Raw genomic sequence first — 115,343 nt, forward strand, 5'->3', positions numbered from 1 at the left:
TATCGCTAACTATTATGCTTCTACCTATTCAGTAGGGGGTGATTATGCCAGCATTGTAGTAAAAACCCGTGAAGGAAGGCCAATCAAAATAGAAGGTAACAAGAACTCTTCTATTACTCAAGGTGGTGTTAATGCTCAAGTGGAGGCTTCAGTACTTTCTTTATACGACCAAGAACGATTAAGAGGTCCTTTGAAAGAAGGCAAAAATGCAGATTGGAAAACAATCGATAAAGAAATAACAGAGCAACTTCAGGCTATTAGCGATGCTGGAGGACAAATTAGAATTGTCTCTAATACAGTAAATTCACCTTCAACTTTGAAAGCTATTCAGGAAATGGCTGATAAGTATGGTAATACAGAGCACGTTATGTATGATGCTATTTCTCAGCATGGTATGTTAATGGCTAATGAGACAATGTTCGGAATTAAAGCTGTCCCTGCTTATGATTTCAGTAAAGCTAACACCATCGTAAGTTTTGGTGCTGATTTCTTAGGAACTTGGGTTTCTCCAATAGAACATACTAAACAATATAGTAAGACCAGAAAGGTAAATAGTGAGAACAAAAACATGTCTCGTCACTATCAGTTTGAGGCGAACCTTTCACTAACAGGTTCTAATGCTGATTATAGAACTCCAGTTAAACCTTCTCAAGAAGGATTAGCAGTAGCTGCTTTATATAATGAAGTAGCAAAAATGACTGGAAATTCTCCTATCAACACTAATAAAGTAGAGATAGCGAATATTAGTAAAGCTGCAAAAGACTTAGTTTCTAATAAAGGTAAATCTTTAGTGGTTGCTGGTTCAAATGATACAGATATTCAGATATTAGTGAATGGTATCAATTCCATGTTAAACAATTATGGAACTACTGTTGACTTGAATCACTATTCAAATGCAAGAAAAGGAGATGATGCTTCTTTCAGTAAATTTGTAAATGAAGCTAAATCTGGAAATATTAAAGCGGTAATTTTCTATAATGCCAATCCAGTTTATGATTCAGGAATGGGAGAGGAGTTAAAAGCAGCTTTAGGAAAAGTTTCTTTGACAGTATCTACTTCTGATAGAAAAGATGAAACGGCTGATGTTGTTAAATATGTTGCGCCAGATCACCACTTCTTGGAGTCATGGAATGATGCAGAGCCTAAAAAAGGACAGTTGAGCTTAACTCAGCCTACTATTTCTCCATTGTTCAAAACTCGTCAGGCTCAAGATAGCTTCATGACTTGGTCTGGAAACAAACAAGAATACTATAATTTCCTTAGAAAGAATTGGGAAGACAATCACTTCAGTGGTCAAGAACCAACATTCGATATTTTCTGGGATAAAACTTTACATAATGGTGTATTCACCTATGAGGTAGAAAATAGTGATTTAACTGTTCAAAACGTAGATTTATCTGCTTGTGCAAACAGAATCAACAAGAATTATAAGCCAGCTAACAATGGCCTAGAAGTTGTTTTCTATCAAAAAGTATCCATTGGAAACGGTTATCATGCAAACAATCCATGGTTGCAAGAATTACCGGATCCTATTTCAAAAGCCACGTGGGATAACTATGCTACTATTTCACAAAAGATGGCGAATGATTTAGGGATTAAAATATTTGAGGGTAAAACTTCTAAAATCAATTTAACTATCAATGGCCAAGCTATGGAAGTACCTGCTTTGGTGCAACCTGGTCAAGCTAACGGTACTATTGGTCTTGCACTAGGATACGGTAGGAAAATGGCAGGTAAAGTGGCCAATGGAGTTGGATTTGATGTTTATCCGTTCTTAAGTCAGCTTAATGGCACGAAATCTTATGCTATAACGTCAGGTATTAGTGTTGATGGAACAGCTGGAAGCTATCAGTTGGCACAGACCCAAACGCACCAAACTTTCATGGGACGTGAGACTGTAATCCAGGAAGCTTTATTAGAGGATTATAAAAAGAAGGGATGGGAGAGAGATTTCCAACCGCATATTGAAACAAGTAAAGGAAAAGTAAAGCCTTCTAAACTAACACTTTGGAATGGTCATAAATACAATAACCATCATTGGGGATTAGCAATTGACTTGAACTCATGTACGGGCTGTGCGGCATGTACAATTGCATGTCAGTCTGAAAATAATATTCCAGTTGTAGGTAAGGAAGAGGTAGTAATGAGAAGAGATATGCAGTGGATGCGTGTTGACCGTTACTACAGTTCAGATGCAGCACCAGATGATACTGCAGGTTTAGAAAAAGCTGCAGAAAATCCTGAAGTTACTTTCCAACCGATGATGTGTCAGCATTGTAATAATGCTCCTTGTGAAACTGTTTGTCCGGTTGCGGCCACAACTCACAGTACGGAAGGCTTAAACCAAATGACTTATAACAGATGTGTGGGTACAAGATATTGTGCAAACAACTGTCCTTATAAAGTAAGAAGATTTAACTGGTTTAAATACCATGATAACACCAAGTTTGATAAAAATTCATCAATGAATAATGATCTTGGTAAAATGGTATTGAATCCTGATGTAACGGTTCGTTCTCGTGGAGTTATGGAGAAATGCTCTATGTGTGTTCAGAGAATTCAAGCTGGTAAATTGAAAGCTAAGAAAGAGAAAAGGCAATTAGAAGATAAAGATGTTAACACAGCTTGTGCTTCAGCCTGTCCTTCTGATGCTATTGTTTTCGGTGACTTGAATAATCAGGACTCAGCTATTTCAAAATACTTGAAATTGAAAGAAAGAACTGATGAACCAATTAAAGAGGTGAATGAAGAACGCGCTTACCATGTATTGGAAGAATTGCGTGTAGCACCTAACGTTTGGTACATGACCAAAATCAGAAATAAAGATAAAGTAAATACTAAGGCTTAATTTAATAACTGTAGCAATATGGAAGTCACTTCACCTGTAAGAGAAGTATTAGTAACAGGAAATAAAACGTATCATGATGTATCTCATGATATCTGTAGGCACGTAGAAGCCAAACCAAATCCAAAATGGTTGGCAGCAATGGCCGTTTCTTTAGGAGCATTTTTAATCGGAGGCTACGCACTGGCTATCACCCTTTGGGATGGTATCGGTATGTGGGGTCTGAACAAAACTGTCGGATGGGCATGGGATATCACCAACTTTGTGTGGTGGGTAGGTATCGGTCACGCAGGAACATTGATTTCTGCTGTACTTTTGTTGTTCCGTCAGAAATGGAGAACTTCCATTAACAGAGCGGCAGAAGCAATGACAATATTTGCCGTAATATGTGCATTATTGTTCCCATTGATTCACACAGGAAGACCTTGGTTAAGTTTCTACTGGTTCGTTCCAATTCCAAATACTTGGGGATCATTATGGGTTAACTTTAATTCTCCATTATTATGGGATTTCTTTGCGATCTCAACTTACTTTACAGTTTCCTTAGTATTCTGGTACATCGGTTTGATTCCTGATTTTGCTACAATCAGAGATAGAGCTACCAATAAAATTTCTAAAGCAATTTATGGAGCTTTAAGTTTTGGATGGGATGGAGCTGCAAAAACATGGCAACGTTATGAAACCGTTTCTTTAGTTTTAGCAGGTCTTGCTACTCCACTTGTACTTTCAGTACACACTATTGTATCCATGGACTTTGCAACCTCAGTTATTCCTGGATGGCACACCACCATTTTCCCTCCTTATTTTGTGGCTGGTGCAATATTCTCAGGATTTGCGATGGTACTAACCTTAATGTTGGTAACTAGAAAAGTCTATAATCTAGAGGACTACATAACCATTAACCATATTGAATTGATGAACATCATCATCATGATAACAGGTTCAATTGTAGGGGTTGCCTACATTACTGAGTTATTCATGGCATGGTATTCTGGTGTACAGTATGAGCAATATGCATTTTTAAATAGAGCAACCGGTCCTTATTGGTGGGCATATTGGGCAATGATGACATGTAATGTGATTTCGCCTCAATTATTCTGGTTCAAGAAAATTAGAACAAGTTTATGGGCTACTTTCATTTTATCTATAGTGGTAAATATTGGAATGTGGTTTGAAAGATTTGTAATTATAGTGACTTCTCTGCATAGAGATTATTTACCATCAAGTTGGGCAATGTTTAGCCCTACTATTTATGATATGGGTATCTATCTATTCAGTTTTGGTTTATTCTTTACACTGTTCTTCTCTTTTGCTAAATTCTTCCCAGTGATTAATATGGCAGAAGTAAAGTCAGTATTGAAATCTAGTTCAGGTGAAATTGAAAACAAAAAATAATTATGGAAAGCGGTAAAAACTTTATCGTAGGGATTTTTGATGACGAGTCAGTACTTTTAAGTGCAGTCAAAAAAGTCCGTGGAAGCGATGTAAAAATTCATGAATGTTATACTCCATATCCAGTGCATGGGTTGGACGATGAATTGGGCTATAAGCGTTCCAGAATTTCCATAGCTGCTTTTATGTTTGGTATCACTGGAACCTGTTTGGCTTTCCTAATGATGATATACATGATGGGAATTGATTGGCCCATGATTATAGGTGGTAAAGATCACATAGCTATCCCTTCTTTTGTGCCAGTTGGCTTTGAGGTAACTGTTTTATTAGCTGCTTTAGGCATGGTAGGTACTTTTTTCGTGATAAGTAATCTTAAGCCTTATGGAAAACCAAGAATTTATGATATTCGAAGTACAGATGATAAGCATGTTATGGCAATTGATTTGGCTAAGAATAAAAAGTCTACAGACGAATTAAGTTCTATCTTGAAAGAATCAGGTGCTGTGGAAATTAATGAAAAGAAATTTTAAGTTGAATTATCAAATGATGACTACAAATAAAATATTTCAAATCTTATTTTTCGGCTTCCTTACAGTGTTGGTTGTTTCGTGTAAGCCAGGAAAAGATAATCCAGGAACGGAATATGCACCCAATATGTATCATGCTGTTTCTTATGAGCCTTTGACACAGATTACGGAGAAGGATGCTGGTGCTTGGGTTTCTTCTGATGAGGATGAATATGGTGAGTATTATAACTCAAATCCTAATAATCCTTTTGGAATGACCATGAGAGAGCCAGCTAAAAATACAGTTCCAAGAAATGAAAATGGCATGTTACCTTATAGATTGCCTAAAGATAGCGTGGAATTAGCAGCCAGAACTTTAAAAAATCCTTTGCCTGACACCAATGAGATATTAGAAGAAGGTAAAGTACTTTATACAAAATATTGTACGCATTGTCACGGTGAAAATGGTGGTGGATCTATGGATGAAACTGCTAAAGTAGGCAAAGTTTACCAAGGTGTTCCATCTTATAGTGCTGGTGCTACTTCTCAATTATCAGAGGGTCATATTTTTCACGTGATTACGCATGGTATTAGAAGAATGGGAGCGCATGGTTCTCAGGTGCAACAAGAGGACAGATGGAAAATTGTACGTTATGTACAAACTTTACAAAAACAAGATTAATAAAACAGTTTTAAGATAATTTATCATGGCTGAAGAACAATTTCAATTTACTCCAAAAGCAAAAAAGAGACTATCTATTTTAGCTATTGTAGGTGTCGTTTTACTTATATTAGGTATTTTTTCTGCAAGCTCTAATTCCCATGCTGATGAAGCAAGTCATGGTGAACAGACTGAACAAGTAGCGGAAAGTCATGGAGAGGAAGCACATGCGACTGAAGAGCATGCAGGAGAAGAAGGACATGGATACCACTGGTCGAAAAGAATATTTGCTAACCTATGGATCAACAATATGTATTTTGTTGGTTTAGCCTTATTAGGGGTTTTCTTTGTGGCAATTCAATACGTTTCACAAGCCGGTTGGTCAGCAGCTTTAATACGAATCCCAATGTCTTTTGGTAATTGGTTACCAATTGGAGGTATATTAACTTTAGCTATCTTTCTTTTAGGTGGTCATGATATTTTCCATTGGACACATGAATATCTTTATGATGTAAATGATCCGCGTTATGATGCTATCATTGCAGGTAAGGAAGGTTATCTAAATACGCCTTTCTTTTTAGCAAGAATGGTAGTTTACTTTGTGGTATGGTATTTAATGTTTAGATGGATTCAGAAGAAGTCTTTAGAAGAAGATTTAAATGGTAGTTCTGATTACTATTTTAAATTAAGAGGCATTTCTGCAGGATTCATTGTTTTCTTTGCAGTTACATCTTCTACTTCTGCTTGGGATTGGATTTTATCAGTCGATACTCACTGGTTCTCTACTATGTTCGGATGGTATGTATTCGCTTCATGGTGGGTAACAGCTTTAGCCGCCATTACATTAATCACTGTAATTTTGAAAGAACAAGGTTATTTGAAAATTGTAAACACTGGAGTTTTACATGACTTAGGTAAATTTGTTTTTGCATTCTCTATTTTCTGGACATATATCTGGTTCTCTCAGTTCATGTTAATCTATTATTCTAACATTCCAGAGGAAACTGTTTATTTCATTGAGAGACTTTCAAGTGATCATTATAGCATAGTATTTTTTGTTAACTTGATATTAAACTTTTTCTTTCCATTCTTGGTTTTCATGCCAAGAGATTCAAAAAGACATACAGTTTTCTTGAAAATCGTTACAATCGTTGTTTTAATTGGTCATTGGTTTGATTTTTATTTAATGATTACACCAGGTGTTTTGAAAGAGAATGGAGGTTTTGGATTACTTGAAATTGGTATGGCAATAATTTTCGGAGTGGCCTTCTTATTTGTAGCTCTTACGGGCTTATCTAAAAAGCCATTGATTGCTAAGAATCATCCAATGTTGAAAGAAGCAGAACATCATCACGTATTTTAATTTAATTAAGTAACAGCAATATATATGTTCAATTTAGCTATAGGTTTAGGAGTAGTACTTTTACTGGCAATTTTGTTCTTGATCTTTAGGATTTCCTCTTTGATAAGCGTAGCCAAAGGAAATACCAATAAGATTGCGACTAGTTCCAATAAAATAAATGGAGCTTTATTTATGCTCTTCTTAATAGGAGGGGGCTTCTTATTTTTCTGGTATTCAATTAAGGAGTTTGATAATTATAATTTACCAGTTGCCTCAGAACATGGTTCCGAATATGAATTTATGTTTTGGATTACAATGGCAGTAACAGGTGTTGTATTTGTTTTAACTCAAATTTTATTGTTTTATTTCTCTTGGAAATATCAATATAAGGAAGATTCTAAAGCACTTTTCTACCCTGAAAACAACAAATTAGAAGTAGTTTGGACATTTGTACCAGCTGTTGTTCTAGCAATCTTAGTATTTACAGGTTGGAGAGTATGGACAGATATTACAGCACCAGCTCCTGAAAATACAAATAACATTGAAATCATGGGTTACCAATTTGCTTGGGGTGTTCGTTACCCTGGTTTAGATGGTGAACTAGGTAATTCTGATTATAGAGAAATTGATGCGACTAATAACTTTGGTATCGATTTTAATGATAAAGCAGCTTATGATGATTTCATTCCTCGTGAAATGCATATCCCTAAGGGAGAGCCTGTAACTTTTAACATCAGAGCAAGAGATGTTTTACATAGTGTGTTCGCACCTCATTTCAGATTAAAAATGGATGCAGTGCCTGGTATGCCAACATCATTTACTTTTACGGCTACCAAAACAACTGAAGAAATGAGAGAGGAATTGAATGATCCTGAATTCAATTATGAAATTGCTTGTACTGAAATATGTGGAAGAGGTCATTATTCTATGAAATTAACTTTAATAGTAGATGAGCCCGAAGAATATAGAGAATGGTATGCTGAACAAGAGTCATTCTTGAAAAGGAATCCTGAGTACTTAACAAAAGTTCCAAATGACTTAAAAGAAGTGGCACTTTTGAAAACAGGAATTGATAACAAAGAGTTAGACTAAAAATTAAATCATAAAGTTATGTCAACAGCGGCAGAAGTAAATATAGATCAGGATGTTCACCACGATGAGCATCACGATCACGAACAAAGCTTTATTTCAAAATATATTTTCACTACTGATCATAAAATGATTGGTAAGCAATTCTTGGTTACGGGGATAATGTGGGGATTGATAGGTGTAGGAATGTCAGTAATCTTCCGTCTCCAATTAGGATTTCCTGAAATGGATTTAGGATGGTTAAGACCTTTATTAGGAGGTTGGATTTCTGAACAAGGAAAATTAGATCCTGAGTTCTACCTTGCACTAGTTACCATGCATGGTACTATTATGGTATTCTTTGTTTTGACTGCAGGTCTAAGTGGTACTTTCAGTAACTATTTGATTCCATTGCAGATTGGTGCCCGAGATATGGCATCAGGATTTATGAATATGTTATCATACTGGTTCTTTTTTGCATCAAGTGTGGTAATGATGACTTCAATCTTTATTGAAACTGGTCCTGCCGCAGGTGGATGGGTTGTTTATCCACCATTAAGTGCTTTACCACAAGCTATTCAGGGTTCAGGTCTTGGAATGACTTTATGGCTAGTTGCAATGGTATTCTTTATTGTTTCAATGTTATTAGGTGGTATTAACTACATCACTACTGTAATTAATTTGAGAACTGAAGGAATGTCATTTTCTAGATTGCCATTAACAATTTGGGCATTCTTCTTAACTGCAGTAATAGGTTTATTATCATTCCCAGTTTTATTTGCTGCAGCTTTATTATTAGTATTTGATAGAAGTTTTGGTACCTCTTTCTACTTATCTGATATCTACATTGGTGGTGAGGCATTGCCAAATATGGGAGGAAGTCCTATTTTATATCAGCACTTGTTCTGGTTCTTAGGTCACCCTGAAGTTTATATTGTATTATTACCTGCTTTGGGTATTACATCTGAGGTTATTGCTACCAATTCAAGAAAACCGATTTTTGGTTACAGAGCAATGATTGGTTCTATGTTAGGAATTACAGTTCTTTCATTCGTTGTGTGGGCTCACCACATGTTCGTTTCAGGATTGAATCCATTCTTAGGTTCAGTTTTCATGTTCTTAACATTAATTATTGCAATTCCGTCAGCAGTTAAAGTGTTTAACTATTTAACGACACTATGGAAAGGTAATATCATATTTACACCAGCCACATTGTTTTCCATTGGTTTGGTTTCATTCTTTATTTCCGGTGGGTTAACAGGTATTTTCTTAGGAAACTCTGTGATTGATATTCAATTACACGATACTTATTTCGTGGTTGCCCACTTCCACTTGGTAATGGGTAGTTTATCGATCTTCGGTTTACTAGCTGGTGTTTATCACTGGTTCCCTAAGATGTTCGGTAGAATGATGGATGAAAAATTAGGACATATTCACTTCTGGATGACTTTCATTGGGGTTTATATGATTTTCTTCCCTATGCACTATATTGGTATTGCAGGTTTCCCAAGAAGATATTACTCTTGGACTAATTTTGATGCTTTCAGTAGCTATACTGATTTGAATATGTTTGTGTCTATAGCAGCTTTCGTAACTGTTGCGGCTCAGTTTTTATTCTTATTTAACTTCTTCTACTCAATGTATAGAGGAAAGAAAGCGCCTCAGAATCCATGGAGATCAAATACGTTAGAGTGGACAGCTCCAATCGAGCCTGGTCACGGAAACTGGCCTGGAGAGATTCCGAAAGTGTACAGATGGCCGTATGACTACAGTAAGCCTGGTGCTAAAGAGGATTTCATTCCGCAGCACATTCCATTGTCGCAAACTCCTGAGTCTAATTTAGATCACGAAGTAGAATTAGCGAAAAAAGAGGTTGTTGATAAAACAGCTGATGCAAAATCAGAGGCATAATAAATCATTTAAAATAAGCAGCTATTACCGTAATTTAGTTACAGTTACGGTAGTAGCTGTTTATCTTTTGATACTTGCTGGCGGTATTGTAAGAAGTACAGGTTCTGGCATGGGTTGTCCTGACTGGCCTAAGTGTTTTGGTCAATGGGTTCCACCTACTTCAGCGGAAGAGTTGCCTGAAGATTATCAAGACTTTTATGCTGAGTATAGACATCAAAAGAATATCAAATTTGCGAAGTACTTAGATGTTTTTGGATATTCCGAAATTGGAAAAGCCATTTTGGAAGATGAATCTATTAAGGAAGAAGCAGCTTTTAATGCTTCTAAAACTTGGACAGAATACGTAAACAGACTTCTAGGAGCTGTGGTAGGTTTTTTGATTATTTTATGTGTGGTAGGTGCTGTATACTATATAAAGAAATCAAAAACAATATTCATCTTAGCTTTTTCATCATTGGTATTAGTACTTATTCAAGGTTGGATTGGCTCAGTTGTAGTTTCTACTAATTTGCTTTCTTGGTTAATTACTGTTCATATGGTATTAGCTTTAGTGATTTTAGCTGTTCTTACAGCATTATATTTTGTGGTGCATCGCAAAGAAGATCAGAAGGAAATGCAATTTATAGAGCATAATAAGCTTACCTACGTATTAGTGGTGGCTATGATCATGATTCTGGTGCAAATAGTATTAGGGACTCAGGTTAGAGAATCTTTGGATATAGTAGCTAGTAGATTAGGAGACGCTTTAAGAGGAAGCTGGATTGAAGGTTTAGGAATTGAATTTTATATTCATCGTTCTTTTTCAATTGCAATTGCAATTATTCACATTTATCTTTTGTTTAAGTTTTACAAATTAAAAGATGAGTTAAAGAAAATCTACACCAATGTTAAGGTTTTAATGAGTCTTATAGTATTAGAGATTTTATCCGGGACTATAATGGCTTATTTTGCGATTCCATTTTGGGCGCAACCAATTCATTTGGTTTTAGGAAGTATGATTTTTGGGGCACAGTTTTATATATTTTTGCAAGTAGTTTATACTACTCAAAAGACAAATAAAAAGGAGTATGCAATATCCTGACACACAAAATTTATCTATAACGGACTTAGTTTTAAGTTACGCAAGGAATTTATTTATTCTATTAAAGCCCAGATTAAGCTTCTTAGTAGCTTTTTCATCAGCTTTCGGTTATGTGCTAGGGTTTAGTGGAAGTGGGATTAATTATACGGTACTAGCATTCCTTTCTTTAGGCGGATTTTTAGTTTCTGGTTCTGCTGTAACGATTAACCAAATCATTGAGGTTGATCTTGACAAGAAAATGGATAGAACAAAAAATCGTCCATTGCCTACTGGTAGAATATCGATTCATGAAGCTACAATTTATTCGGTTATTACTGGACTTGTAGGTTTAGGGCTATTATTTGTTTATACTAATATCCTAACTACCATTCTTTCATTAGTTTCATTGATTTTATATAGTTTTGTTTACACCCCTTTGAAAAGAGTTGGACCGATTGCTGTTTTTATGGGAGCAATTCCGGGGGCTTTACCGCCATTATTAGGCTGGGTGGCAGCAACGAACGGCTTTAGTATAGAAGCTTGGATTATCTTTGGAATTCAATTTATTTGGCAATTCCCACATTTTTGGGCCATTGCTTGGGTAGCTGATGAAGACTATAAAAAAGCAGGCTTTAAGTTATTGCCTTCTGGTGGTAAAAAGGATTTGAATACCGCTATACAAATCATGATTTATACCTTGTTTTTAATTCCTTTAGGCTTATTGCCTACCATGTTTGGAATTACAGGAATTTATTCTGCATTGGTAGCCACCATTTGTGGAGTTTTGTTTTTAAGTCAAACATTCTATCTGATGAAAGAATGCAGTAAAGAGGCAGCTTTAAAAATAATGTTTGGTTCGTTTTTATATTTACCAATAGTGCAAGTAGCTTATCTTTTAGATAAAATTTAATAATGGATACCTCAATAAATAAGGAACAACAGCAATTACAACCGAGTATTAAAATACTCTCTATGCATCCTTTAAAGTTTGCATTGTGGCTTTTTATCGTCACGGTTGTTATGATTTTTGCAGCATTGACCAGTGCATATATCGTACGTCAATCTGAGGGTAATTGGTTAATATTTGAATTACCGACTGTTTTTTTATACAATACAATTATTTTGGTTGCGAGTAGTGTAAGCATGCACCTGGCTTACTTGGCAGCTAAGAAGGATAATTTTAAAAGTCTGAAGCTTTTCATGATATTGACAGCAGTATTAGCAGTAGCTTTTTTTGTGGGGCAATATGAAGCTTGGGGTGCATTAGTAGATCGGGATGTTTACTTTGTAGGCAATCCATCGGGGTCTTTTTTATATGTAATTTCAGGATTACATGCATTTCATTTAATTTCTGGGCTGATATTTATTTTAATTATGTTATTTTCGGCTTTTAAATATAAGGTTCATTCTAAAAATATGGTGAAAATGGAAATGTGTACAACATATTGGCACTTTTTAGATGGACTTTGGGTATATTTATTTATATTTTTGTTGTTAAATCATTAATCCTATTTTGAACAGTTAAATTTATGGCAACTACTGCAACAATTGATACTACAAAAAGCAGATGGGGAGGTGGAGTAGCCCCCATGAATGCTAGTTATGGAAAACTGATGATGTGGTTCTTTCTTTTATCAGATGCATTTTCATTTTCAGCTTTATTAATAACTTACGGTCTAATTCGCTATTCACATCCTGCTTATCAGGGTACCGTATCTGAATTTGAATTCAGTACGGAATATTGGCCAATACCAGAAATGGTTTTTGAAGCCGTTCCTTTCTTGCATGGTGTTCATGCACCATTGATCTTTGTGGGTATCATGACTTTTATATTGATTTTAAGTAGTGTGACCATGGTATTAGCTGTAGAGGCGGGGCATAGAATGGATCGTCAGGGAGTTATCAAATGGATGCTCTGGACTATCATTGGTGGTTTGACTTTCTTAGCTTGTCAGGCATGGGAGTGGAGTCACTTCATTCACGGTACTGCTGAAGGAACGGTCAATGCAATGGGAGAAACTATTTTTGGAGCCAATTTAACAGAGAATCAATATGGGCCACCACTATTTGCCTCCTTGTTCTTTTTCATTACAGGTTTTCACGGATTCCATGTGTTCAGTGGGGTAGTAATTAACTTTATTATATTCTTCAACGCAGTAGTGGGTACTTATGAAAAAAGAGGGCATTACGAGATGGTGGAGAAAACAGGACTTTATTGGCACTTTGTTGATTTGGTCTGGGTATTTGTATTTACACTTTTCTACTTGATTTAACTTTTTTTAAGTAAGGCCTATTAGGCAATAAAATGATTATATTATATTTCTGTTTGATAGTAAGTTTGAAGTAGAAATTTTTTGAGATATTAATTATTAGAATCCATTTAAGATATGTCACACGAAGAAACTAATAACGTTCAGGTAATTCCTGAAGATAAAGAAAAGACAAAGAAGATTTGGAAAGTAGCGGGCATCTTAGCCGTTGTTACTATCATCGAATTTATCTTTGCATTCACTTTGCCAAGAGGTATCATTTTGGTATCCATTTTCTTAGGCTTAACTGTAGTGAAAGCCTTTTATATAGTTGCAGAATTTATGCACCTTAAACATGAGCAAAAGGCTTTAATTTGGTCTATCTTAATCCCTACCATACTGATTTTGTGGTTAGTAGTTGCCCTAATGGTAGAAGGTAGCGCAATATTTAACATTAGAAATTAATTCAATTCAGTTGAAAGTTTAATAAATCAGGTTGGTCTAAATCAGCCTGATTTTTTTGTTTATGAAGAAGTCAAAAATTCTAATCTTAGTAATCACCCTTACTTTCCCGGTAATCCTCTATTTGTTTTTACGATCTTTTGGTCAGAATGAATTCGCATTACCTGTATTTTTTGAGAATGAAGAGCCGGTTTATTGTAATGATTCATTAGAAATGAAAGGCCATCTTGAGCTAGTCGATTTAAGTAGTAAAAATCTTGTTAAGTTATCAGAAATCTATTCAGATGATTATAAGGTTATTCATCTCCCAAATGTTCAAGACCCTGAAATCCAAACATTGAAAAATGAAATAAATAGGATTTTGAATACCTTCGATGATGTGTCATTGAGTATTGTTAGTTTTCAACCGCTGTTTAGTAAGGATGTAGATCAAATTGAGGCAGAGTCATTTTTATTAGCAGACAGGGCAAATACCTATCTTTTTTCCCCAGATGATAAGGATTTCTTTGTAAACTGCTTGTATGCGTTTCCGACAGATGAGTGGGACGGCAAGCATCCGTCAGAGGAAACTCTTTCGATAGATCACACTCTAGTCTTGCTTGATGATGAAAATAAGATTAGAGGATATTATGATGGTTATGAAACAAAAGAAGTAGACAGATTGATATTAGAAATTAGAGTATTATTAAGTAATAAATAAATGAGTTCGTTAGACAGTAATCAAAAATTATATCTGAAATTAATATGGGTCTTGTCCATTGCAATTCCTATCGTAGTGGCAATTCTGATTTTTGCGCCAGATAAGATTAAGGGAGCAGGAGACTGGGTTTATATTCTCCCACATTTGAATGCGACTTTTAATTCTATTACTTCAATTGTGTTGCTATTAGGTTTATATTTTATCAAGCAAAAAAATGTAAAGGCTCATAAAAGCATGATGTCAATAGCTTTTACTTTGGGAAGTTTATTTTTAGTGAGTTATGTTGTCTATCACTCTACAGCAGATTCTACTATCTACGGAGATCTAAATAGGAACGGTGTATTAGATGATGTTGAAAAAACCAAAGATGTCATGTTTTGGCGTGGGTTTTATCATGGTGTTTTATTACCCCATATCATTTTAGCAGCAGTAGTGGTTCCTTTTGTTCTTTTCGCATTTTATTATGCTTTGTCGGATAAAATTGAGAAGCATAAGAAAATTGTGAAATGGACATTTCCGATTTGGTTGATAGTTTCCATAACTGGGGTGGTGGTTTACTTAATGATAAGTCCTTATTATCCTAAATAAGTAGAACTCATTATGTGTTTTTTGAGTTTTATAGTAAAAATGATTCAATGAAAAAAATTCTGCTTTTTGTTATTTCCTTTCTGTTTATTAATCTTAATGATATTTTGGCTCAGTGCGCTATGTGCAGGGCCACAGTGGAGAACAATGTAAATAATGGTGAAATAGGAATCGCCAGTTCATTGAATTTCGGCATCTTATACTTGTTTGCTGCTCCTTACTTAGTGGCTATGGTGATAGGCATTTTATGGTATAGGAATAGCAAAAAGCAGGGTAAGAAAATTGATGTAAAGGCTATTTTGTCAAGGAATAAGTATTGATCATTGATTAGGCGAGTTTCGACTGTGTATTTTCGTCTTCTTTGGGTTGATAATTGCTTTCAACCGGAATGCTTATAACAACATTAATTCCACTCCCTGGTTTTGAATTAAAGTACACAGCTCCATTAATTGTATTGACTCTCGCATAGATACTTCTCATTCCCATCCCTGAGTCTACCACATTTTGAACATCAAAGCCTATTCCATCATCTTCGTAAAAGACGTTTATTTCATTTTCAGCTTGGCTGATTTGTAAATTTATAATATTTGCTTTGGCATGTTTTATGGTATTGTTGAGCAATTCTAATATTATATGGTAAATATTGCGCTCAATATCTACCGATAGTCGGCTATGCAATCCATAAATTGATAAATCCGCTTTTATTCTTTCTGCCTCATTGATTGTTCTTACAGTATCCTTCAGTGCAGTTTCTAAACCAAACCGACTTAGCAAATCGGTTGATAGGTTATGAGATATTTCTCTGGTTTCTTTAATAGCCTCATTAATGTTTTGTAATACTTTATCTGCTGCAACTGGAATATCGCTTGATTGAAATAGAAGTTTGATGGACGATAATCTAGCACCAAGTCGGTCGTGTAAATCACTTGCAATACGGTTTCGTTCTTCCTCCTGACCGTGCATCATAGCATTGAGTTCCTTGAGCTCTTGCTCGGTTTTCATATTGGCAATTTCCTCGTTTTTCAGTCGCTTTAAGTATTTTTGTTTTTGTATAAAGAACCAAATACTAGATAGCATTAGGATAACTAGCAATATGCTTAAACTTAAGAATAAATTCTTCTGAAAGTTTTCACGTTCGATAGCGATTTTCTGGGCACGTATTTCCTCTTCTTTTCTAGCGGTTTCATATTTGGTTTCCAAATTCTTAACTTCCTCCATTTTTTCATTGTCAAAAAGAGAATCCCTTAAATTATTGTACTTCTGAAATAGGAGAGAGGCTTCTTCGACAGCACCGATACCCATCTTTGCTTTTACCATATTGGAATAGAGGTGCATTTTAAGATTCGAATCACCGATATATTCTGCCAATTCTAAACTTTTTTCATAATGACTTAGGCTTTCTTTAAACTTGTCTTGCTTAAGGTAGATATTACCTAAATTAAGTCTGGAGGTGGCTAATCCGTGTAGATCTCCCAAGTTAGATTTCAACTTTATAGATTTTTTGTAATTTGCTATAGATGCGGAATAATTTTCTTGTTTTTCATATAAAAAACCCAAGTTATTATAAAGTAATGAGAGATTAGAGGAGTCACTAACTTTTTGAAAAGATTCTAAAGCATTTAAATAGTAGTACACTGCTGAGTCGTAGTTCATCCTTTCAAAATCATTTGAGGAATACAATACTCCAATGTTCATGTTAATTACAGCAGATTTCCTATCTTCTTTCAATTTTGAAAGCAATTCTATTGCCATTTGATAGTACTCCAATGCAATTTTTTTATCATCTGACGAGTAGTAATTTGCTAAATTGTTATAGTTATTGACCAATCCAGATACATTATCAATTTTCTTATTGATTTCAATGGATTTGTAAAAATAATCTAATGCATTTTTCTTATTGTTTCTATAATTCGCTATCAGCCCCAAATAGTTTAGTGATCCAGATGTTAATTCTGATATGTTATTAGTACGAGATTCAATGGAGATGATTTTTTTGAAGAGTATTATAGATGAATCAATCTTATTTTCTCTTCGAAAGCTTTTCGCTTGTTCAAAACTTTCTTCCAAGTCTATTTGACTTAGTAAGCTAAAATTACCTAAAAAAAATATTAAAATAAAGATTAGTAACTTCTTCATATTTAAAGTTACTAATCAATTCTTTACTAAGAAAGAAAATTAATCGCCTAATTCAGCTGTTTCTGTTTGACTTCCACCCGTCTCAGTAGTATCAAAGTTTGGTTCTTCGATTAATTCACAAGCTGAAAAAGTGAACATTGCTGCTATTATAAATACGAATTTAAGTGTTTTTAATGCTTTCATAATTTCTATTTTTTTATTTTCCCTAATTAATGTACAATATTATATTGTTTTAACTTGCTGTGAAACACCTATTTAGGGGTTTTTATAACTAAAATAGGGGTGAGCTGAATACCCATTTGGTGGTTTTAGAATTTTTATGAAAAGAAAATTGCGCTCTAGATCTGGGGTTTAAAAGCCTTCTATACCTTATAAAATCTGGCTTAATTAAAAGTACATGCAGTTTTTGTAGTTCTTTTAGGTGGTTTTATAGCTGATTTTGTAATTGTATTATTCTAATATAGCCGTGTTAAATACCCCCATTTGGGTATATTTTATACCCCCAAAAAAGTTTAAAATTACCCCTAAAATGGTGTTTTTTATTAGGTTTTACCTCCCTACCTTTGAAATGTCGTCACAAGAATATGCGAGAGCAATCAACCAAGACTTTTTATATATAGACGACATTACCTGACTAGGTCGGGGCAGTTTAAATGAAAGTATAACTTCTCCCCTATTGTTGTTATTCAGTCATTGCCCCGTCTTAGCAGGTTTTTACATACCTAAAATATTTGATGTTCCATAGTTTGGGATAAAAAGGATATCATTCATCAATTAGGTGCTCTTCTTGGTCAGTTTAATTATTAAATAATAATATGGACAATAGCTGATTTATTTAACACTCCTGCTCATGAGTATACCTAAAATAAATAACAACCAGATTTTTGAACCTCGTTTGCAAATTTTGCACGAGCAAATGGATTCTGTTCTTAAGATGCTTTGCAATCTTACGAAGGCAGATCAAGTATTTTTGTCTTTTTGGAATGACGGTTATAGTCAGGTGTATAATGAGGATAGTGGATTTTATACAACGGAAGATTTGGAGTGCCGACAATTAGAAAAGAAGTTTAAATCTTTATTTTCAGAGGTTATCTATATTTCGAATGCACGTTTACATACTCTAATACAAGACATCAAGTTTTTTTCTACTAGCGGAAAAAACACTAATGTATTTCTTTTGCCTTTGATTGATGCTAAGGATGATAGGATAGGAGTTTTGGGTTTGAATATGACTGAAGAAGGAGCTTTTGATTTTGGACAGATTGTTCATCAAATTGAAAGTATTGGAGAACATATAGTATCTATTTATGATAATTTATTAGGTAAAAATGCAGCCTTTTATACTAATAAAGTAAATTTTGAACATATGCCTGCAGCTTTTCTCAATTTTAGTATTAATAAAGATGCAGAATTATTGGATTGCCATTTCAGTAATCATTTAATAAGAAAACATCCTGCCTTTTTGAATTATTCAGGTAATTCAATGGAAAAGTTGGAGCCACTGCTGCAAATGACTTTGCAGGAGTTTACCAAAATGTTGTTGAAATCCCAGAACGACCAAAGTATTGAATATGTTTATCCTTATTTGGTAGATGGCAAGGAGAAAAAGTACTTTTTGATTAAAATACATGTATCCCTTTCTACTGACGGTGTTTACCAATGTCTTGCTTTTATAGATGATATAAGTATTCATCGTAAGTACAATGCCACTTTAGATCAGATTTTGTTTGATATCTCTCATGTAATGAGAAGGCCAGTGGTGAGCATGAGGGGATTGACTAATCTTATTAATTTGAATGAATTTGATAGAAATGAGATTTGCGAGATTGCAAGCAAGATCAAAGTAGTCTCCGATGAAATGGAAGACTATATCCGGGCAATGTTTAAGATATATGAAGCTAAACAGGAAGCTGAATATCTTTTGTGATTTGTACAAGAAATGATAATCCGGAACAGGTTTGAATATCTGTTCCGGATTTCACTTCTAAATAATATTAAGCTCTTTCCCTACTCTTGTAAATGCTTCAACTGCTTTATCTAAATGCTCTTTTTCATGAGCAGCTGATAATTGCACTCTTATTCTAGCTTGTTCTTTAGGAACCACCGGGTAGAAAAATCCAATAACGTAAATACCTTCCTCTAATAGCCGATCCGCAAATTTTTGAGATAAGGCAGCGTCATACACCATTATTGGTACAATTGCTGAATCGCCATCTTTTATATCAAAGCCAGCTTTCTTTATGTTTTCCTTAAAGTAATTCACATTATCTTCAAGTTTATCTCGTAATTCCGTTGAGCTACTTAATAAGTCAAATACCGCAATTGAAGCGCCTACAATTGAAGGGGCTAAGGAATTGGAGAACAAATAAGGTCTTGATTTTTGACGCAGCATTTCAATTATTTCTTTCCTTCCAGAAGTGAAGCCACCCATGGCACCGCCTAGGGCTTTTCCTAATGTACCTGTGATGATATCCACTCTGCCCATTACATCATTAAGCTCATGAGTTCCTCTACCGGTTTTTCCAATAAATCCTGTGGCATGGCAGTCGTCAACCATAACTAAGGCATCATATTTATCAGCTAAATCACAAATTTTATCTAATTGTGCAACATAACCATCCATGGAAAATACTCCATCAGTCACAATGATTTTGCTTTTAGCATCTTTGGCTTTTTTTAACTGTTCTTCCAAGTCAGCCATATCATTATTTTGATAGCGATATCTCGCAGCTTTGCAAAGTCTTACCCCGTCAATGATAGAGGCATGATTAAGCGAATCAGAAATGATAGCATCTTCTGGCCCTAATATTGGCTCAAATACTCCACCATTAGCATCAAATGCTGCAGCATAAAGAATAGTGTCTTCCATGCCTAAAAAATTGGCTATTTTTTGCTCCAGTTCTTTGTGAATATCCTGCGTACCACAAATAAATCTCACAGAAGACATTCCAAAACCATGGCTGTCCAGCGTATTTTTTGCCGCTTCCAATACTTTAGAATGAGAGGAAAGGCCTAAATAATTATTAGAACAGAAGTTTAAAACTTCTTTACCTGTATTGGTTTTAATTGAAGCTCCTTGTGGAGTAGTAATAATTCTTTCTTTTTTATAAAGACCGTCTTTTTCTAACTGCTTTAGATCGTTTTGTAATTTTTGTTGAAGATTTCCGTACATATTTCCTGACATTTTTTCCTGAAGCAAAGATAAGCTTCATTCCATGAATCACCATTAATTTGGGACAAATTCAGATTTAAATCATAATTATTATATGTAGTAACATATTGTATTATTTTACTACAAATTGAATAATTTAAAAATCTGTTTTAATTGAATCACTTATACTTTTTCAATATAATTAGGTAGTTATACCTAGAAAGAGATTGAGAGTTCTGCCATTTAGGATGTTTTTCTTTTTATAAGGTATTTGTACAATTGTAAGGTTTCGATTCTATGCTGTTTTTCTCTAACAAGAAGCTGTTCTAATTTTGTATTTATGGTGCAGAGAATTGGATTTGAGTCAAATGGAAATCAAAAAAATGATTTGTCCGTTAATTGCAAGATGGAAAATACCTTTGAAGGTTTTAGTGATTTTTTTGAACATGGGCTTCATCCTATGTTCATAATTGATCTGAACTCTCATAAATTTCTCAATGTAAACCAGCACTTCGTAAAAAAGCACTCAGAATTTGAGAATGCATTGACAGTCTTTGAAAAAAGTATTCAAGAAAATGAGCTGCCCAAAGGAGTTCAATTAGAACAAGATGGGAAAGTTTTCCTATTTAATCCTATTTTCCAAAATGATGATAAAGCCCTGATTCAAATTTTGGAATTGAATAAAGCTGTAAAGCCAGTTAAGAAAATATCAGCTCAGCATGTCTTCGAGGAATCACAATTCAATAAAGATCTTTTAAATAAGCTTCCAAGCGGGATAGTGTATACAAACAAAAGCTTTGAAGCACTTTGGTTTAATGATAAATTCAATTTCTTGTTTGGTCGCGACCTTGAAGAGAAGTTTAATTTCATCGATGCAATTTATGTAAAAAACATTTCGCAATTCTGGTCTAAAATAGAAAAATTAAATGAAGAGGGGGGGCAAGTTTCTTTTTCATTCGTAATCCACAATGTTAAAAATTCAAGTGAAGTATTTATAAATGCTACTGCTTTTCCAGTAGGGTCTAATCATCAATTGGAAGACGGATATATCTTTATTTTAGAAGATAAAACGGAAAATTTGAATTACTCCGAGGAGATTACGAAACAGAATTTGGCTCTAAATCAAATAAATCATGAATTGGATAAGTTTCTATATAGTGTTTCGCATAATATAAGGGGACCAATCGCTTCTCTAGAAGGCTTATTGAAAGTAATTGAAATATCAGATATACATACTGTAAATGAATTGAAGCATCATTTAAGACTTAATTTAAGGTTGCTAAATAGTTTTGTAAGCGATATAAGTAATGTTGCAACTAACATTCATACCCATGTTAGTTTCGAAGAGGTGAATCTTCGAAATGTTTTTGAGCAAATGCTTTTGTTTGTAGACAATATCTATGAAATAGAACCTAAAATCTCTACAGAGATACCTATTGATTATACTGTGAAGACAGACGCTAACCGCTTAGGAATTATTATCAAATGCTTACTTAAGAATAGTTTTCAATATCGAGACAAGCGAAAGGATGAATTTGAAATCAAAATGAATGTCACTCAAAATGAAGATTTTCATTTAATTGAAATTATTGACAACGGGATGGGGATTTCCGATAAGGTTAAGCCGTTTATTTTTGACATGTTTTATAGAGGTACTGAACTGTCCAATGGTAATGGGATGGGGCTTTACAATAGTAGAGAGATTCTGAAAAAATTGGGTGGGACCATGAATATAGAGAGTAAAGAAAGAGAGTGGACTAAGGTAAAAATCTATTTACCAGTTAATGTTTAATAAATAAAGACCTCATTGATTATGTCTCAATGAGGTCTTTATTTAATTGTGGAGCTTATTTTTAGTTACCCAATATGTAATATAAACCAAATGTTGGTGTAAAGGTGTTGATGCCTAAGTTAATTCGGTTTGTAACTGTAGTAGTATTTGTATTAGGGTTGCTAACTGCATATCTATTAAACGATATTAGGTTTAATTCAAAATTAAAGCCCACCTTAGAACCTGGAGTGAAAAGTATTCCTGGATTAATTGAAAAATCAAAAGTTGAAATATCATTACCATCAGTTCTGTCATTACCATCAATTCCAACAGTTCCCCCAAATCCTAATCCAAGATTAGCAGCACCATAGAATTTCAAATTATCTCCTAGATCGATATGGTATCGTGCTTCTGGGCTAACCAAAATAGTATTAGTTCTTCCATATACATCTTGGCCTAAGTTATTTCTACTGGTCACGAAACCAACTGTTCCTCCAATAGAGATATTATCATTTAAAAAGTATTGAACATTAGGTAGAATTCTAATTTCTTGGAAATCTGCACTTTCAATGTTTTGATATTGAAAACTTCCTCCAATTAAAACATCGCCTGTTCCTATCTGAGAATAAGCTTGTTGAACAGTTAATAAAACGAATAGAATTAATAATTTACCTTTCATAATATATTTCTTTTGTTAGTTGAACTGCAATATTAACTTAAATTTCTCTTTTTTATTATTACATGTATGATTTCACCATAGAAAGCAAAAAAGCACAGACCAAGGGTTTGATCTGTGCTATGAATGATGTAATGGCAGTGAGTTTTATCTAATGTTTAATCCTAATCCAACAGATAAAGTATTGTACTTTTGGATAGTATAATCAACATTTAAAGCTAATACCCAAAGGATTTTTAACCTGGCGCCAACTGTAAATCTTGGCCCGCCACTTCCGTCAAAGTCAATATCAATAGGATTTGATACAGTTACTTCTTCATTAGTATTTTCATTGAATACGTAATCACCTTTCATTGCAAAATTTGACTTGACTATATTTACTCCCACGCCTGCATAAGGAGTGAAGAAAAGTAGTTTTTTCGAAATTATTGCCTGAATTGTAGTGGCACTAGCATTAAATTCGGCAAACTGTCCTGCTGCTTCGTCTATTTGATAATTTGTGGAAATTTTATTGAATCCAACTAGACCAGATAGGTCAAATGGTAACAATTTCATACCTGGAATCCACTGTTTAAAATCATGCTTTACTCCGAAACCAAATGATTGAAAACTTAATCCATCAACATTTATTTCTGGTGTATAGCGAATAATTAAATCGGTATTTTTAACAATACCGACACCTAGTTGAACGGTAGGAGTTGGTACAGCCAGAGGACCAGGTAGATCACTTAATCCAAATCCATCGGGTGCTACGATCTCTTGTTCAAATGAATAGGGCTCACCATCTATTTCCCGCTGTCCAAATATTTCTAGTCTTGTATCTGTTGCACCTCCGGTAAAAGTTGGCAACATACTATCTCCATTAGGGTTGGCTAGTCTCACATTATTATAAGTGTCAGCATTAAAATCAAACTGCGAAGCAGCATCAGGGATAATAGCAAAGTTCATATTAAGAGTAAGATCAAAACCTAATGTTTTGTGTGGTTTTGCAGTGTTATACCATCCGTTTGCTAATCCATTCCCCAATGAGGCAGCAAATGGGTTCATGTAGTTTTTCAGATAAGTGTTAGCATCTCCAGTTCCACTTGTAACGATGTTTTCGAATTCTTGTGCTTTGGTCTGTTGAAAGTTGAAAACTCCAAAGACTATCAATGTTATTACAGTAAATATTCTTTTCATATTCTTTAATTTTAGTGGTACATATGTATAAAAGTATTGAAATTTATTTGAAAAATTGATAATCTAGTCTAGCTCATTGAAATAAACTTAAAAATGTGCTTTTGTTTGAATTTACAGAGTAATTATTTTCTACATATTCTTGGCCTTGTTTTCCTAAGTCTTCCCTAAAACTGGGATCCATTAGTAACTTCGCTATTGCACTTTGCCATCTCTCTTTAGTTTCAGCAAGATATCCTGCACCGCTTTCCTGAATCATTTTTTTATTTACTCCAACAGGAGAAGCTATCACAGCTTTTTGAATAGCCATGTATTGCAATAATTTAAACCCACATTTTCCTTGGCTCCATATATCATTGGTTAATGGCATGATTCCAATATCCATTTGATTCAAATCTTGTATTTCTTTAGATTTCCTCCAAGGTATATAGCGCATATATCTGACATCAAAATCAGGCTTTTGGTTGGAAATCACCAATAATTCAAAATCATATTCTTTTGCTAGCTCATCTAAAACTGGAAGTATAATTTTTAAATAAGGAAGAGTAGAATGTGTCCCTGTCCAGCCAATTACATTCTTTTCCCTCTTCGATACTTTTATTTCTTTGTGATAGTCGGTATTGATTGTGGTTGGATTAACTACAACTCGCTCATTAAATTTTTTTGCAAATTGAGCTAAATAATCATTTCCGCTACTTACTTTATAGCTCCATTTGCAAATACTTTTAACTTTTGACTTCCATTTTATTCTTGCTTTTAAGCTACCTTTTTCATTGGGGTCTTCAAGCCAAATAGCATCATCAAAGTCATAGATGATCTTTTTTTTCCAAATAAAACGAACCGCCCATTCAAAAAAGGGCGGGCCAACTGGTGTGGCTTCTCTGTGAATAAATATATATTCAAAATGATATAACTGGAATAGTAAGAAAAAGCGTTTGATAAACGATAATACAAGCCAAAATAGTTTTTGAAAGCTTTGACCTGATTTATATAGCATTTTCCAAGCCCTCAAATTAAGGAAAGGAGCTAACTCAAATTGAAAACCTTCCGTTTCCAAGGCGGAAAGATATTGCTCATATCTGAATCGTTGACTTGGTGCTTCGTCAAAAGGGTAGGGACAAACAAAAAGGATTTTTTTTCGCTCCATTTATTCTGGTATCCTGATTTCTCCATGACCCATATGCACACAAGAACCCCCAACCATCACTTTGGAGATTTTCCCTTCCTCTTGTGCAATTTTCATTTTCACTTGACTTGGTCGGCCTAATTCATACCCTTGCTCACCAATCGCTAACTCACTCAAATCTGCCATATTATAATTATGTAAATAACAAGCTAAAGGACCATGAGCACTCCCAGTTGCAGGATCTTCCGCTACACCTATATGGGGAGCAAACATTCGACTATGCGTTAAGTGATTAGGATTTTGGGTTTCCATAGTAAAAGCCATTACTCCAGTGACGAATATTTCATCTAAAATTTCACTGAAAAGTTCATTATTAAGCTTAAGGTTTTGAACCGCCTCAAGTGATCTTATGGGTATAATCAAAAATGGATTTCCACAATTTACTATTCTGCATGGATAATCCTCTTCAATATCATCTTCATCTATAGATATAAGGGATGCCACCAGCTTTTTATCCTTGAAAGTTTGTTCAAACTTTGGCAAAGGTTGTTCCATCAATATTTTGGAGATTTTACCTTTTTTCTTTTCATATTGTACTTTTAGATTTCCAATATTCTGTTCTAAAAGTAATTCATTCTCCTTTTTCGGATCAATTCCTTTTTCTTTCAATAAGTAAAAAGACGTTCCAATTGTCGGGTGGCCAGCAGTGGGTAGTTCCATTCCAGGTGTAAAAATCCTCATTTTCACATCAGCTTCGGCACTAGGTTTCTTCAGGAAAACTGATTCAGATAAGTTTAATTCCTTTGCTATTTTGAGCATTTGGTCTGCACTCAAACCATCTGCATGATCAAAAATAGCCAGTGGGTTACCTCCAAATGGCTCAGATGTAAATACATCTATCAATTGGAATTTAATTGTATTTGCCATGCCCGAAAATAAGAAAAAAGATTGAGGATATTTATAAGCTCTATTATTGATTTAGATCTGATTCAACTTTTTAAAAACGGAGTATTCATTTAATGTCTACCAGATTCTGAATTTCATTATTGCATTTTAAGGCTAAGTTTGGAAAGGTTATTATTAAAAAAAAATGGCTCAACTTATTGAAAAGATGAGCCATTTTAAAGATTTATAATATTGGTTTATTTATCATCTCCTTTTTTACCACCAGATGATTTCTTAGCTGAACTTGACCCTTTATCACTTCCAGATATAGAATCTCTCATGTCAGTATCTGCTTGAATATTTTGCATTCTATAATAATCCATAATTCCCAGATTACCACTTCTGAATGATTCTGCAATGGCTTGTGGAACCTGAGCTTCAGCTTCAATTACTTTTGCTCTTGCTTCTTGTGCTTTGGCTTTCATTTCTTGCTCTTCTGCAACAGCCATAGCTCTTCTTTCCTCTGCTTTAGCTTCTGCAACTTTCAAGTCGGCAGATGCTTGGTCAGTTTGTAGTTTCGCTCCAATATTGGCTCCTACATCCACATCTGCAATATCTATTGATAAAATTTCAAAGGCAGTACCAGCATCCAAACCTCTTTGCAATACTAATTTTGAAATTTTATCTGGATTCTCCAATACGTTTTTATGAGAATTAGCTGAACCGATTGAAGTTACAATACCTTCTCCAACCCTTGCTAAAATAGTGTCTTCACCAGCACCACCCACTAATTGCTGAATGTTAGCTCTTACCGTAACTCTTGCAATTGCAATTAGCTGAATACCGTCTGCTGCAACTGCTGCAACTTTAGGAGTGGTAATTACTTTTGGATTTACTGATATCTGAACAGCTTCAAAAACATCTCTACCAGCTAAATCAATTGCTGTAGCTTGCTTAAATCCTAAAGTGATATTGGCTTTGTCTGCCGAAATTAATGCTTTAATCACGTTGGGTACATTACCACCTGCCAAATAGTGGGTTTCCAGTTCGTTTGTTGTGACTTCTAAGCCGGCTTTTGTCGCTGTAATCATCGATTCCACTATTATTCGTGGTGGAACCTTTCTGATTCGCATAAAAACTAGTTCGAACAAGCCTACTTTCACACCTGAGAAAATTGCGGTAATCCACAGGTTGATAGGTACAAAATACAGGAATACGAAAAATAAGACTATTCCTGCTATTACAATAAAAATTAACGATGTATCCATATTATTTAATTGGTTCTACAAATATTCTTTTAGAATCTATTTTGATTATTTCAACTTCTTGCCCTGCTCCAATCCATTCACCTTTGCTTCTGACTTCGTAAATCTTGCCAAAAATTTCGGCTTTTCCAATTGGTTTTAAATCAGAAACTGTTTTTCCTTTTTCACCAACCTGAAAAGTGAAAATGTCCTCATCATTTACTTTACTTTGAATACTGGATTTTAATGAAAACCGGTCCCATGATTTTGATTTAAAGCTGTAAACAATTCCGATGATCGTTACTGCTGCAGTTCCCGCAGTTGTCCAGTAACCTGCTGTATTTCCGTAGTCATCGAACACAATAAAAATACCCACAATAGTGAGCAATAGACCGATCACGCCAACGAAAGTTGTACCTGGTACGAAAATCAACTCAGCAATTATGAGTAACAAGCCTGCGAGAATAAGAAATATAATACCTACCATAGATTCAAATTAAAACTAAAAATAGATAAAATCAGTAAGCTTTTGCAAAAAGCACCCTTTTATTTGATGGTTTTCCTGAATAAATACATTTTCCACCTTCCTCTGGAGCATCTAAAGGAATACAGCGGATGGTTGCTTTCGTTTCTTCTTTAATTTTATCTTCTGTTTCAGCAGTACCATCCCAATGCGCACTAATGAACCCACCAGTTTTTTCTAATTGACTTTTGAAATCCTCATAAGTATCAACTTTATAAGTGTTTTCGGTTCTAAAATTTTTGGCTTTATTATATATGTTTTCCTGAATTATCTCTAATGTATCTTCAATGACTGATTCAATGCCTTCAATAGATACAGTTTGCTTTTCTTTGGTATCCCTTCTGGCAAGTTCAACTGTTCCATTATCTAAATCTCTTGGACCAATGGCAATTCTTAAAGGAACACCTTTTAATTCCCATTCAGCAAATTTAAAACCTGGTTTATGAGTATCCCTGTCATCAAATTTCACCGTAATTCTTTTCTTTTTTAATGACTTTCTAAGATTCTCAGCTACTTCAGTGATCTTCTGCTGCTCTTCATCAGTCTTATATATAGGGACTATTACAACCTGAATAGGAGCCAATCTTGGAGGTAACACTAGTCCTTCATCATCAGAATGTGCCATTACCAATGCTCCCATCAATCTTGTGCTCACTCCCCATGAAGTTCCCCAGACAAATTCTTGTTTCCCTTCTTTGGTGGCAAATTTCACATCAAATGCTTTTGCAAAATTTTGACCTAAAAAGTGGGAAGTCCCTGCTTGAAGAGCTTTCCCATCTTGCATTAAACCTTCAATGCAATAAGTTTCCAATGCACCTGCAAATCTTTCGCTTTCCGATTTTAAGCCTTTAATTACAGGTAAAGCCATGAATTCCTCCGCAAAATCTGCATAAATATTTATCATTCTCTCCGTTTCCTCTATGGCTTCTTGCTTAGTGGCATGAGCAGTATGGCCTTCTTGCCATAGAAACTCAGCTGTTCTTAAAAATAAGCGGGTTCTCATTTCCCATCTGACCACATTTGCCCATTGATTGATCAATAATGGAAGATCACGATAAGATTGCACCCAATTTCGGTAAGTATTCCAAATTATTGTTTCAGAAGTAGGTCTCACGATGAGCTCTTCCTCTAATTTTGCATCAGGATCTACTACTATTCCTTTACCATTTTCATCATTTTTTAACCGGTAATGTGTAACTACAGCACATTCCTTTGCAAAGCCTTCAACATGGTCTGCTTCTTTACTTAAATATGATTTAGGAATGAATAAAGGAAAATAAGCATTCTGATGACCAGTTTCTTTAAACATATCATCCAATTCCCTCTGCATTTTTTCCCAAATGGAAAATCCATAAGGTTTAATGATCATGCAACCTCTTACAGCAGAATTCTCTGCTAAATCTGCTTTTTTTACTAATTCATTGTACCACAGTGAGTAATCTTCACTTCTTTTTGGTAATACTTTCGCCATTTTATAATTTTTGGTATGAAGTTTGTGTCATAATTATTGATTATTATGTCGAATGATTTTCATATATTGAAATCAATTTACAATAATAATCGTTGTAAAATTAGAAACATTAAATTATGTAGCCATGAAAACCTTAAGCTTTATATTATTAATCAGCATATTTTTTATGCCAAGGGTCGGATTTGGTCAATCAGATCTAAAAGTTGAAAGTGATGACCTATATTTTACTTCCAAAGATAGAAAGGAATTAAATAAGAAGATCGCTTTGGAAGAAAAGCGTAAGGCTGAGGAATTGAAAAAATCAGGCTACGCATATAATCAATTTGAATCCTCTGATGAAGGTTTCAATGATTTTCAAAATAATCAAAAACAACAGAATTCTGAATTGAATCAAGCACCACCAGCGGCAGAAAAAGGAATTGATAGTACTGATCAAGGATGGTACTATGATGAAAATGCAGCAAGAAATGGTCGTGATCCTCAATCTGGTGAAAGATTAGCTCAGACTCAAATTTATAATTATTATGGTGGAGGAATAAACCCGATGATGTATGGTTGGAACGATCCATGGATGTATGGTGGGTTTTATGATCCATTTATGTTCAGACCTGGTTTTAATGTTGGTTTCGGCTTCAATTCATGGGGCAGATCCTACTGGTCAATGGGATTCGGAAGAGGAGGTTTCTATGATCCATTTTATGACCCATTTTGGGGAAGTCCTTACGGGTATGGATTCAGAGATCCTTGGAGAAACCCTTATTGGGGAGGCTCATATGCTTGGGGCTATAGAAATGGATATAGAAATGGTTTCTACGATGGATATAATTCAGCACTGTACAATGGATATTATTTAACTGACAATAGGAATTCTAGAAGAACTAGGGCATATAGCAGTAGTCCAAGAATAAGCAGAAGCACCACTACTTCTAGAAATGCTAGAGTAGCTAATAACAGTAGTGTTAGAAGTTCTAGAGAAACCTACAACACAAGCAGAAATGTGGGAACAGAAAGAAGCAGGGCTATAACTCAAGTTTCTGATCGTTCAAGAAACAGTGCTTCTGTAAATAGCCGAAGTAATGCAAGAACTAGTGCAGTTAGAACAAGAGGTTTAGATGATAATACCTTATATAGTAGAACCTCAAGAACTGCAGCTTATGCTAGATCTACTGCTGATAACAATGTAAGATCGACATCTTATACCGGAGATAGATCCAGAACTGTTAGAAGTAATTCTTCTAGTGTAGCAAGATCGAGTAATGCGGCAACAAGAAGCAATGCTCAATATTATAACAGTTCTAGAACCAATAGGTCCACTTACTCTTCAGGTAGAAGTTCAAGTAGTAGTAGAAGCTCATCTTTTGGGAACAGCCCAACTAGGAGCTCTTCTTCATATGGAAGATCATCAGGTTCTAGCAGCTCTTACGGAAGATCTTCTGGATCAAGTAGAAGTTCTTCGTCATTTGGCAGGTCATCTTCTAGCTCAAGAAGTAGTAGTTCCGTTGGAAGATCATCCTCTTCAAGTAGCAGGTCTTCAGGAAGCAGCTCGAGAAGTAGTGGTTCCTCAAGAAGTAGCAGCTCATCACGTGGTGGCAGAGGTGGCTGATAAAATTAAAAGCACCTAGTTTCTGGGTGCTTTTTTTGATTCAATTTTATTTCTTCTTCTTTTTTTGATAGATAACAGAAAAGCTCTGTCAAATTTTTAAAAGTACTATTAACTTTAATTTGATGAAATCGGAACGGTTACAATTCTCGTTTGTCATAGGAATTGCTAATTCTAAAAAAAAAAAGTACTGACTTTTTCCGTTAAAGATTCCATCGAACCAAATAAAAAACTATATACAGATGAAAACGCTCAAATATTTCTTTATTATAATTATAGGAGTTTTAGGCTCTAATAATTTATATAGTCAAATATCACCTTATACTGCTGATGCGGTTCGTTTCAGTCAAACAGATGGAGGTGGAACAGCCAGGTTTGTAGCTCTGGGTGGAGCCAATGTTTCACTTGGTGGAGATATTTCTTCAATATCAGCTAATCCAGCTGGATTAGGATTTTACAATAGATCTAGTTGGGCTATATCCCCCGTGCTGAGAATAGGAGGTTTTAATTCAACCTATAACGTAAACTACAACGACCCTTCATTAAATGAAAATTTTAATAATTCCAATTATGGTTTAAATATTCAAGTACCAAATATGGGGATGGTATTTCACAACAGGTTTGAGGAATATGCAGGTTCAAAGTGGGTTTCTGGTACCTTTGGTATCGCTATTAACCAAAAGCAAAGCTTCTATAATAATATAAACTATAGCGGTAATGTTAATCCTGAAAATGGAATTCCAAGTGATTTTATGGAAAGTATGCTGTCTCCTTTTATCAATGAGGATGGCCAACTCAAACGGTATCAAACTGAAAGCGGATATAATCAAGACTTTGCGACAAACCCTTATTCGGATTTGGCGAGTTTTATCGATCTACTAGTAATATTCGATGTTGAAGATGAAACTGGGAATTTCTTGGGTTATGAAGTCGATAGGTATGATTACGATCAATTGGGAAGTGTAAGGCAGAATGAGAATATTTCTACTTACAGTGGATTAACAACCTTGGATTTTTCATATGGAGCTAATTATAATGATAAGCTATACCTTGGTGCTGGTCTTAATATTAATTTTCTTAACTACAGACAGGAAAAGACCTTTACTGAAAGACCAAGTAATACTATTTTAAACCGTTATGAAGTCAATGAAGAAACTATTATTTCAGGAGCTGGTTTGGGTTTGACGGTAGGAGCAATCTACAAGCCAATTAATATTATCAATTTAGGATTGTCGTATACAAGTCCTACTATAATGAGCATAAATGAAACTCAGGAAATTAGAATGCAATCTTTTTTCGCTGATGGAAGCAGGCCTGAAAGTGATTTACTAAACGAAGTTCCTTCCTATAGCTTTATGATTCCACAGAAAATCTCTGCTGGGGCAACTTTTTTTCTTTCTAAACATGGTTTTGCAACGGCCGATGTGGAGTATGTAGATTATGAATCAGCGCGATTTAATAGTAATAATGGTGCTTTTGGAGGTGATACTCCTGAGGTTGGGAGAGATTTGAGAAGTACATTTAATTTGAAAGCAGGTCTTGAAGCTAGATTAGATGTTTTTAGAGCAAGAGTTGGGTATGCTTACTTTGATAATCCATACAATACGGGGTTTGAGCAGGGTAGGGATGCCATAAGTGGAGGCATTGGTATTTTGAGAAATGGATTTACTGCAGATTTAACCTATAGCTTAAGTAGATTTACTAACCCTACTTATACGCCTTATCAAAAGCGTGTAGTTGCCAATTCAAATACAGTTGATTCTCAATCAAATATTTCTAATTTCAGACTTACAATAGGTAAGAATTTCTAGAGACTCCATTAAATATAAAATGCTGAGAATTATTTCTCAGCATTTTTTTTGTGTAAGCCCTTTATAGAATTTTCACTATAGCTTTTTAGTTCTACTATAGCTTTTTGGTATATTGGGATTCTATCTTCATTTAAACGCTGCAAAACCTCTTGAACATCTTTTATTGAATTGCAGTCTGAAAAAAGGGGTCTTTTTATAATTTCATTGGGATTCCAAACCCTATTAGCAATTTCTTCTATAGGTGGATTCAAGAAAATGCTAATTCCCTTTTCATTCATAAGCAGTAAATTATCCCTAAAGCAAGGAGTTCCACCACCTGTTGAAAGAATCAAGCTACTATAGTTAGCAATTAATTTTTGGAGATAGAAGGTTTCCAAATTACGGAAGTGTTCTTCTCCCTCATTTTTAAAAATTTCATTAATGCTATTGCCTTCATTTTCTACAATAACTTCATCCAAATCGAAGAAAGGAAGTTTTAATTTTTTCGACCATATTCTTCCCCAATGACTTTTGCCGCTACCAGGTAGCCCTAAAAGAAAATATCGCATCAATTCAAGTTTTCAGTAACATCATAAGGATCAGGAACATCATTAAAGTGCCATTTTTCTTTTACTGTACCATCCTGCACTAGAACTAATCCTGGATTTGAGCGAATAATGGTTTTTAATACGGTAGCATCGGCATAGTAAAAATCAGTTTTCATACCCCTTTCAGCTCTAATTCGGAGTACTTCCTCGGCAGAAGAAGAGGTTAATATAATGGGTTTGATGTCTGGACTAAGCCTTAAAAGGAGATTGTTTATATCTATTAAGCCTTCAGTGCTTGCTTTAGATATATCGTAGGCCACAATCCATAATTTCTTTCCACTTAATACTTCATTAGTTTTGTCACCTGATTCATTCCAGGTTGCAAAATCAGTAATTTTTGGAGTTGATGCATCTGGGTTCGTTATCTCATGCCCAGTTAAAGTATATCCTTCTTCTTCAGATTTATATTCATAAGTTTTGATTTCTTTCCCATCCTTTTCAAAAGTATATTGAAATTTCGGGTTCTCCTTTGCTTGCATAGCTTCGGGTATGTTGGTTCCTACTTTATAAGCCCTGAAATCAATAGGCGGCAAATGTCTAACAGAATAAATACATAGTAGAAAGCTAATTGCTGCTGTGCATACTACTATGATATTTTTTGGACCAAAGGTGCTCTCTTTAATTTTTTGAATATTCAGATATAAAAAGCCAATTAATACGACTAATATAACATCTTTAGTAAAGGATTGCCATGGAGTTAAAGTAATGGCGTCACCGAAACAACCACAGTCTGTTACTTTATTGAAATAGGCTGTATAGAAAGTTAGGAAAGTGAAAAATACAATCATGATACTTAGTAGGTTCAATGTATACCTTACTCTCCATCTAATGATCAAGGCAATTCCCAAGGTTACTTCCAAAACATTTAGAACTATTCCGATTACTAAAGCATAAGGTTCAAGAACGGAAAAGAACGAAGCAATATCTCCAGCAAAAACTGCAAAATATTCTTCTAGTTTAATAGCAGTACCTACTGGATCCACTACTTTTACTAGACCACTAAAAATGAATAAACCGCCTACTATATATCGAACTATATCAATTAATATCTTCATAGATGTATTATTTTTCTTCTTTCAACTTAATTAAACAAAAAACAGCATAATTAATCATGTCCTGATAATTGGCTTTTACTGGTTCAGATATGAGGGTTTTACCCTGATTATCTTCTATTTGTTTCACTCTATATAATTTCATTAAAATGATATCAGTTATAGAGCTTACTCTCATATCTCTCCAAGCTTCGCCATAGTCATGATTTTTATTCAATAATAATTGCAAAGTCTCCTCTGCGGCATTTTCATATTTTGGCATCAAATCATCTGCAGGAATCTCAAGAGGGGCGTTCTCTGTAAGAGATTCCTGTATTATTGCAATAATTGAGTAGTTAATAATTCCAATAAATTCATTTTTGATGTCTTCATCAACTTTCTGAGACCCTTTCTCTTGAATGGATCTTATTCGCTGAGCTTTAATAAGAATTTGGTCTGTAATGGAGGGTAATCTTAAAATTCTCCATGCTGTACCATAATCTTTGGTTTTCTTTTCGAAAACATCTTTACACAGCGCAATAACTTGCTTATATTCGCTTTCGGTTTGCGTCATCAACTTTACCGGGTTTTAAAATTCTATCTTAAAAATTATTGGAAGCGAAAGATAAAGCATTTTCTTATAAAAAAACACTCCTTACCAAGGGGAACTTAATCGATTTGTCCCGCCCGAAGGTTATGGGCATTATAAATGCTACTCCAGATTCATTTTACGATGGGGGTCAAAATATTGACATAGATAAAGCTGTGTTGAAAGTAGAAGAGATGTTGAAGGATGGTGCAGATATTATAGATATAGGGGGGTACTCTACTAAACCAAATGCTAGCGAAGTTTCTATTAATGAAGAGGAGAGGAGGGTAATTCCATTAATTGAAACCATAATCGAGAAGTTTCCAAGTACCGTAATTTCAATTGATACATTCCGTTCAGAAGTGGCAGAAAAGGCTGTGGCAGCGGGAGCCTCAATTATAAATGATGTTTCTGGAGGAAATTTGGATGGAGAGATGTTTAATACAGTAGCTAAATTAAAAGTGCCTTATATTTTAATGCATATGCGAGGAACTCCAGCTAGTATGCAAAAATTGACAGATTATGAGCATCTAGTAAAAGATATCGTATTAGAATTAAGTGAAAAACTGGAAATTCTTCGTTCTTTGCAAGTGAATGATATCATTATTGATCCTGGCTTCGGATTTGCAAAAACCTTGGCTCAGAATTATGAAATCCTCAATAATTTGTCCTATTTTAAACAATTAGAATGCCCTATTTTAGTGGGTGTATCTCGTAAATCGATGATATACAAACTTTTGGGTGTTGATGCTGTTAATGCATTAAACGGGACAACCGCCTTAAATATGGCTGCTTTGCTAAATGGAGGTGCTATTTTAAGAGTTCATGATGTGAAAGAAGCAGTGGAAACAGTGAAAATTTTTAACCAATTAACAACTTGATTTTAGGTTTTACCATAGGGTTTTTAGAAGTAAGTCTAGTTGATATTTTAGATATTGGCTTAGTAAGCTTTTTGCTTTTTCAGGTTTATAATCTGATGCGAGGAAGTGTTGCAGTCCGTATTTTCATTGGCTTTCTCTCTCTCTATTTAATTTATTTGGTGGTTCGGGCTGCAGAAATGGAATTGTTATCGGCAATTTTAGGTCAGTTTATGGGTGTTGGGGTTATTGCTGCAATAATTTTATTCCAGCAAGAAATCCGTAAATTCCTTTTACTTTTAGGTAAAACCACTTCCTTTAATTCAGAAAATGGATTTCTTTCTAATCTGCCTTGGAAAAAGAAGAAAGCTGGAGAAGAACTAAACATTACACCATTAATAGAAGCTTCCAAGTCTTTAGGGGGAACCAATACAGGCGCTTTAATTGTGCTATCCAAAGGTTCTGAATTAAAATTTTACTCTGAATCAGGTGATTTAATCGATGCAATTGTTTCCAAGCGTTTGCTAATGGCAATCTTCAATAAAACAAGCCCTTTACATGATGGTGCCGTTATTATTCATAAAGGTAGAATTACAGCGGCAAGATGTGTGCTGCCTGTCACTGAAAAGGATGTTCCAGCACAATTTGGATTAAGACATAGGGCAGCCATTGGAATGTCAGAAACTACCGATACTATTATTCTCATTGTTTCAGAAGAAACTGGCCAGCTTTCTGTTGCTAGAAACGGAACAATTTATCATAACCTTTCCAATCAGGAAATTCGATCAAAAATCAATGATTATCTAACTGAGGATAAAAAGAAAAAGCCAAAAGAGGATAAAAGTCCTGCTACTGAAGAAGAAGTTGTGAAGTAATTATTCCTATATCCTTTTATTTTTCAATTAATTTATAATTTTATTTCGAATTTAATCTACTGTTAATCAGTAGTTTAATTCCATTATTGAAATAATGTAAAAAAAAGTTCTGGGGTAGGGGTTACTTTTTAAAGGCTAGCAGTATATACTATTACAAACACAAATTTTATTCATACACCTGTTTAACACGAAAAGCCTTCTTTGAAAAAAGAAGGTTTTTCTTTTTTATACTCTCCTGCTTTTTCATATTTACATTATGGAATTCATAAAAGTAAACACACAATATAAAAAGCATATTGCGCTCATCAATCTTAACAGACCTAAAGAATTAAATGCCTTGAACTTACAGTTAATGACTGAATTGAAGGACACTTTAAAGGTCTTGGATGAGGATGAAAATGTTAGAGTTATAATTTTAACAGGTAATGAGAAGGCTTTTGCCGCTGGAGCAGACATTAAGCAAATGGCAGGTAAAACGGCTATTGACATGCTCAATGTTGATCAATTCAGCACTTGGGATCAAATCAAAAAAACAAAGAAGCCATTGATTGCAGCCGTTTCAGGATTTGCATTGGGCGGTGGTTGCGAATTAGCGATGACTTGCGATATGATTGTAGCGTCAGAATCTGCTAAATTCGGTCAGCCTGAAATAAAAATCGGAGTAATGCCGGGAGCAGGTGGTACACAAAGGTTAACTAGGGCAATTGGTAAAGCCAAAGCGATGGAATTAGTCTTGACTGGTAATTTTATTAGTGCAGAGGAAGCAATGCATTATGGCTTAGTTAATAAAGTTGTTCCTACAGAGATGTATCTGGAAGCAGCTGCTGAACTGGCTGAGCAAATAGCACAAATGTCTCCTGTAGCAGCTAAGTTGGCAAAAGAATCAGTTAACAGGGCTTTTGAAACGCATTTGGACGAAGGCTTGCACTTTGAGAGAAAAAACTTCTATTTAACATTTGCTTCAGAAGATCAGACTGAAGGTATGGAAGCTTTTGTAGAGAAAAGAAAGCCTGAATTCAAGGGGAAATAATTTTCATGCGATCTAATTTTTATCCCGGCCCATCTAAAATTTATCCGCAAGTGGCCGGATATTTTCAGGAGGCTATGGAATCAGGAATTTTGGAAAGGAATCATAGATCAAAAGCCTTTCAAGAATTATTCTCTGATACCAAAATCCTCTTGAAATCAAAATTGAATATTCCTTTAGATTACGAGATTGTAATGGTTTCCTCTGCAACAGAATGCTGGGAAATCATTGCACAATCTTTTATTCAACATAAATCCTATCATTTCTTTAATGGTGCTTTTGGAGAAAAATGGTGCAATTATACCCGAAAAATTCATCCTAAGGCTGAAGCTATTTCATTTGGATTGGAAGAGAACCCATCTTTTCAATCTGTAGATAAAAAGGCAGAGTTATTAGGGTTCACCCATAATGAAACCTCAAATGGTACAGCTATTTCTGAACAGTTTCAAGAGGAGGTTCGCGTGAAATTTCCTGAAAGTTTAATAGCTTATGATGCAACTTCCTCCATGGCGGGTTATGAATTCAATTGGGAATTGGGTGACATTTGGTACGCATCAGTGCAAAAGTGTTTCGGTCTACCTGCTGGAATGGCTTTGATGGTGGTAAGCCCTAAAGCTTTGGATATGGCAAAGAAAATTGATGAAAATGAGCATTACAATTCATTTAATTTTATTTTAAGGAATGCCTTAAATAACCAAACTCATCATACTCCCAATATTGCGAATTTCTATTTGCTTAATCGATTGATGCAAAATGTGGAGAATATTTCTGCTATTCATCATAACTTGAAGAAGAGGAAGGAGCAGTTTTGCAAGGAGCTTTCAAAATTAGAAAATTTATCATCTTTAATACATTCCAATGTTTTTCAATCTGATACTGTCTTTTGCTTAAGTGGGGAGATAGAAGTTATTAAGAAAATAAAGCAACAAGCTGATAATGAAGGCATCATACTGGGAAATGGATACGGTAAATGGAAAGAAAATACAATTCGAATTGCCAATTTTCCTGCTATTCCGAATCAGCACTATAAAGACTTGATTAATTTCTTATTACGTTTTTGAAAAATGAATTGAAAGCTGATTTTCTTATCGTACTTTTGCGCAAAATTTTACGATATGCTCAACTTTAAAGAAATTATTTCAGTATCCCTTATCTTGTTCTCGGTAATAGACATTTTAGGTTCCGTGCCGATTGTTATTGACTTGAGAAAGAAATTGGGACATGTACAATCTGGAAAGGCTACAATAGTGGCTGGTGTCATAATGATTGTCTTTCTATTCCTTGGTGAATCTATTTTAAAACTATTTGGGATAGATGTGGCTTCTTTTGCCATTGCGGGTGCAATAGTGATGTTCCTTATAGGAATGGAAATGGTTTTGGGCATTGTTTTGTTTAAACATGAAGATGCTTCAGCTGGTAGTGCATCTATTATGCCAATTGCTTTTCCCTTAATTGCTGGAGCTGGAACCATGACCACCTTAATTTCCTTAAAGGCGGAATATCAAACTTTGAATATTATTATCGGAGTGGTGATAAATCTGATCTTAGTTTTTGTAGTTTTAAAAACCTGCGGTTGGTTGGAAAGAAAGATCGGACAAGCAGGATTTAGTATATTGCGAAAAGTATTTGGAATTATACTATTGGCAATTTCTATTAAATTATTTAAAAACTTCTTTTAATGATTACCATCTATACAGACGGCTCTGCTTTAGGAAACCCAGGTCCTGGTGGCTACGGAATCGTGATGCGCTTTGGGGATAAAGCCAAGGAAATCTCTGCAGGATATCGAAAAACGACCAATAATAGAATGGAATTATTGGCAATAATTGTAGCCTTGAAGAGTTTAAAGACTAATAAACATCCTGTACATATTTATAGTGATTCAAAATATGTAATTGATTCCATTACAAAAGGTTGGCTTGCAGGATGGGTAAAAAAAGGCTTTAAAGGCAAGAAAAATATTGATCTATGGAAACAATATCTTGAGGTGTCCAAAGGTTATGATTTACACTTTCATTGGGTAAAAGGTCATGCAGGAAATGCAGATAATGAGCGATGTGATCGCTTGGCAGTAGCTAAAGCTGAAAATGGCCCTCACTTGATTGATGAAGGTTTTGAAAACAGATCAACAGATACAGGCTTGTTTCGTTAACAGCAATGGTTGAATAAAATTTGTGTTTATGAGAAAAATGAAATTGTTAATTCTAGTGTTTGTTTTATTGGGTTCTCAATCCGCTTTTGCCCAGGATTATAAAACTGCTGTCGGTTTTAGGGGTGGGTTTCCAACAGCCATAACTGGGAAACATTTTATCAATAAAACGGATGCCATAGAAGGCTTGCTTTCAGGCTATAGAGGAGGATTTGAGTTGACAGGTCTTTATGAGAAGCATGCTAATGCATTTGACATACCTTATTTAAATTGGTATTATGGTGCAGGTGCTCATATAGGTGCTTTTGATGGTGATATTGCTCGACCTGGCTATTATTTTGATGGCAGGGGCAGGGGATTTACTGTAGGAGTTGATGGTATATTCGGCTTGGAATACACATTAACAGAAATCCCTTTTGTTATTGGTGTGGATATAAAACCGTCTTTAGATTTTGCGCCCGATCCCCGTTTATGGTTTGGTGGAGGTCTTTCTTTCAGATTTTATTTTTAAACTATAGCACTTTATAATTTTTCTAGAAGATTTTGAGCATCTTCATAACGGCTTGCGGAACGTTTGATTTTCGTCAAATATGTTTTGCAAGCCGTATAATTTTTCTCTTTTAATTCATTTAGTGCAGCATACCAGAGTGCTTCTTCGCTGTAAGCATTATCATTCTGAATAAGTTCTTCATATAGCATTCTGGCTTTTTCAGTAGCACCATTTTCAGTATGAGCAATAGCTTTATATAACATAATGGATTGGTTTTGACTATCCTCATTGAGAATTTGATCAAACATTTTGATTGCTTCTGAATATTGTTCTTGGTTAAAGGCATTCTCAGCTTTTGTATAAATTTCTCCATCAATACTTCTCTCTGTCAAATGGATTGTGGGAATCTGTGCAATTTCTTGGTATTGAGGCTTGGACATTTCGCCTATTAGAAAATATAAACCAATAGCTAATATAATGGAAGCAGCCACTGCCATTTTTACCCAAGCAAATTTCGCTTTCTTTCTAGTTACAAAATAGTTGCCAGAGATATCAGAAACTGATTTTTTAAATTGCTCTAGTTTCTCTTCATCCTTAAAGTTATTTTTTAAATGCTGGTTCAATGACTTATAAAGTTCAAATGACTCCTTATAGTCTTGATCTTGTTCAAGCCTTTTCTCATGTACGCTTGCTTCATTAGCAGGTAAAACACCAGCTAAATAAGCTTCGAATAATTGGTAGTCTTGGTCTTTCATTATAAATGGTTTTTAATTGAATTGTATTTTGGAGATGACCTAACTAGTTCAGTCAATTTCCCAATACACAGTGATTTCTTTTTTCTGGCGTAGGCATAGGATATATCTAGTTTTTTAGCAACCTCTTCCATATTATTAATTGTGAAAGAAGTTTTCAATAAATCCTTGCATGCATCCGAGAGCTTCTGAAGCATTTCTTGAAACAACAATTCTTTTTCTTCAAGTAGAGCTGTTTCTTCCGCCATTTCAGATGCGCTGTCGACTATAGATAAGTGATCATTGTTACTTGTTACCTGTTCTTTACTGTTTTTCTTCAATTCATTTAACCATTTTCTTTTACAGAGCAGAAAAAAGTAAGCATCAAATGGACAAGTGAGCATTAAGTCCTGATTTTGAGCTTGTTTAAATATAGTGATTAAAACCTCTTGAATTATATCGGCTGCCTGAGATTCGCTGCCGCTGTTTTTGCAAATAAAATTAATGACTTTCTCTGAAAAGCTATCATAGATTTCTCTGATAACCTTGCTGTCGTTTTGCTTTATGCCATCCACATAACGTTGGTCAGGATGTTTTTTTAAAGTCATATAAAGAGGTTTTTGTACGAAAGTAAAAAAAATATATGAAAAAGGGGTAACACAGGATGAGTACTGTTGATATAAGGGCGAATCAAAAAAATAAATAGTTATGAAAAAATTTAGAAACTTATTCGTAATCAGCCTTTTGGCGATGGTATCCTTTTATGCATGCAATAATGACGATGACGTAAATGAAGTCGTTCCTGATGAAATTATTGAAGCGCCCAGTGCAGATGAATTTCAACAGCTCCAATCCACGGCAATTGATAAAATCAAACAGGAAGCGCAGTTTGAAGCAGAGGAAGGAATTCAATTTGAGTCAGAAAAGGGAGTAGCACTAAGAATATATGCAGGGACATTAAAGTTAAATGGTGAGGATGTTACAGGGCCAGTTGACTTGGAATTTATTGAAATATTTGATGCAGCTAGTATGTTAACTACCAACAAGCCTACTATGGGGCTTAAAGAAGATGGAAGTAAAGCCCTATTAATCTCAGGAGGGGAGTTTTATGTAAATGTAACCCAAAATGGAGAGCAATTAGATGTTTCCAATCATATGCAATTGATAGTGCCAACCAACCTAACGGGTGGAGCAGATCAAGATATGACGCTGTGGAATGGTGAAACCGATGAAAATGAAAACCTTGCCTGGGAAGAAGATCGAGGTGGCCCAGATGGTCAGGGTAATTTGTTCGTAGAGGGTGATCAATATTTCAGTTTTCTTTCTGGGTTTGGATGGACTAATGTTGATCGCTTTTACAATGATCCAAGACCAAAAACAACCTTAGAAGTAATAGTACCTAATGGTTATCACATCCAAAACAGTTCAGTTTATTTGTATTATGATGGAGAGCCTTATGCATTAGCTCAGTTAGATACGTTCAATGAAAATGCTAATTCTTTTTCAGAGCACTATGGTGAGATTCCAATTGGATTAGAAATGCATGTGGTTTTTGTATCTGAAGAAGACGGAGAATGGAAGTATGCTATTCAGCCTCAGACTGTTGAAGATGGAGATGTTTATACTTTTGAGGAGGATGATTTCATTTCAGGTAGTGAGAGTGATGTATATGATGCGATAGATGACTTACCGTAATCATTAATTTTTACGATGGCTTTGCAGTTTTATTGCAAGGCCATTTCATTTTAAAACAAGGATTATGTTTTTTAGAAAAAAAAGATTTAAATGCGTGTTTTGTTTGCTAATTCTGATGGTCATTTCTCTTGTATTTTGTGATACTTATTTAATAGAGAAAAAATTCAGATTGATAAATAGTACATATGATTACATAAGTATTATTATTCGATAAATTGTATTTATTTGTCGAATAAATTATTAATTTCAAGGTTAAATATAACTACTCTTAGTTCGATGTATAAATTTACTTTTCTTTTGCTTATCAGTTCTCATCTTTGTTTGGCCCAACAAATAAATCAAAGTGATACTCTTGTTCGAGAAGCAAAAATTGAGTCAACCGTTTTGAGCAATATCGTTAAATTTGGTGTGGATACTCCACCATTAATTCAGATATCTGGGGCTCCTAAAGGCTATTATACTTTTTTCTGGGAATTTGGGGATGGTGAGTTTAGCCAAGAGGAAAACCCGGAACATACTTACAAAGAAAAAGGGGAATATGATGTAAAACTGTGGGTTACGAATAATTATGATGCAGGAAAGACTCCCGCCACCAGACCTGAAAGTGTGAAAATTGATAAGGTTGATTCTCTATCTAATGCTTCAGCTTCTCTTTTGGAAGAAGGTGAGATAATGGATTTCACTAAAAACAGAGAACCCATTCCGAATGAAGATTTAGTGGTGGTTTTAACTTATAAAAATCCATTTAATGAATTAATGGATGGTCAGCTATTCTTTTTCTATAATGAAACGAAATATAAATCGGATAATTTTCAATTAACTGATATTAGAACTTATCATGGTGAATATCCAATAGTCAATGAAGATAGAGTGGCTGATATAAGCACTAATCCATTTCAGTCGCTGCTGGCTTTTAATGGTGTAAAACCATTTAGAACAGCGCAATTAATGCAAGACACCACTAATCAAGAAGAGCTTCAAAAGAAAATTGAAGAATCTAAAGAGAAATTTAGAGAAATGAAGCAAATTGGGTTTTCTGATTTTCAGCCTGGTGAAGAAAGAAATATTTTCTTTCAATTGAGAACCACGCCTGAGATGTTGAAAGATACCAGTGCCATCATAAGTATCAGAGGTATTTATGTCCCCAATTCTAATTCTGCCAATCATAGTGTGAAGGAAATGGAAATGGAAATTGTAACTTCTCACGATCCCAATAAGATGACTACAAATGCCAATCTAATGAATTTCAGGAATCGGAATCAAAAAGATTTTAAATATAAAATTCAGTTTCAGAATAATGGAGAAGGCCCTGCAAATACCGTCCGTTTAGAGACTGATGTACCTGAATTATTTGATCAGAAGGAAATTGAACTTTTGGACTTTTACCCTAAATGTGAAATTTGTCCTGAAGAGGATGTAGCTTATAGTTGTCTGGATACTACCTTTTCAGAAAATAAGATCATATTTACCTTTAAAAACATTTATCTACCGGGAAGTAATCAAAAAGGAGTGAATTCTTATGATTCTACCAAAGGTTTTGTGAGCTATAAACTCCCGCTTAAGGGCAAAATCAAGAAACAAAAGACACAGAGCCAAACGGCTATTTATTTTGATAAAAACGATCCTATTATTACTAATTATGCTACAACTCGATTTACGCCCGGTCTTTCAGTTGGGGTAAAGGCAGGGGTTATGCGAATCGGTAGTTTAGAAAACTATCAAGAATGGTTTCTAGGCGCAACACTTTCAAGTTATCAAGCATTCAAGGGCTATTTGCAATCAGAAATTATGATTGGATCTAATAATTATACTAGCAGAAGGATCTATACCGAAAGAACTCCACGAGATGAATTTTTTGTTGATGTTTATGATTATGATGAACAATCAGAATTTCAAAATTTAAGCTTTTATTTCGTCCCAACATCTTATCGATATAATTTGACTGATTTTCTAGCCATTGGTGGTGGAATTCAATTGAAATGGGATATTAGATCTAAGGTAGAAAGTGAAAGGGTTGGAGAGTATACTGAGGTTGTGGAGTCTGAGAATTTTGAACGAAGAGATCCTGAGCAAGATACTTTTGAGCAAACTACCACTAGCGATACTTTTACTAACTTTAATGCTGCTGCTTTTTTAGATTTAAATGTTGGGATAGCGAGAATTGGACCAAGCCTTGGGTTTCGTTATCATCTTTATGTTAAAGCGCCTAATCAACAATTACAGTTCTATGCTATATGGAAATTTTAGGGTTTTATGAAAATTGAACTACTAGCCAGAATATCTGTGATTTCCTTAATATCAGTTTTATTAGTATTTAACAGTAAAATAAGTGCCCAAGATTTAAGCGATAGCATTTATCATGATGTAGATGAATTAGTTGCTGATTATCCGTCTTTAACCTCAATCAATACCTATCAATTAAAAATTAAGGAAGAATATTCAAACCTAAAAACAGATGAAGAGCGAATGGCTTTGCTCATTATGCATTGTAATTTGGGTTATTATTTAAAAGAATACCAAAAGCATTATGACGCAATTCATCACTACCAAAAAGCATGGAGTCTTTATCATAATTATGATTTAACTAATTATGATATTATCGAATATTGCCTCAAACCACTAGGGAATCTTTTAACCATTACAGGAAACTATGCAGATGCTGAAAATATAATTACTCAGTACATGAGAATTGCTAAATCACAAAAAAATGAGGAAGCGATCACTGCTGGAATAATAAATTTATCGGTTGTTTACCATAATATTGGTAATTATCAGGATGCGCTTCAATTACTGGAAAGTCATCTTGAAAAAGAAACAATTTCGGAAGAGCAAAAAGGATTGATTGAAAATAATATTGCCACGAATTTACTGGCTCTTCAAATGCATGATGAAGTTAAAAAGAGAGTGGAAAACCAAAAGAAAGAATCTGTTCCCAGCCTTAAAACTAAAGCTCAGTTTTTGATTAAAGAGAAAGAATACGATGCCGCAAGTAAAGTTTTAGATGAGGTTGAATCCCTTCTAATTGAAAGCAATAGCCCTCGCCAATTAGCTAAGTTTTATGTAGAGAAAGCTAGTTTTCATTTTTATAGATCAGAAAAAGATAGTGCGCTAGGATTACTTCATAAAGCATTCAATTTATTGCTTCCAGGCATCGAACTTGAAGAAGTTAAGCAGAATAGCTCCCTTCTTTACCCTGAGAACACATTTATTGATATTTTTGATGGACTTGCTCAATATTCTGAGGGATTAAACCGAAAGCTCAGCTATTATGATCTAAGCTTTTATGTATCTGGTTTATTTATAAATAAAATTAATGATTCACAATCTCAATTGATTTATCAAACCTCCAATAGAGATAGGAGTGAGAAATGCCTTCAATTATTATTTAAAGAATTTCAATATTCAAATAATGACTCATTAATTTGGAGGGGCTTGAAATATGCAGAACAAAATAAAGCAAGAGTTCTAAAAGGCTCTTTACATAGAAAGTCATTGATTGAAGAATATCCAAATGATAGCTTACTGCAATTTCAACAGTATCTAATTGAAGAACAGCAATCATTAATAGGCGAATTAGTTCGAAAGCAATTTTCTAATCATCAAGACGAAAAAGAATCAATGATTAGCCAAAAATTTATTGAGATAAATATTAAGATTAGTGAAACGCAAAACCTATTAAATGAAAAGTATCCTCATTCTTCATTAAGAAATAAAATAAAATTTGATTCTCTGCAGAACCAATTACAAACCGATGATGCTCAACTTCTTTACTATTTCTTCGGAGTTGAGGATTTATATTCTTTTAAAATTGATCAATCAAATATTAGTTGGGTCAAAAATAAAGCTAGTGAAGATTTTAAAAATGAATTGGTTCAGTTCATTCAATTGTTTGAATCCCCTTCAATTATAAATAATGATATTCCTCATTTTATAGATCAGTCCTATAAGTATCATCAGTTATTGGGTAAAGACATTATTGAGCAACACAAAAACTTGATAATTATTCCAGACGGCTTGCTTAGTTTCTTGCCATTTGAAGCTTTAATGAAGGAAAAAGTTGAACATCGTAATTTTAATAAAATGCCATTTTGGTTGAAGGATCATACTATTTCATATAATGCGTCACTCGAATTTTACCAACAAAATCAAAAGGAAATCAGCTTAAAAAGTATCTATGGAGCTTTTCCAATTTATAAGAATACTGATAGATACTTAAAGAGTTCTGAAGAGGAAGCAAAAATGATTCGTGATAAATTTAAAGGTGAGATAGATCAAAATGAAAATGCCACAAAAGTTAATTTCTTAGAAAATGCGAATAGATTTGATATCCTACATCTATCAGCCCATGCTTCAGGAGGTAGTTTTTCGCTTCCTGCTTACGTTGAGTTTATAGATGATGTTTTACTATTGCCCGAGCTTAATGCCCAAAAAATTACGGCAAGTTTGGTGGTTTTAAGTGCTTGTGAAACGGGGGTAGGAAAAATAATTAAAGGGGCAACCCCCATGAGTTTAGCAAGAGGTTTTCATTTTGCAGGTGTAAAAAATGTTTTAATGACCCAATGGAAAGTGAATGATTTTGCTACTTTTAATTTGATGAATCATTTTTATGAGGTTTTGCAAAGCAAACAATCTCCTTCAAACGCCATTCAGAAGGCTAAAATCTCTTATTTAGATGACGAATCGATTAATAATTTAGAAAAATCGCCTTATTATTGGGCAGGTTTTACCTATTACGGAAAACCTATAAATGGTGATCAAACAAATACAAATTTCAGGTATTTTTACATCATCTTTTTAATTGCCATCATCTTTCTTCTTGGGCTTTATGCGTTTAGGAGAGTTCAAAAAAAGCAATAATGTCCATATTCCAATTCAAAGAATTCTCTGTTGAGCAGAAAAATAGTCCGGCTAAAATCACTACTGATGCAACGGTTTTTGCGGCTTCTCTTCAAATTTCATCAAATGTAAGAGCAGTTTTGGAAGTGGGTACGGGTACTGGAGTTCTATCTTTAATGTTAGCTCAGCGATTTTCAGATATTAAAATCGATGCTGTAGAAATTAATCCAATTGCCTACGAAGAAGCTCAAAACAATTTCAAAAATTCTAAATGGAATGCTCGACTAAAAGTTGTTTTAGAAGATTTTATTGAGTTTGAAACTGATCATAAATATGATTTAATATTCTCTAATCCTCCCTTTTTCAAAGACAATCTTCAATCTAAAACCAATCATGGTAAAAATACGGCTTACCATACCAACCAACTCTCTTTTGAAGCCTTAGCAAAAGGGATTGATTTGAATTTAGCTGAAAATGGTGAAGCTCACATTATGCTTCCATTTTATGAAATGTCCTTATTTGAAAAGGAGATGAATAAAGTTGGATTTCAATGCAAAAGAATAACTGAATTAAGGCATCAAGCTGGAAGTAAAGTGATCAGACTTTTTACTGTGTATGATAGGAGAGAAGAGGGAGTGAATATAGAAAAAGAAGTAATAATAGTGAGGGATGAAAACAATGATTTTCACTACTCATATATTAATTCGATGAAAGATTTTTTGACAATATTCTAATTTTTCATCTATATAATTTAATGATAAAACCTGTCAGGTTTTCTTAAATTATCATTTTTAGTTTCCGGTCGGTGTGTCACCGACCGGGGTAGAATCCATGGTTGGTGGCACACCAACCATTTAACCTTCAATTGAAAACCTGACAGGTCTAATTAACTAGAAATAAAGAAGTACCCTAATCCTTTAATTCTCTTTCAGTTTCATTAAAGCTTACGCCCATTCCCTGCAATTCTTCTAAAATTGGAGCATAAATTTCTTCTTTAATCGGTACTTGAACACCTCTTAAATTTATTTTTCCATTTAGAATGTTTTTAATGGCAATACCTAATGGCCAGCCTACTGTTTTTGACATGGCGGTTTCTTTTTGGTCATCGCCTATAGAAACAATAGATGAATCCAATTGATATTTTTTGCCTTCCAATTCATATTCAAATTGGTGTTGCATCACAATCATATCCTTATCATCAGGATCCAAACTCATTTTTTCTTCCATTATGGCTTGCATAACTTGAGCAGGGCTTCCTTCTGAAATGGGTACTTTTTTATCTTCAAAAATACCCATCCACTCCAATCTTTTGAAAACGTCAGAATCTTTTTTGATATTAAGGCTTTCGCATAACTTATCTTCTACAGAAGTTGATTTGTCATATTTTAAAAAGGCATTAATAAAGTCCCTTTTCGACATTTCTTCCAAACCTTCCATTTGGTACGTGTCATCCGTAACGCCTAATTGGACAAAAACATCCCAAGCATCGCAAAATCCAGCTTTTCTGAAAGTTCCCCTTATCAAAGTAGGGATGTCCTCTATTCCATAAACTTTTCTATATGCCAAAGAATCTCTGTTGGGATAGCCTTCAAAATCACCTAAGCTTGCAACTTCAATATTTTCATATCTGCTGAATAATTTGTGATAAGGAATGTATTTGTATCTGCCATTTCTTATGAATCGTGCAGTTCCTTGCCCTGCTAAAACTACATTTCTCGGATTCCATGTAAATTTATAATGCCAAGGGTTATTGTCACTTTCAGGAGAAACCAAACCGCCAGTATAAGATTTGAAGGAAGTCAACTTCCCACCTTTTTTTCTGATATTGTTCATGGCTTCCATGGCCGTCATATGGTCGATTCCAGGATCAAGTCCACATTCCATCAAGATTAGCGTGTTTTTGCTTTTGGCAATGTCGGATAGGTCATTGACTTCCGGGCTGTTGTAAGAAGCCGTAACCATATGTTTACCTAAATCAACGCAAGCGGTGGCCACTTTAGGATGAAAGCGGGCTGGCAACATGGAAATCACTAAATCTGCCTTGGCAATTTCATCTTTAGTTTGGATTTCATTTAAAATATCAAATTGAATAAATGATGTGTTTGGATGTCCGCCTGCTTTTTCTTCAGCAAGTTTTATATCAAAATCACCGATTTTGATATGCCATTCTTCTCTTTCGGCATTCCTTTTAAGGTAATTAATTAATGAGGTTGCAGATCGGCCTGCTCCCAATAATAAAATGTTTTGCATAGTTTTCTTTTCGTTTCCAGTGGGGCAAAGTTATTAATATGAAATGCAGAAAAAACTGAGAAGCAAAAAAATTAGTCGAAAAATGTAATTTAAGTAACATTTTGTAAGAACAGCTCTTTATTATTGCAGATATAATTTATTAATCTTAATATTAAATGACATTTTAATTTTTTAAGATTCTTTAGTATAAAGCAGTTTGAGGTTTTTAGAAATATTAATATAAAACATACATATAGAATGTTTTTCCAGTTGATTTTTATTAATTGTGAGAAGAAATTGTTTTTTAGTAGAACAGATGCATAATCCACATGAATAGACAGGATATAGAAATATCGGATTTGAGGCGCATTACTGAATTGGTAAAGGAGCAGTACAGGTATGATTTTACCAATTATGCAATGTCCTCTTTTCGTAGAAGGATACTTCGAATAATGGAGCTCTATAAATTCGGGTCTGCTGATCTATTGATCAAAAGGTTGAAAGATGATAAATCTTTTTTTGATGAATTTATAGCTGAAATTACTGTGAATGTTACAGAAATGTTCCGTGACCCTCCCTTCTGGCGAGAATTAAGGGATAATGTAATTCCTAATATCTTATTAAACCATAACACCATTAGTATTTGGCATGCTGGCTGCTCCTCCGGTGAAGAAGTATTTTCTATGGCTATATTACTTAAGGAAATGGGTATTTTGGATAAAGCCAAAATAATTGCAACTGATATAGATAAAGTCATTCTTGAGAAAGCTAAAAAAGGACACTACTCCATGAAAAACATGGAGTTGAATGAAAAGAACTATATCCGTTTCGAAGGTAAAAATAATTTCAAAGACTACTTTAAAGAAGAAAACGGAAAAGCCGTTATGGAGAAATCTTTAATACAAAATGTCTCTTTTAGAGAACACGATCTTGTGCAAGGTGTGGTCTTTAATAAATTTGATTTAATCCTGTGTAGAAATGTGATGATTTACTTTAATCAAAACCTGCAAAATGAAGTCTTAAAGAAGCATCACGAAAGTTTATTCAAATATGGTTATCTGGTTATAGGCTCCAAAGAATCTTTAATTTGGTGTGAAATTGCCAATAAATTCATAGTAGTAAATAACGAAGAGAAAATTTATAAGAAAATTAAAGACTGAGGTCTGTACAAAATAGTACTCAATGGCTCGATTTAATCTTGATAATAAATATAAAGCGATAGTAATCGGAGGATCTGCAGGTAGTTTTCAGGGTATAACCCAAATTCTTTCTTCTATTCCTGCTGATTTCAGCTTGCCTATTATCCTATGTTTACATAGATTAAAGCACGTGCGCAATGGTTTTGTGGAAGCATTGTCTATAAAAAGCATTAAGCCCGTAGTGGAGCCTTATGATAAGGAAAATATTAAAAGAGGGAAGGTTTATTTAGCCCCAGCAAACTATCATCTTTCCATTGAGCTAGGTAATTCAATTGCTTTGTCTACAGAAGAGATGTTCAATAATTCCAGGCCTTCTATCGATATCACTTTAGAAACTGCGGCCTATAATTACAGAGATAAATTGATTGGTATTTTATTGTCCGGAGCAAACAAAGATGGAGCCTTGGGGATGAAGAGAATTAAAGATAGAAAAGGGCTTACTATCATCCAAGATCCAGAAGAATGCATGATAGATACCATGCCAACTGCGGCAAAAAATATAACCGAAATTGATTACACTTTAAAAGTTCAAGAGATTATCCAATTCTTAAAGGAATTGGATAAATTGTATAAATGATTTTTAATTTTTTGCCTAAAAAGCGATACAATTATATATATTTGATGATGTTTGCAATTGGCAAGCATATTATTTTTTGGGATTTGGTTGACTTTAAATCAGAAGATAAAATGTGATTTTATTATATTCTAAGTGAAGACTGGGAGTATTTCAAACAGTTGTTTTTTATATAATAATTTTTTTAACATTTTTCTCCTTTATAATTATTCATTTTAAAAATGAAATTGAATTTTAGACATCACAAGAATTTAAGTCCTCATAGTTAAGGGGCAAGTTGTGGCGATTATAAAATTGTACTATTACACATGAAAGCACTATATAAAAATTTAGCACTTATCACCTCTTTGCTGTATACCTTAAGCATCATAGGGTTAGCTTATTACCTCTTCATTTTTCCGGAACGAATTGCTAATCAAACACATCTGATAAGTTTGATGGAAGTGCCTGAATTAAAGCCCGTATTGGACGAATTGTATATTTTTAGTGGCATTTCTATTCTGTTAGGCTTTATATCAATCTTGTTGCATCTCTTTAATAGGAATAATGATGACGAGAGCAATGTGGTGTATATAGAAAAATTTAAAGAAAAGAAGGATTCAAAAGATCATGCTGGAGAAGATGCTAGTGATAGTGATGTGGATGAGGAATTGAAAGAAATAAATGGTAAGATTAAAAAAGAACCTGACAATAAATTAAAAGCAGAGAAATTACTATCCTATTTGGCAGAACAATTAGAAGCAAGCCAAGGTGCAATTTATATAACAGAGAAAAAGGATAATAAAAATATTATCTCGCTTTTTGCAGCTTATGCATTTGTATTACCAGAAAGCCAAACAGTTTCTTATGAATTTGGTGAAGGATTAGCAGGTCAGGTTGCAAAAGAGCAGAAAATGATCAATATTTCAGATATACCTGAAGGATATATTAAGATATTGTCAGGCTTAGGTGAATCAAATCCTGCGCATTTAATTTTATGTCCTATCATGAAAGATAAAAAGTTGATAGGAGTGGCAGAAATTGCTTCATTCAAAGCATTTAATAAATCTCATGAACTCTTGGTTGAGAAGTCATTGGCACTACTTGCGAATGATCTGGACAAAGGACAGCAGAAAGAGAAAAAAGAAAAATAATTCATTTTTAGTATCAAAGAATTCAATATGTTTAAAAACATAAAAATCGGGACTAAAATTACAGCGATACTATTATTTGTAGTGTTGGTAAGCGTTGTAACTGTAAGTTTTATTACCTACAATATGAACCAAGATTCAATTGAAAAGTTGAATTTTGATAAGTTGATGTCTGAAACAACTCAAAAAGCAGATAAGATAGATCAACTATTTACGGGGATTAAGAATAATGCCAATCATATATCTGGTTTGTTATCTATTCAATCAGGTATGCGGAAGTATCAGGAGGAAGATACTACCTTAAATATGGATAGTTTGAGAACGGCTGTCTTATATGAGATAGAATCTGATTTAAGATCTTTTGTTGAAAATTACTCAATTCATGCTGTTTTATTAACAGACTTAAATGGAGAGGTGATATTTAATTCTAATAATTCAATTGCCTCCTTGTCCAAGGGTGAAAATCTCAAGAATCTGGATGAGAATTTTTATGATGTGGCCATGACTTCTGGGACTTTTAGCCAACCAAATCAATTTGGTGATGATGAACTGGTTTTATATGGAATGCCTCTAATCGATGATTATAACAGCCCCGCTGGCTTATTGGTATTGGTGAAAACTATGGAGCCGATCTATGAAATCGTAAAATCCAATCCAACTGGATTTAAATCATTTGAAAGCATTTTAACAGTGCAACAAGATAATCAAGCAATATTTCTTTCACCATTAAAGCAAGTTGCAGATAGCTTAGAGCCTTCTGCAGTTACCATTAAAGAAAGAAATTCTATTGCGGTTCAAAAAGCAGCTCAGGGTGAGCACGGATATGCTAAAGATGTTAATTATAATGGCAAGGCAGTATTATCTTCCTGGACTAACATTCCATCAGTGGAGTGGGGTATTGCCTCAAATGTTAATGAAAGTGAAGTTCAAGAACAATTGAATGGTTTAGTTACTAAATTTATTTATACTGGATTAATTATTTTATTTCTTTCCCTAATTATATCCATTATTTTCTCCAGAGTTTTATTGAATCCGATTCTGTCATTGAAAGAAACGCTGAAATTACTAGGGAAAGGAATTTTGCCGAATAATGTACCCAAGAAATCTGATGATGAAATTGGTGAAATGGCGTTGATTTTGGAAGGCTACGTTTCATCATTAAAGAATACAGCCAATTTTGCAAAACAAATTGGAGAAGGTGATTTTAAGGCAGATTTTAAACCTATTTCAGAAGAAGATACATTAGGAAACTCATTGATTAATATGAGAAATTCTATTCAGGAAGCTGAAAAGAGGGATAAAGAACGAAACTGGATTGTTACCGGGGTTGCTGAAATAGGAGAGATTCTTCGTAGCAATGATAGCTTGGAGCAACTTGGGGATGAGATATTAAAATATGTAACCGAAAAAATTGATGCCATTCAAGGTGCTTTTTACGTTTTAAATGATGATGACTCGGACAATTATTTCTTAGAAATGAAATCGAGTTATGCTTACAATAAAAAGAAGTATTTAAAAGCTCAATTTAAATTTGCTGAAGGTCTAGTAGGGCAATCGGCCATTGAACAAGATACTTTATTAAGAACTGAAATACCGCATGATTATGTAAGTGTCACATCAGGACTTTTGGGTGATCAAAGACCAAGTTGTATCTTAATTGTTCCTTTGATTACAGATGAGAAAGTTTTCGGTGTTTTAGAATTTGCAGGTTTCCAAAAATTTGATTCTAGTCAAATCAAGTTTGTTGAAGAAATCAGCTTGATTATTGCTAGAACTGTTTTCAACATCAAGGTTAATGAGAGAACCCGTAAATTATTAGCGGAGTCACAAACCATGAGTCAGGAGCTTCAGGAGCAGCAGGAAGTATTGAGACAGAATGCAGAAGAAATGGAAGCCACTCAAGAAGAATTGAAGCGAACTAACCAGCGCCTAGAAGATCAAATTGAGGAAGTGAATCGTACGCAGAAACGTATGCAGTTATTACTTGAAAATGCTTCCGAGGTGATCACTATTTATGAAAAGGATGGTATTGTTCGCTATATCTCACCATCAGTAGAGAAGATTTTAGGTTACAGACAAGAAGATATAATAGATACCACAGAGCTGGATAAAGTACACCCTGATTCTAGAGATGAAGTACATAAGCAATTCTTGTATCTAGTAGATCACCCAGAGGAATCTATTACCATGCAACATCAATATTTAAATAGTGATGACGAATATGTATGGGTAGAAGTGACTGGTACTAATCAACTAGAAGATCCAGCAATTCAGGGGATTATATTTAACACAAGAGATATAACGGAAAGAAGACGTGCGGAACAAGAAGAACGCATGCGAAGTAAGATGCAAGCCTTATCTGAAAACTCTATTGATTTGATTACTCGAATTGATAATGAAGGTAAGTTCTTCTATGTGAACCCAATGATTGAGCGATATACAGGTAAACGTCCAGATCAGGTGATTCAAAAAGGATTACATGAAGCCGATATAGAACCTAAAATAGTGGAAGCATGGGCACAGTTATTGGAGAAAGTTAGAGAGCAGAACGAGAAAGTTACCGAAGAAGTGGATTTCCCTTCTGAAATGGGAGACAGGGTAATGCAGGTGAATGCTATTCCTGAATACGATGAAGAGAAGGTTTTGGAATCTATACTGGTTGTTTCTCATGACATTACTGATAGAAAATTAATTGAATTAGAGATTGCCAGTAAGAATAAGAAAATTACTGAATCAATTAATTATGCTAAGCGTATTCAAGGAGCTATCCTTCCTAATAACCAGGTTATTAGGCAAAAATTACCTCAGTCATTTATTCTTTACAAGGCTAAAGATGTGGTTAGTGGTGATTTCCCTTGGTATATTGAAGTAGATGATGTTATTTACATTGCAGCAGTGGATTGTACTGGACATGGCGTTCCAGGAGCTTTGATTTCATTAATAGGATATTTCCTATTGAACGACATAGTTAGATCTCAAAAAATTAGTGATCCGGGTGTAATATTAGATAAATTGGATGCTGGTGTAACTTCGACCTTACGTCAAGATCGGGATGATTCAACTACCAAAGACGGAATGGATATAGCATTCTGTAAAATTGATAAGAAGAAAAATCAAATTGAATACTCAGGAGCTCATCGACCTTTATACTATTTACATGCAAATGGTGAGTTAGATGAAATAAAAGGTAATAAATTCCCAATTGGAGGAGGTATTTATAGAAACCAAACTAATTTTGACAACCATAAGATCAAGTATAAATCAGGTGATGCAGTGTTTTTCTGTTCAGATGGTTATCCTGATCAATTTGGTGGGCCACAAAACAGAAAATTTGGTCCAAAGCGTTTGAGACAGACAATAGTCGATAATCATAGCAAATCCATGGACGAAATGCATATTATATTTGATGAAGCATGGGAAAACTGGAAGGCAGACTATAAGCAAACAGACGATGTTCTGTTAATAGGTATTAGATTTTAACTGGGAAAAGTTTAATTATAAATAAAATTATTTAATTTAAGGCTTGAAATGAATTGGGCTATATTTGAAACGGCTTATTAACCTAATAACAACATGAAGTATATATATGACCTACATAAAACCATGCTGTCCAGAAACCTTATTTTGGTTTATGAAGGGGAATTTACCCAAGAAATAACCAAATCGGTATTGGCAATGGCAGAACGAAACATGGATTCTATGGGTGAGGAGTCTAGCATCAAGAGGAAAGTTTTCAACGTGATGGTAGAATGCTTACAAAACATTGTGAAACATTCCGATGATTTCAATCCTTTATCTGCTAAGCGAAATGCCGCTATTTTCATAATAGGTAAGGAGGATGATCGCTATGTTGTAACCAGTGGTAACCCCGTTGATACGGAAGCTGCAGATGCTTTGAAAAAGAGAATAGATGAGATTAATGAACTTGATAAGGATGGCCTGAAAGCCATGTATAAAGATATCATTAAATCGAATAGTCTTTCTAATAAAGGAGGGGCCGGATTAGGTTTTGTAGATATGGCTCGAAAATCTGGGCAGAAGCTGGAATACGATTTTGAAGATATGGGAGAAGGATTTAAATTTTTCTCTCTTACAACAACTATATTAAGATTCTAAGAGAATTAGTATAATTAATAATTACAACTTTAAATTTTAAACTATAATATGGAAATCATTAACCTAGAAGGCACAGAAGATACCCCGAAAATATTATTGGATAAAGGGAACGGGATTTTTGAAATCTCAGGAAGATCTTTGCCGGAAGATTCCGCAGAATTTTATCAACCAATATTAGATTGGATTACTGCCTATGGTGAGGATCCGAATCCTGAAACATTGTTTACTTTCAAATTGGAATATTTCAATACAGCATCTTCTAAATTAATTTTAGATGTATTGTCTGCATTAGAGGATATCGATGGAGTAGCTATTGATTGGTATTTTCATGAGGATGATGAAGATATGGAAGAAGCTGGCGAGGAATTTTCTGAACTAGTAGAAATCCCATTTGAATTTAAAACCTATTGATTAATTCAATAAGTGTTAGATTTTTTTAGGCCATGATGCTATGGCCTTTTTGTTTTTTCTTAAATTCGCTATAACCGTCTTTTTATATGAGTGAAGAGATACTCAAAGCCTTAACTCAATTATTTGGAATTATTACCAAGCAGGATGGGGGAGCCACTGAAAAGGAAAGGAATTTCGTTATTGGGTTCTTCCAACAGGAGCTGGATCAAGACTCTATAAAAGAGTATTTGGAGCTTTATGATAAATTAGTAGGCTGGGGAGAAGAACCAGCTGAGGAAGAAGATGGTAAAGCAAAAAAGAAAAAACTAACTTCAGTAAGAGATTCTGTAAGGACTCTTGCCATCTGTAAAAAGATTAATAAAACCCTTACCCAAAAGCAAAAAGTGGTTGTTTTAATCAAGCTTTTGGAAATGGTTTCCGCAGATAAAAACTTCACTCCGCAAAGGATGGAAATCATTGATACGGTTTCCAACGTCTTCAACATTGTAAAGGATGAATTTAAGCTTATTGAAAGCTTTGTTATTAAGAGAGAATCAGATGACTTAGAGCAATTTGAGGATATACTTTCTGTTAATAATGATACTCCCGCTGAAGACAGCCTTCATGTTCATGCTGATATAGATGGGGAAATACTTTTCCTCAATGTTCGAAGTGTGGATATGTATTTTGTTAAATATACTGGTACAGAAGAAATAAACCTAAATGGGTTTATTATGAAAACGGATAGTGTTTATTTGTTTTCTCATGGTAGTACTATTAAAACTCCAAAAGGTGCAGCCTTATATTATTCTGAATTAATAAGAAAATTTCTTTCTGATGGTGAACAGGTAAATCTTTCCTTTAATGCAGAGGATATTGTTTTGCAATTCCCGAATGGTGAATTAGGTTTAAGAAATGTAAACGTTTTTGAAGGTCCTGGAGAGTTAGTAGGTATAATGGGGGCTTCTGGTGCTGGTAAAACCACTTTGCTAAATGTTTTGGCAGGTATACAAGCTCCAACTGAAGGGCATATTAAAATTAATGGCCTTGATTTAAATGAAGATAATGAGGAGTTGCAAGGTATCATTGGGTATGTTTCTCAAGATGACCTCCTAATCGAAGAGCTCACGGTTTATCAAAACCTATATTATAACGCAAAATTATGTTTTGCGAAAATGTCCGAGGAGGAAATCCATAAAAGAGTGATGGATACTCTGGAAAACCTTGGTTTGGAGGCTAGAAAGGATTTAAGAGTAGGAGGTGTTTTAGATAAAACAATTTCAGGTGGACAAAGAAAGCGTTTGAACATTGCACTGGAATTAATCCGTGAACCAGCTGTAATGTTTGTGGATGAGCCTACTTCTGGATTGTCATCACGAGATTCCGAAAATGTAATAGATTTATTAAAAGAATTAACCTTAAAAGGAAAGTTAATATTTGTAGTAATCCATCAACCATCATCAGATATCTATAAAATGTTTGATAAGATGATTATTATGGATACTGGTGGATATCAGATATTTTATGGTCATCCTGTTGAGGCAGTAACTTATTTTAAGAAAACCACCAATCAGGTGGATGCTGACAGAGGAGTTTGTCCGACTTGTGGTAATGTAAACCCCGAGCAAATATTTAATATAGTTGAAGCTAAGGTAGTTGATGAATACGGTCAGTTAACAAACAAAAGAAAAATAAATCCAAGTCAATGGAGAGATTTCTATCTTGAAAACTTTGATCATAAAAGAGTCAAAGATGAGAATGAAGCACCGCCATCTACATTATCTATTCCTAATAAATTAAAACAAACTGTCATTTTTACTATTAGAGATACACTCTCTAAATTAAGTAATAAGCAGTATTTACTCATTAATTTATTAGAGGCTCCGTTCTTAGCTTTATTATTGGCGTTTATCATTAAGTATAGAAGCGCTCCATCTGGAGAGGATTACTTATTTAGGTTTAATGATAACCTTCCAGCTTTCTTATTAATGAGCATTATTGTAGCCCTATTTATGGGGCTTACTGTCAGTGCGGAAGAAATTATTAGAGATAGAAAAATTCTAAAGAGGGAGTCCTTTCTAAATCTAAGTTGGAATAGTTATTTACTGTCTAAAATCACAATTTTATTCACTTTATCAGCAATTCAAACATTCACTTATGTGGTAATAGGAGTCTTGGTATTGGAGATTCGCGATGCCACTTTTAGTATGTGGGCTATTTTATTTACCACCTCCTGTTTTGCTAATGTTTTGGGGCTGAATGTGAGTTCAGCGTTTAAATCAGCTGTAACAGTTTATATTCTAATACCATTATTGCTTATTCCTCAAATGATTTTAAGTGGTTTGTTATTTAGCTTTGATAAGTTAAATGATTTTATTAGTACTAAAGGTAAAGTCCCTGTAGTAGCCGATTTAATGACCTCAAGATGGGCATATGAGGCGCTGGCAGTAGATATGTTTAAGAATAATGGTTATCAGGAATATTTCTATGAAATAGAGTCAGATGAAAAAACAGCTGATTTTAAATCATCCTTTCTGACCAAGAAAATCAGGGAAAAACTAAGGGTGATTGAGAATAATATGGATTCCGAAAAACCAGAAGATCAGGAAGAGGTAAATTATGCCCTTACTGTTATTTACAATGCATTAGAAAAGGAACCGTTTAAAGGGAATTTGAAAGATGAGGATTTAGATAAATTATTAGCTTCTGAAGCTATAAGTCCAGATAAAATTAAGAAAATATCAACTTATGTTGATCAGCTTCGAGATCATTATATAACTGAATTTAATTTGGCTGTAAAAAAGAAGGAAACATTGCAGTTTCATCTGGAAAATGATTCTTCCTATGAATTTAACTTGAACGAAGCCAAAGATTTATATTATAATGAAAGTTTGGCGGATTTGGTCAGGAATTTAACAGTTGAAGATCGCGTTATAGAGTTTAAAGGACAGCTTATTCAGCAAATAGATCCAGTATTTAACAAACCGGCAAAGCCTGACAATCCATTAAATTACCGTACGCATTTCTTTGCTCCAGAAAAGTATTTTGCCGGAGCCTATATAGATACATTTTATTTTAATATACTTGTGATATGGTTTATGTCACTATTACTTTATGTGATGTTGTATTTCGAGTTTTTTGGCAAAGTATTAAGATTCTTCGGCAATATTAAATTGAAGAAAAGTGAATCTTAGTTTTAATTTATATTAATTCTTAGATTGGGATAAACTAATTTAACGGGATTGAATTAATTTTTATGGATTTTAAAATCGATAATTTGTATTAACTACTGGAATTTCTATTTTTGTTATGATAAAAAATATTTTTATGAAAAACATATTTCTGGGACTGGTTGTGATTGTAACCATTTCGGCCTGCGACTCGAAGAAAAAACCTTCTGCGGATGAGATATCCGGTGTTTTGGATTCTGTTAAGATCGAGGAGCCCTCTATTTCTGAGGATGTGATTTCTGATATTATTCAGCAGATTCCTTCTCCTTTGGAAATATCTACATTATTGAAAGAGTCAGATACAAAATATGACAAATCTTATCTAAATGATCCTGAAAAGATTTCTGACTATAACAGTAATTATAAGAAGGCTTTAGCATTAGGTGTTTATGGAACTGATTTAGGCTACACTAATATTTACGAGCAAAATCAGGATGCTCTTTTTTACCTGAATTCAATTAAATCCTTAGCAGACGATTTAAGTATAGGTCAGTTTTTTGATATCGGTACTATCAAAAGATTAGCTACAAATAGTAAAAACTTAGATTCTCTATTGTTGATTACTACTAAAAACTTCAACAACATAAATAATTATCTTCAAGAACAGAAAAGGTCTAACCTAAGCATTTTACTTTTATCAGGCGGCTGGCTTGAGGCGCTTTACATTGTTTCAAGAGTTTCAGAGAAGAATCCTGATAATGAGCAATTAAAAGAAACAATTGCCGAACAAAAGATCATAATGGATAATGTTGTTTTGTTGATGTCATTCTATGTTGAAAGTGATCCGAATATCAAGCAATTGTCTGGTAAATTTGCAAAGCTTCAAGAAGAATTTAATAAGATAGAAATTAAGACTGTTTATCGTGAACCTACCTATGAAGTTGTAGATGGCATGCTTGTTGTTAAGGATAATAGTACAAGTGAAATCATCATGAATGATGAGAACATAGAATCGATAAGAAATCAGGTTTACGCAATTAGAGAGAACATTATTAACTAAGAATTTATATGAAAAAGCTAATCTTTGCATTAGGAATTGTTTTATTGACTACATCTATTAGTCAATCATATGCTCAATGTAATACAGAAAAGCATGTAGAGGCTTGTATTCCTAAATTACAATCAGGCTTCACTTTTTTGAAGAGTTATAATATAGATGGTCAAGGTGGAGCAAAGGATAAAGTTGAGTATTCCTATGTATTTACAAAAGGAGCAACATATCAGATAATGATATGTAATGACGGTGAAGCTACTGATGGTATTGTATTGACGTTATATGATTCAAACAGAAAGAAAGTAGCCTCAACCAAGTATGAAGGCTCTACACTCTCCAGTATTGCTTTTCCTTGTCAAGTAACTGGTATTTATTATATCACTTTTACATTTGAAGGTAGTACAAATCATTGCGGTGGTAGTGTTCTTGGCTTCAAACGATAATCTAATTTCATAATTTCAAAATCTTGCGAGCAGGCCATCATTGGCCTGCTTTTTTCATTTATGCGCAATACAGTTTCTTTTTCCCATAAAGCAGTCTTTTATCAATCTTCCCAAATAAGCGAGCAAACCGATGAGATTTGGTTTGTATTGCATGGTTATGGACAGCTACCGCAATATTTTATTCGAAAATTCAAAGGAATTGAAAATGATAGAAGGGTAATTGTTGCACCTGGTGGTTTGTCGAGATTTTATTTAGACGGCTTTTCAGGTAGAGTAGGAAGTACTTGGATGACTAAAGAGGAGAGGTTAATTGATATAGAAAATTATATAGGATACCTAGATCAAGTGGCTGAGAATGTTTTAAGTAAGGCCTCAAAAGATGTTAGAATAACACTTTTAGGTTTTTCTCAAGGTTCAGCTACCGTATGCAGATGGGCTGAAAAACTATCTTTTCCCTTTGAAAAATTGATACTGCACTCAGGTGCATTTCCTCCTGATATAGATTTTTCAGGTTTGAGCAATAAACTTAAAAACAACAAAGTGTATATGCTGAGGGGAACAGAAGACGAATTTATTAATGAAGAGCGAAAAAAAGAACAGAAATCTTTAATTGAAAAGCTTAATATTGAAGTTAAAGAAATTGAGTTTGAAGGAAAACATGATATTCATATTGAATCCTTAAAAGAGATTATTAAACAGTAGCTTTTTGGGTTGAGATAGATGTACCGATCTGCTTATATTTTTTAAACCAGCTATTTACTTTCATTTGGATAACACCGAATATTGCTTCTTTAAATATCTTTTTTGACATTTTTGACGTGCCTTTACTTCGGTCTGTAAAAATTATAGGCACTTCCTCAATACCAAATCCGTGCTTCCATGCTGTGAATTTCATCTCGATTTGGAAAGCGTAACCAATAAATTTAATCTTGTCAAGTTCTATTGTTTCCAAAACAGAACGATGATAGCATATAAAGCCAGCTGTAGCATCATATACTGGTAATCCTGTAATAAATCGTACATATTTGCTGGCCATATATGACATTAGAACCCTACCCATTGGCCAATTCACAACATTCACACCAGTTTTATAACGTGAGCCAATCGATAATTGTACCTCTTCTTTTTCACACGATTTCAATAACTCCAATAAATCCAACGGATTATGAGAGAAATCTGCATCCATTTCGAATATGTATTGGTAGTTATTCTTTAAGGCATATCTAAATCCCTCAATGTAAGCAGTTCCTAAACCTAATTTTCCTGATCTTTTTATGATATGTAATTGTCCTTCATATTCCTCTTGTAATGCCTTTACTATTTCTGCAGTACCATCTGGAGAATTATCATCAATGATGAGGATTTCAAATCGTGTAGACAGTAGAAATACAGCACGAATGATGTCTTCTATATTTTCGCACTCATTATAAGTTGGTATGATGACTAAATTATCCTTCATATATCTTTATAAACTTCAAAACTAAAAAATCTTTTCAGATATTGCCGTCCAATTAATAAAAGAATTTCATGAGAATACATAAATGTATTTTTTTAGACAGAGACGGAGTTTTAAATCGGGAAAGAGGTGAGTATACATTTAAGATTGAGGATTTTGAAATTATTACTGGAGTAGATGAAGCTTTAAAAATCCTTAAGAACTCAGGCTATTTGTTAATTGTGATCACGAATCAGGCTGGCATAGCAAAAGACATCTACAAAGAGGATGCGGTTTTAAATTGTCACGCCTATTTGCAGGCTGAAACAGGAGATTTAATAGATGATTTGTTTTATTGTCCTCATCATCCAGTTACAACTCAATCATTGCTTAGAAAGCCTGATAGCCTTATGTTAGAGAAAGCTATTGCCAAATGGGACATTGATATCGAAAAATCTTATATGGTAGGAGATTCCTTGCGAGATATTCAAGCATCGGAGAAAGTTGGAGTGAAGGGGATTTTGGTGGGTGATAAAGAAAAAGATAAAAATTTGACCGCACCAAAAGCTAAAAGTCTATTGGATGCAGTCAATAAATTTATAGTGAATTAGATTCCAGTATAATTAAAAGGAGTAATATCTTTTAATTCATTTTTTATAGAATCTGAAACCTCCAAACTGTCAATAAATTCTGAAATTGTGTTCTGAGTGATTTTTTCATTCTTACGAGTTAAGGCTTTTAAAGCTTCATAAGGCGCAGGAAAAGCCTCTCTTCTTAGAACAGTTTGTATAGCTTCAGCTACAACAGCCCAATTCTCAGTTAAATCATGCTCAATAGCAGCAGGATTTAATTCTAGTTTACCCAAGCCCTTTTTCAAAGATTCAAATGCAATTAAACCATGTGCAAGCGGAACCCCAATATTTCTTAAAACTGTTGAATCAGTTAAATCTCTTTGCAATCTAGAAATCGGTAGTTTTGCTGACAAATGTTCAAGTATAGCGTTAGCAATTCCTAAATTACCTTCTGCATTTTCAAAATCAATAGGGTTTACTTTATGGGGCATCGCAGAAGATCCAACTTCATCCTTAGCAATTTTCTGCTTGAAATAATTCATGCTGATGTATTGCCAAACATCTTTGCTTAAATCCATCAAGATTGTATTCAATCGCTTAAATGAATCAAAACGAGCAGCTAAATGGTCGTAATGCTCTATTTGGGTAGTCGGCTCAGAACGCTTTAGGCCTAAGTATTTTTCACAGAAGTTATTACCAAAAGCTCTCCAGTCAATTTCAGGATAGGCTACATGATGTGCATTAAAATTACCCGTAGCTCCACCAAATTTGGCTGCGAAAGGAATGTCTTTTTCCAGTTTCAACTGTTCTGCTAACCTTACTTCAAAGACAGCTATTTCTTTACCTAATCTGGTTGGGGAAGCAGGTTGCCCATGTGTTTTTGCCAGCATAGGTACATTTTTCCAATCATTAGCATAGTTGGCAAGAATACTTTTTAGTTCGTTTAAAAAAGGTAAATAGACCTTTTCGGTAGCATCTTTCAACAATAGGGGAGTAGCTGTATTATTAATATCTTGAGAAGTCAAACCAAAATGAATGAATTCTTTTTGGGCACCTATTCCTAAATCATCAAATTTTTGCTTAAGAAAATACTCTACCGCCTTAACATCATGATTGGTTGTTTTTTCAATTTTCTTGATTACCAGCGCATCTTCCTCATTAAAATTTGAAGCTAATTTTCTCATTTTAGGAAAAAGAGCATGATCAAATTCTTTTAGCTGGGGAAGTGGCAATCCGCAAAGTGCAATGAAATATTCTACTTCAACATGCACCCTGTATTTAATTAATGCCCATTCCGAAAAATAGGGAGCAAGGGGTTGGGTTTTATTTCTGTAACGTCCGTCAATAGGACCGATAGCACTTAAAGTAGTTAAATCCATGAGCTGTAAAAATTTAAAGGTGCAAAGATAAGGAATTTAAGCTTTTAGAGGTAGTTATTACGAGATTGTATTTAGTTCTCCATCTTTCGGAACCATTTCCAATCGGCATAGAATGTACCAAATGGGATTAAAGAAGCAGCAAGCGATAGAAGTGTAAGCTTCAAAGTCCAATTTCTTTTGATTGCTATATATAACACTAATCCACAGTAGCCAATAAATAAAACACCATGTGCCATACCTACAAAATAATTCGGCTGCGGCATTGCCATCATATATTTTAATGGCATTGTTACCCCAAGGAGTAAATAGGAAATACCTTCTAAAATTGCTAGAATTCTTAAATTTTTGATCATGATAGATTGTTGTGAATATTGGAATGCAAAGAAAGTACTGCCTGTTTTGTAAACCAATATTTTTAGTGCTTAAAATTGGAAGTTGATTAGGTGAAGGAAATATATTTTAACATTTTTGTGCGACAATTATTAAAATTACTTCAATGGAATTAAAAGGAAAAGTTATTGATATTCTACCAGAAGAAAAAGGACAAGGTAGAAATGGAGAGTGGAGAAAACAGTCTTACATATTTGAAACGCAAGAGCAATATCCCAAGAAAGTCTGTGCAGAAGTTTGGGGGGATAAGATTGATGGTTTTAATATCAAAAAAGGAGAAGAGTTAACTGCAAAAATAAATATTGATAGCAGAGAATTTAATGGTAAATGGTACACCAATGTGAAAATTTGGGCGGTAGATAGAGCTTCAGATGGAAATGTTGGGGGTGTTCCAAATGCACAAAATGAAAATATGCCACCGCAATCATCAGGAAGTGCAAGCAGCGGTCCTCAAGAAACTCCACCTCCTAGTGAGGATGATGAATTGCCTTTTTGACCTATCACTTATGAGGAATATTTGTTATTATTATTGAAATAAAGTTAAATATTGCACTTCAATAATTCTGCAAGTCATCCCTGCGAAGGCAGGGATCTTGTCTTATTGAAACTTTGTTTCAATACATCTTATAAAGTAAGTGATATACATTTCTCAAGTAGTTAGATTAATTTTAACCTTTGGTTAAAATGAGCAGATCCCTGCCTCCCGACTTTTAGTGCGGGACAGGTTACGCAGGGATGACGGCTCTAGTTGAAATTGTAGAGGTTCAAAGGTCGGTGTTATATTGATAAATTAATGGATTAGAATTAATACCCTTTCTCAGTATCAACCAATAATTTATGGTCTTCTCCAGATTTTACGGCCTCATAAGCTAATTTAAAGCTTTGTTTGACGTCTTCTAATAATGTTATTCCTGAAATATGAGGAGTTACTATGCACTGGGGATGTTCCCACAAAGGAGATTCTTGAGACAAGGGTTCCTCTTTGAATACATCTAAAATAGCTTGTCTGAGGTATTTTTGGTCTAAAGCTTCAATTAGATCCTCTTCATTGACTGAGTTCCCTCTTCCTATGTTGATAAATAGTATATTTTCAAGCTGGGAGAAAAATTCTTTATTGAATAAATCAAAAGTGTTTTCAGTTGCAGGAAGCGTATTGATTATTATAGAGTTAGCTTCAAGATTACCCATATCCAATTTGTCAATGGAAAGGCAAACGTCAAAGAACTCTTTGTTTTTACCGCTAGTGTTTACGCCTACAATATTTTTTACCATGGGTTGAAGAACCTGTGCTATATCGGTACTGATATTTCCTGTTCCAAAGAGAATAACACTTTGCTTTGATAAAGACTTAGGAACAACTTGATCCCAGGTTTTAGAAGCTTGGTTTATTTTGTATAGTTCAGTTTTGTTTAAATCTTGTAAGATATACGTAAGGCAGTATTCAGACATTCTTTGCCCCATCTTGCCTTTTGTTTTGGTGAGTGTGCAATGCTCGGGTATATCTAATTTCATAAAGCTGTCAACACCAGCACCAAAAGAATGAATCCATTCCAAATGACTGATATCCTTTTTGGAAAGAAAGTTAAAGCCTGCAACATAATTAGCTTCAGGAAGCAACTTCTCTACTTCTTCTTTATTTGAAGCTAGCAAACAATTAAGCTCCGGATATTCCTTTGTTATAAAAGCGTGAAATCCATCTGCTAAATGTCCATAAGTTAGAATGTTCTTTTTTGGCATATTGTAAATTTAACCTTTTGCTACTAAATTTCTAAAGTTAGAAGGAGGAACTAACTCAAACTTTAAATGTTCGCCACTGATTGGGTGTTTAAGTTCAATTAAATTAGCATGTAAAGCTACTCTGGCTAAGGGGTTTTTCTTGGCAGTATATTTTTTGTCACCCGTTACCGGAAAACCAAAATGAGCCATTTGAACTCTGATTTGATTCTTGAATCCCGTTTCCAGTTTAAATTCCAGCATTGAGTAAGCATTACTCTGTTTCAATAATTTAAAGTGAGTAATAGCTTCAGTTGCATTTTCAGCTGTATTTACTATGAATACCTGATTGTGTTTATTGCTCCTTAAATAATTTCTTAAAGTATGAGAGGATTCTTTGATTTTTCCTTCTACTACAGCTACATATTTTCTGTCTATAATATAGTCCTCCCAATGGTTCTGTAATTGTTCTTGAACTTCTTTGCTTTTGGCAAACAACAATACTCCCGAAGCCTCTCTTTCTAATCTATGGATGATATACACCTTATTTCGTGGATCAATAGCCTCCATGTGTTCCTTTAAAATCTGGACAGCATTTTTTGTTTTCTCTTTTAAAGATGCGACTGAAAGTAATCCAGCTTCTTTTTCAATCGCAATTAAGTGTTGGTCTTCATAGATTATATTGAGTTTCTGCAGTTTTACCTTTTTGGATGGTTTAGCCCAATTGATTTGAATTTCATCTCCTTTTTTTAGTGGATGATTAAACTGCGTAATGACATCCCCATTGATTCTTATTTGACCACCGCCCATTACTTGCTTCAATAAAGCCTTTTTTTTATTGGGATAAGTAGTGGTTAAATGCTTTAATAATTCAGTGTCTTCTTGAATTACATAGCTATTGAGATTTTGATTGGATGGGCCTGATTTTGTTTTCATAATGTAAAATTCCGTATAAGAAATGAGCTTTACAAGTCTAGGATTTTATTAACAATTAAAAACCCTCTCAAATTAAATTTAAGAGGGTTAATATTGAGTTTGAATCCAAGAATTTTTTGTTGATTACACCAAAACGGGAGCGGAGTTAAGAAAATTTCATCCAACTACGCCCTCTTTAAGGTCTTTTTTACCTTAAAGTTTCCGTGAGTTTCCAAGTGCTTTAGGTTTAAAATAATTATATCTAAACAGTTTCAAAGCCTTTTGTTTTAATTAATTCCTGAGAATAGACGTTCCCATCTGATTTTATTGAAGAAAGATTCATTTGGATCCATACTCATCCAAATAAACAATGCTTTACCCACCACGTGATCCTTAGGAACAAAACCCCAGAATCGACTATCCCAAGAGTTATGACGGTTGTCACCCATCATGAAGAAATAATCTTGAGAAAAGGTATACTCATTAACTTCTTTGCCATCTATGTAGAGTTTGTCATTCTTAATTTGAATGTCTTCTAAATGTTCATAATAGCGAAGGACATCACCATACATCTGTAAATTCTTGTGATTAATTGGAATGGTCTGTCCTTCTTTAGGAACTTCTATTGGGCCATAAAAATCTTTATTCCAGCTCGTTTCAGGAGTTTTAGGAAAAGTAGCAGGATCAACGTCACTGCTGTCAGTGCTTAATATTTTTCCGTTTTTATAAGTAGGAGAGAAGATGATTTCATTCACAAAGGGTAATGATTTCATTTTTTCAATCTCCTCAGGCTCTGCATGAACTCTATAACCATAACCAGGTTCATACATTTTATCCCAAATATTATATTCCTCAAAAACTCTATCCCTTATGGTTTGGTCAGTTTTTATAAAATAACTGAATTGAATATCTTCTGGTACATAGGCTTTTTCATCATTGATGTAAAGTTCTGCATTTTTGACTTGCAATTTATCACCAGGTAGCCCTACGCATCTTTTGATATAATATTCTCTTAAATCAAGCGGATACTGAAGTTCTTCTGGGTAATTGAAAACCACTGCATCATTTCTTTTTACTTCACTAAAGCCTGGTAACCTGTACTGTGGCAATTGAATCCAATCCAGATATGCTGGCACATCTTCAGTCCCGTAGAACCTTCGGTGCGTTAATGGAAGTTGCAAAGGAGTTCTAGGGGTTCTCGGCCCGTAATGTAATTTACTTACAAAAAGGTAGTCTCCCACCAATAAAGTACCTTCCATTGAAGGGGTAGGGATCACAAAAGCCTCTAAAGTAGCCCATCTTATTAAGGTGGCTGCTATTACTGCAAATACCAAGGCATCGACCCATTCTCTAACTTTAGATTTTGGTTTGGCAGGCTTCTTCTTTTTATTGAAAAATGGAATTTTCATATTCTAAAGTTTTAAAAAGTCATCAATTACAACTATTCCTTTTTGATCAGGAAGCCATTCAGCTACAAATACTGCACCTTGAACAAAACCATCTCTACTATATGCTTCATGCTCAATGCTGATTTGATCTACCTCTGATTTGTAAGTTATTTTATGAGTTCCGGGAATTTCACCAATTCTTTCAGAAGTAATTGGGATTTCCCCATCTTCAGTTTTAGCATCATTTTTCCAAGCAGTATATTTACCATGCTCACTAATTATTCCTTCAGCTAAAGTAATAGCAGTACCACTTGGCGCATCTTTTTTATGCGTATGATGAACTTCTATCATGGAAGGTTTATATTGGCTTTGGGGACTGATTAACTTGGCCAAGAACTTATTGAGTTTGAAAAACAAATTAACACCTATCGAAAAATTGGATGCGTAAAGGAATGTTCCATTATTTTCCTCGCAAATTTTCTCGATTTCAGGCATTTTATCTAGCCATCCTGTTGTGCCTGATAAAACCGGTAAATTATGCTCAAGGCAAAATTTAATATTATCAAATGCTGCATCAGGGTGAGTAAATTCAATAGCTACATCAGCTTGTTCGGCTAAAGTAGGCATTAAAGTATCATTAACATCAACGGTGGCCACTAAACTATGTCCTCTCTGGATGGCAAATTCTTCAATAGCCTGACCCATTTTACCGTGACCAATTAAAAGTATCTTCATTGCTATTTTAATCTAAAATTTAATGACAAGCCAGCGTGCATGTTGCTGTAAGGGCTGCTTTGAATACTTGGTTGTATATTCAGGCTCAAATCTTGATTGATATTGAACTCCCTTAAATGTGCATCTACAGTAGCATCTACAATGTTCAGAACATAAAAAAGTCCTGCAAGAATAATCCAGTAGTCTCGGTCTCTTTCAAATCTTTGTAAGAGTCTATCAGCTCTATCTTCATCATAACCCAAATTAATAAAATCTTGAATTTCTGAATTATTGGCATCATATTCATCTGCTAAGTTGATAAAGACATTCCTAAATAATAGATAATTCTGGTGATTAGATTTGATTTGGTAGGCAGCTAATGCACCCAAAGCATAAACAACCGGAATCTTCCAGTATTTTTCATTGTAAAACTGCCCCATCCCTGGAACTATCGCAGAATATAAAGCCGCTAGCCGGGGAGAGTGGGTAGTGTCCTGAGTCTGAAAGCTTTCAATTTCTTCAGTATCCGCACCCAATCTCAAAAAGGTAGAATCTGTTGGCTGTACTTCCTGACTTTTTGCTATGGAAGCAAATATGAAAAATATGGTAATGAATAAAAGATTGCGCATTTTATAATTCAACTGAAAGAATGTCTAAAATCCTATTTAAATCGTCCTTCGATAAAAATGGAATCTTAATTTCTCCTTTATTATTTTTGTCGATCTTCATCCCAATTTTTGTGCCAAAATGAGAGGAAAGCTTGCTTTGAACTTGCTTGGCTTCATATGGCATTTCGCTTTTAGCCGGTTGCTCTTTTTCCTTAGATTCACCGCTAGTCAATTCTCGCACTAATGCTTCCACTTTTCTTACTGAGAGATCATCTTTTAAGATTCTGTTGAATACATCCAATTGTTTTTCAACATTATCAATATTGATGATGGCACGAGCATGTCCCATGCTTATTCTTTTATCTCTAATTGCGAGTTGAATATCAGGTGGAAGCTTTAATAATCTTAAATAATTATTAACCGTTGTTCTGTTTTTCCCCACTCTATCACCTAACTGTTCTTGCTTTAAATCACATTCAGTTAACAATCTTTGGTAACTAAGCGCAATTTCGATGGAATTAAGATTTTCTCTTTGGATATTCTCAATTAAGGCCATCTCAAGCATTTGCTGATCATCCGCTATTCGGATGTATGCTGGAATTGATTTAAGACCCGCTAATTTTGAAGCCTGTGTTCTTCTTTCCCCTGAAATAAGCTGGTAACTATCTTTGCTTAATTTCCGAACAGTAATGGGTTGAATTATTCCCTGAACTTTAATTGATTCAGCTAATTCTTCTAAAGCTTGCTTATCAAAATCAGTTCTAGGCTGAAATGGATTCACCTCTATTTGTTCTAAAGGGATTTCATTTATAGAAGCCCCACTTGAGATATCCGTTATATCTCTTTTTTCTTTATTAGAAGAAGATTTTTGATCAGTGTTAGAATCTTCTAAAAGAGCGCCTAAGCCTCTTCCTAATGCTTTTCTGGTTTTCTTCGCCATCCGCTATTTTCCTAATCCGTTATTGTTAATAATTTCTTTCGCTAAATTTAAATAACTAATTGCCCCTTTACTTTCAGCATCATGAGCAATTGCCGGTAATCCAAAACTTGGTGATTCACTCAGTTTGATATTACGTGGAATCAAAGTTTCAAAAACCATCTTACTAAAGTGCTGTTTTACCTCATCCACCACTTGGTTAGAAAGGTTTAAACGAACATCATACATGGTCAATAAAATCCCTTCAATTTCTAAATCTTTATTCAAACGAGTTTGTATAATCTTAATTGTATTCAATAATTTACCTAATCCTTCCAATGCAAAGTATTCACACTGAACTGGAATAATAACTGAGTCTGCTGCAGTTAAGGCATTAATGGTAATTAAACCTAAAGATGGAGAACAGTCAATGATTATGAAATCATATTTCTTACGCACCTTTTTTAGTGCGTCACGCATTCTTTCTTCTCTATTCTTAATATTTACCATTTCAACTTCCGCACCTACCAAGTTGATATGAGAAGGCAAAATATGCAAGTAATCTAAGTCAGTTTCCACAATGATGTCTTGAGCATCAACCTCATCTACCATGCATTCATAAATACTGCTTTCTATCTCTTTAGGGTTATAACCTATTCCTGAAGTTGAATTGGCTTGTGGATCGGCATCAACAATCAGTGTTTTATATTCTAAAGCAGCCAAACTTGCCGCAAGATTAATAGCTGATGTGGTTTTACCTACTCCTCCTTTTTGATTAGCAATTGCAATTACTTTACCCATATTTATTTAAATTTTAGCTTTAAAAAGTTCGTTGGTAAGCTGAGTTTGATTTGAATTGGCTTGTTCAAAATATTGAAGAATCGAGCAAGTGTCTATTTCAGTTACCAAATTTTTTAGCGAACCACAAAGATAAAATTTTATATGAGAAATAGAATGGATTTTTAATTTGCTTTAGCAGGAATTAGATAAAATCCACATCCACATTAAGTGGATATTTCATTAAGTATTGAACTGCTTCTTCCATAGTAAGTCCTTCAAATAGCACTCTATGTAGAATTTCAGTAATTGGAGCCCGAACTTTAAAACTTTCTGCAATTTTTTTCGCAATCATAATTGTGTTCACTCCTTCTGCCACTTCATGCATATCAGCTAAAATATTTTCCAGACTTTCGCCCTCTGCCAATCTTCTTCCCACTGTGAAGTTTCTACTTAAGGTAGAGTGGGAGGTAGCCATTAAATCACCAATTCCGGCCAGTCCAATAAAAGATCGAACCTCTCCGCCTAAAGCTTTCCCTAAGTAAATCATTTCGGCCATGCCACGACTGATAAGCAACGAGCGTGCGTTTTCTCCCAAGCCTAAGCCAGATAGCGCTCCAGAAGCTATGGCAATGATGTTTTTCAAGACACCGCAAAGTTCAATTCCTATTAAGTCAGGATTTCCATACACCTGAAACCTATCGCTGCGGAGCAATTGCTGCCCTATTTGAATTACTTCATTGAAAGGACTAGCTACCACAGTGGCTGCTGGAAGTCCTTGAGAAATCTCTTTTGCTAAATTAGGGCCTGCCAAACATCCCACTCTAACGACAACACTTTCGTCCATAATGAGCTCACTCATAGTTTTGATATGATGTCGTTCTAAAACTGGCATATCGGAGAGTGTTTTCCCTTCAGGTAAATTGAGATTTAAACCTTTAGTACCATGAATTAAAATATGGTAGGGATGTAAAAATGGGGATATGCTTTGCATCATTTCCCTAAAATTAGCTGAGGGAACAACCGGGAAGATGATATCGCAACTATTAGCTAATTGCTCTAAATCGTCAATCGCCTTGATATTTTGATGAATTGGATAGCTGTTCCATTCTCTCTTTTTGTTGATGCTTTCTAAAGCCTCTGGGTTTCTTGCATAAAGAAGTACCTCGGAATTTTCGGCTAAAAGATTAGCAACGGAAAGTCCAAAACTTCCTGCACCAACAACACCTATAGGTTTATCAAATGTGTTTTTCAAGCCCATATCCGTCTAATCTGTTTCTGTAAAAATATAGAAGATTCATATCCATGGTAGTAATATCCCCTTCTTTTGTTTTAATTAAAGGCCTTTTGGAATGGTACATTCCTAAATTCAACAAGCCATGTTCGATGATGTTATCAATATTGTCATCCATGTGTTCTGCTTGAGACATTCTCCCTTCTTGAACCCTTTCGTCAATTTTATTTTTTATCCGCTGACAAGTGCTTCTAAATTCATTGAAGTTAATCACAAGATCTTCTTCAGGTAATCGTAGCAGTGAAAATAGATCAAGTTTTTTATTATGCTTATTGATAATCTCGAAAGCAACAAAAGCTATTAAATGGCTAGAAAATACACGAGCAATTTTGCTGTATTGCTCCACAATTTTTTTAGAGAGCATACGGGTGTATTCAGCCTCTCTTTGCTTATTGATCGTAATTTTATCTTGGAATTTAAAATATTCTTCGGGTTGAATTTCCCTGCCTTTTGGATCAAAGCTTCTTCCTTCCTCATCTACTTTATTACCTAAAATATCCATGGCCTCGCCAATAGAAACTGAAATATCTGATCCTTTAGTGAAGAATTTAAAAAGAAAAGTTATGATTTTGTAAGAGGAGGAAAACTCATCATTTTCAACATAATAACGTTCTTGGCCTCTTTTTTCCAAATACTGACGAATCAAACTTGGAGCTTCCAATACGAAGTGGTAGTTCAAGCTAGCTGGAACTATAAATATTTTTTCAGCCTTATTTCCATGTTCTTGGTAATTGGCTCTTTGGGCTTCAATAGCAGTCCCTAATAGTCCTAATTTCAGTTCTCTTTCCACTCTTCCGTCTCTAGAACGCGTTCCTCCAGGGAAAAACAAACTTTGACATCCTTTTTTCAATGCTAAGGCAGAATAGGCTTTCAAGGTTTCCAGGTAAATCATATTCTTTTTTCGCCTGTCTACCTTATAAGCTCCTAAACTATTCATGAAATAGGAAATGATGCTTATATTAAAAAGATTAAGTCCTGCGCCATAAATTACAGGGGGAAGACCTAAAGTATAAATCACCCAACCAATTAAGATAGAATCCAAGTTACTGGAATGCGTAGGAACAATCACTACTGTGCCTTTTTTGGCTAATGTACGCAGTTTTTCAACCTCGCCATTAATTTGGATTTTGTCATTCATGGTAAGTTCATTACTCCAGAACCCACCTAACTTTTTTATTCTAGCGGCATTTAATAATCTGTTAAAACCAAAAGTTGCCACTCCTCTGGCAAATCGATAGTGACTTGTGTTAAAATTGCCTGCAATTTCCTCTGCATATCGTTCAATTATACTAAGCAGGATTTTATTGGCTTTTTCTTCATCCTTTGCTTTCTGTTGAGAAATTTCAAGGAGTTCGTCTTTAACCTTTCCCCAAAATTGATGTTCGTCATCAGGATCAACTTTCCAGGGTGTTTGTCTTATTCTTGCTTTTTCTTTGTATAAGGTGGTTTCCAGTTCTTCAATGAGAGCTGTTTTATTCCTCGTATTGTTTTTAATGCGCTTGAAGGCTTCTTCAACCACTTCCTTAAGAAATTCTTTTTTATTACGACTCAATTGCACCACGGGCCATTCGCGTGGACCGGGTAAAATAGGTTCGTATTTTCTTTTGCTTCTGTAGCGCTTCAGCTTCATATCAACTTAGGATAATGCTTGTTTTAAATCTTGAATCAAATCCTCTATGTCTTCAACTCCTACACTCAATCGAATTAAAGAATCAGAAAGGCCCACTTTATCGCGCTCTGCTTTTGGAATGCTGGCATGAGTCATGGTCGCTGGATGTCCACTTAATGATTCAACCCCACCTAATGATTCCGCCAAAGTAAATAATTTAAATTTCTTCAAGATTTCCGTAGCTGCGGATTTTGTATTTTCTTTTAATGAAAACGATATCATTCCTCCAAAATCATGCATTTGTTTGCATGCAATTTCATGATTAGGGTGTGATTTAAAACCTGGCCAAAATACCTTGTCCACTTTTGGGTGTGATTTTAAAAAGTTTGCAATACCTGCGCCATTTTCACAATGTCTTTGCATTCTTAGATGCAATGTTTTGATTCCTCTTAAAACTAAAAAACAATCTTGTGGACCTGGCACGGCACCACTTGCATTCTGAATAAAGGTTAATTTTTCAGACAATTCTTTATTGCTTGTAGCTAATGCGCCCATCACTACATCGGAATGTCCAGCTATGTATTTTGTAACCGAATGCATTACCAAATCTGCACCCAAATCTAAAGGATTTTGTAAATAAGGGGTTGAAAAAGTGTTATCCACCGCTAAGGTAACAGCATGTTTTTTGGCAATATCAGCAATCGCTCTAATATCAATGATATTCATCATCGGATTAGTAGGGGTTTCTACCCATATCAATTTTGTTTTTTCTGTAATATGTTTTTCAACATCAGCAGCATTTGACATGTTAACAAAATGGAAATGAATGCCGAAATCTTGAAAGATTTTTGTGAATATTCTATAAGTACCTCCGTAGAGATCGTTGGTGCTAATTACCTCATCACCTGGTTTCAAGGTTTTGATAATGGCATCAATCGCAGCAAGTCCAGAAGCAAAACAATGTCCGAAATCGGCATTTTCCAAAGCTGCAATGCTTTTCTCCAATGCTTCACGGGTTGGGTTTTGAGAACGGCTGTATTCATAGCCTTTGTGTTCACCTGGGGCTGACTGAACATAAGTTGAGGTTTGGTAAATAGGAGTCATGATAGCGCCAGTTGCTGAATCAGGCTCAACTCCAGAATGTATTGCTTTGGTACCAAATCTGTATTTGCTAGACTTGCTCATGAATGCCTATTTTAAGCGTTTATCTAAAATTAGAATCTATTTCGGATTTGACGTTTGAAAGAAGTCTTTCAATTTTTCCGAAACTTGATTTTTTTCTACGTATTTTGGAGATAACGAGGCTTGTCCAGGGAAGTTTTCCATGTGCAAAGTTTGCGTAGGGAAAGCAAAATTGATTCCGAGTTGCTTAGCTAATTTCATTATGCTCAGTAAAATTTCTTCTTTATATTTCAATTCCTCTCCCCAGGTAGGGACATCTAAGAACACATAAAACATAATGTCCAATGAATAAGCAGACATATTGTTGAAATAGATGTTATAGAATTCTTTCCAGGTTTTAGGGTGTTCTTCAACTATTTTTTTTAATCCATCAGTGAAAGCCTCAATTAAATGAGTAGGAGTATCATAGGTGACGGTGATGGTGGTGTAAAATCTTCTGTATTTTCTCAAGCCGTGGTTATCAACCGCCATATCGGCTAATTTACCATTAGGTACTGTAATTAATGAATTTCTGAAGGTTCTCACTCTTGTTGAACGGAAACCTACTTCTTCAACAGTGCCATCAATGTCTCCAGCTGTCACCCAATCACCTATTTGAAAAGGCTTATCAAAAAGAATCATTAAGGAGCCAAAGAAATTTTTAATGGTGTCTTGAGCGGCTAATGCAAAAGCTAAACCACCAATCGAAATACCGGCAAGGAGAGCGGTAATGTCAAACCTTAAATTGTTGAGGATATAAAGAAAACCAATGATGACCACAAAAATTTTCAATACCCTTTTCAGAATGGGTACAATCTGGTCGTCCATTGTAGTTTCAGTTTGGGCTGCTTTTTTCAGCATGTACTCGCCTAAAATATCTACAATTTTGTACACCATCATCGTACCGAAAAGTGGTAGCAGTGCCCTAAGCAACAAAATGAAATAATGATTGAAGGTAATAGGTAGTTGCAGAACTGGAATCAGAATAATTAAAATTCCGACAATGATTAAAAGACTAAAAGGCCTAGCAACAGGCATGATATAGTCGTGGGCAATATTCCCATAGCCTTTGTTTTTTAGCAATTGATAAATAAGCCAATCAAAAAACCAGCTTAGTAATTTGTGAATTAACACGCAGATGATAACTAAAATTAAAATGCTAATGTACTGCCAGGCATGAAGTCCTAGGATTTTTTGCATTCCCATTTTTGGTAAAATGTTCATCAATTTGTCTGTCCCGAAAGGATAAACTTCTTGATGCAATGCTGGTATTTTCTCAATGGTTTTTTTACTAAAATACCATTTCCCGTTACTTCTCTCTAAGTAGATTTGAGGAAACTCAATTTCAGATAAATAATATCTTTTCCGATCCGATGAATCTGAATAATTAGGGTTTTCAGGAATTTCATCTAAATCAATTAATACACCAGCACCGTCCAGCACTTGTTTTAGTTGAGTAATGATTAATTCAGCATCTTTTCCTTTGATATGTTTCGGATTGAGCGTTTTTGCTGCAATTTCAGGGTGAAATTCTTCTTCCTGAAGATTTTGAAGAAAAGTGTTGACCGTTGCTTTTGGTGTAGCTAAGCTATTTTTGGGTAAGGTTTTTGTTTCCTCATTTTGGCCAAAAGTGGTGTATGTAAAAAGTAGAAATAGTATTAAAAAATATCTCATCATTAAATTTTGAATTTTAGAATACTGAATTTGTTTCCATGGCATTTATACACATGAACTTCATTATCTTTATTGTAATAGATCAAGGCAATTTCGTCTATGCTCTCAATAGGTTGTTGGTTTATTAATTGCCCTTCACTTGTATAAAGATAAGTAAATGCTTGTTTTTTATCAGTTACAGCAATAATTTCTTTGTTTGGAGCTAGTTCATAATATTGAATTTCCATTTCCTCTTGATTGATATAATCTTTTTCGAACATCATTTCTCCAGAGGGCTGCAATAAACTCACTCTGCTCAAATCTTGTCTTGCAAGAATGTAGCTTCTGTTAGAGGTGTTTTTGACTATTTTAAATAAGGTTTCTTTATTCGGCATATAAAGTTGTTCCTTCTCCTTTATCTTTCCTGTAAAGCTGATTTTTGCTAAAGCACCTCCATTTGTAATAGTGACCAAATGACTACTTTCAAAGCTATTTCCAATTTCAAAGAATAGGTTGTTCGATAATCTATCATTTATATTGACTGGAAAATTAGGTTTCATTTCGCCATTTCGACTCATGACTTTAACCAATCCATTTTCTTGAAGCACCACCATGAAATCCTTACTTCTGATCCTGATATGTTCTGGTTTAGCCGCAATTTTATCTTTCATTTTCAATGGATTCCAATCACCCAGCATATCTCCATATTTACTAGTCAGGTAGATATCTCCATTTTCTTTTGCGATTAGCAGTCTGTAGGTTCTGCTTTTATCATAATCAATTACATTAAAGTATTGATTTTCAATATTTGGTTCACCGTAAGATTTTGGGAAGTACTCTAATGCGATACCATTTCGATCCAGAAGGAATACTTTTTCAGTAGTAGCGAAAGCATATTGCAGTTTATTATTTTGGTAATAATCAATTTGGAATACATCGCCTATGATAGGAGCACCCAATGGTTCTGTCCAAATGACATCTCCATTGGTTGATATTAAATGGAGGTTTAATGCGGAATCCTGCACTAAAGTTTCAAATAAGCCTGTGTTGTGGTTTTTGACTACATAAGGTTTACTGATTATAGGAGCATCTAATTCAACTTGCATCACTTCATCAAAATGTTTCATCTCATTGTTGACTTTATTGTCTGAGTGTGTAAGTTCAACATTGCTGTAATAGCGATCATTTTCATGGCTAAATTGAATTGCCAGCATATCAAAGTTTTTGATTGGAAATTCATTTTCTCTAAAGTTTTTTCTCCATTTATCGTTCAGGCTATTCAGTAATAATGACCAGGCTTGAGGTAAATTTATAAATACATTTAAGTTGGATTCTTGAAGAGTTGATTCTAAAAACTGATTTTCCTTAATCGATTTTCCCCATGTGTTTTCTGTTTCCATATCCAATATCAGTTCTTTTAAAGATTGGATATCATTGCTAATAATCATTACATTATCAATGGATGTGAAAAATGTGTGCGAAAAGCCTTTAAAATTTTTACCCAATAAATAGTAAGGAAATTCTTCAATAACTAATTCCCTTATTTCATTTTCCGCATAAAATTCATAGTACAATGTATCTTGATTGAGCTGAGCAGCTTCTTCTGCCAACCTATTGAATTTGTTCAGTCCTTCATTTTTATCATTCATCTTGATAAAAATCAATTTGTTGTTTTCTTCTAAGTTTTGGTTGCTGTTCAATATAGCTTGTGCATTTTCGCCAGCCATAAATTCATGGAAACCCCTGAAATCAGTATCATATTGCTCAGCTAAAAGGTTTCTCTTTTGCCCAAACTTAGCATCGATTTTATTCCAGAATTTAAATTTTTCATCCTGAAAAGCCTTAGCATCACTAAATCTTTCATGCAGCACAACAGCTGTTTTGGAGGGTAAATAGTTTTCTAATGTTATGTCTCCGCCTTCTTGGTTTGTGTAGGTATTCAAATAGCTGATAGAGTCGTGCGGGAATGTGAATCCATTTAAATACAAATCATCGCCATCCAGAAATAAGTCAAGAAAGGCACCCTCTGAAAATTGGGCTAGGATATTAAATAAGATCGATTGATTCGATTTGGTAAAGGTTTTGACTATTTTATCTAACCTGTTGAAGTTAATGTAGAGGTTTCCTAAGTCGTCTTGAAAATTGGCGATTTTGAATACTTCCTCTATACTTTCTTTAAAATTGTCCTCATCTTTTTCCAAGTTTCTGATCACATCCTCAACCAGTACTGGGGAAAAACTACCCACGAAATTCCCCCTCAAAAGCACATAACTAAAGGTTTTTTCGCTTTTTTCACTTTTTAATTCATAGATGGTGTTTTTGTTATAAACTCTTTCTGATTTTTCAAACTCATCAAATTTTGATTCTATTTTTTTAATGACTTCAATCTGTTCTGTGTTTTTTAAAGTTTGGTAAAAAACAAAATCGAAATCGTCATTAGCTATTACAGACATTCCTATCAGCAGATGATTATTTCTGAAAACCTCATCAAGCATTCCGCTATTTCCAGATAAGCTATCTAATGCTTCAAAATTATTTTTAAGAGAGGAGAAGTATTCTATGTTTTGAAGATCTTTCCAGATTGGGTTTTCTTGAATGCTGTTCCAAGCACCCACTAGATTCTTGTTTTCGTAAACTAAAAAGGTGTTTTCGGGTACTAAGGACCAAGCATCTAAGCTTTTTTGTTTGTCCCAATAGTAATAGATTCCATATCCGCTTGCTAAAATTAAGATGAACAGAAATAGTATGATGAAGATTCTTCTCAAAGGTGTTTTAAATTTTTATTTTGCTATGCAAATATAGGATTATTAATAACTATGGAGGTACGTTAGTCTAACAATATTTACACTAAGACAACCTCAATCCCCTTTGCTTCCAATGTAGTAATAAATTGCTTGGAAGCGCTTTTATTCGTGATGATTTGGTCAACATCTTCTAAATCACAAATTTTACCAAATCCTTTCTTTCCAAACTTGCTGGCATCTGCCAAGACAATGGTTTTCTGAACTGATTCAATCATTTTTGCATTCAAATGGGCTTCCATCATATTGGAAGTAGTAAAGCCATGTTCTAAACTTATCCCGTCCACGCTTAAGTACAATTTACTGCAAGCGAAACTTTGCATCATTTCTTCTGCATAATGCCCGACTACGGATGAGCTGCCTTTCCTGACAACGCCTCCTAATTGTACGATTTCAATATCCTTGCAGTCTAATAATGCCATGGTAACATTCATGGCGGAGGTTAGAACCGTTAGATTAGAATTTCGAGGGATAGCTTGGGCAAATGCTCCTACCGTGGTTCCCGACCCAATAATAATAGCTTCATGCATTTTTAGAGATTCAACTGCTGCTTTTGCTATAGCTTGCTTTTCTTCAACATTCACCAATTCCTTTTCATCAACTGGCTTTTCATTTACATAAGGCGAAACCAAAGTAGCGCTCCCGTGAGAGCGATAAAGCAAGCCTTTATCTTCTAATAATTTTAAGTCTTTTCGGATGGTTACCTTGGTAACTTCCAGTGAATTGCTTAAATCACTTACACTTACAAAGCCTTCTTGCTGAAGCTGCGTTAATATGTATTTATGTCTTTCTGCAATGGTCATAGACTCAAAAATATAACTAAAAGTCATAAAAAGAAACTAAAAGTAAATAAAAAGAAAGGTAAAATAATCTAAATTGTTATTTATTCTTTTGATATCTTTCTTTTAGTGTTATATTTGAACCAAACGAAACAAAATGAATAGAAAAGAAAACATAAAGCAAATTTCAGATATAGATAAGGTCTGGGATATTGCGGTGATAGGAGGTGGTTCTTCTGGGCTTGGTGTTGCTTTAGATGCTGTTTCCAGAGGATTGAGTGTTGCTTTATTTGAAAAATCTGATTTTGCCAAAGGGACGAGCAGCAGAAGTACGAAGCTAGTGCATGGCGGAGTGCGATATTTAGCGCAAGGTGATGTTTTCTTGGTTTTGGAAGCTTTAAAGGAAAGAGGGAGATTATTGAAAAATGCTCCTCATTTAGCCCATAACCAATCTTTTGTGATCCCAATTTACACATTTTTTGACCGATTGAAATATACGGTTGGTTTAAAGATGTATGATTGGATGGCTGGGAAACTAAGCTTAGGTAAATCTACTTTCATCTCAAAAGAAAAAACGATTGAGCGTTTGCCGACCATCAAGCAAGAAGGCTTGAAAGGTGGGGTTGTTTATCACGATGGGCAATTTGATGATGCACGTTTAGCACTGAATATAGCACAAACCTGCGATGATAAGGGAGTGGCTGTTTTAAACTATTTTAAAGTAAATCAACTCCATAAAAATGGTGAAGGCAAAATAACTGGACTTTCTGTAAAGGATCAGTTCTCAAAAAATAATTATGATATAAGAGCAAAAATGGTAGTGAATGCTACTGGGGTTTTTGCTGATAAGATATTGCAATTAGATAATCCTGAAGCAAAGAAAATGATCCGACCAAGCCAGGGTATTCATTTGGTTTTAGATCGTTCGTTTTTATCTGGAGAAGATGCCTTAATGATACCAGAAACCAGCGATGGTCGAGTTTTATTTGCGGTACCTTGGCATGATAAGATTGTTGTGGGTACTACTGATACTATGCGTAAAAAGCCAAAATTGGAGCCAGCGGCTTTAGAGAAAGAAATTGACTTTGTTTTAGCAACTGCTCAAGAGTACTTGACCAAAAAACCTCAAAGAAGCGATGTGCTATCTGTTTATGCAGGTCTAAGACCATTGGCAGCCCCAACTGATGAAAGTGAAAAGACAAAAGAGATTTCTCGAAGCCATAAAGTAATCGTATCGGATAGTAACTTAATTACGCTGACTGGAGGAAAATGGACTACTTTTCGTAAAATGGGAGAGGATACAGTGGAATATTTCTCCAAAATAACGGGTGACAAACTAAAGGACAGTACCTCTGCAGCTATTAAAATTCATGGTTATTCTAATGAAAAGCCAATCGATTATATAGGCGTTTATGGTGCGGACAGAATAGCCATTAAAAAATTGCAGGATGAAAACTCAGAATGGAATAAGCCCTTGCATCCAAAATATCCTTATACTCAAGCAGAAGTGATTTTTGCCTGCAGAAATGAAATGGCCATGAAAGTGGAGGATGTTTTAGCCAGAAGAATAAGAATTCTGTTTTTGGATGCTAAGGCAAGTATGGAAATGACACCTAAAGTAGCAGAGTTAATGGCGAAAGAATTAGGAAAAGAAGAAGCTTGGATTGAAAAGCAATTGAAAGATTTTAATAAATTGGCAATGCGATATTTAATTGAATCCTAAAAAATCATTTAGCTAATAACTGGATAGACATTAATAATTTATTTTTACTGTGGTTGTAAATCTTTTTAAGAAAGGTGCTGAATTTGTCCATTGGGACACCCCCCTTCGCCCCCCTCAAGGGGGGAGTCGCACGGAATGACATTTATTTATTAGTATAAAGAAGTGATAAAAATTGTTATTAACTATTGAAGTAAATCTGTGAGAAATATCCCCTTGAGGGGATCATAGGGGTGTTACTTGAGCGGACTTTAGGGGTGTTGTTTGATTAGGATGAAAGCAATTAAAAATAAGAATGAAAGTATAAATTAATTATGTGTAAATAGTCAATATGCTTTATGGGATTATTTAAAGTGATGCTTTTTGAATTAAAAATGACTGTTTTTTACATTAAACTTCAATAAAACTATGGAAAAATCTCAATATATTTTATCCCTCGATCAGGGAACCACAAGCTCAAGAGCTATTTTATTCAATGAAAAAGCCGAGATAGTAGCGGTTGCTCAAAAGGAATTTGAACAGTTTTTCCCGCAATCGGGCTGGGTGGAACATGATGCCAACGAAATCTGGACTTCCCAAGCTTCAGTTGCTACTGAAGCCATCACAAAGGCAAATATTACGCCCACTCAAATTGCAGGAATCGGGATAACCAATCAAAGAGAAACCACTATAGTTTGGGATAGAAACACTGGAAAACCCATCCATAAAGCAATTGTTTGGCAAGACAGGAGAACGGCAAATTATTGCAATGAATTAAAAAAGAAAGGCTTATCTGAAAAGATCAATGATAAAACAGGGTTAATTATAGACGCCTATTTTTCAGCCACTAAAATTAAATGGATTTTAGATAATGTAGAAGGAGCTAGGGCTAAAGCCGAAAATGGAGATTTATGTTTTGGTACGGTGGATAGCTGGCTGGTTTATAAATTGACTTCTGGCAAACATCATTTTACCGATATCACCAATGCCAGTCGAACCATGATTTTCAATATCCATGAGAAAAAGTGGGATAAGGAATTGCTGGATTTATTTGAGATCCCTGAATCTATGTTGCCTGAAGTAAAGTCAAGCAGCGAAGTTTATTGCACCACAGCAGGCGATTTGTTTTCTCATAAAATTCCAATTGCAGGAATAGCTGGAGACCAACAAGCCGCACTTTTCGGACAGCTTTGCTCTGAAAAGGGAATGGCAAAAACAACTTATGGAACAGGTTGCTTTTTGGTAATGAATACTGGAGATGAACCCGTTAAATCCAAGAATAAATTATTGACTACTGTGGCTTGGCAAATAGGAGATAAGGTTCAATATGCTTTAGAAGGCAGTGTTTTTATAGGAGGGGCAGCCATTCAATGGCTACGAGATGGATTGGAGCTTTTCAGAAAAGCAAGTGAATCAGAAACGCTGGCGACTTCCTTGAAGGATAATGAAGGCGTTTATTTTGTGCCTGCATTGACGGGATTAGGTGCGCCTTACTGGAATCAAGATGCGAGAGGTACATTTTTTGGAATTACCAGAGGAACTACAAAAGCACATATGGCTAGAGCAGCCTTGGAAGCGATTGCCTATCAGGTAAATGATGTTTTGGCAGCCATGGAAAAAGATGCTGGACATAAAACCCAAGAAATGAGAGTAGATGGTGGAGCTTCTGAAAATAATTTCCTAATGCAATTCCAATCTGATTTGGTGGATTGTACCATTACACGTCCGAAAATAACCGAGACGACTGCAGTGGGTGCCGCATTCTTGGCAGGATTAGCAGTAGGTTATTGGAAAGATATGAATGCCTTGCAATCCCTTTGGGAAGCCGAACAATCCTATAATCCTGAAATGGATAAAGAAGAAGTTAAAAAATTATTGCATTTTTGGCACAAGGCTGTTGACCGCAGTCAAGATTGGTTAGAATCATAAAAACAGATGAACTATTTTGTAGCAGAATTTTTAGGTACATTTTTATTAATATTAATGGGCTCTGGGGTTGTCGCCAATGTAGTTTTACCCAAAACTAAGGGTACACAATCAGGATGGATCGTAATAACTACTGCTTGGGCTTTTGGAGTTTTTATAGCGGTAGTAGTCGCAGGTCCTCATAGTGGAGCTCACATAAATCCTGCAGTAAGTTTAGCCTTGGCCATAACAGGTGATTTCGCTTGGAATCTTTTGTGGATTTATATTCCAGCTCAGATTTTAGGAGCAGCATCTGGATCTTTTTGTGCATGGCTAATTTATCAAAGACATTTTGAAGCTACGGATGATAAAGGCTTGTTATTTGCACCTTTTGCCACTGCTCCAGCCATTCGAGATGTAAAGACTAATTTCATCTCTGAATTTATTGGAACATTTGTTTTAATTATAGTTATTCTTTTCTCAACTCCACCTCAATTAATGGACTCGAATAGTACTCCGATCGGTTTGGGTGATTTAGGAGCTTTACCTGTAGCAATTTTAGTTTGGGTAATAGGATTAGCTTTAGGAGGTACAACAGGCTACGCTATAAACCCAGCTCGGGATTTAGGGCCGCGAATAATGCATCAAATCTTACCTATTAAAGGAAAAGGAAGTAGTGATTGGGCTTATAGTTGGATTCCAATTATTGGTCCTTTAACAGGTGCAGCCTTTGCAGCATTTATTTACATAGTATTGAATTAATTTATATTCCATGATGGATAAGAAAATCTCACATTTCAAAACTTCAGATAACTTATCGTTAGAAGTCCAAAAATATATTCAATCTGATAATCCTGAAAAGATAATATTGATTGTTCATGGTCATGGAGAGCATGCCGGAAGATTTCAAAAGGTAGCGGAACATTTCAATGGAAAAGGAATTTCTGTTATTGCCTTAACGTTAAGAGGTCACGGTAATTCTGAGGGCAAAAGAGGACATGCTCCTGGAATGGAGCAGCTTTTGACTGATATAGAATATTTCATTCGTTTTATCAGGGTTGATTATTTAAATGCTGATTTATATCTCTATGGTCACAGCATGGGAGGAAACATTGTATTGAATTATTTAGCCAAAGATCAATCCAATGAAATCACAGCGGGAATAGCGACTTCCCCATGGATTAAATTGGCTTTTGCACCACCAAAATGGAAAGTGAACTTAGGGAATTGGGTGGCAGATATAATTCCAAGTTTAATACAATCTACGGGACTAAAAGCAGAGGATATTTCCAGTATAAAAGAGGAGGTTGAGAAATATGAAAATGACGCCCTAGTTCATAGTAAAATATCAGCAAAATTATTTAGCTCTATCATGAAAGGAGGGGAGTACCTTATTCATAATACACACAAATTTAAGCATCCTATATTTTTGGCTCATGGTCAGTTAGATAAGATCATTTCCCACGATGCCACAGCTGAATTTGCCAAAGATAGCAATTTATTCACCTTCAAAAGCTATCCCAAATCCAAACACGAAATCCATCATGATGTGGATTTTGAAAATTTGATGGGGGATGTTTTGGGGTGGATGGAAAAATAAAAACCCTCACAATTTTTAATTATGAGGGTTTATAAATATAATAAAGTTAGAATTACTCTTCTACTGTATCAATACCATGCAATTTTCCTAGCTCAATGTCGATATGCCATAATCCCATACCTTCTTCACCGATGATATCGAATATTTCCAAGGCTCTTCTTGAGATGGTTTCTTCCTCTCTTTGCTCGGTTACAAACCACTGCAAGAAATTGAAAGTAGTGAAATCTTTGGTACTGAAACAATGATCTACCAATTCGTGAATTGATTTGGTTACTTTGATTTCATGTTCTAAAATCAGTTCAAACACTTCTCTCAAACTGTTGAACTCATGTCTGATTTCACTAATAGCAGGTTGTCTAGCATGTCCGCCAGCTTCATTGATGTAGCTAAATAATTTGAGCATATGACCTCTTTCTTCATCTGAATGGTCGTATAAGAATTTAGCAGAGTTTACATAACCCTTGGTCTCGCACCAAGAAGCCATGGACAAATAGTAGGCAGATGATTTGCCTTCCATTTCAATCTGCTGATTTAGTTTCTTTTCAGTTTCTTTAGCTAATGATCTATTAGGTGTTATTAAGTCTTTCATGTTTGTATTTTATCTATTGTATGCATTATACATAATATTATGCAATAAAGTTGAGTCAAATCTTAATCTTAAATTAGATTTCATCTAAATATGGATTGAGTATAAATAATTAGTAATAAAAAAAGGAGCTTTCAATTTGAAAACTCCTTTTAATCTGACTCTTGAATCTAGACTCTTGATTCTAGTATCTAAATATTATCCTCTAGCCTTCGCTTCCTCCTTGATCTTATTCAATGCAGAACCTGCTTTAAACCACTCAATCTGCGCATCATTATAAGTATGTAAAGCTTTGATAACATCTTTACTACCATCCGCATGAACTGCTTCTATGGTAATTGGCTTTTCAGGAGCAAATTGGTTTAGATCAGTGAAGTTAAATGTATCATCTTCCTGAATTTTGTCGTAATCCGCTTCGTTTTCGAAAGTCAATGCTAGCATACCTTGCTTTTTTAAGTTGGTTTCGTGAATACGAGCAAAAGATTTTACCAATACAGCTTTAACACCTAAATGTCTTGGCTCCATGGCAGCATGCTCTCTTGAAGAACCCTCGCCATAATTATGGTCACCCACAACGATAGTCGGAATTCCTTTTGCTTTGTACTCTCTCTGAGTTGCAGGAACAGCACCATATTCACCAGTTATCTGGCTTTTTACTTTATTGGTTTCTTCATTGTAAGCATTTACAGCTCCAATTAAGCAGTTATCAGAAATATTATCCAAATGACCTCTGAATCTCAACCAAGGACCCGCCATAGAGATATGGTCAGTTGTACATTTTCCTAAAGCTTTAATTAATAATTTAGCACCAGTTATATTTTGACCATCCCAAGCATCGAATCCTTCTAATAATTGTAATCTTTTAGAATCAGGAGCAACTTTTACTTCAACAGTGCTACCGTCTTTAGCTGGTTCTTGATATCCATTATCTTCAACTGCAAAACCAGCATCAGGCAATTCAGCTCCAAAAGGAGGATCTAATTTTACCTGCTCACCTTTTTCATTGGTTAAAGTATCCGTTAGTGGATTGAATCCTAAATCACCGCTAATAGCAATTGCTGCTACCATTTCTGGTGAAGTTACAAATGCGTGAGTGTTTGGATTTCCATCTGCTCTTTTCGAGAAGTTTCTGTTAAAAGAGTGTACAATAGTGTTTTTCTCACCTTTATCTGCACCAGTTCTTGACCATTGCCCGATGCAAGGACCGCAAGCGTTGGTGAAGATCGTAGCATCCAAATCTTCAAATATTTTCAAAAGACCATCACGGTCAGCAGTAAATCTTACTTGCTCAGAACCAGGGTTGATTCCAAATTCTGATTTTGTTTTCAAGCCTTTTTCAACAGCTTGTTTTGCAATTGAGGAGGCTCTTGATAAATCTTCATAAGAAGAGTTGGTACAAGAACCAATCAATCCCCATTCTACTTTAGTTGGCCATCCGTTTTTCTCAGCTTCCGCTTTTAATTGAGAAATAGGAGTGGCTCTGTCTGGAGTGAAAGGACCATTAACATGTGGTTCTAAAGTTGATAAATCAATTTCAATTACTTGATCAAAATACTGCTCAGGATTAGCATAAACCTCATCATCACCGGTTAGATGCTCACGAACTTCATTGGCAGCATCTGCAACATCATTTCTATCAGTTGATCTTAAATAACGCTCCATAGCATCATCATAACCAAAAGTTGAGGTAGTAGCACCAATTTCAGCACCCATATTACAGATCGTTCCCTTTCCGGTTGCAGAAAGTGATTGTGCACCAGGGCCGAAATATTCTACTATTGAACCTGTTCCACCTTTTACAGTTAAGATTCCGGCAACTTTTAATATAACATCTTTAGCGGAAGTCCAACCGTTTAATTTTCCAGTTAACTTCACACCAATTAATTTAGGGAATTTCAACTCCCAAGGCATTCCAGCCATAACATCTACTGCATCAGCTCCACCAACACCGATAGCAACCATTCCTAAACCACCTGCATTAACAGTGTGAGAATCAGTTCCAATCATCATTCCACCAGGGAATGCATAATTTTCTAAAACTACTTGGTGAATAATACCAGCACCAGGCTTCCAGAAGCCAATTCCATATTTATTTGAAACGGATTCCAAGAAATTAAAAACCTCACCAGAAGCAGTTAAGGAACTTCTTAAATCTTCTTTAGCACCTTCTTTGGCCAAGATTAAGTGATCACAATGAACTGTGGAAGGAACAGCAGCCTGATCTCTTCCAGCTTGCATAAATTGCAAAAGCGCCATTTGAGCAGTTGCATCTTGCATAGCCACTCTGTCTGGAGCAAAATCTACGTAAGATTTACCTCTTTGAAATGCATTTTTTGCCTTGCCGTCCCATAAATGAGAATAAAGTATCTTTTCTGATAGGGTTAAAGGTTTGTTGACTACCTGTCTAGCTGCAGCGATTTTATCACTCATTTCAGCATAAACAGCTTTTATCATGTCTATATCAAAAGCCATATTGTTATTTTTAATTAAAATTCTCTGATTTTGTGCAAAGATACAAAATCAACACTTTTATCCTATGTGGAATTAAGGTTTATCCGTATTTGTAAAAATTCTAATTATCGATATAAGATACTGTTTGATAGAAAGTTAAGTTGTTGTACTTAAAGTTTTACTTGTTTTTTATTGTTTAGAAAACTGAATCACTTATATTTGGATTGCTATAAAATCCGAAGACGAATTTGTTTCCGTATGTATGTAAATTCAAAGAATTATTGCTTTCTTTCGATTAATTTATGAGATATGTACCAAAACACCTTAGATTTGTGGTTTAAAAAAGTTATTTAAGCTTATAATTGTATTTGATTAGTTGATTAATATATGTGAGATGAGATATTTTCTATTTATTTTATTTGGTTTGTTTTTATTGAGTTATCCCAGCTTGTCACAAAATTGTGTAGAGGAAATCACTAATGTGAAATTTTCATCTCATGAAAGTAATTATGATTTGTCATTTGACATTAATAATTCATTCGAGTATGAATTTAGTTTATATGATGAAAGTGAAAATAGATTTTTGATTGACAACTCAAATTTTAGACCAGCAAAGGGTTTAGAATCTTTGGCGATTGAATCTTCAGGGTCTACCATTTCGATCAAAGCAATCGATAATAAAAATAAAAGGGAAAATTTAGCAATAATTATATATCGGAAAGATAAGAGTTGTGAACCAGTAAAAGTTGACTTGCAATAATTATGAAATATATTTATACCATAATATTAGGATTTATTTTGAGTATTTCAATAGCAGATGCTCAATGTCCAAATGATTCAAATACCGAGGCAACTATCGTGGCCATAGATGCATTATGCTTTGGGGCTGAGGATGGAACTATTTCTTTTGAGTTGAAAGATGCTTCTGATGTTAGCTTGGACCCATCTGATTTTAATTTCGGTCTTTACGATGGCGGTGAGAATGACTGGGTATATGACGATATTGGCGTTTCTCCGGGTGGTGATATTAATCCAGCTATTACATTAAGTGTTTCAGGCACTGTTATTACCTTTTCAAATGTTCCAACAACTAAAGATGGTATTGGTTACACAATAGGGTCGAGGGATACTGGTATTTGCGGTAATACTCTTCGTTCTTATTCCAGTGGTTTTTCAGGTATAATTATCAGTGAACCAACGGAGTTAGTTGCATCAATTAATTCAATAACAGATGATTGTAGTAATTCTAACTCTGGTGCAATAGATATTGATGTAAGTGGAGGTACTCCAGATGGAGGCGGTAATTATATTTATGCTTGGAGTAATTCTGCCTCAACACAAGATATTTCAGGGCTTGATGATGGGACCTACTCTGTAACAGTTACTGATGATAATGGCTGTACTGCAGAAATAACTGGAATTGTTGTTGAAGCTGGACCCGATGCGGGGACAGCAGGTGCAGCCGATGCGTGCAACAACGATGGAGCCTTTAATCTGTACAATGTTCTTGGTGGTAGCCCAGAGGTGAGTGGAAGTTTTACGGCAGCAGTTGGCAATCCAGAGGCGGTAACGATCAGTCAACCGGGTGACGGGACTACGTCAACGGCCAACTTCAGCGGAGTAGCGGCAGGTGTTTACACCTTTACCTACACGGTAGGTTCTACGGGCTGTCCAGATGCGACAGCAGATGTAACGATAACGGTAAGCGAAGCTCCGGATGCAGGAACGAATGCGACAGTTGAGGCTTGCGAGGACAATAATAATTTTGATTTGTATGCAGCCCTTGGCGGCACTCCAGATGTGGATGGGACATGGACGGAAGATGTAGGTAATCCAGCGACTGGTATATTGACCCAAAGTGGTGATGGCACGACCGGAAGAGCGGATTTAACTACCGCTACAGGAGAATATAACTTCACCTACGAAGTGACAGCGCCAGGTTGTAGCCCATCCACGGCCGTACTGACCATAAATGTGAATGCTCTGCCCGATGCGGGGACAGCAGGTGCAGCCGATGCGTGCAACAACGATGGAGCCTTTAATCTGTACAATGTTCTTGGTGGTAGCCCAGAGGTGAGTGGAAGTTTTACGGCAGCAGTTGGCAATCCAGAGGCGGTAACGATCAGTCAACCGGGTGACGGGACTACGTCAACGGCCAACTTCAGCGGAGTAGCGGCAGGTGTTTACACCTTTACCTACACGGTAGGTTCTACGGGCTGTCCAGATGCGACAGCAGATGTAACGATAACGGTAAGTAGCTTAACGGTTTCTGAATCGATTACTAATACTACAGGATGTGGTGTTCCTGATGGGGAAATAGCTTTAAATGTGACAAGTTCTTTTGCAGGTGATAGCTTTACATTCACTTGGACAAGTCCCGATGGATTTAGTGCCACAACAGAAGATATAACTGGTTTAGAAGGCGGAGATTATACTGTTGTAGTAACTTCTGATAATACAGGATGTACTTTTACTGATACTTATACCGTTGTTGACCCAGTACCTTTTACAATTGCAACTACATCAGTGGATCAATCTCAGTGTAATGTAGGCAATGGCGAAATTAGTGTCAGTGTCTCCGGTGGGGCTGGCCCATTCAATTATTATGTAGTAGATACAAATACTACTTCAGAAGTAGATAGGTCGGATGCTGATGCTTCAACGAACTATAGCTTCACTAGTTTAGCCCCAGGCGATTATGAAGTATTTGTAGAAGAAGGAGCATGTACTCAGTCAGAGACATTTACTATTGATGCAGTAACAGAAATTGTAGCAACTGTTGACAGTGAAACTCCAGCAGATTGCGGTGGTGGTGCAAACGGAACTATTACTTTAGCCATTACTGATGCTGGAAATGATTTTGATATTTTAGTGGATGGGGTTTCTGAAGGTGTTCAAACAGCAGGAACAAATACTTACACTATCACAGGTTTAACACTAGGTTCTTACGATATAATTGTAAGAGATCAAGTGACAAACTGTGAAGTAAATATTACGGAAGATGTTAATGAAAATGCAACATTCACTATTGATACCGAAACAGTAAATGATATTACAACTTGTGGTGGAAGTGATGGTTCAATAGAATTGACTGTATCCGGTGGAACTCCTACTTTCACATGGACGGGTCCTACAGGCTTTGCAGATCCAGGTAATACTAATTCAATTACTGGATTGGATATTTCAGGAACTTATACAGTAACATTAGAAGAAGCTGGTTGTACCGTTGTTAGAAATTATAATATCACTGCTCCAACTCCTCCAACATCTGTTGCAGGTGCTGATTCGACTATATGCTTACCAACGCTGGAGCTTTATGCTGATGCTTTAGCTGCAGATCAAGCAGGTGAATGGCAAATAGTTAGTCAACCAGCAGGTGCAGCTGCAAATATTATTGATCCTACTAGCCCTACAACTACTCTTGAAGATTTATTTGAGTTAGGAACGTATGAATTAGCCTGGATTTTAGAAAATACGATTACGAATTGCTCTGACAGCGATACGATTGTAATTACAAGAAAAGATATTACGGTTGCGGATGCAGGCACTGATCAACAAGTATGTGGCACAACGGCCACTTTAGCAGCTAATGCAGCCGATACAGATGAAACTGGTACATGGACTTTAATTAGCGGGTCAGGTGATTTTGCTCCGGGAGAGGAAAATAACCCTGCTGCAGAGGTTACAAATTTAACAATAGGAGATAATGTCTTCGAATGGACTATTTCGGATGATAATGGAATTTGTGATCCGACTTCAAATCAGGTAACTATTACAGCTGAACCTTTACCAACTGCTTTTGCCGGAAATGACGAGTCATTCTGTGATATTACTGAAATAGATTTAAGCACATTGGATGGAGGAAATACGCCACCAGTAGCTGAGAATGGAACCATAGAGTGGACCACCACTTCAACAGATGGTACATTCAATGACAATACATTAGAAACACCTGTTTATACATTTGGAACAGATGATATAACAGCTGGTGCAGTTACTTTAACAATGACGGTAACTGGTACGGGGGCTTGCTCTGCTGAAGTTGTTTCTGATGAAGTAGTGATAAGTATCAATAATAAACCAACTATTGAACCAATTGCTGATGCTGCTATTTGTTATGTGGATGGAAGTAGCACATTTGATGTGGCGGCAACAGTATCCAATGAAGCAAGTGTATTATGGTCTAGTAATGGTACTGGTACTTTTGATGATGACATTTCTCCTTCTACTTTCTATATTCCAAGTGAAGCTGATTCGACTGCAGGTACAGTTGATTTAACTATAACAGCAACAGGACAAGGAGCTTGTGCTGACAGTGTGCTTACATTTACTTTGGACATCAATAGTATTCGTATTGATGATGCAGTTATTACACAAACCTCTGGTTGTGGTGCTTCAGATGGTGCAATAGATATTACAGTGGCTAGTTCTGAAGTAGGGGATACATTCGATTTTCTATGGACAGATAGTGATGGAAATGTAGTTTCAAATACAGATGAAGACTTAACTGGTCTTGAAGCGGGTATTTATAATGTTCAAATCACTTCTGTAACTGGCTGTACTACTACAGCAACCTATGAAGTAACTGATCCCGTACCGTTTACTGTCACCTTAGGAACACCAGTAGATCAAAGTACGTGTGGTACTGCTAATGGAGAAATTAGTGCTACGGTATCTGATAATACTGATAACCTTTCATATTATATATTAGATTCAAACGGTGATGAGGTAGCTGATAGTAGGGTAGATGATACTTCTGATGTAAGTTATAGCTTCACAGAGTTAGCCCCTGGTGACTATACCTTGGTAGTTGAGGAAAATGCTTGTGTTGCAAACGAAACATTTACAATTAATCCTGCACCATCAATAGTAGCTTCTGTTGATCCTGCAAATGTAACACCTGCATCTTGTGGTGGTGGAAATGATGGTAGTATAACAATTGATGTTACTGATGTTGGCAATGCATATACTGCTACATTAACCGATGAAGATGGTAATGAGACACCGCAAAATTTAGCAGCTGGAACTACTACAGTATTATTTGATGCACTTTCTCAAGGAAGTTATTCTATAACTATTTCTGATGATGTAACTAATTGTGAAGTAGTAATCAATCAAGTTGTAACTGAAGATGCTGCATTCAGTATAGATAGTGAAAATGTTACTGATATAGTGAATTGCGGAGCAGCAGAAGGTGCTATTGATTTGGAAATTGTAGATTTAGTAGGTCCAACTACATACAGCTGGACTGGTCCTGAAGGAAGTGGATTTACAGCGACTACCCTAGATATAAATAATCTGTCAGTTGCCGGAGATTATCAATTAACGATTGAGGATAATGGATGTGTTGTTGAGAGAACCTACACAATCTCCCAACCAGCAGAATGTGATTACGACTGCGAAGATTTCAGAGTTTCTCCTATCACTGAAGCTGCTACTTGCTTAGGTGTGGATGATGGCAAACTGTTCTTCTTGTTAAGAGATGTAAATGCTAGTTCGCCTGAATTGAATTTTGACATCAAGCAAGCTGGAGCTGATGATGCTACATACAACAGATTCATTGTCGATAATATAGGGCGAGGACTGATCATTGAAATTGACAGCTCATTTGCTACAGGTACTTATACTGTTGTGGCCTCTGATCCGAATTTGGATTGTGTGTCCGATACATTCAATATTAATATCGGAACCAAAACCACTTTATCGGCTACAATTGATATTGAGCAACCAACTTGTACTATAGCTACAGGTTCTATTTCGGCAAATATTGCGGGAACTAATGATGACTTTGAATACATACTGTATTTTGAGGGAGATTCATTAACTACCAATATGACTGGTGTTTTTGCTGATTTGGAGGAAGGTGATTATGAATTAGAATTCAATAACCAAAACACCAGTGCTTGCGGTTTAGAAAATCGAACTTTCACCATCGAGAATACTGCAGTGGTAGATCAAAGTGCTGTTGATATCAATATCACTAATCCTGAGTGTGGTGAAGTCTTCGGATCTGTTTCGGCTAGTTTGAATAATTTACCTAGCAATTATGAATTCATTTTGGTAGATGGTAACGGGGATGAAGTGGCTCGGAATGCAACGGGTATATTTAATGAAGTACCAGAAGGAACTTATGTTATGCAGTTTGAAAATGTGGTGGATCCAGGTGCTTGTCCAATTGCAGATAGAGGTGGTTTATTAATCGAAAATAATGGTTCCTTTACAGCTGTGGCAAGTGAAGTCGAAGACATTGTTTGTCATGGTGATTCCGATGGTTCAGCAGTTATTACTTTGCAAGGAATTTCAACCGGATACTATTCAGTTGATAATGGAGTGATATGGAATGAATTTACTTCTGGAAATAGAATAACAGGTCTGCCAGAAGTGAATAATATATTGGTTAGTGATCAAGCAGGTACATCTGATTGTGAATTATCAGTTGCTGTTGGAATTGAGTATTTAAGCGATCCAATAGAATTAGCTGGTGGCTCTCCGATTATTATTACCGAAGCTAGTTGTGATGAATCTGAAACGGATGGGGTCATTGAAATACCTGAAGTATCGGGAGGTGTTGAACCTTATACATTTGAAATTGATGGTAATACTGTAGAACTTGATGGTAACAGACAAATATCAGGTTTGAATAAATTAACACAAACTTTAAGCATCATTGATAATACAGGGTGTAGTGTTGATTTTCCAATAAATAACATGTTAGCGCCAAATCAAATTAGCGCTAATGTTACGGAAATAAATGAGCAACAGGAGAATAGATGTATAGAACAACCTAAGGGTATTAGAGTAACTTTAAGTTCATTTACAGTGAATAATATCCCTGGTCCATTTACCCTTATCCTCAACAGAGCAGATGACGAGCAAGTGGTGGAACTGCCATTGAATTTGGATAGCAATAATGGTGAACCTGTCTTTTTTGTTGGTCCTGATTATGATTTAAATTTCACATTCGAAAAAGGAGAACAGTATAATTGGACCATTAGGACAAATAATAGTGAGCAGTCTTGTTCTACGGACGGAACCATTAGAATTGATGATGGGGCAATTATCCCAACTTTTGATCTCAATTTAGTTGATGTTGCTTGCTTTAATTCGAATGGATTTATTGAGTTAACCAATATCGTAGCGAATAATGATTTCCCTTTGTTCATTCAAATTTCTAAAAATGGTGAAATTAGAGAAACTATAACATACAATGACTTTGAATTAAATGATTCATTTACTGTTAGTACTAATGCTTTACTAAATCCAGATAATGCAAATGAACCTGATGGTGGTACATATGATGTAGTGATCTATCAATCACCCGAAATATGTAACGGTGCTATAATTCAATCTGAAAAGCAAAGTGGAATTATAGAAGAACCGACAAGTGAATTAACCGCAGAATTGATTCCAGAGCCTAATTTACCTCCAGGAGTAGAGCAAACTCGAAATGATATGAATCCTATTCCTGCAACTAGAGAAACTACCGCAGATGGATCTATTTCTATTCGCTTAGCAACTACTTCGGGATCACCTAATGGAATATATTTTGCTGATCTTAATTTGATTGAACCAATAGGAAATAATAGCCGAAGTGACTATACGGGTATTACAGTAGATTCAGTTTTATTTGGTTCTGATGAAATTATAACCTTTGAAGGTCTCCTTCCTGGAATCTATGAAATTGTTTTCTATGATGAATTCGGTTGTGATCAAAACAATAAAATAATTGGTAAAGAAGGTGATTTTCAGATTACTGTTGATTTTGACAGAAGACCATTTATTCCAAATATTTTCACTCCAAATAATGACGGAAATAATGATGAGTTTAGAATTCTAAATTTACCAGATAACGGTGCGAAACTAGTGGTTACTAATCGAAATGGAACCATTATCTATAGTGATAGTAATTACAGAGAATCTAACCTTTGGGATGGAGGAGACAATCCTGATGGCATATATTTCTACCAACTGACCGTAAATGGGACAGTTCAAACTGGTTGGGTCGAAATTATGAGAGGTCGAAGGTAAAAAAGTAACTGCTTTATTATTATTAATTAATACCAACTCAATCAGAGTTGGTATTTTTTTTGATCGAATTAATCTAAACTTGTCAAAATGTAAATTATAGTTTACATTTGAGGTATAATAATTCATTTTGTTTATGATTGCACGTTTTCAATTTTTACCATATTATTTTAAGTATATCGGCTTAACCTTTTTTATTGGTTATTTTATTATGGAATTTTATGCTGGATTTACTGATGGATATTCAGGAAAGCCACCAGGTAGCACAGATATTGATTTTCTTCCCAACTTTATCAGCCAAGAAGTCCTTGAGATTATAGCTTATTGTGGGCTTTTGATGTACGCCTTTGCGAGGGATAAAATTTTTGATGAATTTATTTATAAGATTCGGTTGGAAAGTGTTTATTTGGTGTTTTTCGGTTCACTTATTTTTATTTTAGGTAGAAAAGTTATTCAAGGTGATTGGGAAATGAGTGCTTCCTATCTTTTTGAGGCTCAGATTTTGCTCTATTTGTTGATCAATAAGATTAGAAAATCAGTCAATATCTGATAAATGAAAAATTTAATAAAGGTGGAAAGGGCCCGCCACAGTCTGTCTCAAACCGATTTAGCAGAAAAATGTGGAGTCACACGTCAAACTATTTACGCTATAGAAAAAGGTAAATTTACCCCCTCAGTAATTCTAGCATTTAAAATCTCTAGAATATTAAGTATTAGTATTGAGGATCTTTTTATTATGGAAGACAAAGATTTTAGAATCTAAAATCTCTCTAACATATCAAATAGCCGTAGGTTATATTTTATACTATTTCATCGGGGACTGCGTTTCCTACCCATGAAATGGACACTCTCTTTTATGTTGATGTTGATATGCATTCAGTTATCGGCTCAAAAATATGGTACAGCCGTTGGTTTGCGAATTGGCGAAGATAGATATGGAGTAAGTGTTAAGCAGAGGATTTCACCTCGCTTTAGTGCAGAAGCTATTTCGGATTTAGAACCTGATGCATTTCATTTTGCAGTTTTGCCGAAATATCATTTACCCATTACAGGAGAAGGTTTCAATTTGTTTTTTGGTGCAGGTATGCACGTTGGTGCTCTAAAAGAATACGGATCTACTTATGGCTATGACCTCATTGGTGGGATTGAATGGAAAATTCCAGCACTACCACTTGTAATCTCTGCAGATATAAAACCCGCCTACCATATCAATCATGAAGACTGGTTTGAATTTCCAGCTAGCGTTTCCGTTCATTATGCCATTACGCGTGAATCAAAGGCAAAAAGGAAAAAAGATAGAATAAAAAGAAAGAAGAGAAAGGAAAGAAGGGAGAGGAGAGAAGAGCGTAGAGAAAAACGACAAGAATGGTGGGATGAATTTAGAAATAATTAGGCTGGTCAATAAAATTTAATTCATTTTTCTTGCAAATATTATTTATTTCATTGTACTTTGAATTACAAAGTAAAAAGAATGAATCAAGAAAAATATCTTCAAGACATACGAGAAATTAGAGAAATGATGGACCGCTCGGGTCGTTTCATTTCATTAAGTGGTATCTCAGGAGTAGTAGCTGGTATCATTGCCTTAGTATCTGCTTTTATTGCTTATCACTATATTTACTTAGATACCGACTACACTAGCTTTAAAGTTGTTTATTTATCAGCGGAAACTATAAGAGATATATTTCTTTTGGCTTTAGCTACACTAATACTGTCCATAGGTTCCGTCATCATTTTAACACACCGAACAAGTAAGAAGAAAGCACAGAAACTTTGGAATAAGCATGCCAAGTTATTATTGATGAATTTGGCCATTCCGTTAGTATCTGGCGGATTGGTATGTCTTATATTGATTTTAAATGGGTATATGGGCGTAATTGCTCCTTTAACTTTGATTTTTTATGGCTTAGCTTTGGTAAATGCCAGTAAATATACGCTGCATGATATTCAAAGTCTTGGAATAGCTCAGATCGTCTTAGGATTAATAGGCTTATATTTTATCGGCTATGGCTTATTGCTATGGGCTGCGGGATTTGGGATTTTGCATATTATTTACGGAATTAGAATGCATTTGAAGTACGGATCGTGAAGAATATACTGAACAATCTTGATAAAGCATTTGAAAACAAAGTGCGCTTGGGAATAATGTCTGTCTTGATGGTAAATGACAAGATTGATTTTATCTCTTTAAAGGAGTTATTAGGGGTTACGGATGGTAATTTGGCTAGCCACCTAAAAAATCTAGAAAAAAAGGAATATATCAGCTTTGAAAAGGACTTTGTAGATAGAAAACCAAACACAACTTATATGGCTACAGAATCGGGAAAACGAGCTTTTAAAGCTCATATTAATGCTATTGAAAGTCTATTAAAGTAAAAAAATTTACATTTTAACTTTGAAATACAAAGTACTCTTAAATATAATTATCATGGATAATGAAAACAATCTATTCGAAAAAGTAAGCACTTGGTTGAGGAATTCAGTCATGCTAAAACTGTTAACCATCACAATTTTAATGTTGCTTTTGCTGATACCTTCAGCAATGATTAATGATGTGATTTCAGAAAGACAAAACCTACAACAAGAGGCAATAACTGAAGTCAGCGGTAAGTGGGCAAATAGTCAGGAAATCAATGGGCCGATTTTAACCATACCGCTTTTATATGAGTATGAAAAGGAGGGGGAATTGATAGAAACCATAGTTTATCAATACATTTTGCCACAAAAATTGAATATTGATGGAAAACTGAAGCCCCAAGTATTAAATAGGGGGATATACGATGTAGTGGTATATGATTCTGATTTAATTGTGAATGGTACATTTAATATGGATTTTTCTTTCGATGAAAATCATTTAAAGGAAATTCAATATGATAAAGCTTTTCTCACTATTGGATTCTCTGATTTAAGAGGGATTGGAAATAATATCAATTTTAAATGGGGAGAAGAAAGCCTAAAAGTAGAATCAGGTAGTAAAATAACTGATTTGATTAGTTCTGGCATTACCATTTATCCTCAGAATATTGCTGCTAAGAAGGATCAACAGATAGATTTTAATTTTACAGTGGCTTTGCAAGGAAGTCAGGATTTAATGTTTGTTCCAGTAGGAGGGACTACTCACGTGAATTTGAAATCGGAATGGTCTTCCCCCAGTTTTAAGGGAAGTTTTTTACCAAAGAACAGGGATATAAATGAAGCTGGTTTTATTGCAGACTGGAATGTATTGGAATTGAATAGAAACTATCCGCAAAGCTGGTCGGGAAGGAGCATGAAGGATAAGATGGATGCTTCTGCTTTTGGCGTTAATTTATTGAATGAAGTTGATGATTATAAGAAAGCTCAGCGCTCAGCCAAATATTCTGTGATGACCATTGCACTTACCTTTTTGGTTTTCTTTCTAGTAGAAGTAATCAATAAGAAACGGATTCACCCTTTTCAATATATATTGGTTGGACTTGCTTTAAGCTTATTCTATATTTTGTTGGTTTCCATTTCAGAGCATTCAAATTTTAATTTGGCTTATGCCATTTCCACTTTTGGTATAGTAGGGATGATTTCTTTGTACGCTCTTTATATAATCAAAGCCCGCAAGTTGGTTATCATACTAATTTTAACTTTGATTGGCATTTATGGATTTGTTTATGTTACCCTTCAATTAGCTGATTATTCTCTATTGATTGGAAGCATTGGATTATCTGTAATTTTAGGATTGACCATGTATTTTACCAGAAAGATTGATTGGTATAATTTGCAAAGTGCGAAACAGGAAAAATTAGCTGACCATGAGTAATTTATCCAAATTTTACCAATACTATCTGAAAGCTAAGAGCAATAGATGGTATTGGCTGTTTTCAGTCTTCTGCAGAGTTTCTTTAGCATATGCCTTTATTGTAGCTGGAGGTGTTAAAATTGCGGGAGAACGTTTTGCAAGTGGGTTGTCTGTTTTGCATCCGATGGGAGCTTATCTGGAAGCGTTACATCACACGGGATATTATTATACTTTTATAGGATACGCTCAAATCATAGCAGCTGTTCTACTATTGATTCCAAGAACAGTGGTTTTAGGAGCTATGATCTATTTTCCCATCATCCTAAATATATGTATTCTTTCTATAGCAGTGAGATTTGAAGGTTCTTTTGTGACATCCCCCTTGATGGTGCTAGCAAATCTTTTTCTTTTGGTATGGCACTACGATAAAGTGAGATTTATTCTCCCCTTTAAAAATCATCCTGAAGTACCGATAGTGAAAAAGCCGAAGAAGTATAGTAATAGATTTCCATTTGTTTTCGTCTTAGGAGTTTTAGCAACAGTATTGCTGACCTTAACAGTTTTCCTTTATGGTTTTAAGGCAATGCCTCGGAATTCAATTTTAGATTGTCAATCACAATTTGTCAATACTGAATATGAAACGAAAGGGTTTACTTTTTGTGAGTGTATTCATATGGAAGGGAGAAGTTTGGATGAATGCTTAGAGGAATTTGAAAATGAAAGATGATGAGTGGATATCCAGCACATGCTACCTTATGAAAAAGTAGGAAATACTACCACCTCTGATGATTACTAGCTATGAAGTGCTGGGATATATTTTAAATTCAGGAGGAACACTGTGCCAAAGGCACAAGAAGCAGGCGACAGAAAAAAAGGTCTTGGCTACGGAGCCAAGACCTTTCATATCATAAGTCTAGATTCTAAAATCAAGTATTTTTTCTCAATTACTCACCCTCTTAAATTGCTCAAAATCAGGTTTTCTTTTTTCTAGAAAAGCATTTCTACCTTCTTTCGCTTCTTCTGTCATGTAGGCTAGTCTTGTGGCTTCTCCTGCAAATACCTGCTGTCCCACCATGCCGTCATCTGTGGCATTGAAAGCAAATTTCAGCATTCGGATAGATAAAGGAGATTTTCCTAATACTTCCTGCGCCCAGTCAAAAGCGGTATCTTCTAATTCTGAATGAGGTACTACCGCATTGACCATTCCCATATCAAAGGCTTCCTGTGCGGAATAATTTCTTCCTAAAAAGAAGATTTCACGAGCTCTTTTTTGTCCCACCATTTTAGCTAAATAAGCTGATCCATAGCCACCGTCAAAGCTGGTGACATCGGCATCTGTTTGTTTGAAAATGGCATGCTCTTTACTGGCTAAAGTCATATCGCAAACTACATGCAAACTATGACCGCCACCTACAGCCCAACCTGGAACTACTGCGATAACTACTTTAGGCATGAAGCGGATTAATCTCTGTACTTCCAAAATATTTAGACGCGCAACGCCATCATCTCCAACGTAACCTTGTTCTCCTCTTGCTTTTTGATCTCCGCCACTACAAAAGGCATATTTTCCATCTTTAGGGGAGGGTCCTTCAGCAGAAAGTAATACAACGCCAATGTCATCATCTTCTCTCGCATGGAGAAGTGCATCGAAAAGCTCAGCAGTTGTTTTGGGTCTAAAGGCATTACGCACTTCTGGTCGGTTAAATGCAATTCGTGCCACGTGATTAGCCTTCTTATATGTAATATCGGTATATTCTTTTACCGTAGTCCAGTTAATTTTGCTCATGATATCAATTGTTTTTTAAAGTCTTCGAATATTTTTTGGTTGGTTGTGCTATCTGTTTTTACTTCAATTATGGCCGAATGAGGATACTGCATAAACTTGTCTTTTATCGTATTAAAGCTTTCTGAATTATGCGCTGAAAAATGGGCTATCCCAAATTCCTGACATAAGCTTTTAGCTTCTAGCCGTTGTTCTGTTTCAAAAAATTCTTCTAGCTCTACTTGTTCTTTTGGTCCCTTGATCATTCTGAAAATGGAACCCCCTTGATTATTAAGCAAAATGATTTTCAAATTGGGATATGGATATTTATGCCAAAAAGCATTGCGGTCGTAAAAGAAAGCTACATCTCCTGTGATGAGCAAATGATTTTGGTCTGGATGTGCCAGTGCATGACCTACGGCCGTGCTAGTTGAGCCATCAATTCCACTGGTTCCTCTGTTTGCCCAAACTTGAATATCTTTATTCTTTATTCCAATGAAATTTGCATAGCGCACACTCAAGCTATTAGCTAAATGCAAGTGACTATTTTCTGGTAGATTTTGAATCAAGTCATGTAAAGCGGAAAACTCACTGAAGGATTGCGTGTTTAAAAATTCTTCTGTTTTGTTTTGTGTGTTAGCATTTTTATCAAGCCATAATTCTAAAAATGAAGTAGAGGATTTTTTGTTTAAATGTTGTAAGAATAAAGTTGGTTCAGCTTCACTTTGCTTAGTCAATGACTGAAAAGGATCTGATACAAAGGCATGATGATTTCGCACATGCCATTGTGCTTTCATATTCTTACGGAGAAATAATTTCAGGTTTTTAGAGATAATGCTTTTGCCAAAACTGATGATTAAATCTGGAGTTTCTTCAGCTTTAGAATCTTTTAGCATGGACATGCAAATACTGTCAGGCAAATTTATGCTATTTTTCAGAGAATGACCATTTGAAATAATGTCTGCAAAAATGGGTATATTCAGTTGCTGGGAAGTTTGATTTAGTACTTCTAAAAAGTCTTCAGTATAATCGTCTTGCCCCAAAACAAAAGCGATTTTTTCCTTCTCTTTTAATTCTGCTTGAAGTTGACTGATTTGATTTTCATTCAGTCTTTTTTCTCCAGCAATGCTTTTTATGATCTTGACATTCTGATCATAATTCCAGTTTTCATTCTTTTCAGGATAAAATGGCTCACGAAATGGGATATTGACATGGACTGGTCCTTTGATTCCTTGGGAGCTCTCTAAGACAGCTTCATTGATGATTCTATAGGCTTGCCATTTCGCATCAGTATGTGATAAATCAACTGCAACATTGAAGCTTTTCTTAACATGCTTGCCATAAATATTATCCTGCCGAATGGTTTGTCCATCCCATTGATCAATCCATTCGGGCGGCCGATCAGCTGTGATGACTACCAAAGGAATTTCCTGAAAATAGGCTTCAGCTATAGCAGGCGCATAATTGAGAGCTGCAGAACCTGAAGTGCAAATTAAAGCAACAGACTTAGCATTAGCTTGTGCCATTCCCATTCCAATAAAGGCAGCAGAGCGTTCATCGCTAATGGAATAACATTGCATTTTGGGATGCCGGACAAAAGCTAAAGTCAGAGGAGCATTTCTACTACCAGGAGAAATAATAACTCTTTCAATTCCCTGCTGATAGCAAATCTCTGCTATATTGTTAATAATATCTTGTTGCATAATTAGCCTGCAATTTAGGGATTGAGCGGAGTAATTGCACCATATTTTAAGCCTTTTGTGCTTTTTAGAAATGCTTTTACCCAACCAACCTGAATTTTAGCCTGTACTTTTAATGGGATTTTATTTTTATCATCAGTTACCCAGACGGTCATGTCTTCTCCGCCATCGAAAATGGTGCCTTCTACTAATAAGGCACTGAATTTGATCGTATTGTAAACTTTTTCATCAGGCATTTCCAGTTTTTCTTTTCCTAAGTAGCGAACATATAAATTGTGAACTTTACCATCTACAATCAAATTGAATGGAATTTTTTCTTCTGAACTATAACTTTTGAAATCTAGATTTCTAGCGTAATAAATTGCTGACAGCACATCCCAGATACAATCATTAAATGGTACGTTTTTCTTTATCTTTTCCTCATCATCAGAATTATATACCTCGGCTTTTATAGTTTCCTTTTCTTTATCAAACCAATATTTATTATTGACTTTATAACTTCCTTCGCTAGTATTTCTATGAAAATAAAGCGGTTTGAGTTGCTCTTGTGTACCGATTGCATCGAAGGTATCTCTTACTTTGTAAACCCAGTCCCATTTTGGCATGGAGCGACCGTAGCCTTTGAACCAATGCGCATCATAACCTTCCCACTTGGCATCTTCTACAGCAAACATCACCTCACCGGCATCCACCCAGATTACCCCCCAATTGTATTTAACGTCATACCATATTTCTTCACCTGCTTGGTAGGCGGTTGATTGTTCAAGGCATTGTGCCCATGTATTGAATGAAAAGATAATACTTAAAATAAGAAATAGGAATGACTTCATATCAGCAATAAACGCTTTGTGATTATTTTGTTAGAAGAATAGAAGAATATTTTTATATGGAGTGTTTGCAATTCGAGACGACAATAGATTATTCTTTTATTTTTCCACTATATAAGTCTATAATTGGAAAGATTAGGTCGTAATCGTTCCAGTTTAAATTGCCATCCGTTAATGAAAAATCTGAGAATTTATTTTCATCTAAATATTTCTTAATAGAGGGATGGTTTGACTTTGATAAAAAGGGTTTGAAATCAACAACCTTTTCAGTTCCATCATTAAATTTTATTCGGATTGCATAATCTGCTAAATATTTTGCTGAATGAATTTTTAATTCTTTTAGCTCAGATTTTGAATCATTATAATCAACAATTATTTTCATTTTAATTTCTTTGTAATTTTTTCAAATTCAACGTCCTTGTGATAAACAAAATAATTGACCCACTTCTCAACTATTTTCTCCGCATATTTTTCAAGAAAAATCTCGAAGTTTTTAAGTTCTTTTCCTTTTAATGGACTCGCACCTGAAATATTTTTAATCTTTATTTCAGTAATCTCACCATTTCTAATACCGAATTCCGCTTTGCTTTGAAACTCTCCTTTTTTGGCGTGAACATGAATTGGTTCATGTTCATTAGAGTAAAAGAAAATCACAATACCCAAATATTCGAATATCTTTGGCATTTCTTAGTATTTAACGATTAATCAATACAAAGTTATTAAAATTGTACAATATCATTTTAGAAAGTCAATGTAGGACTTATTTTGCTTCGTGTATATTGCCCGGAATTTCATATCCAATTTTCCTACTAATCATTTGTTGGATGGGCTGTTCTTGTTTCCTTAACTTCAATGAATTCCCTAGTAATTCAATTTTTCCCTGTGCCATAAAGCTATCGTAAGGAGTTAATCGCAGGAATTTAATCTTATGCTGACGACAATACAAATCTAAGCAGAAATTGGCAATGGCATGAAGTTTCCAACCTGGACTACCGTTGCCACCGAAATAGCCTTGTTCATCGGCTTTGCCTACTAAGTTCTCAGCTAACGGATTAGTCCATATTTCATTGGTTAAACCGCCTTTAAAAGCTTCCTTTTCTTTAGATCGACAATAAGTTCTCCATTTTTGTAAATCAAAGAAGGGGATATCTTGATAAAATTTGTTTCTTAATGTTTTGAGCCTATAGCGGTTGAAATGATATTCTGGCTCAAAGAACAAATGATATTCTGTAGGTTGAAGATGAAGTAAGTCAAATGAAAAACCTAAATCCGTTTCAAGGAAATCATCCCATTTCAATTCCATTTCCTCTGCTAGTTCATCGAAATGTGAAGTTTTTTGATGGTAGAGCTTTTTGAAGTCAATGTCTACTTTCAAAAAATCAGTTCTGAGGTCTATCTTTTCAAGATATTGCTGAAGTGGATTGATTAGCTTATTTTGGATAACTGATATTGTTGCCATGTGGCAAAAATATAAAAAGCAATGAAGGGGGCAGGCATAAAGGATTATTTTTATGCCCGGCCACCTTTAGGACTAGTAAAAAAGTTCTACCTAATTTTCCTATCAGGCTTGAGCTAGTTCTCTGTTCTTAATTCTTTTTTTCTTTTTCTTCTTCTTTTTAAATTTTCTCCCATACCACAGTAAAAAACCTGTTACTGGTAAAGAAGCAACCGTTAAACTAGCGAGAAATGCAATTATTTTTCCTGGTAAACCGGCAATTGCTCCTATATGGGTATCGTAATTCATTCGTATTAATTTATCTGGAATATTGGCTTGATCATACTTGCCGTAATAAGTGCCAGAAGGAATCTCTTTAAAGGTGTTTTGATCGAAAAATACAAAGTCAGAATTATAAAATACTCCGTCTTCATTAGAAATCTCCACATAAATGGCGGATGAATCTGAGTGAGGAAGATGAATTTCATAGTCCATAGCAGAAGGATATTCTTTCTGTAATTTTCCCAATAGTTGGTCTATGGATTTAGACACATCAGTTGATTCATATTTGGAACCATCGGGAATTAGGAAGGTAGCTTCTTTCTGGCCGCCCATCGCCCGGTAAACGGCTTTATTTACGATGGGGAAAGCCATTATTAACCCAGTTAGAATAAAAATTAAGGCGAATATGCTCACATAGAAACCAAAAATGCTGTGGAGATCAAAATTTTTTCGTTTCCATTTAGTGGTGGATTTCCAATCAAATTTGAATCTTTGCTTTTTATTCTTTTTATTTCTTGGCCACCAAAGGTAAATTCCGCTAATGACTAAAAGTAAAAAAAGAACCGTAGACCATTTTACGATTTGAGTTCCAATGGCTTCTGGCAGCCAAAGATGAATATGACCATCCAATACAAAAGCAAAGAAGCCAGTTAAATGATTTTCAGTTTTAAGTATAGTGCCCTGAGTCGGGTGAATAAATACAGAGCTATAAAAAAGTGGTTCTGCTTGGTAAAATATGGCCTCAATGGGCTCTGATGTGTCATCATAGAGGATGCCATGTATTAACTTATCGGGATAAACAGTATGTGCAATTTTTTCTGCTTCAGTAATGCTGAGGAACTCATTATTCGAGTTTTCAATTATGAGTTCTTCTTGTGTTACGGCTTTTATTTCTTCTCTAAAAACCCACAGGCATCCCGTAATGGCAACTATAAATACAACCAGGCCTGATCCTAAGCCTAGAATGAGATGAATTTTATTAGTTATTTTCTTCATTTATTTTCTTTCAATTGTGAAGAAACCAGAACAGCCCAGGCTTAAGCCTGAGCTACTGGTTTAGAGTTACTGACTACTTTTAAGAGAGTGCAAGAAATCAGAACTTGAAATTAAGACTTAGAGAAAGGTTTCTTAAATTCTGTGGAGTGACAGTTGACCAACCTGAGAAATATTTCTCGTTCATGATATTATTCATTTTCAATATGATGTCATACTGGAAATTAGAATAGGAAAGAGAAGCGTTGTACACCTGATAAGTAGGTAATACAAAAGTCCCAGTATTGGCTCTGTTTATAGTTTTATGCTCGCTGGCACCATTTCCTCCAAATCCAATTCCTAATCCTTTTAATTCTCCAGAAGGAACAACATAGCTCGCCCAGAAATTAAATAATTGAGCAGGACCATCTTCTTCCGGTCTCAATCCCAAATAGCCTGAAGCCTCATAATCTTCTGTTACTTCACTCTCATTATTGCTATATCCTGCTATCAGATTTAAACCATTAATTGGGTTTGCAGTAAGGCTGACCTCATATCCTTGACTCACCACTTCTCCACCTTGAATGGAATTATTAATATTTTCTGGGTCAGTCATTAATCTATTGGCTACCGTAATATGGTAGTAGCTGGCAGTTACACTTATTCTATTATTAAAGAAGTTAGATTTAATCCCCCCTTCATACTGATTCGCATTTTCAGGATCAAAGCTTTTCAATCGAGGATTAGAACCATCCGCATCAGCAACTTGTTGCGGAGCTTGATTGACAAATCCATTCATATAATTCCCAAAAACAGAAAGTTTTTCATCCAAAACTTGATACACCAAACCTAATTTAGGAGAAATTGCATATTGTTCTTCTATTGGTTCTACAGCATAAATAGAGGGTTTACCTGAGAATCGATCAATTCTTACACTTGCCATAGCTGATAGGGCAGGAGTGATATTGATTACATCAGAAATGTAGGCACTCATCACTTCATTGGTGGCTTCATTTATCCCAGCAAAATTTTCTTCCAGTAATGCATTTGTTCCTGCTGCCGTTAGTACACCATTATCCTCTTGTGTTTGGATATTAACTGTACCATTTTGCACGTATCCAGAACTGTTGTCTCTGAGAATAGAATTATAGTAATCTAAACCTATCACAATTCTATTTCTTAATCCAGCTATTTTGAAATCCCCAAGGAAATTTTGCTGGATGTCGGTAGTATTTGTTTCACTATTTCTTTTTGAAATGTATCGGGCAAAATTTTCACCATCCGTTAAATCCCATAGATAGTGATAGAAGCCGTTTGCCTTTGTATTGCTTCTTGAAATAGCCGTTTGAGAAGTCCAGTTATCAGAAATCTCATATAAGGCCTGAGCTTGCAAGCCAAAAGAAGGATTCTTTATAGTTAAATCATTTGAGGTAAATGATCGACTATACACATCTTCAAACACATTGATGTTATCATAAGAAAGCTCAGCATTTCTATTCAAAAATAGCATTGGAGCATTAGCGCTTTCTGAAGATAGAAAATGCAGTATTCACTAAGAATGTTAATTTATCAGAAGGCTTAAATTTAAATGAGGGTGCTATAAAAAGCGATTCACTAAAACCTGCATCTTGAAAAGAGTTTTGTTTGTTATAAGCCATGTTAACCCTAGCAAAAGATTGATCCGTTATTTTGGAATTCACATCTGCTGCAAATCTATTTAATCCATTACTTCCAGTTATGTAATTGATTGATCCGCCAAATGATTCATACGGCTGTTTGGTCGTGATATTGATCATACCGCCATAAGATATTACAGGACTGCCAAATAATGTCCCAGAAGGACCTTTGATAATATCAATGGATTCCACATTAGCAGGGTCAAGTCCTGCATTATTGATAGCGGGCATTCCATTGACTAAAGTAGGCTGCACTGAAAATCCTCTCATGGAATAGAATTCAGCACCATCTCCACCTCTTCCGGTAGATTCCCATAAACGGGTGACACCAGTGGCATTTTTCAATGCATCATTCATATTGGTAACTACCTGCTCTTTTAAAATAGTTTTAGGGATAGAATTATATACCTGTGGATTTTCAATGTCTTTTAAAGGAATTTTTGAAACAATAAAACTACTATCACGGTGAAATTTATTCTTTTGAGTATAATTAACCGTGATTTCATCCAACTGAAGCGCATCGTCTTTTAAGGTGAAATTAATGTTCAAATTCTCATCTTCTTTAATTTGAATTTTTCTCTCAGCTGATTGATAGCCCACAAAAGAGCAAACTAATGTATATCTACCGGGAGTAATATCGGAAATAATGTACTGTCCGTTTTGGTTAGTAACTGCCCCAGTGTTTTTTTCTTTTAAGGCAACATTCACAAATTCAATGGGATTCCCATTAGTTTTTGTAACGGTTCCTGATATTTGGCTTTGTTGAGCAAAAGCAGACTGCATGCCGATAAGAAGAAGTATCGGGAGTAAGTATTTATTCATTTTATAAATGTATTTAGATTGATTAAAAATAATAATGCAAACATATACACTATTTATAATCAATCCAAATAAAAATAATTGATCGGCTTAAATAAATTTATAGATGATGATAATAATTGAAGAGTATTAACTGCTAATTGATTATACTTTTAGCATAATCGTTTAATGTTTAATAGAAATTGAGTTAATTTTGTAATTACAACAAAAGGAAGGAAGTCTATTTTGAAGCGTTTTAGTTCAGTTGTTCTCACCGTGGTCGTATTATTCAGCTCACTTTCGTTTTGCTGTGAGCAGGAAGATCTTTGTGCAGATGATGAATTAATTACTTGTAAAAATGAGAATTCCGAAAATCACGATCAGGAATTTCCCTGTTCGCCTTTCTTTGAGTGTGGAAATTGCACTGGAAATATATTAATAGATATTCCTTTAGTATTTAAAAATACTAATTTAGAACCCCGATCTACATTGACTCCTTTTATTGAGAGAAACCGCAAGAAGGAGCTACATTTCAAACTTCTAAAGCCACCAATGCAGATATCATAAATAGAATTCAAACACCATTTTACTTCTAGGTAAAATGATTTAACTTATTCATTTATTTTAATCTGTATTTATTATGCTTAAAAAGATTATTTTTGCTAGTGCTCTGTTATTGACAATCAATAACATTGATTTACTAGCGCAATACCAAATTACGACTTTAATACTGGACGAAGAAAGCGAAGAACCAGTAATAGGAGCCACTGTTCATAGCAAAGAATTGAATTTAGGAGCTGTGACCGATACTGATGGAAAAGCGGTTATAATTAATATTCCTGAAGGAAAACATCAGTTTCAAATTAGTTTTGTGGGCTACGAAACCATGACCTTCGAATTGGTATTTCCTTCTAAAGAAGCCACTGAATTATTAACTTTTAAACTTCATCATGGACATGATGAAATGGAAGAGGTCGTAGTGAGTTCTACAAGGTCAAGCCGAACCATTGATGATATTCCGACTAGAATAGAGATGATTGCTGGTGAAGAACTGGCAGAGAAAGGCAATATGAAGCCGGGTGACATCCGGATGTTATTAAATGAAAGTACCGGTATAAGAACTCAGCAAACATCAGCTACAAGTTATAATTCCAGTATTCGGATTCAAGGTCTGGATGGAAAATATACGCAACTCTTGCGTGATGGATTACCACTTTTTTCTGGTTATTCAGGTAGTTTGAGCTTAATGCAAATAGCCCCTTTGGATTTAAAGCAAGTTGAGGTTATTAAAGGTGCCAACTCTACCTTGTATGGTGGAGGTGCCATAGCTGGACTAGTCAATTTGATCTCTAAGGATCCTAAAACTGAACCTGAATTAAGCATGATGTTTAACGGAACATCGGCTTTGGGATTGGATGTTAGCAGTTTTTATGCTAATAGAAATGATAAAATAGGAACTACAATTTTCGCATCTTATAATAAAGGAACTGCTTATGACCCGGCTGGTATAGGATTAACAGCAATCCCTGAATTTGATCGTTTTACACTCAACCCTGAACTTTTTATTTATCCCAGGGACGAAACTAAAATAGAGATTGGATTAAATATGGTGAAAGAAGAGCGTTTGGGTGGAAACATTGATTTTATTAATGGAGAGGTTGTCAATAACCCATATTATGAATTAAATGAAACAGATCGTGTCTCAAGTCAAATTTTAATTGATCATTCTTTTGAAGATAATTTTAAAGCTTCCTTTAAAAATAGCATTAGTTATTTTGATAGAAGAATAGAAATTCCAGATTACAGTTTTTCAGGACTGCAGTTTTCTTCCTTTAGTGAGTTGAACTTCAATTATGTAATGGAAAATTCAGAGTGGATTGGTGGATTAAACTTATGGACTGATAATTTTGATCAAAGCGAAGGTGGTAGTGGTTTTATCCATAATTTCCAAGAAAATACTACAGGTATATTTTTGCAAAACACTTATGATTTCTCTGAAAATATTGCAGTAGAGAGTGGCTTAAGATTGGATTACAACAATCAATATGGGTTTTTCCCTTTGCCAAGATTGTCGCTTATGTACACTCCAACAAACAGTCTTACATTTAGAATGGGGGGAGGTTTAGGGTATAAAACGCCAACGGTATTTTCTGAAGAAGCTGAGACTCTACAATTTCAAAGTGTGAGACCATTGGATAGGTCTGAATTATTAGCAGAACGTTCTTATGGTGCTAATTTTGATATTAATTATAGCTATAGCTTTACAGAAAAGTTATCATTAACCTCTAATGCTTTATTCTTCTACACCCAAATTGAGAATCCATTGAATTTGGTTCCGGTTCAAAATCAATTTGAATTTAGCCAATCCGCTGGCTTTATTGATTCTAAGGGAATAGAATTAAACTTGAAATGGGGTTATGAAGATTTTAAACTTTTCACAGGCTATACTTTTGCAGATGTTAATAGAACCCGTAATAATACCACTGTTCAAATGCCTTTAGTAGCGAAGCATCGATTAAACAATGTGTTGATGTACGAAAAGCATGGAAATTTCTGGTTGGGATTAGAAGCTTATTATTTCAGTCCGCAAAAACTCAATGATGGTGAAACAGGACAGTCCTATTGGATTTTTGGATTAATGTCTGAAAAGCGATTTAGCAAAATGTTTTCTGTGTTTCTAAACTTTGAGAATTTTACCGATACCAGGCAAACGGCTTTTGATACTGTGTATAGAGGAAATATAGAAAATCCACAATTTCGTGATATCTATGCTCCCGTTGATGGGTTTGTGATTAATGGAGGGATTAAATTGAATTTACTATAAGTTAAGGAAGGAGCATTTACAGTTTAGAATGTTTTCGAACTTGATAAATATTTAATTAGAAGCCTGCCGATATTTTTAATCGGCAGGCTTGTTTTTTTATAAACTGCTATTCAAAAACTCTTCATAAGTCATTATTTCAGTAATTTGAATATTGTTTTCCTCCATAAACTGGTTTAACTTTTTCACTTCTTTGCTCTTAATATTCTCAAAATCATCTTTCGCCTTGTTAAACCTCTTTTCTAATAATTTTAGATTTTGGATTTCGGTTCCTGAAGGCTTATCAAATCCAGAAGCAAGTTTGCTATATAATTCTGACAGTTTTTCTCTTAATTGAGGTTCTGCTGCCCCCACGTACATATCACCAGTTGTTACCACTAAGCTTTCTTTAAGTGCTTGTAATTCTTTGGTTACCGTTGTAGCTATTTTAGCTGCTTTTCTGTTTTCTTCGGGAAGACTTTCTGCGGCAGCAAGGTAAGTGTCTAACTCATAAACCATGTAGGCTAATTCTTGAGACAGATCATAAAGTTTTAAAACAGTTTTTTCTTTGAATTTTCTTTCCTCCGCTGTCAGCAATGAAGTTGAATCATATTCAACTATCAAATCTGTGGAGTAAGTGTCTTTTCCCTTCTTCATGACAACTTTGTAGGTGCCAGCAGAGACTCTTGGCGCTGTAAAACCACCAAAAGTAATGGTCTTTCCCTTTGCCATTTTTGGAGCCTTGGAAGTATAATTCCAACTCACCACATTTATACCTTTTGATTTGCCAGGACTCAATTCAGAGATAAATTTACCTTCAGCGTCTTGTATTTCCATTGACATCTTACCAAATGTATGGCGTTTTTTCAGGTAGTATATTATTTGAGCATCCCGAGGAGGATTAGGACCAATAAATTGGGTTTCTGTGCTTCCACCACCAAAACCACTTTGCTCTACCATCATACTAGGTTTAGTCTTGAAGAAATGAACATCTTTAGCTAAAATCTCCTGATTGATTTCTCTTAAAGGACTAATATCATCTATAATAATGATTCCTCTACCATGTGTGGCCATTACGAGATCATTTGTTTTAGGGTGAAGATCTATATGATGAACAGCTGCTGCTGGCATATTATTGGTGAATTTATTCCAATTTTTCCCACCATCTATTGTGATGTATAATCCCAATTCAGTACCTAAGTAAAGCAGATCTTCCTTTTCATAATCTTCTTGTATACTTCTTGCAAAACCTTCAATATTTGGGGTCACAAGTGAAGTCCAGCTTTTTCCAAAATCTGTTGTTTTATAGATATAGGGCTTCATATCATTTAAGGTGTGCCTGTCAAATACTGCATAAGCAGTTCCTGCATTATGAACGCTAGCTTCAATGTGATATACCCAAGAGTTTTTTGGTAATCCGGTGATATTT

Annotated in this window: 100 protein-coding genes (2 of these 100 only partly in view); 56 read left to right on the plus strand and 44 right to left on the minus strand. The window is 35.0% G+C overall.

Annotation, left to right across the window (positions count from 1 at the left end):
- From FTRAC_RS18410 to FTRAC_RS18480, 15 genes are all read left to right on the plus strand, one after another.
- A protein-coding gene (locus FTRAC_RS18410; RefSeq protein WP_013455796.1) for a TAT-variant-translocated molybdopterin oxidoreductase crosses the window boundary here: on the plus strand, window positions 1-2,848 show its 3' portion. 257 nt of this gene lie to the left of the window's left edge; only the last 2,848 of its 3,105 coding nucleotides appear in the window; the start codon falls outside the window, past its left edge; it ends in the stop codon at window positions 2,846-2,848.
- Between the two features lie 18 nt (window positions 2,849-2,866).
- A complete protein-coding gene (gene nrfD, locus FTRAC_RS18415) occupies window positions 2,867-4,240 on the plus strand; it encodes an NrfD/PsrC family molybdoenzyme membrane anchor subunit (RefSeq protein WP_013455797.1) in 1,374 nt (457 codons plus the stop codon).
- A gap of 2 nt (window positions 4,241-4,242) precedes the next feature.
- Entirely contained in the window at window positions 4,243-4,767 is a 525-nt protein-coding gene (locus FTRAC_RS18420; RefSeq protein WP_013455798.1) for a DUF3341 domain-containing protein, read from the plus strand.
- On the plus strand, window positions 4,751-5,425 hold the full coding sequence (locus FTRAC_RS18425) for a c-type cytochrome (protein WP_245545995.1): 675 nt from the start codon (window positions 4,751-4,753) through the stop codon (window positions 5,423-5,425). Before FTRAC_RS18420 ends, FTRAC_RS18425 begins: the two co-directional genes overlap by 17 nt.
- A 25-nt stretch (window positions 5,426-5,450) precedes the next feature.
- A complete protein-coding gene (locus FTRAC_RS18430) occupies window positions 5,451-6,767 on the plus strand; it encodes a flagellar basal body-associated FliL family protein (protein ID WP_013455800.1) in 1,317 nt (438 codons plus the stop codon).
- Between the two features lie 24 nt (window positions 6,768-6,791).
- The gene (locus FTRAC_RS18435; protein ID WP_013455801.1) at window positions 6,792-7,838 is read left to right on the plus strand and encodes a cytochrome c oxidase subunit II; all 1,047 of its coding nucleotides are present in this window, start codon (window positions 6,792-6,794) and stop codon (window positions 7,836-7,838) included.
- Between the two features lie 18 nt (window positions 7,839-7,856).
- On the plus strand, window positions 7,857-9,725 hold the full coding sequence (locus FTRAC_RS18440) for a cytochrome c oxidase subunit I (RefSeq protein WP_013455802.1): 1,869 nt from the start codon (window positions 7,857-7,859) through the stop codon (window positions 9,723-9,725).
- Window positions 9,706-10,806, plus strand: a complete 1,101-nt coding sequence (locus tag FTRAC_RS18445; RefSeq protein ID WP_013455803.1) for a COX15/CtaA family protein — start codon at window positions 9,706-9,708, stop codon at window positions 10,804-10,806. The genes FTRAC_RS18440 and FTRAC_RS18445 overlap by 20 nt, the downstream gene beginning before the upstream one ends.
- The gene (gene cyoE / locus FTRAC_RS18450) at window positions 10,793-11,695 is read left to right on the plus strand and encodes a heme o synthase (RefSeq protein ID WP_013455804.1); all 903 of its coding nucleotides are present in this window, start codon (window positions 10,793-10,795) and stop codon (window positions 11,693-11,695) included. Before FTRAC_RS18445 ends, cyoE begins: the two co-directional genes overlap by 14 nt.
- Before the next feature lie 2 nt (window positions 11,696-11,697).
- The gene (locus FTRAC_RS18455) at window positions 11,698-12,291 is read left to right on the plus strand and encodes a cytochrome c oxidase subunit 3 (protein WP_013455805.1); all 594 of its coding nucleotides are present in this window, start codon (window positions 11,698-11,700) and stop codon (window positions 12,289-12,291) included.
- A gap of 23 nt (window positions 12,292-12,314) precedes the next feature.
- Entirely contained in the window at window positions 12,315-13,058 is a 744-nt protein-coding gene (locus FTRAC_RS18460; protein WP_013455806.1) for a cytochrome c oxidase subunit 3, read from the plus strand.
- A gap of 114 nt (window positions 13,059-13,172) precedes the next feature.
- Window positions 13,173-13,499, plus strand: a complete 327-nt coding sequence (locus FTRAC_RS18465; protein WP_013455807.1) for a cytochrome C oxidase subunit IV family protein — start codon at window positions 13,173-13,175, stop codon at window positions 13,497-13,499.
- Between the two features lie 61 nt (window positions 13,500-13,560).
- A complete protein-coding gene (locus FTRAC_RS18470; protein ID WP_013455808.1) occupies window positions 13,561-14,196 on the plus strand; it encodes a hypothetical protein in 636 nt (211 codons plus the stop codon).
- Window positions 14,197-14,784 carry a DUF420 domain-containing protein gene (locus FTRAC_RS18475; RefSeq protein ID WP_013455809.1) on the plus strand — a complete coding sequence of 196 codons (588 nt, stop codon included), beginning with the start codon at window positions 14,197-14,199 and terminating at the stop codon, window positions 14,782-14,784.
- Between the two features lie 47 nt (window positions 14,785-14,831).
- On the plus strand, window positions 14,832-15,101 hold the full coding sequence (locus FTRAC_RS18480; RefSeq protein ID WP_013455810.1) for a hypothetical protein: 270 nt from the start codon (window positions 14,832-14,834) through the stop codon (window positions 15,099-15,101).
- Window positions 15,102-15,108: 7 nt separating this feature from the next.
- On the opposite strand, the gene FTRAC_RS18485 is transcribed toward FTRAC_RS18480, so the two are convergent.
- Window positions 15,109-16,917: a tetratricopeptide repeat-containing sensor histidine kinase gene (locus FTRAC_RS18485; protein WP_013455811.1), complete on the minus strand. Its 1,809-nt coding sequence runs from the start codon at window positions 16,915-16,917 to the stop codon at window positions 15,109-15,111.
- 39 nt (window positions 16,918-16,956) lie between these two features.
- On the minus strand, window positions 16,957-17,100 hold the full coding sequence (locus tag FTRAC_RS19860; RefSeq protein ID WP_013455812.1) for a hypothetical protein: 144 nt from the start codon (window positions 17,098-17,100) through the stop codon (window positions 16,957-16,959).
- A 667-nt stretch (window positions 17,101-17,767) separates the two neighbouring features.
- Between FTRAC_RS19860 and FTRAC_RS18490 the strand changes: the two genes are divergently transcribed.
- On the plus strand, window positions 17,768-18,844 hold the full coding sequence (locus tag FTRAC_RS18490; RefSeq protein ID WP_013455813.1) for a hypothetical protein: 1,077 nt from the start codon (window positions 17,768-17,770) through the stop codon (window positions 18,842-18,844).
- A gap of 57 nt (window positions 18,845-18,901) precedes the next feature.
- Here FTRAC_RS18490 and kbl read toward each other — a convergent pair whose 3' ends face one another.
- Entirely contained in the window at window positions 18,902-20,089 is a 1,188-nt protein-coding gene (gene kbl / locus FTRAC_RS18495) for a glycine C-acetyltransferase (protein ID WP_013455814.1), read from the minus strand.
- A gap of 319 nt (window positions 20,090-20,408) precedes the next feature.
- Here kbl and FTRAC_RS18500 point away from each other — a divergent pair, with 319 nt between their 5' ends.
- Window positions 20,409-21,860: a sensor histidine kinase gene (locus FTRAC_RS18500; protein WP_013455815.1), complete on the plus strand. Its 1,452-nt coding sequence runs from the start codon at window positions 20,409-20,411 to the stop codon at window positions 21,858-21,860.
- Between the two features lie 61 nt (window positions 21,861-21,921).
- Here the strand turns inward: FTRAC_RS18500 and FTRAC_RS18505 are convergent, their stop codons facing one another.
- From FTRAC_RS18505 to proS, 7 genes are all read right to left on the minus strand, one after another.
- Window positions 21,922-22,518, minus strand: a complete 597-nt coding sequence (locus tag FTRAC_RS18505) for an outer membrane beta-barrel protein (protein ID WP_013455816.1) — start codon at window positions 22,516-22,518, stop codon at window positions 21,922-21,924.
- 144 nt (window positions 22,519-22,662) lie between these two features.
- Window positions 22,663-23,694 carry a DUF6588 family protein gene (locus tag FTRAC_RS18510; protein WP_013455817.1) on the minus strand — a complete coding sequence of 344 codons (1,032 nt, stop codon included), beginning with the start codon at window positions 23,692-23,694 and terminating at the stop codon, window positions 22,663-22,665.
- Window positions 23,695-23,767: 73 nt separating this feature from the next.
- Entirely contained in the window at window positions 23,768-24,838 is a 1,071-nt protein-coding gene (locus tag FTRAC_RS18515) for a glycosyltransferase (protein WP_013455818.1), read from the minus strand.
- Entirely contained in the window at window positions 24,839-25,744 is a 906-nt protein-coding gene (locus tag FTRAC_RS18520; protein ID WP_013455819.1) for a PhzF family phenazine biosynthesis protein, read from the minus strand.
- Window positions 25,745-25,959: 215 nt separating this feature from the next.
- Window positions 25,960-26,970, minus strand: a complete 1,011-nt coding sequence (floA, locus tag FTRAC_RS18525; protein WP_013455820.1) for a flotillin-like protein FloA — start codon at window positions 26,968-26,970, stop codon at window positions 25,960-25,962.
- A 1-nt stretch (window position 26,971) separates the two neighbouring features.
- A complete protein-coding gene (locus FTRAC_RS18530; protein ID WP_013455821.1) occupies window positions 26,972-27,433 on the minus strand; it encodes an NfeD family protein in 462 nt (153 codons plus the stop codon).
- A gap of 31 nt (window positions 27,434-27,464) precedes the next feature.
- The gene (gene proS, locus FTRAC_RS18535; RefSeq protein ID WP_013455822.1) at window positions 27,465-28,940 is read right to left on the minus strand and encodes a proline--tRNA ligase; all 1,476 of its coding nucleotides are present in this window, start codon (window positions 28,938-28,940) and stop codon (window positions 27,465-27,467) included.
- Window positions 28,941-29,064: 124 nt separating this feature from the next.
- On the opposite strand from proS, the gene FTRAC_RS18540 reads away from it, so the two are divergent.
- Window positions 29,065-30,543: a hypothetical protein gene (locus tag FTRAC_RS18540; protein WP_013455823.1), complete on the plus strand. Its 1,479-nt coding sequence runs from the start codon at window positions 29,065-29,067 to the stop codon at window positions 30,541-30,543.
- A 239-nt stretch (window positions 30,544-30,782) separates the two neighbouring features.
- Window positions 30,783-32,351: an OmpP1/FadL family transporter gene (locus tag FTRAC_RS18545; protein ID WP_013455824.1), complete on the plus strand. Its 1,569-nt coding sequence runs from the start codon at window positions 30,783-30,785 to the stop codon at window positions 32,349-32,351.
- Between the two features lie 29 nt (window positions 32,352-32,380).
- Here the strand turns inward: FTRAC_RS18545 and FTRAC_RS18550 are convergent, their stop codons facing one another.
- From FTRAC_RS18550 to FTRAC_RS18560, 3 genes are read right to left on the minus strand one after another with little or no spacing between them, the layout of a single operon-like run.
- Complete coding sequence (locus FTRAC_RS18550) at window positions 32,381-32,899, minus strand: shikimate kinase (RefSeq protein WP_013455825.1); 519 nt, start codon at window positions 32,897-32,899, stop codon at window positions 32,381-32,383.
- Window positions 32,899-33,993 carry a BT_3928 family protein gene (locus FTRAC_RS18555; RefSeq protein ID WP_013455826.1) on the minus strand — a complete coding sequence of 365 codons (1,095 nt, stop codon included), beginning with the start codon at window positions 33,991-33,993 and terminating at the stop codon, window positions 32,899-32,901. The genes FTRAC_RS18550 and FTRAC_RS18555 overlap by 1 nt, the downstream gene beginning before the upstream one ends.
- A gap of 7 nt (window positions 33,994-34,000) precedes the next feature.
- On the minus strand, window positions 34,001-34,546 hold the full coding sequence (locus FTRAC_RS18560; RefSeq protein ID WP_041650006.1) for a DUF1599 domain-containing protein: 546 nt from the start codon (window positions 34,544-34,546) through the stop codon (window positions 34,001-34,003).
- A gap of 35 nt (window positions 34,547-34,581) precedes the next feature.
- Here FTRAC_RS18560 and folP point away from each other — a divergent pair, with 35 nt between their 5' ends.
- From folP to FTRAC_RS18595, 7 genes are all read left to right on the plus strand, one after another.
- Window positions 34,582-35,439 (plus strand): dihydropteroate synthase, encoded by an 858-nt coding sequence (gene folP, locus FTRAC_RS18565; RefSeq protein WP_013455828.1) that lies wholly within the window; start codon window positions 34,582-34,584, stop codon window positions 35,437-35,439.
- Window positions 35,436-36,290: a diadenylate cyclase CdaA gene (gene cdaA / locus FTRAC_RS18570; RefSeq protein ID WP_013455829.1), complete on the plus strand. Its 855-nt coding sequence runs from the start codon at window positions 35,436-35,438 to the stop codon at window positions 36,288-36,290. The genes folP and cdaA overlap by 4 nt, the downstream gene beginning before the upstream one ends.
- Before the next feature lie 256 nt (window positions 36,291-36,546).
- Complete coding sequence (locus FTRAC_RS18575) at window positions 36,547-37,320, plus strand: enoyl-CoA hydratase-related protein (protein WP_013455830.1); 774 nt, start codon at window positions 36,547-36,549, stop codon at window positions 37,318-37,320.
- Between the two features lie 5 nt (window positions 37,321-37,325).
- A complete protein-coding gene (locus FTRAC_RS18580; protein WP_013455831.1) occupies window positions 37,326-38,378 on the plus strand; it encodes an aminotransferase class V-fold PLP-dependent enzyme in 1,053 nt (350 codons plus the stop codon).
- Between the two features lie 54 nt (window positions 38,379-38,432).
- The gene (locus tag FTRAC_RS18585; RefSeq protein WP_013455832.1) at window positions 38,433-38,996 is read left to right on the plus strand and encodes a MarC family protein; all 564 of its coding nucleotides are present in this window, start codon (window positions 38,433-38,435) and stop codon (window positions 38,994-38,996) included.
- Entirely contained in the window at window positions 38,996-39,469 is a 474-nt protein-coding gene (rnhA, locus tag FTRAC_RS18590) for a ribonuclease HI (protein ID WP_013455833.1), read from the plus strand. The genes FTRAC_RS18585 and rnhA overlap by 1 nt, the downstream gene beginning before the upstream one ends.
- Before the next feature lie 28 nt (window positions 39,470-39,497).
- Window positions 39,498-39,977: a hypothetical protein gene (locus FTRAC_RS18595; protein ID WP_013455834.1), complete on the plus strand. Its 480-nt coding sequence runs from the start codon at window positions 39,498-39,500 to the stop codon at window positions 39,975-39,977.
- Between the two features lie 11 nt (window positions 39,978-39,988).
- Here the strand turns inward: FTRAC_RS18595 and FTRAC_RS18600 are convergent, their stop codons facing one another.
- Together FTRAC_RS18600 and FTRAC_RS18605 are read right to left on the minus strand one after the other, a co-directional pair.
- Complete coding sequence (locus FTRAC_RS18600) at window positions 39,989-40,711, minus strand: tetratricopeptide repeat protein (RefSeq protein WP_013455835.1); 723 nt, start codon at window positions 40,709-40,711, stop codon at window positions 39,989-39,991.
- Window positions 40,711-41,295 (minus strand): RNA polymerase sigma factor, encoded by a 585-nt coding sequence (locus tag FTRAC_RS18605; protein ID WP_013455836.1) that lies wholly within the window; start codon window positions 41,293-41,295, stop codon window positions 40,711-40,713. The genes FTRAC_RS18600 and FTRAC_RS18605 overlap by 1 nt, the downstream gene beginning before the upstream one ends.
- A 100-nt stretch (window positions 41,296-41,395) precedes the next feature.
- Here FTRAC_RS18605 and FTRAC_RS18610 point away from each other — a divergent pair, with 100 nt between their 5' ends.
- The 4 genes from FTRAC_RS18610 to FTRAC_RS18625 all read left to right on the plus strand — a co-directional run bounded on the left by FTRAC_RS18610 (window position 41,396) and on the right by FTRAC_RS18625 (window position 47,952).
- Window positions 41,396-42,382 (plus strand): hypothetical protein, encoded by a 987-nt coding sequence (locus tag FTRAC_RS18610; protein ID WP_013455837.1) that lies wholly within the window; start codon window positions 41,396-41,398, stop codon window positions 42,380-42,382.
- 384 nt (window positions 42,383-42,766) lie between these two features.
- Window positions 42,767-44,629, plus strand: coding sequence for a PKD domain-containing protein (locus FTRAC_RS18615; RefSeq protein ID WP_185094420.1), 1,863 nt, complete (start codon window positions 42,767-42,769; stop codon window positions 44,627-44,629).
- Between the two features lie 6 nt (window positions 44,630-44,635).
- A complete protein-coding gene (locus FTRAC_RS18620; RefSeq protein WP_013455839.1) occupies window positions 44,636-47,239 on the plus strand; it encodes a CHAT domain-containing protein in 2,604 nt (867 codons plus the stop codon).
- Window positions 47,239-47,952 (plus strand): tRNA1(Val) (adenine(37)-N6)-methyltransferase, encoded by a 714-nt coding sequence (locus FTRAC_RS18625; protein ID WP_013455840.1) that lies wholly within the window; start codon window positions 47,239-47,241, stop codon window positions 47,950-47,952. The genes FTRAC_RS18620 and FTRAC_RS18625 overlap by 1 nt, the downstream gene beginning before the upstream one ends.
- 175 nt (window positions 47,953-48,127) lie before the next feature.
- On the opposite strand, the gene FTRAC_RS18630 is transcribed toward FTRAC_RS18625, so the two are convergent.
- Complete coding sequence (locus FTRAC_RS18630) at window positions 48,128-49,468, minus strand: saccharopine dehydrogenase family protein (protein WP_013455841.1); 1,341 nt, start codon at window positions 49,466-49,468, stop codon at window positions 48,128-48,130.
- A 308-nt stretch (window positions 49,469-49,776) separates the two neighbouring features.
- Here FTRAC_RS18630 and FTRAC_RS18635 point away from each other — a divergent pair, with 308 nt between their 5' ends.
- The 10 genes from FTRAC_RS18635 (at window position 49,777) to FTRAC_RS18680 (ending at window position 62,225) form a co-directional block, all read left to right on the plus strand.
- Window positions 49,777-50,607, plus strand: a complete 831-nt coding sequence (locus tag FTRAC_RS18635) for a CheR family methyltransferase (RefSeq protein WP_013455842.1) — start codon at window positions 49,777-49,779, stop codon at window positions 50,605-50,607.
- 22 nt (window positions 50,608-50,629) lie between these two features.
- Entirely contained in the window at window positions 50,630-51,223 is a 594-nt protein-coding gene (locus FTRAC_RS18640; RefSeq protein WP_013455843.1) for a chemotaxis protein CheB, read from the plus strand.
- A 305-nt stretch (window positions 51,224-51,528) separates the two neighbouring features.
- Window positions 51,529-52,353 carry a GAF domain-containing protein gene (locus FTRAC_RS18645; RefSeq protein ID WP_013455845.1) on the plus strand — a complete coding sequence of 275 codons (825 nt, stop codon included), beginning with the start codon at window positions 51,529-51,531 and terminating at the stop codon, window positions 52,351-52,353.
- A 27-nt stretch (window positions 52,354-52,380) separates the two neighbouring features.
- The gene (locus tag FTRAC_RS18650) at window positions 52,381-55,830 is read left to right on the plus strand and encodes a PAS domain S-box protein (protein ID WP_013455846.1); all 3,450 of its coding nucleotides are present in this window, start codon (window positions 52,381-52,383) and stop codon (window positions 55,828-55,830) included.
- A gap of 93 nt (window positions 55,831-55,923) precedes the next feature.
- Window positions 55,924-56,466, plus strand: a complete 543-nt coding sequence (locus FTRAC_RS18655; RefSeq protein ID WP_013455847.1) for a SiaB family protein kinase — start codon at window positions 55,924-55,926, stop codon at window positions 56,464-56,466.
- Between the two features lie 48 nt (window positions 56,467-56,514).
- Window positions 56,515-56,877 (plus strand): DUF1987 domain-containing protein, encoded by a 363-nt coding sequence (locus FTRAC_RS18660; protein ID WP_013455848.1) that lies wholly within the window; start codon window positions 56,515-56,517, stop codon window positions 56,875-56,877.
- Window positions 56,878-56,963: 86 nt separating this feature from the next.
- Window positions 56,964-60,050 carry an ATP-binding cassette domain-containing protein gene (locus FTRAC_RS18665; RefSeq protein ID WP_013455849.1) on the plus strand — a complete coding sequence of 1,029 codons (3,087 nt, stop codon included), beginning with the start codon at window positions 56,964-56,966 and terminating at the stop codon, window positions 60,048-60,050.
- Window positions 60,051-60,183: 133 nt separating this feature from the next.
- Window positions 60,184-61,086 carry a hypothetical protein gene (locus tag FTRAC_RS18670; protein ID WP_013455850.1) on the plus strand — a complete coding sequence of 301 codons (903 nt, stop codon included), beginning with the start codon at window positions 60,184-60,186 and terminating at the stop codon, window positions 61,084-61,086.
- 8 nt (window positions 61,087-61,094) lie between these two features.
- Window positions 61,095-61,523 (plus strand): hypothetical protein, encoded by a 429-nt coding sequence (locus tag FTRAC_RS18675; RefSeq protein ID WP_013455851.1) that lies wholly within the window; start codon window positions 61,095-61,097, stop codon window positions 61,521-61,523.
- Between the two features lie 60 nt (window positions 61,524-61,583).
- Window positions 61,584-62,225 (plus strand): alpha/beta hydrolase, encoded by a 642-nt coding sequence (locus tag FTRAC_RS18680; protein WP_013455852.1) that lies wholly within the window; start codon window positions 61,584-61,586, stop codon window positions 62,223-62,225.
- Here the strand turns inward: FTRAC_RS18680 and FTRAC_RS18685 are convergent.
- Window positions 62,215-62,982, minus strand: coding sequence for a polyprenol monophosphomannose synthase (locus FTRAC_RS18685; protein ID WP_013455853.1), 768 nt, complete (start codon window positions 62,980-62,982; stop codon window positions 62,215-62,217). The genes FTRAC_RS18680 and FTRAC_RS18685 overlap by 11 nt on opposite strands.
- A gap of 68 nt (window positions 62,983-63,050) precedes the next feature.
- Between FTRAC_RS18685 and FTRAC_RS18690 the strand changes: the two genes are divergently transcribed.
- The gene (locus FTRAC_RS18690) at window positions 63,051-63,569 is read left to right on the plus strand and encodes a D-glycero-alpha-D-manno-heptose-1,7-bisphosphate 7-phosphatase (RefSeq protein ID WP_013455854.1); all 519 of its coding nucleotides are present in this window, start codon (window positions 63,051-63,053) and stop codon (window positions 63,567-63,569) included.
- On the opposite strand, the gene purB is transcribed toward FTRAC_RS18690, so the two are convergent.
- Window positions 63,566-64,909, minus strand: coding sequence for an adenylosuccinate lyase (gene purB, locus FTRAC_RS18695; protein ID WP_013455855.1), 1,344 nt, complete (start codon window positions 64,907-64,909; stop codon window positions 63,566-63,568). The genes FTRAC_RS18690 and purB overlap by 4 nt on opposite strands.
- A 71-nt stretch (window positions 64,910-64,980) precedes the next feature.
- Window positions 64,981-65,262 carry a DUF3817 domain-containing protein gene (locus tag FTRAC_RS18700; RefSeq protein WP_041650009.1) on the minus strand — a complete coding sequence of 94 codons (282 nt, stop codon included), beginning with the start codon at window positions 65,260-65,262 and terminating at the stop codon, window positions 64,981-64,983.
- A 143-nt stretch (window positions 65,263-65,405) separates the two neighbouring features.
- Here FTRAC_RS18700 and FTRAC_RS18705 point away from each other — a divergent pair, with 143 nt between their 5' ends.
- Window positions 65,406-65,795 (plus strand): DUF3127 domain-containing protein, encoded by a 390-nt coding sequence (locus tag FTRAC_RS18705; protein ID WP_013455857.1) that lies wholly within the window; start codon window positions 65,406-65,408, stop codon window positions 65,793-65,795.
- Window positions 65,796-66,103: 308 nt separating this feature from the next.
- Here FTRAC_RS18705 and FTRAC_RS18710 read toward each other — a convergent pair whose 3' ends face one another.
- The 13 genes from FTRAC_RS18710 to FTRAC_RS18770 all read right to left on the minus strand — a co-directional run bounded on the left by FTRAC_RS18710 (window position 66,104) and on the right by FTRAC_RS18770 (window position 81,651).
- Window positions 66,104-67,036 (minus strand): D-2-hydroxyacid dehydrogenase, encoded by a 933-nt coding sequence (locus FTRAC_RS18710; RefSeq protein WP_013455858.1) that lies wholly within the window; start codon window positions 67,034-67,036, stop codon window positions 66,104-66,106.
- Window positions 67,037-67,045: 9 nt separating this feature from the next.
- Window positions 67,046-67,948 carry an RluA family pseudouridine synthase gene (locus tag FTRAC_RS18715; RefSeq protein WP_013455859.1) on the minus strand — a complete coding sequence of 301 codons (903 nt, stop codon included), beginning with the start codon at window positions 67,946-67,948 and terminating at the stop codon, window positions 67,046-67,048.
- A 266-nt stretch (window positions 67,949-68,214) separates the two neighbouring features.
- Window positions 68,215-69,336 carry a signal peptidase I gene (gene lepB, locus FTRAC_RS18720; RefSeq protein ID WP_013455860.1) on the minus strand — a complete coding sequence of 374 codons (1,122 nt, stop codon included), beginning with the start codon at window positions 69,334-69,336 and terminating at the stop codon, window positions 68,215-68,217.
- Window positions 69,337-69,339: 3 nt separating this feature from the next.
- Complete coding sequence (gene dapB, locus FTRAC_RS18725) at window positions 69,340-70,050, minus strand: 4-hydroxy-tetrahydrodipicolinate reductase (protein WP_013455861.1); 711 nt, start codon at window positions 70,048-70,050, stop codon at window positions 69,340-69,342.
- Between the two features lie 2 nt (window positions 70,051-70,052).
- Entirely contained in the window at window positions 70,053-70,658 is a 606-nt protein-coding gene (locus tag FTRAC_RS18730; protein ID WP_013455862.1) for a DUF5683 domain-containing protein, read from the minus strand.
- A 1-nt stretch (window position 70,659) separates the two neighbouring features.
- Window positions 70,660-71,577, minus strand: a complete 918-nt coding sequence (locus FTRAC_RS18735; protein ID WP_013455863.1) for a ParB/RepB/Spo0J family partition protein — start codon at window positions 71,575-71,577, stop codon at window positions 70,660-70,662.
- A 3-nt stretch (window positions 71,578-71,580) separates the two neighbouring features.
- Window positions 71,581-72,354 (minus strand): ParA family protein, encoded by a 774-nt coding sequence (locus tag FTRAC_RS18740; RefSeq protein WP_013455864.1) that lies wholly within the window; start codon window positions 72,352-72,354, stop codon window positions 71,581-71,583.
- Between the two features lie 181 nt (window positions 72,355-72,535).
- Window positions 72,536-73,591, minus strand: a complete 1,056-nt coding sequence (locus FTRAC_RS18745; protein WP_013455865.1) for an NAD(P)H-dependent glycerol-3-phosphate dehydrogenase — start codon at window positions 73,589-73,591, stop codon at window positions 72,536-72,538.
- Window positions 73,569-75,254, minus strand: coding sequence for a 1-acyl-sn-glycerol-3-phosphate acyltransferase (locus tag FTRAC_RS18750; RefSeq protein ID WP_013455866.1), 1,686 nt, complete (start codon window positions 75,252-75,254; stop codon window positions 73,569-73,571). The genes FTRAC_RS18745 and FTRAC_RS18750 overlap by 23 nt, the downstream gene beginning before the upstream one ends.
- A gap of 6 nt (window positions 75,255-75,260) precedes the next feature.
- Window positions 75,261-76,418: a cystathionine gamma-synthase gene (locus FTRAC_RS18755; RefSeq protein WP_013455867.1), complete on the minus strand. Its 1,158-nt coding sequence runs from the start codon at window positions 76,416-76,418 to the stop codon at window positions 75,261-75,263.
- 36 nt (window positions 76,419-76,454) lie between these two features.
- Window positions 76,455-78,071 carry a mechanosensitive ion channel family protein gene (locus tag FTRAC_RS18760; RefSeq protein WP_013455868.1) on the minus strand — a complete coding sequence of 539 codons (1,617 nt, stop codon included), beginning with the start codon at window positions 78,069-78,071 and terminating at the stop codon, window positions 76,455-76,457.
- Entirely contained in the window at window positions 78,071-80,812 is a 2,742-nt protein-coding gene (locus FTRAC_RS18765; protein WP_013455869.1) for a hypothetical protein, read from the minus strand. The genes FTRAC_RS18760 and FTRAC_RS18765 overlap by 1 nt, the downstream gene beginning before the upstream one ends.
- A 77-nt stretch (window positions 80,813-80,889) precedes the next feature.
- Window positions 80,890-81,651: a DeoR/GlpR family DNA-binding transcription regulator gene (locus FTRAC_RS18770; RefSeq protein ID WP_041650956.1), complete on the minus strand. Its 762-nt coding sequence runs from the start codon at window positions 81,649-81,651 to the stop codon at window positions 80,890-80,892.
- A 133-nt stretch (window positions 81,652-81,784) separates the two neighbouring features.
- On the opposite strand from FTRAC_RS18770, the gene FTRAC_RS18775 reads away from it, so the two are divergent.
- The 4 genes from FTRAC_RS18775 to FTRAC_RS18790 all read left to right on the plus strand — a co-directional run bounded on the left by FTRAC_RS18775 (window position 81,785) and on the right by FTRAC_RS18790 (window position 86,831).
- A complete protein-coding gene (locus FTRAC_RS18775; RefSeq protein ID WP_013455871.1) occupies window positions 81,785-83,350 on the plus strand; it encodes a glycerol-3-phosphate dehydrogenase/oxidase in 1,566 nt (521 codons plus the stop codon).
- 405 nt (window positions 83,351-83,755) lie between these two features.
- Window positions 83,756-85,255, plus strand: a complete 1,500-nt coding sequence (glpK, locus tag FTRAC_RS18780; RefSeq protein WP_013455872.1) for a glycerol kinase GlpK — start codon at window positions 83,756-83,758, stop codon at window positions 85,253-85,255.
- A 6-nt stretch (window positions 85,256-85,261) separates the two neighbouring features.
- Window positions 85,262-85,993 (plus strand): MIP/aquaporin family protein, encoded by a 732-nt coding sequence (locus FTRAC_RS18785; protein ID WP_013455873.1) that lies wholly within the window; start codon window positions 85,262-85,264, stop codon window positions 85,991-85,993.
- A 10-nt stretch (window positions 85,994-86,003) separates the two neighbouring features.
- Window positions 86,004-86,831 carry an alpha/beta hydrolase gene (locus FTRAC_RS18790; RefSeq protein ID WP_013455874.1) on the plus strand — a complete coding sequence of 276 codons (828 nt, stop codon included), beginning with the start codon at window positions 86,004-86,006 and terminating at the stop codon, window positions 86,829-86,831.
- Between the two features lie 52 nt (window positions 86,832-86,883).
- On the opposite strand, the gene FTRAC_RS18795 is transcribed toward FTRAC_RS18790, so the two are convergent.
- Window positions 86,884-87,420 carry a ferritin gene (locus FTRAC_RS18795; RefSeq protein ID WP_013455875.1) on the minus strand — a complete coding sequence of 179 codons (537 nt, stop codon included), beginning with the start codon at window positions 87,418-87,420 and terminating at the stop codon, window positions 86,884-86,886.
- A 195-nt stretch (window positions 87,421-87,615) separates the two neighbouring features.
- Window positions 87,616-89,889: an aconitate hydratase gene (locus FTRAC_RS18800; RefSeq protein WP_013455876.1), complete on the minus strand. Its 2,274-nt coding sequence runs from the start codon at window positions 89,887-89,889 to the stop codon at window positions 87,616-87,618.
- A gap of 373 nt (window positions 89,890-90,262) precedes the next feature.
- Between FTRAC_RS18800 and FTRAC_RS18805 the strand changes: the two genes are divergently transcribed.
- The 9 genes from FTRAC_RS18805 (at window position 90,263) to FTRAC_RS18845 (ending at window position 102,389) form a co-directional block, all read left to right on the plus strand.
- Window positions 90,263-90,628 (plus strand): hypothetical protein, encoded by a 366-nt coding sequence (locus tag FTRAC_RS18805; protein ID WP_013455877.1) that lies wholly within the window; start codon window positions 90,263-90,265, stop codon window positions 90,626-90,628.
- Between the two features lie 2 nt (window positions 90,629-90,630).
- Window positions 90,631-97,896, plus strand: coding sequence for a T9SS type B sorting domain-containing protein (locus FTRAC_RS18810; RefSeq protein ID WP_013455878.1), 7,266 nt, complete (start codon window positions 90,631-90,633; stop codon window positions 97,894-97,896).
- Between the two features lie 133 nt (window positions 97,897-98,029).
- On the plus strand, window positions 98,030-98,443 hold the full coding sequence (locus FTRAC_RS18815; RefSeq protein ID WP_013455879.1) for a hypothetical protein: 414 nt from the start codon (window positions 98,030-98,032) through the stop codon (window positions 98,441-98,443).
- Between the two features lie 3 nt (window positions 98,444-98,446).
- Entirely contained in the window at window positions 98,447-98,656 is a 210-nt protein-coding gene (locus FTRAC_RS18820; protein WP_013455880.1) for a helix-turn-helix transcriptional regulator, read from the plus strand.
- Window positions 98,657-98,728: 72 nt separating this feature from the next.
- On the plus strand, window positions 98,729-99,286 hold the full coding sequence (locus FTRAC_RS18825; RefSeq protein ID WP_013455881.1) for a hypothetical protein: 558 nt from the start codon (window positions 98,729-98,731) through the stop codon (window positions 99,284-99,286).
- A gap of 78 nt (window positions 99,287-99,364) precedes the next feature.
- Complete coding sequence (locus tag FTRAC_RS18830; protein WP_013455882.1) at window positions 99,365-99,982, plus strand: hypothetical protein; 618 nt, start codon at window positions 99,365-99,367, stop codon at window positions 99,980-99,982.
- A complete protein-coding gene (locus tag FTRAC_RS18835) occupies window positions 99,979-100,269 on the plus strand; it encodes a winged helix-turn-helix domain-containing protein (RefSeq protein ID WP_041650015.1) in 291 nt (96 codons plus the stop codon). Before FTRAC_RS18830 ends, FTRAC_RS18835 begins: the two co-directional genes overlap by 4 nt.
- Window positions 100,270-100,321: 52 nt before the next feature.
- Window positions 100,322-101,683 carry a cell envelope integrity protein CreD gene (gene creD, locus FTRAC_RS18840; protein ID WP_013455884.1) on the plus strand — a complete coding sequence of 454 codons (1,362 nt, stop codon included), beginning with the start codon at window positions 100,322-100,324 and terminating at the stop codon, window positions 101,681-101,683.
- Window positions 101,676-102,389: a hypothetical protein gene (locus tag FTRAC_RS18845; RefSeq protein WP_013455885.1), complete on the plus strand. Its 714-nt coding sequence runs from the start codon at window positions 101,676-101,678 to the stop codon at window positions 102,387-102,389. The genes creD and FTRAC_RS18845 overlap by 8 nt, the downstream gene beginning before the upstream one ends.
- Before the next feature lie 213 nt (window positions 102,390-102,602).
- Here the strand turns inward: FTRAC_RS18845 and FTRAC_RS18850 are convergent, their stop codons facing one another.
- From FTRAC_RS18850 to FTRAC_RS20055, 9 genes are all read right to left on the minus strand, one after another.
- The gene (locus FTRAC_RS18850; protein WP_013455886.1) at window positions 102,603-103,448 is read right to left on the minus strand and encodes a 1,4-dihydroxy-2-naphthoyl-CoA synthase; all 846 of its coding nucleotides are present in this window, start codon (window positions 103,446-103,448) and stop codon (window positions 102,603-102,605) included.
- Window positions 103,445-105,127, minus strand: coding sequence for a 2-succinyl-5-enolpyruvyl-6-hydroxy-3-cyclohexene-1-carboxylic-acid synthase (gene menD / locus FTRAC_RS18855; protein WP_013455887.1), 1,683 nt, complete (start codon window positions 105,125-105,127; stop codon window positions 103,445-103,447). The genes FTRAC_RS18850 and menD overlap by 4 nt, the downstream gene beginning before the upstream one ends.
- Before the next feature lie 14 nt (window positions 105,128-105,141).
- Window positions 105,142-105,954: a DUF3108 domain-containing protein gene (locus FTRAC_RS18860; protein WP_013455888.1), complete on the minus strand. Its 813-nt coding sequence runs from the start codon at window positions 105,952-105,954 to the stop codon at window positions 105,142-105,144.
- Between the two features lie 88 nt (window positions 105,955-106,042).
- Window positions 106,043-106,333, minus strand: coding sequence for a DUF2442 domain-containing protein (locus tag FTRAC_RS18865; protein ID WP_013455889.1), 291 nt, complete (start codon window positions 106,331-106,333; stop codon window positions 106,043-106,045).
- Entirely contained in the window at window positions 106,330-106,635 is a 306-nt protein-coding gene (locus FTRAC_RS18870; RefSeq protein ID WP_013455890.1) for a DUF4160 domain-containing protein, read from the minus strand. The genes FTRAC_RS18865 and FTRAC_RS18870 overlap by 4 nt, the downstream gene beginning before the upstream one ends.
- Before the next feature lie 76 nt (window positions 106,636-106,711).
- The gene (locus FTRAC_RS18875; protein ID WP_013455891.1) at window positions 106,712-107,410 is read right to left on the minus strand and encodes a DUF7255 family protein; all 699 of its coding nucleotides are present in this window, start codon (window positions 107,408-107,410) and stop codon (window positions 106,712-106,714) included.
- 102 nt (window positions 107,411-107,512) lie between these two features.
- A complete protein-coding gene (locus FTRAC_RS18880; protein ID WP_013455892.1) occupies window positions 107,513-108,664 on the minus strand; it encodes a PepSY-associated TM helix domain-containing protein in 1,152 nt (383 codons plus the stop codon).
- A 97-nt stretch (window positions 108,665-108,761) separates the two neighbouring features.
- A complete protein-coding gene (locus tag FTRAC_RS20050; protein ID WP_245545998.1) occupies window positions 108,762-110,150 on the minus strand; it encodes a TonB-dependent siderophore receptor in 1,389 nt (462 codons plus the stop codon).
- A 7-nt stretch (window positions 110,151-110,157) separates the two neighbouring features.
- A complete protein-coding gene (locus tag FTRAC_RS20055) occupies window positions 110,158-111,138 on the minus strand; it encodes a TonB-dependent receptor (RefSeq protein ID WP_245545999.1) in 981 nt (326 codons plus the stop codon).
- Window positions 111,139-111,754: 616 nt separating this feature from the next.
- Between FTRAC_RS20055 and FTRAC_RS18890 the strand changes: the two genes are divergently transcribed.
- Window positions 111,755-113,938: a TonB-dependent receptor gene (locus FTRAC_RS18890; protein WP_013455893.1), complete on the plus strand. Its 2,184-nt coding sequence runs from the start codon at window positions 111,755-111,757 to the stop codon at window positions 113,936-113,938.
- Window positions 113,939-114,034: 96 nt separating this feature from the next.
- Here the strand turns inward: FTRAC_RS18890 and FTRAC_RS18895 are convergent, their stop codons facing one another.
- Window positions 114,035-115,343: the 3' end of a WD40/YVTN/BNR-like repeat-containing protein gene (locus FTRAC_RS18895; protein WP_041650021.1), read on the minus strand. Its footprint extends 1,778 nt past the window's final position; 1,309 of the gene's 3,087 nt are visible here — the last part of the coding sequence; its start codon lies off the right edge, out of view — the gene reads right to left on this strand; the stop codon is at window positions 114,035-114,037.

This window comes from Marivirga tractuosa DSM 4126, from assembly GCF_000183425.1.
Lineage (GTDB): Bacteria > Bacteroidota > Bacteroidia > Cytophagales > Cyclobacteriaceae > Marivirga > Marivirga tractuosa.

Coding starts and splice junctions, on each gene's coding strand:
- FTRAC_RS18575 (WP_013455830.1), top strand. CDS start 36,547: ATGGAATTCATAAAAGTAAACACACAATATAAAAAGCATATTGCGCTC.
- FTRAC_RS18420 (WP_013455798.1), top strand. CDS start 4,243: ATGGAAAGCGGTAAAAACTTTATCGTAGGGATTTTTGATGACGAGTCA.
- creD (WP_013455884.1), top strand. CDS start 100,322: ATGGATAATGAAAACAATCTATTCGAAAAAGTAAGCACTTGGTTGAGG.
- FTRAC_RS18510 (WP_013455817.1), bottom strand. CDS start 23,694: ATGAAAAGAATATTTACTGTAATAACATTGATAGTCTTTGGAGTTTTC.
- FTRAC_RS18795 (WP_013455875.1), bottom strand. CDS start 87,420: ATGAAAGACTTAATAACACCTAATAGATCATTAGCTAAAGAAACTGAA.
- FTRAC_RS18860 (WP_013455888.1), bottom strand. CDS start 105,954: ATGAAGTCATTCCTATTTCTTATTTTAAGTATTATCTTTTCATTCAAT.
- FTRAC_RS18825 (WP_013455881.1), top strand. CDS start 98,729: ATGAAATGGACACTCTCTTTTATGTTGATGTTGATATGCATTCAGTTA.
- FTRAC_RS18810 (WP_013455878.1), top strand. CDS start 90,631: ATGAAATATATTTATACCATAATATTAGGATTTATTTTGAGTATTTCA.
- FTRAC_RS18545 (WP_013455824.1), top strand. CDS start 30,783: ATGAAAACGCTCAAATATTTCTTTATTATAATTATAGGAGTTTTAGGC.
- FTRAC_RS18645 (WP_013455845.1), top strand. CDS start 51,529: ATGAAAGCACTATATAAAAATTTAGCACTTATCACCTCTTTGCTGTAT.
- FTRAC_RS18515 (WP_013455818.1), bottom strand. CDS start 24,838: ATGGAGCGAAAAAAAATCCTTTTTGTTTGTCCCTACCCTTTTGACGAA.
- FTRAC_RS18640 (WP_013455843.1), top strand. CDS start 50,630: ATGGCTCGATTTAATCTTGATAATAAATATAAAGCGATAGTAATCGGA.
- FTRAC_RS18865 (WP_013455889.1), bottom strand. CDS start 106,333: ATGAAAATAATTGTTGATTATAATGATTCAAAATCTGAGCTAAAAGAA.
- FTRAC_RS18540 (WP_013455823.1), top strand. CDS start 29,065: ATGAAAACCTTAAGCTTTATATTATTAATCAGCATATTTTTTATGCCA.
- FTRAC_RS18845 (WP_013455885.1), top strand. CDS start 101,676: ATGAGTAATTTATCCAAATTTTACCAATACTATCTGAAAGCTAAGAGC.
- FTRAC_RS18520 (WP_013455819.1), bottom strand. CDS start 25,744: ATGGCAAATACAATTAAATTCCAATTGATAGATGTATTTACATCTGAG.
- FTRAC_RS18480 (WP_013455810.1), top strand. CDS start 14,832: ATGAAAAAAATTCTGCTTTTTGTTATTTCCTTTCTGTTTATTAATCTT.
- FTRAC_RS18620 (WP_013455839.1), top strand. CDS start 44,636: ATGAAAATTGAACTACTAGCCAGAATATCTGTGATTTCCTTAATATCA.
- menD (WP_013455887.1), bottom strand. CDS start 105,127: ATGCAACAAGATATTATTAACAATATAGCAGAGATTTGCTATCAGCAG.
- glpK (WP_013455872.1), top strand. CDS start 83,756: ATGGAAAAATCTCAATATATTTTATCCCTCGATCAGGGAACCACAAGC.
- kbl (WP_013455814.1), bottom strand. CDS start 20,089: ATGTACGGAAATCTTCAACAAAAATTACAAAACGATCTAAAGCAGTTA.
- FTRAC_RS18625 (WP_013455840.1), top strand. CDS start 47,239: ATGTCCATATTCCAATTCAAAGAATTCTCTGTTGAGCAGAAAAATAGT.
- FTRAC_RS18650 (WP_013455846.1), top strand. CDS start 52,381: ATGTTTAAAAACATAAAAATCGGGACTAAAATTACAGCGATACTATTA.
- FTRAC_RS18485 (WP_013455811.1), bottom strand. CDS start 16,917: ATGAAGAAGTTACTAATCTTTATTTTAATATTTTTTTTAGGTAATTTT.
- FTRAC_RS18425 (WP_245545995.1), top strand. CDS start 4,751: ATGAAAAGAAATTTTAAGTTGAATTATCAAATGATGACTACAAATAAA.
- FTRAC_RS18760 (WP_013455868.1), bottom strand. CDS start 78,071: ATGATGAGATATTTTTTAATACTATTTCTACTTTTTACATACACCACT.
- FTRAC_RS18805 (WP_013455877.1), top strand. CDS start 90,263: ATGAGATATTTTCTATTTATTTTATTTGGTTTGTTTTTATTGAGTTAT.
- purB (WP_013455855.1), bottom strand. CDS start 64,909: ATGGATTTAACTACTTTAAGTGCTATCGGTCCTATTGACGGACGTTAC.
- FTRAC_RS18670 (WP_013455850.1), top strand. CDS start 60,184: ATGAAAAACATATTTCTGGGACTGGTTGTGATTGTAACCATTTCGGCC.
- floA (WP_013455820.1), bottom strand. CDS start 26,970: ATGGATACATCGTTAATTTTTATTGTAATAGCAGGAATAGTCTTATTT.
- FTRAC_RS18470 (WP_013455808.1), top strand. CDS start 13,561: ATGAAGAAGTCAAAAATTCTAATCTTAGTAATCACCCTTACTTTCCCG.
- FTRAC_RS18635 (WP_013455842.1), top strand. CDS start 49,777: ATGAATAGACAGGATATAGAAATATCGGATTTGAGGCGCATTACTGAA.
- FTRAC_RS18875 (WP_013455891.1), bottom strand. CDS start 107,410: ATGGCAACAATATCAGTTATCCAAAATAAGCTAATCAATCCACTTCAG.
- FTRAC_RS18730 (WP_013455862.1), bottom strand. CDS start 70,658: ATGCGCAATCTTTTATTCATTACCATATTTTTCATATTTGCTTCCATA.
- FTRAC_RS18430 (WP_013455800.1), top strand. CDS start 5,451: ATGGCTGAAGAACAATTTCAATTTACTCCAAAAGCAAAAAAGAGACTA.
- FTRAC_RS18505 (WP_013455816.1), bottom strand. CDS start 22,518: ATGAAAGGTAAATTATTAATTCTATTCGTTTTATTAACTGTTCAACAA.
- FTRAC_RS18715 (WP_013455859.1), bottom strand. CDS start 67,948: ATGAAAACAAAATCAGGCCCATCCAATCAAAATCTCAATAGCTATGTA.
- cyoE (WP_013455804.1), top strand. CDS start 10,793: ATGCAATATCCTGACACACAAAATTTATCTATAACGGACTTAGTTTTA.
- FTRAC_RS18680 (WP_013455852.1), top strand. CDS start 61,584: ATGCGCAATACAGTTTCTTTTTCCCATAAAGCAGTCTTTTATCAATCT.
- FTRAC_RS18660 (WP_013455848.1), top strand. CDS start 56,515: ATGGAAATCATTAACCTAGAAGGCACAGAAGATACCCCGAAAATATTA.
- FTRAC_RS18665 (WP_013455849.1), top strand. CDS start 56,964: ATGAGTGAAGAGATACTCAAAGCCTTAACTCAATTATTTGGAATTATT.
- FTRAC_RS18475 (WP_013455809.1), top strand. CDS start 14,197: ATGAGTTCGTTAGACAGTAATCAAAAATTATATCTGAAATTAATATGG.
- FTRAC_RS18610 (WP_013455837.1), top strand. CDS start 41,396: ATGAAAAAATTTAGAAACTTATTCGTAATCAGCCTTTTGGCGATGGTA.
- FTRAC_RS18830 (WP_013455882.1), top strand. CDS start 99,365: ATGAATCAAGAAAAATATCTTCAAGACATACGAGAAATTAGAGAAATG.
- FTRAC_RS18705 (WP_013455857.1), top strand. CDS start 65,406: ATGGAATTAAAAGGAAAAGTTATTGATATTCTACCAGAAGAAAAAGGA.
- FTRAC_RS18595 (WP_013455834.1), top strand. CDS start 39,498: ATGAGAAAAATGAAATTGTTAATTCTAGTGTTTGTTTTATTGGGTTCT.
- FTRAC_RS20055 (WP_245545999.1), bottom strand. CDS start 111,138: ATGAATAAATACTTACTCCCGATACTTCTTCTTATCGGCATGCAGTCT.
- FTRAC_RS18790 (WP_013455874.1), top strand. CDS start 86,004: ATGATGGATAAGAAAATCTCACATTTCAAAACTTCAGATAACTTATCG.
- FTRAC_RS18655 (WP_013455847.1), top strand. CDS start 55,924: ATGAAGTATATATATGACCTACATAAAACCATGCTGTCCAGAAACCTT.
- FTRAC_RS18585 (WP_013455832.1), top strand. CDS start 38,433: ATGCTCAACTTTAAAGAAATTATTTCAGTATCCCTTATCTTGTTCTCG.
- FTRAC_RS18770 (WP_041650956.1), bottom strand. CDS start 81,651: ATGACCATTGCAGAAAGACATAAATACATATTAACGCAGCTTCAGCAA.
- FTRAC_RS18445 (WP_013455803.1), top strand. CDS start 9,706: ATGCAAAATCAGAGGCATAATAAATCATTTAAAATAAGCAGCTATTAC.
- FTRAC_RS18710 (WP_013455858.1), bottom strand. CDS start 67,036: ATGCCAAAAAAGAACATTCTAACTTATGGACATTTAGCAGATGGATTT.
- FTRAC_RS18745 (WP_013455865.1), bottom strand. CDS start 73,591: ATGGGCTTGAAAAACACATTTGATAAACCTATAGGTGTTGTTGGTGCA.
- FTRAC_RS18460 (WP_013455806.1), top strand. CDS start 12,315: ATGGCAACTACTGCAACAATTGATACTACAAAAAGCAGATGGGGAGGT.
- FTRAC_RS18605 (WP_013455836.1), bottom strand. CDS start 41,295: ATGACTTTAAAAAAACATCCTGACCAACGTTATGTGGATGGCATAAAG.
- FTRAC_RS20050 (WP_245545998.1), bottom strand. CDS start 110,150: ATGCTATTTTTGAATAGAAATGCTGAGCTTTCTTATGATAACATCAAT.
- lepB (WP_013455860.1), bottom strand. CDS start 69,336: ATGAAAATTCCATTTTTCAATAAAAAGAAGAAGCCTGCCAAACCAAAA.
- FTRAC_RS18685 (WP_013455853.1), bottom strand. CDS start 62,982: ATGAAGGATAATTTAGTCATCATACCAACTTATAATGAGTGCGAAAAT.
- FTRAC_RS18880 (WP_013455892.1), bottom strand. CDS start 108,664: ATGAAGAAAATAACTAATAAAATTCATCTCATTCTAGGCTTAGGATCA.
- proS (WP_013455822.1), bottom strand. CDS start 28,940: ATGGCGAAAGTATTACCAAAAAGAAGTGAAGATTACTCACTGTGGTAC.
- FTRAC_RS18440 (WP_013455802.1), top strand. CDS start 7,857: ATGTCAACAGCGGCAGAAGTAAATATAGATCAGGATGTTCACCACGAT.
- FTRAC_RS18870 (WP_013455890.1), bottom strand. CDS start 106,635: ATGCCAAAGATATTCGAATATTTGGGTATTGTGATTTTCTTTTACTCT.
- FTRAC_RS18775 (WP_013455871.1), top strand. CDS start 81,785: ATGAATAGAAAAGAAAACATAAAGCAAATTTCAGATATAGATAAGGTC.
- FTRAC_RS18455 (WP_013455805.1), top strand. CDS start 11,698: ATGGATACCTCAATAAATAAGGAACAACAGCAATTACAACCGAGTATT.
- FTRAC_RS18580 (WP_013455831.1), top strand. CDS start 37,326: ATGCGATCTAATTTTTATCCCGGCCCATCTAAAATTTATCCGCAAGTG.
- FTRAC_RS18550 (WP_013455825.1), bottom strand. CDS start 32,899: ATGCGATATTTTCTTTTAGGGCTACCTGGTAGCGGCAAAAGTCATTGG.
- FTRAC_RS18490 (WP_013455813.1), top strand. CDS start 17,768: ATGAGTATACCTAAAATAAATAACAACCAGATTTTTGAACCTCGTTTG.
- FTRAC_RS18735 (WP_013455863.1), bottom strand. CDS start 71,577: ATGGCGAAGAAAACCAGAAAAGCATTAGGAAGAGGCTTAGGCGCTCTT.
- FTRAC_RS18690 (WP_013455854.1), top strand. CDS start 63,051: ATGAGAATACATAAATGTATTTTTTTAGACAGAGACGGAGTTTTAAAT.
- FTRAC_RS18890 (WP_013455893.1), top strand. CDS start 111,755: ATGCTTAAAAAGATTATTTTTGCTAGTGCTCTGTTATTGACAATCAAT.
- nrfD (WP_013455797.1), top strand. CDS start 2,867: ATGGAAGTCACTTCACCTGTAAGAGAAGTATTAGTAACAGGAAATAAA.
- FTRAC_RS18750 (WP_013455866.1), bottom strand. CDS start 75,254: ATGAAGCTGAAGCGCTACAGAAGCAAAAGAAAATACGAACCTATTTTA.
- rnhA (WP_013455833.1), top strand. CDS start 38,996: ATGATTACCATCTATACAGACGGCTCTGCTTTAGGAAACCCAGGTCCT.
- FTRAC_RS19860 (WP_013455812.1), bottom strand. CDS start 17,100: ATGAAAGCATTAAAAACACTTAAATTCGTATTTATAATAGCAGCAATG.
- FTRAC_RS18820 (WP_013455880.1), top strand. CDS start 98,447: ATGAAAAATTTAATAAAGGTGGAAAGGGCCCGCCACAGTCTGTCTCAA.
- FTRAC_RS18675 (WP_013455851.1), top strand. CDS start 61,095: ATGAAAAAGCTAATCTTTGCATTAGGAATTGTTTTATTGACTACATCT.
- FTRAC_RS18500 (WP_013455815.1), top strand. CDS start 20,409: ATGGTGCAGAGAATTGGATTTGAGTCAAATGGAAATCAAAAAAATGAT.
- FTRAC_RS18465 (WP_013455807.1), top strand. CDS start 13,173: ATGTCACACGAAGAAACTAATAACGTTCAGGTAATTCCTGAAGATAAA.
- FTRAC_RS18850 (WP_013455886.1), bottom strand. CDS start 103,448: ATGAGCAAAATTAACTGGACTACGGTAAAAGAATATACCGATATTACA.
- FTRAC_RS18435 (WP_013455801.1), top strand. CDS start 6,792: ATGTTCAATTTAGCTATAGGTTTAGGAGTAGTACTTTTACTGGCAATT.
- FTRAC_RS18800 (WP_013455876.1), bottom strand. CDS start 89,889: ATGGCTTTTGATATAGACATGATAAAAGCTGTTTATGCTGAAATGAGT.
- FTRAC_RS18815 (WP_013455879.1), top strand. CDS start 98,030: ATGATTGCACGTTTTCAATTTTTACCATATTATTTTAAGTATATCGGC.
- FTRAC_RS18785 (WP_013455873.1), top strand. CDS start 85,262: ATGAACTATTTTGTAGCAGAATTTTTAGGTACATTTTTATTAATATTA.
- FTRAC_RS18700 (WP_041650009.1), bottom strand. CDS start 65,262: ATGATCAAAAATTTAAGAATTCTAGCAATTTTAGAAGGTATTTCCTAT.
- FTRAC_RS18600 (WP_013455835.1), bottom strand. CDS start 40,711: ATGAAAGACCAAGACTACCAATTATTCGAAGCTTATTTAGCTGGTGTT.
- dapB (WP_013455861.1), bottom strand. CDS start 70,050: ATGAAGATACTTTTAATTGGTCACGGTAAAATGGGTCAGGCTATTGAA.
- FTRAC_RS18740 (WP_013455864.1), bottom strand. CDS start 72,354: ATGGGTAAAGTAATTGCAATTGCTAATCAAAAAGGAGGAGTAGGTAAA.
- FTRAC_RS18555 (WP_013455826.1), bottom strand. CDS start 33,993: ATGAAGATATTAATTGATATAGTTCGATATATAGTAGGCGGTTTATTC.
- FTRAC_RS18755 (WP_013455867.1), bottom strand. CDS start 76,418: ATGAGCAAGTCTAGCAAATACAGATTTGGTACCAAAGCAATACATTCT.
- FTRAC_RS18530 (WP_013455821.1), bottom strand. CDS start 27,433: ATGGTAGGTATTATATTTCTTATTCTCGCAGGCTTGTTACTCATAATT.
- FTRAC_RS18630 (WP_013455841.1), bottom strand. CDS start 49,468: ATGCAAAACATTTTATTATTGGGAGCAGGCCGATCTGCAACCTCATTA.